The sequence below is a fragment of the Sutterella sp. genome (assembly GCF_030539355.1).
Taxonomy (GTDB): Bacteria; Pseudomonadota; Gammaproteobacteria; order Burkholderiales; family Burkholderiaceae_F; genus Sutterella.
The window spans coordinates 1-112811 of record NZ_JAUNSF010000001.1 but is presented as its reverse complement, the minus strand read 5'-3'; the positions used below and the strand labels follow the sequence as shown (position 1 = coordinate 112811).

The window sequence follows — 112811 nt, the reverse complement described above, 5'->3', positions numbered from 1 at the left end:
CGCTCCTCGCCGCCCTCGCCGAGCGCCAGGGCGTCGTCTGGAGCCGCTCGCAGTTGGAGGAGAAGCTCTACAACTGGGAGAACACCGTCGGCTCGAACGCGATCGAGGTACACATCCACCATCTGCGCAAGAAGCTCTCCGACAGCGCGATCAAGACCGTGCGCGGCGTGGGCTACCTGCTTGAGACCTGATACCCGGGCTCTCCTCCGGCAGTCCCCCACCCGATTCTTCTCCCGCAAGCATGCACTCCATCCGCAGGAAGCTCCTCTTCACGCTGCTCGCGGCGCTGCTGGCCGCCGGTTTCTCGGCGGCCGCCGCCACGTTCTTCTCGGCGCAGGCCGAGTTCAACGAGTTCCTTGACGCGCATCTGCGCGAGACGGCCGAGTCGCTCGCCGCCTCGGCGCGCGACAGCATGCCGTTCGAGGCGCCCACGCATCTGACGATCGTGGGCGACACGCCGAGCTACCGCATCATCGTGCAGGTCTACGACTCGGAGAACAACTCGCTCTGGCAGCGCGAGAACACCCCCATGATGCCGCTCCCCGAGGGACCGGGCTTCAGCCTGACGCAGGTCGAGGGAAAGAACTGGCGCACCTACTCGGTGGCCGCGGGTCCGCTCGTGATCACCGTGGGCCAGGACATGCGGATCCGCACGTCGCTCGCCGCGACCGCCGCCTTCCGCATCCTGCAGCCGCTCCTGCTGCTCCTTCCCTTCATCGCGATCGCCGTCTGGATCGTGGTGGGAAGCGGTCTCGCGCCGCTCGAGAAGACCGCGCGCTCGGTCGCGCGCCGCTCGCCCACGTCGCTCGAGCCCTTGTCGACCAAGGGCCTGCCCACGGAGCTCGCCGCGCTCGTCACCGCGGTGAACGATCTTCTGAAACGCCTCGCCGAGTCGCTCTCCGCGCAGCAGCGCTTTGCGTCCGACGCGGCGCACGAGCTGAGAACGCCGCTCACGGCCCTGAAGCTCCAGGTCCAGCTCGCGCAGCGCGCGAAGACCCCGGAGGCGCAGCAGAAGTGCTTCGCGAGGCTGAACGAAGGCATCAACCGCGCCACGCGCCTCGTGCAGCAGCTCCTCACGATCGCCCGCCTCGACCCGGACGCCTCGAAGAAGCCCATGACGACCATCAACCTCGCTGAGTTGATTGAGAGCGTCCGCGAGGACATGACGCCGATCGCCGCGCAGAAGCGCATCACGATCACCGCCGCGCCCGGCGCCGCCTCGATCGACGGCATGGAGGACGCGATCCGCCTGATGGTGACGAACCTCACGGACAACGCAATCCGCTACACGCCCGAGGACGGCCGCATCGAGCTCTCCACGGCGAGCGAGAACGGGCTCTCCGTCGTGCGCGTGAGCGACAACGGCCCGGGCATCGCCCCCGAGGAGCGCGAGCGCGTCTTCGACCGCTTCTACCGCGCGCTCGGCACCAAGACCTCCGGCACCGGCCTCGGCCTTGCGATCGTCAAGCGCATCGTGGACATCCACCACGGAACCATCCGCATCGAGGACGGCCTCGACGGCCGCGGCACGACCTTCCGCCTCGAGTTCCCGCCGCTCGGCGCGTCGCTGCCGCGCCAGAACTGAGTTGGACTGTCCGCTCTGTTACAAATTTAACGTCGCCACAACACGCTTTACGACGGCGTTTCCTCCCCTTGCCCGCTGTTGGGCTAGAGTTTCGGGTAATTGAGTCACACGCAACTCCGCACGACCCGGCCTGTCGCCCCGCGCGGAGACATTTCCGCCCAAGGACCATTCACTGATGCTTTCCAAGACCTCTCTCGCCGCCGCAGTCGCCGCGGCGCTGCTTTTCACGGGCCCCCTCACCGCCGCTCCCGCCGCGGCCGCCGACGCGCCGCAGCAGGCCGTCGCGCAGCTGCCTGACTTCGTCAAGCTCGTCGAGGACAACGGCGCAGGCGTCGTCAACATCGCCGTCACCAAGAACGCCCGCACCGTGGCGAACCCCTTCGGCATCCCGGGCATGGACGAGCGCTCCTCGGAGCTGCTGCGCCGCTTCGGCTTCCCGTTCCCGTTCGGCGGCGACCAGGAGATCCCCGAGCAGAAGGGCACCGGCTCGGGCTTCATCATCAGCTCCGACGGCCTGATCATGACGAACGCCCACGTGGTCGAGGGCGCCGACAAGATCGTCGTGCGCCTCACCGACAAGCGTGAGTTCGAGGGCAAGGTCCTCGGCACCGACAAGCAGACCGACATCGCCGTCGTGAAGATCGACGCCAAGGACCTCCACGTCCTGCGCATCGGCGACTCGAGCAAGCTGCGCGTCGGCGAGTGGGTGGCCGCCATCGGCAGCCCGTTCGGCCTCGACAACACCGTCACCGCCGGCATCGTCTCCGCGCTCTCGCGCAACCTGCCGAGCGACCAGTACGTGCCCTTCATCCAGACCGACGTCGCGGTGAACCCGGGCAACTCGGGCGGCCCGCTCTTCAACATGGCCGGCGAGGTCGTGGGCATCAACTCCCAGATCTTCTCCACGTCGGGCGGCTTCATGGGCCTCTCGTTCGCGATCCCGATCGACCTCGCGATGCAGATCAAGAACCAGCTCGTCGAGGACGGCCACGTCACGCGCGGCTACGTCGGCGTCTACATCCAGCAGCTCACGCAGGAGCTCGCCGACAGCTTCGGCCTGAAGACTCCCGAAGGGGCGCTCGTCACCAAGGTCGAGAAGGGCAGCCCCGCCGAGAAGGCCGGTCTCAAGGAAGGCGACGTGATCACCGCGCTCAACGGCCGCAAGGTCACGAGCTCCGTGTCGCTCCCGATGCTCGTGAGCTCGATCCGCCCGGGCACGAAGGCCGAGCTCACGATCGTGCGTGACAAGAAGGAGCAGAAGGTCGGCATCACGATCGGCACGAACCCGAACGCCAAGACCTCCGGCAGCGGCTCCGCCGCGGCTGCGGCCGGCCACCGTCTCGGCATCGAGGCGCGCACGCTCACCGAGGACGAGAGCCGCGAGGCCGAGACCTCGGGTCTGCTCGTCACGAAGGTGGGCAAGTTCGCGAGCTCCCTCGGCATCATGCAGGGCGACATCCTCGTGAGCGCCAACGGCAAGCTGCTCAAGTCCGGCGCCGACCTGAGGAAGGCCTGCGAGTCCGACTCGGTGCTGCTCCTCGTGCAGCGCAACGGCGGCCGCATCTTCATCCCGGTGAAGTTCCCGGCTGAGAAGAAGTAATCGGCTCAGTACGTGAAGGTCAGGGCGGCCCTGCGGGCCGCCCCTTTGAAAAAAAGACCCCGTCAGGCAAAAATCCCGGCGGGGTCTTCATTTTGTCTCAGCTTTCCCTGAGCCTTCAGTCAAGGGGACCGAACACGTCCTGAATCGTCTTGCCGCTCACCTTGGCAATGTCCCAGTGCCAGAGCACCGTGAGACGCTCGATCATGAACGAGCGGATGATCTCCCGGTCAAGGCCCGGGTTGAAGACGATCGCGCCGCGCATGCCCTCGAGGAAGGCGCGCACGATGACGAAGCTCGCCTCGACCTCCTCGTCGGTCCCGCCTGAGGGACCGCACTTGCTGTTGCTGCGGAAGAGGTTGATCACGTAGTCGCAGATGCGGCGGTTGGCGGCGTTGTGGATCTCGAAGACCCTCGGGTTCACGAGCGCCTCGCTCGCGATCGAGATCGAGACCCGCATCGCCTCCGCATCCATGTACGCGTCGACGAGCGAGGAGACTTCGCGCGTGATGCGCTCCTCCTGGCTCTCGCCGGGCACGGGCTCGGTGATGCTCGTCGCCACGGCGATGAAGCGCTCCGTCTGGCGCTCCACGAGCGCCTCCACAATCGCCTCCTTGTTCTGGAAGTAGTTGTAGAGGGTGCCGAGGCTCTTGCCGCTTTCGCGGGCAATGTCGCGGAGCTTCAGCTGATGGAGGCCCCGCTCACGCACGCAGCGCTCGGCAGCATCGACGATTTCCTCGCGATGCTGCTCCACGATCGAACGTCCCGCCGCTTCGCGGCTCACTTGAACACCCCGACCTTCGGCACGTCAGCACCGGGGTTGGCGACCTCGGTGCCGCCGCCCAGGACCTTGTAGAGGGTCACGAAGCTCGCGGCGCGCGAAAGCTGGGTGGTGATGAGCGCCTGCTGGGCGGAGACCTTCGTGCGCTGCGCGTCGAGCACCTCGGTGTAGGCCGCGGCGCCGTGCTTGTAGCGCGAGCTCGAGAGCTCGAAGGCCTTCGAGGCGGCATCGGCGTACTCGGTACGGGCCTTGAGCTCACGCTCGATCGTGCCCTCGGTGGCGAGCGCATCGGCCACTTCGCGGAACGCGGACTGGATCGTCTGCTCGTAGGTCGCCGCGGCGATGCGTTCCTGAGCCGCAGCCGACTGCAGGTTCGCAAGGTTCGCGCCGCCGGTGAAGAGCGGGAGCGACACGCTCGGCGTGAAGGCCCAGAAGCCCGAGCCGTTGCCGAAGAGGTCGGAGAGCGACGTCGACTGGCTGCCGAGGCTGCCCGTGAGCGAGATGCTCGGGAAGAAGGCCGCGCGGGCGACGCCGATGTAGGCGTTGGCGGCGATCATGCCGCGCTCGGCGCTCATGATGTCAGGACGGTTGAGGAGCACTTCGCTCGGCAGTCCCTCGGGGAGGTACGCGGGAAGCGTCGCGGAGAGCGTGAGCGTCGTCGGCAGCAGGCTCTCGTCGATCTTGGTGCCCGCGAGGAGCTCAAGCGCGTTCTGGTCCTGCGCGACGGCGCGGATGTAGGAGGCGATCGCCGCACGGGCGGCGGCCGTCGTCTGACGGGACTGCTCGAGCTCGAGCTGGCTCGCGGCGCCGTACTTGTAGCTCTCCTCGACCAGGCGGAAGCTCTCCTCCTGGCTCGCCAGGGTCTCCTTCTGGAGCTCAAGCTGCGCGCGGTCGGCGCCGAGCGTGAGCCAGGCGTTGATCACCTCGGCGATGAGCGAGCCCTGCGCGGTGCGCTGGGCGTCCTCGCTCTGCAGGTAAGCCTGCAGGGCCTGCTCGGTGAGGTTCCTCACACGGCCGAAGAAGTCGATCTCGTAGCTCGACATGGCGAGCGACGCGGAGTAGGCGTGCGACGTGCGCGAGGTCGACTCGTAGTGCGAGACCGCGTTCTGGGCGGCCGCGGCGACGGTCGGCATCAGGTCGGCGCGCTGCACGCCGTAGGCCGCGCGGGCCACCTCGACGTTGAGCGCCGTGATGCGCAGATCGCGGTTGTTCTCGAGCGCGAGGCGGATGACCTGCTTCAGGCGCTCGTCGAGCACGAACTCCTCCCACTTCGGGAGCGCCTGGCGCTTGATTTCGCCGGCCTGGTACGACTCGCCCATCGGCCACTGCTCCGCGACGGGCGCGGCGGGACGCTCGTAGTCGGGCGCGAGGTTCACGCAGCCCGTGAGCGCGAGCGCGGCGACGAGCGGCAGGACAGGGAGAAATTTCTTCATGTTGCGTTCCCGTTCACCTTCGGAACGGGCTCCATAGAAAAAATGAGGCGTTTCTTTCTGGGGGATCCTGCGCCGCCCGGGGTCTTTCCCCGGGCGGGGCGGATCCGCTTCTGCTTGAAGTTTCAGGCTCTATCAGGCCGTGACGGGTTTCTCCTCGACGACGGGCTGGGTCTCAGCCTTGGGCTCGGCCTCGGGCTCGGGAGCCGGAGGCGTCGGGCCCTTCTTCGGGCCGCCGGAGAAGAAGCTCGCGATCTTCGTGATGTAGACGAAGAAGGCCGGGACGAACATGACGCAGAGCACCGTGCCCGTGATCATGCCGCCCAACACGCCCACGCCGATGGCGTTCTGGGCGCCCGAGCCCGCGCCGTGCGCGACCGTGAGCGGCAGCACGCCGAGACCGAAGGCGAGCGAGGTCATCAGAATCGGGCGCAGACGCATCTCGACGGCGTGAAGCGCGGCGCGGACGATGTCCTCGCCATTGTCGTAGAGGGCCTTGGCAAACTCGACGATCAGAATCGCGTTCTTCGACACGAGGCCCATCGTGGTGAGCATGCCCACCTTGAAGTAGACGTCGTTGTTCATGTCGAGGAGCCACGTGAGACCGAAGGCGCCGACGATGCCGCACGGAATGACGAGCAGAACCGCGATAGGCACGGACCAGCTTTCATACAGAGCCGCGAGGCAGAGGAACACCACGAGGATGGAGATCGCGTAGAGGGCGCCTTCCTGCTCGCCGGCCTGGCGTTCCTGGTACGAGACGCCGTTCCAGGAGATCGAGTATCCGGGCGGGAAGACGCGCTCGGCGATCTCGAGCACCGCGTTCATGGCGTCACCCGAGGAGACGCCGGCGGCGGGCGAGCCCTGGATGTTCACCGACGGGAGACCGTTGAAGCGCTCGAGGTTGGGGCTGCCGTAGTCCCAGCTCGTCGTCGCGAAGGCGCCGATCGGCACCATCTCGCCGTTCGTGTTGCGGACCTTCCAGTTCATCAGATCCTCAGGCTGCATGCGGGAGGGCTGGTTGCCCTGCACCCACACCTGCTTGATTCGGGCGCGGTCCAGGAAGTCGTTGACGTAGGTGCCGGCGAAGGCCGTCGAGATCGTGGAGTTCACCGAGCTGATGTCGAGCGAGAGCGCGGAGAGCTTCTCGTAGTCGAGGTTGAGCTCCATCTGCGCGGTGTCGTCCATGCCGTTGTGGCGGACCATCGTGAGGCGCGGATCCTGGTTCGCAGCGGCGAGGAAGGCGTTGCGGACCTCCATCAGCTTCGCGTGACCCTGGCCCTTCTGGTCCTGGATGAAGAAGTCGAAGCCGTCGGCGACGCCGAGTTCCGGAACGGAAGGCAGCGGGAAGACGAAGGTGCTCGCGTTCTTGAACTCAGGCGACATCATGAAGGCGCCCATCGCGCGGCCTTGGATGGCGGCGACGCTCTGGTCGGCGTTCGGACGCTCCTCCCAGTCCTTGAGCTTCAGGAAGCCGAGGGCCATGTTCTGGCCCGAGCCGGCGAACGAGAAGCCGCGCACGCAGAAGAACGAGTCGAGGTTCGCGTCCTCGGTCTTCTCAAGGTAGGCCTGCACACGCTTGACCTCACGGTCCGTGCGCTCCATCGTCGCGCCCTGCGGGAGCTGCATCGTCAAGAGCGCCACGCCCTGGTCCTCGGCCGGCATGAAGCCCGTGGGGAGCTTCATGAAGCCGAGGAGCATGCCGCCGATGACGGCCGCGTAGGCGACGAAGGTGAGGAGCGGGTGACGGACGAAGAGCCCGACGAAATCACGCGAGGCGCCGGTGAAGATCTCGAAGCCGCGGTTGAACCAGCCGAAGAAGCCGCCCTTGCCCATGTGATGCTCGTGGCTGATGGGCTTGAGGATCTTCGCGCAGAGCGACGGGGTGAGCGTCAGGGCGACCACCACCGAGAGCACCATCGCCGAGACGATCGTGATCGAGAACTGGCGGTAGATGACGCCCGTGGAGCCGCCGAAGAAGGCCATCGGGATGAACACGGCCGAGAGCACCATGGCGATGCCGACGAGGGCGCCGGTGATCTGTCCCATGGACTTGACGGTCGCGTCATGCGCGTTCGAGCCGTCCTCGCGCATCACGCGCTCGACGTTCTCCACGACCACGATTGCGTCGTCCACCAGCAGGCCGATAGCGAGCACCATGGCGAACATGCTCAGCATGTTGATCGAGGAGCCCGTCGCGGCGAGCATGGCGAAGGTGCCGAGCAGCACCACCGGGACGGCGATGGTCGGGATGATCGTGGCGCGCCAGTTCTGCAGGAACAGGTACATCACGACCACGACGAGGAAGATGGCCTCGACGAGGGTCTTCACGACCTCGTGCAGAGCGGCACGGACGAACGGCGTCGTGTCAAACGGCACGACCGCCTCGACGCTCTCGGGGAAGAGCGGGCGGAGTTCCTCGATGCGCTCGAGCACGGCGGCCTGGGTCGCCAGGGCGTTCGAGCCCGAGGCGAGCTTGACGGCGATGCCCGAGGAGGGCATGCCTTTGTAGGTGCCGAAGGCGGTGTAGGACTGCGGCCCGAGCCCCACCTCGGCGACGTCGCGCAGATAGACGTTCGCGCCGGCGTCGGTGACCTTGAGCAGGATGTTGCGGAATTCCTCAGGCGTCGCGAGCAGGCTCGAGGACGAGATCGTCGCCGTGAACTCCTGCTTGCCGTCGGTCGGCTGACCGGCGAGCGAGCCCGTGGAGACCTGCGCGTTCTGCGCCGTGATCGCCGCGGTGATGTCGCTCGGCACGAGGCCGTACTTATCGAGCTTGTCCGGGTCGAGCCAGACGCGCATGGCGTAGGACGAACCGAACACCTGCACCTCGCCCACGCCCGAGACGCGGCCGAGCGGCTCCTCGACGTTGGCGACGAGGAAGTCGCCGAGGTCAGCGGAGTTGAGCGAGCCGTCCTTGCTGATGAAGCCGACGACCATGAGGAAGTTCGCCGACGTCTTCTGGATCGTCACGCCGAGCTGCTGCACGACATTCGGCAGACTCGAGAGCGCGGTCTGGATCTTGTTCTGGACCTGCACCTGCGCCATGTCAGGGTCGGTGCCGGCCTCGAACGTGACCGTGATGCTCATGCGGCCTGCGGAGTCCGAGGTCGAGTTCATGTACAGGTAACCGTCGAGACCCGTGATGTTCTGCTCGATCACCTGCGTGACGGTGTTTTCAATCGTGGAAGCCGAGGCGCCCGGGTAGGTCGCGGTGATGCTCACCTGCGGGGGCGCGATCTGCGGGTACTGACTCACAGGCAGCGTCTCAATCGACAGGATGCCCGCGAGCATGATCACGATCGCGATCACCCACGAGAAGACGGGGCGATCAATGAAAAAGCGTGAAAACATGGATGCGCGTCTCCAGGCTTAGAAAAGAGGCTTGCCCTCGGGGACCGACTTCGGGTCGAGTTCCTTCGCGTTGACCGTCGCGCCGGGCGCGGTGCGCTGGAAGCCTTCATACATCACGCGCTCGCCTTCCTTGAGGCCGCTCGTGACGAGCCAGTTGGAGCCCATCGTCTGTCCGACGGTGATCGCGCGCTGCTCGACCTTGTTGTCCGGAGTGACCACATAGACGTACGGGTCGCCGCGGAGGTCGCGCATGACGCTCTGCATGTGGACGACGATGCCGCCCTGGCGGACGCCCTCGGAGAGCTTGGCGCGCACGTAGAGGCCCGGGAGGAGCTGACGGTCAGGGTTCGGGAAGACCGCGCGCAGCTTCACCATGCCCGTGTCCTCCTCGACCTGGGCGTCGGTGAAGGTGAGCTTACCCGTGAGCGGATAGGCCGTGCCGTCGGCGAACGTGATCGAGACCTCGGCGGCGCCGGAGTCGTCGGTCTTGAGCGACCCGGAGGCGATCTCGCGCTGCATGCGGAGCAGTTCCTCGGCGGTCTGGGTCACGTCAACGTAGATGGGGTCGAGCTGACGGACCGTCGTGAGGGGGCTCGTCTGGTAGGCCGAGAGCAGGGCGCCCTCGGTGAACTCCGAGCGCGAGACGCGGCCGTCGATCGGCGAGCGGACCTTCGTGTACCCGAGGTTGATCTCGGCGGTGCGCACGGCAGCCTCGCCCGCGCGGACGGCGGCCTGGGCGCTCTTCAGCGTGGCCTGGGCGGCGTCGTCGGACTGCTTGGAGACGGCGTTCGTCTTGAGAAGCTCGCGGGAGCGCTTCGCGTCGGCCGTGGCCTGCACGAGCGTGGCACGGGCCTGGGCGAGCGTGGCCTGGGCGGACTTCAGCGATGCTTCGTAGAGCGAGTCATCGATCTGATAAAGCAGATCGCCCGCCTTCACTTCCTGGCCTTCCGTGAAAAGGCGCTTCTGGAGAATGCCCTGCACCTGAGGACGCACCTCGGCGACGTTGTACGCGGTCGTGCGTCCGGTGAGCATCGTCTCGATGCGCACGTCCTGGGCCTTCGTCGTCACGACGACGACCTCGGACGGCGGCCTCTGCATGCCTTCGGCAGCATTGGCCTGACCGATCACCGTCTGCTCCTTGCAGCCGCTCAAAAGGACGGCGGCTCCGAGGGCAAGGCCGACGGCGACATGAATTGTTTTCTGATTAAACAGCATTCTTTCAACCCAACCTGATTGATTCTTCTGCGGGGAAATTGAACAACGGGATGAACAGTGGCGTGAACAACGGAGTGAACAACCGTTCATTCCTGAACAGCGGTTCAGTTTATAGCACAATCTCCGTCCGAAAATTTGACTTTCGTATCCCTTTCGCGTTACTTCCGTCGGGTGATGGCAGGTAGAATTACCTAGTTTGAAAGCTCTCCTTACGCTTTTTTGCACATCCTTCCACCACCGGCACCACGAGCCGGCAGGAGCGCCCGGAAGCTCCTCTGACAGACCGCCAGAGGCCCCTCCAGACTCCCGGACGCGGCATCATGCTTGAATTCCTTCACTTTCAGTACTTCCTGGGCGGCCTCGTCTCGCTCATCACCATCACCAACCCGCCCTCCAAGATCCCGCTCTTCATCAGCCTCACGCAGGGCATGAGCGAGGAAAGGCGCCATCAGCAGGCGCTCTGGGCCTGGATCTACTCCGCGGCGATCATGCTCGTGTCGCTTGCCTGCGGCAACGTTCTCCTCGCGGTCTTCGGCATCTCCTACGGCGCGATGCGCATCGCGGGCGGCCTCGTCGTCGCGGTGATCGGCTACCAGATGCTCTTCGGCGGCAACACTCCGAACAAGGCGCCGGTCGTGCGCCGCGACCGCGACGACTACGCGTTCTTTCCGATCGCGATGCCCGGCATAGCCGGTCCCGGCACCATCGCCGTCGTGATCGGCATCTCGACCGAGATCGCCGAGATCGGCGACTACATCGACATGGCGATCGCCTTCGCCTGGACGGTGCTCGCGATCCTCGCGGCCGCCGGCGCCTCCTGGTGCGTGATGCGCTACTCCGAGATCATCACCAACCGCCTCGGCCCCTCGGGCACCCTCGTGCTCGGCAAGCTCATGGGGTTCCTGCTCGTCTGCATCGGCGTGCAGTTCATCGGCTCGGGCGTGCGCACCTTCCTCGCGGGAAGCTGATTGCTCCGGATTACGAGAGCTTCTGAGACGAGGCCCCGGCGTTTCCGCCGGGGCCTTCGTTTTTTTAGAGTGCCTCTGCCTTGTTCAATCGTCACGCTCCCGGCGAGGCTGCGGGGCCTCGGTTCACGCGGGAACGGCCGGTCAGAGGGTGAGCGGCACGATGAAGATGCCGTACTGCTCCATGCGGTTCTTCATGTGGGCGTACATGTACACCACGCGGTAGATCTTTCCCGCGGGCCGGAGCCCGTGCTGCTTCATCAGCGCGAAGACCCGGTGGTCGGGCGGCGGGCAGATCGATACCTCGCCGGGCTCGAGCGCCCCGCCGAAGTGGTAGATGAAGGCCTTTCCGGCGGGAATCCGCACGACGGCTTCGTTCACGGGAATGCCGAGCCGGAGCGCCTTCGCCTCGGAAATCATCACGCCCCAGGTGAAGGGGAAGAGCCCCCCGGCGCCGACGTCAGGGGTGATCTCCTGCGTCTGCTTGACGACAGGCATCCAGTCCACCCACTGCTCAAGAATGCTGTAGATGCGCTCGTCCTCGAGGAAGTCCGAGCCGTTCGAGTGCGCGAGGTAGAGCAGGGGCTCGGTCTCGGTGACCTCCCAGTCCTCCGGCTGCCGGCGGCGGCGCGCGAGCCACGCCTTCATGAACTCGTGCTCCTCGACCATGGCGGTGTCGCGCACGATGCGGCGCCGCAGCGCCTCGACATGCTCCTCGAGACGCTCCGAGGCGGCGGGCGCGTCGCATCCGTCAAGGATCTCCCCCATCTCGTCGACCATCACGCCGTAGTTCCTGAGGCTCATGCACTGCAGGATCCTCGGGCTCTGCTCGAAGCCGAAGTAGCGGTACCCGCGCTCACGCGGCAGCACGCTGATGAGGCCGTGGCTCTCGTAGTGCTTCAGGTAATCGGGGGTGACCCCCATTTTGCGGGCGAACTCCCCGATCTGGTACTGCCGGACACGGACCTGCTCTCCCATCTGCGCTCTCCTCTTCGAAAACATCCTGATTTTATTGGATTTATTCTAATTCTATAGAACTACTCCGGAAGACGCAGGACGTTCGGCGGTTCCGGGCGTGACACGCGCGCCCCTAGGCCGCGGGAGGAGCGGCCTCGGCGAGAACCCGAGCCAAAAACTCGTAAATCTTTGATTTTTCTATAGGTGAACAATTGTTCATTTCACCCTTGCATTGCGGGTCACCCTCAGGCGCATAGTTTTCTCACACAGGATCCGGACAGAACCGGACTTAGGAGAAAAACACCATGAAGACCACGCTCACCCGCAGAAACTTCCTCCGCACGGGCCTCGCGTCCGCCGCCGCCGCGGCTGCCGCGCCCGCCATGGCCGCCTCGCAGGCTGCCTTCACATACAGGCCGGGCACCTACATGGCCAAGGCCGCCGGCATCGGCGGCGACGTCCTTGTCACGATGACCTTCGACGAGAAGAACATCGTCGGGATCACGATCGACGCCTCGAAGGAGACGCCGACGATCGGCGGCGCCGCCGTGGCGCAGCTCAAAAAAGCCATCCTCGCCGGCCAGAGCGGCGAGGTTGACGCCGTCTCGGGCGCCACGATCACCTCGAAGGCCGTGATGAAGGCCGCTCAGAAGTGCATCGCGCAGGCGAAGGGCGAGATCCCGGTCGAGGCCGTGACCCTCTCGGGCGAGGAGGCCGACGACGGCGACTGGCTCGGAAAGGAACCCGAGATCGCGGAGAAGGACATCGCCGAGACGATTGACACCGACATCCTCGTGGTCGGCTGCGGCACGGGCGGCCTCTTTGCGGTCTGCGCGGCCGCCGAGGAAGGCGCGAAGGTGATCGGCATCGACCGCTATCCCACCGGCACGGGCATCCGTGACGACGTCGGGGCGATTGACTCGCGCTACCAGAAGGCCTGGGGCACGAAGATCGACAAGCTCGACTTCGTCACCGCCGCCACGCAGTGGGCGGCCGGTCACGTGAAGCAGGACCTCGTGAAGCTCTTCTGCGAGAAGTCGGGCGAGACGGTGGACTGGTACGGCGACCGCCTGAAGGAGCGCGGCGTCGAGCTCTGGTTCGAGGCGGGCGAGAAGCCGGGCGAGAAGCCCGTTCCCCACCGCTATCCGTACTACTGGACGGGCCACTCCCCGCGCTGGCGCACCTCGGACGACGGCACGGGCAAGCCGCTTGACGGCAACAAGGTGCTCCACGACTATGCCGTGAAGATGGGCGCGCGCTTTGACTACTCGACCCGCATGGTGAAGCTCGAGAAGATGGACGGGCGCGTCACGGGCGTCATCGCCACGAACGCCGACGACAAGTATGTCCGCTACAACGCGAGAAAGGGCGTCATCGTCGCGACCGGCGGCTACGCGCGCAACTACAGGATGATGCAGGCGCTCCAGCCCTGGAACCTCTCTGTCATCTCGCAGAACTCCTCAATGCCCGGCTGCAGCGGCGACGGCATCCGCGCCTGCCTCTGGGCGGGCGCCAGGATGGACGAGACGCACTCGCTCATGATGTTCGACCGCACCGCGCTGCGCCCCGACCAGCCCGCCGGCTACGAGACCGCGATCAAGAACGACTTCGGCTTTTTCTGGATCGGCTCGCAGCCCTGGCTCAAGGTCAACAAGGACGGCAGGCGCTTCATCAACGAGTCGGGCACCTACGACGGCATCCTGCACGCCGACGAGTACCAGAAGGGACACTGCCACTACACGATCTTCGACAGCGACTGGACGAAGTATGTGTCTCAGTTCCGCATGCACGGCTGCTCGCGCCTGATCCCGTTCGAGAACGGCGCCGACACCAACATTTCGCTGCCGGTCTTCGAGCAGCAGATCCTCCCGAATCTCCTGAAGTCGGGCTTCGTCTTCAAGTGCGACACGATCGAGGAGCTCGCCGAAAAGCTCGGCCTTCCCCCGAAGGAACTGAAGACCACGGTCGAGCGCTACAACGAGCTCGTCGCCAGGGGCGTGGACGAGGACTACGGCAAGGAGTCCTATCGCCTCACCCCGGTCGCGAAGCCCCCGTTCTACGGCGCGAAGAACTCCGGCTTCATCCTCTGCACGCTTGACGGCATCGTGATCGACACCGAGATGCGCGCGCTCGACCCCGAAGGGAACCCGATCCCGGGCCTCTACGTCGTCGGCAACGACTCGGGCTGCTACTTCGCGAACTTCTACCCGAACCAGGTTGACGGCATGGCCGCCGGCCGCACGGTGACCTTCGCCCGCCTCGTGGGCAAGGCCCTCGCAAAGGCCTGATCCGGTCCCTGATCCGCCTGAAGGGCGGCGCACCTTCCCGTTATCGGCTTCTTTGAGGGAGGATGCGTCGCCCGCTCCTTTGAGCGGTCCCGCGGGCCCCGTCAGACTTCACGGGGCCCTGAGCCGCAGAACAAAAACAAGAAAAAATGCCATGAAAAAGAATCTGATCACCCTCACGCTCCTCGCCGCGGCCGCCGCGTTCGCCGCCGCGCCCGCTCCGGCCCGGCCGCCTGTAGACATGCCGGGCGTCATCGTCACCGACAGGCTCGACATGAGCCACAAGCACGCGGGCGACGCCCTCACGATGGAGTCCGGCAGAGAGAACGCCTCCCGCGTCAGCTTCATCATCATGGGACGGATCATTGACACGCTGCGCGTCGAGGGGTTCCTTGAGAGCGACTTCGACGCCGTCGACGGCACGATCAAGGACCGTGTCTCGATGCTCTTCAAGGCCCTGAACACGATCTCGCTCATCCACCGTGACTACGGTCAGCTCGCCTTCGGCTACCTGAGCACCGTCAGTTGCACGATCGGCTCGACCGGCCGGGTGCACAGGCTCGATCCGTACGGGTCAGGCGCCTTCGCCCCATCGGCCGGCAACGTGGTCTACTGACATGAAATTCCCTGATGCCGCCGCACCGGTTTCAGGAACTTCTCACAGAAAGGCCCCGGCGTCTCCGCCGGGGCCTTTGCTTTACTGAGCTGCTCTCAGCCGTTTATTCCACCGTCACGCTCTTGGCGAGGTTGCGGGGCTTGTCCACGTCCGTGCCGCGGCAGATGGCCGCATGGTAGGAGAGGAGCTGGAGCGGAATCACGTGCAGGATCGGCGAAAGCATGCCGACGTGCTCGGGGAGCCTGATCACGTGCGTGCGGTCGTCCGTGGTGATGTTCGTGTCGGCGTCGGCGAAGACGTAGAGCTCGCCGCCGCGGGCGCGGACTTCCTGGAGGTTGCTCTTCAATTTCTCCACGAGGCGGTCGTTCGGCGCCACGGCGATGACGGGCATCGACTCGTCGACGAGGGCGAGCGGGCCGTGCTTGAGTTCACCGGCCGGGTAGGACTCGGCGTGGATGTAGCTGATCTCTTTGAGCTTCAGCGCGCCTTCCTGGGCGATCGGGAAGTGGACGCCGCGGCCGAGGAAGAGCGCGTGGCTCTTCAGCGTAAACCGCTCGGCCCAGGCGATCACCTGCGGCTCGAGCGCGAGCACGGCGGTGAGCGCGGCGGGGAGGTGACGGAGGTTCTTGAGTTCCTCGGCCTCCTTCTCCGCGGAGAGACGTCCCTGGGTCTTGGCGAGCGTGAGCGCCAGGAGATAGAGCGACGCGAGCTGCGTCGTGAAGGCCTTGGTCGAAGCGACGCCGATCTCGACGCCCGCGCGGGTGATGTAGGCGAGCTTGCTCTCGCGCACCATCGCCGACGTGGCGACGTTGCAGATCGTGAGGGTGCGGGTCATGCCGAGTTCGTCGCGCGCGTGCTTCAGAGCCGCGAGCGTGTCGGCGGTCTCGCCCGACTGCGAGATCGTCACGACGAGGCTGTCGGGATCGGGCACCGAGATGCGGTAGCGGTACTCGCTCGCGATCTCGACGTCGCAGTGGATGCCGGCGATCGCCTCGATCCAGTACTTCGCGGTGCTCGCCGCGTAGTAGGAGGTGCCGCAGGCGAGGAAGAGCACGCGGGAGACGCCCTTGAAGATCTCCTCGGCGCCTTCGCCGAAGAGGCGCGGCGTGATGCCGACGACGCCCTCGAGCGTGTCGCCGATGGCGCGCGGCTGCTCGAAGATCTCCTTCTGCATGTAGTGGCGGTAGGGACCGAGGTCGATGGCGCCCGAGTAGGCCTGCACGATGCGCACGGCGCGCTCGGCGGGCACGAAGACGCGGCCGCTGCGCTCGTAGACGTCGTAGTGGTCCGGGGTGATGTCGCAGACGTCGCCTTCGTTGAGGTAAACGATGCGGTCGGTGACGCCGGCGACGGCCATGGCGTCGCTGGCGGCGAGCATCTCGCCGTCGCCCACGCCGAGCACGAGGGGCGAGCCCTGGCGGGCGAGCACGATGTGGTGCGGCTCGTCACGGCAGATGACCGCGATGGCGTAGCTGCCGCGCAGCTCGAGGATCGATTCCTGAACGGCCTTCAGGAGATCGCCGTGATAGTTCGAGTGCACGAGGTGCGCGATGACCTCCGTGTCGGTCTGGCTGTAGAAGACGTAGCCCTGGCCCTTGAGGCGCTCGCGGATCTCCTCGTAGTTCTCGATGATGCCGTTGTGCACGAGGCCGATCGTGTCGCGCGAGAAGTGCGGATGCGCGTTGCAGACCTCGGGGGCGCCGTGCGTGGCCCAGCGGGTGTGGGCGATGCCGGTGACGGCGTTGAGACCGGCCTTGTCGGCCTCCTCGGCGAGCTGCGCGACGCGTGCGGTGCTGCGTGCGCGCTTCAGTCCGTCCTCGTCAACGGTGGCGATGCCGCAGGAGTCATACCCGCGGTACTCAAGACGACGAAGCCCCTCAAGGAGCAACGGCACGACATTGCGGCTGCTGGCCGCGGCGACGATTCCACACATAGGCCTTTCTCTTCTCTCTCGTGGATCTTGAAAACGGTTACGCCCGGGCTTCGATGCCGTCCGGGCGTTGGAATGGGAACTTGGGATTATTTCTTGAGCTTGACGGGGCGCGTCCAGCCTTCGATCGTGGTCTGGCGGACGCGGGCGAGCGTGAGCTTTCCGGCGGGCGCCCTGCGCGAGATGGTCGACCCGGCGCCGATGGTGGCTCCGTCCTCCACCTCGACCGGGGCGACGAACTGCGTGCCCGAGCCGATGAAGCAGTCGTTGCCGATCTTCGTGCGGAACTTGTTCACGCCGTCGTAGTTGCAGGTGATCGTTCCGGCGCCGATGTTGGTCCCCGCGCCGATCTCCGCGTCACCGATGTAGGTGAGGTGGTTGATCTTGGTGCCGAGGCCCACCTGGGACTTCTTCACCTCGACGAAGTTGCCGATGTGGTTGTCGCCGGCCAAGTCCGCGCCCGGGCGCAGACGCGAGTACGGTCCGATGCGGCCGCCCTTGCCGACCTTCGCGCCCTCGATGTGGCAGAAGGGCAGGAGCACCGTGTCCTCGGCGATCTCGGCGTCGCGGATGACGCAGTTCGCGCCGATCTTCACGCCGTCGGCGAGCTTCACCTTGCCCTCGAAGACGCAGTTCACGTCGATCTCGACGTCGCGGCCGCACTCAAGCGACCCGCGGATGTCGATGCGGGCGGGATCGATCAGGGTGACGCCGGCCTCGAGGAGGCGCTGGGCCTGCGCACGCTGCCAGACGCGCTCGAGCGCGGCGAGCTGAACCTTGGAGTTGACGCCCTCGACCTCCCAGACGTGGTCCGGCTGGACGGTCGTGATGCGGCAGCCCTCGCCCGCGGCGAGGCCGATCACGTCGGTGAGGTAGTACTCGCCCTGGGCGTTGCCGGCCGTGAGGCTCGAGAGCCATTTCTCCAGCTTCGCCGTCGGCAGGCACATGATGCCGGTGTTCACCTCGCGCACGAGCTTCTGCTCAGGCGTCGCGTCCTTCTCCTCGACGATCGCGCAGACGTTGCCGGTCGAATCGCGCAGGATGCGGCCGTAGCCCGTGGGGTTGTCGAGATTGACGGTGAGGAGCACGAGGTCGCTCGAGGCAGCCTCGGCGTTGATGCGGTCAAGCGTCACGCGGGAGAGAAGCGGCACGTCGCCGAGGCACACGATCGTCTTCGGGTCGGCGGGATTGAGCGCGGGGAGCGCCTGGCGGAGCGCATGGCCCGTGCCGAGCTGCGGCTCCTGGAGCGCAAAGGTGACGCCCTCGGCGCCTGCGAGATGCTCCTTCACGGCATCGGCGCCGTGGCCGACCACGACAACGCGGGGAGATTCAGAGAGACCCTCCGTGGCTGCAAGCACATGGTCAAGCATGGGGCGTCCGGCGATGGGCTGGAGCACCTTGGGCAGACGCGAGCGCATGCGCTTTCCCATGCCTGCGGCGAGTATGACGACGTTCATAAAAAATTTTTTCCTGTTTACTGCCGGCTCTTCTCCGGCCGGCTGAACAAATCCTGATGATTTTAAAAGACCGGAGCCCCGAGCGGAACACCCAAACGGCAAGGGGGAGAGCGTTCTCACGCTCTCTCCCTTAATCGGATCAACTTTTACTGAGAAATCAGGCCGAGTAGCTCACAGGAACAACTTCAGGAGCACGCTGCGGGTCGGCCTGGACCTCGACTTCCTCGTTGAGGGCGTTGCGGGCGCGCTCCTCAAGGAAGCGGCGGTTGTCAGCAACCGGCAACAGGGAGCCGATCACCATGCCCGCGGCCGCGGCGATGAAGCCGCCGAGAACGTTCGGGAACACCTCGCCGAGCGGGGTCCAGGTGAGGATCACCCAGACGGTGGCGCCGGTGAAGATCGAGACGTAGCAGCCGAGGCGGGTGGCCTTCTTCCAGTAGAGACCGCAGACGAGCGGCCAGAAGGCGCCGACGACCGGGAACTGGTAGGCCATCGCGACCATGTCGTAGATCGGGGCGCCCTCGAGCGCGATCGAGTACATCAGCACGAAGATGGCGAAGCCGGCGACGGTGGCGCGCATCGCGAAGAGCATGTTGCGGTCATCGACCTTGATGAAGTGACGCAGCACGTTCTCGACGAAGATCGTGGACGGGGCGAGCATCGTGGCGGAGGCGGTCGACATCACGGCCGAGAGCACGGCGCCGAAGAAGAGCACGCGGAGCCACATCGGCATGTAGTCGCGGACGAGCGTCGGGAGCAGCTGCTGCGGATCCTCGGCGAGCATCTTCCCGGCGATTTCCGGCATGACAAGCACGGCGGCGACGACGATGAACATCGGCACGAAGGCGAAGAGGATGTAGAAGGAACCGCCGAGGATCGGGCCGGCGACGGCCGTCTGCACGTTCTTCGCGGACATGACGCGCTGGAAGACGTCCTGCTGCGGGATCGAGCCGATCATCATGGTCATTGCGGCCGAGATCCAGAAGAGCCAGCCGGTCGGGGTGGGCTCGGGCAGCGCATGGAAGAGATCCTTGCCGCGGGCGTACTCGATGACGTTGCCGAAGCCGCCGGCGAGATCCGAGGCGAACCAGAGGATGGCGACGAGGCCGAACACGATGATGATCATCTGCAGGAAGTCGGTCATGGCGACGGACCACATGCCGCCCACCATCGTGTAGGCGAGCACCACGGCGGCGCCGATGACCATGCCGGTCGTCATGGAGACCGCACCCTCGGTGATCAGATTGATCACGAGGCCGAGCGCGGTAACCTGGGCGCCGACCCAGCCGAGGTACGAGATGACGATCGCGACCGAGCAGAGCAGCTCGACGCTGCGGCCGAAGCGGTCACGGTAGAAGTCACCGAGCGTGAGAATGTTCTGCTTGTAGAGCTTCTGCGCGAAGAACGTGCCCACCAGGATGAGCGCCATGCCCGAGCCGAAGGGCTCCTCGATGACGCCGGCGATGCCGCTCTCAATGAATCGGCCCGGAAGGCCGAGAATCGTTTCGGAGCCGAACCAGGTGGCAAACGTAGCCGTAATGACCATGGGCAGCGGAAGGCTGCGGCCGGCAAGCGCGAAATCGTTCGTGTTCTTGACACGGGTGGCGGCCCAGACGCCGATGGCGACGGTGCCGACGAGATACAGGATCACAAAACCAGTCAGCGTCATCCCTCTTGTCCTTATTAAAAACGACGTTGAACGGAAAATCCCCGGACGGGGTCTTTATTTGCGCGCATTGTAGGATCCACGCACCCCCTCGGACCCTCGAGGGGGCAACTTTTTCCCCCTCAGGCCCCTCAATCGGGCAATGTTTCATCGAAATCAAAAAAAATACGCTGGACTTCTGAGAAAGTCCAGCGTATTCAATGACTTGCAGAGGGGCCCTCAGAGGCCGCCACAGCGGCCTCCCGAGGGGCGCCTCAAGGGCGCCTCATCAGGCCTGCGGGCCGTTCTGACGGATGCCCGAAAGGAGCCAGCCGCCCTCGCCGCGGGCGGGCTTCGTGAGCACCCAGGTCTCGTCGAGATCCTCGACGTCGCCGCTCACGACCACGCGGCCGGTAAAGCGCACGGCGGCGACATAGGTGCCGTCCTCGAGCGCGATGCCGAGGAGCTCGTTGTCGAGCTTCTCAACGACGGTCTCGTAGACCTCGCCCTTGCGGGCGCGCAGCTGCTGCGTGATGGCCGTGAAGAGGTCGTTGTCCGTGAAGTCGGAGATCTCGATCACGTTGCCCGTGTCCCAGGCCTTCTGCAGCTTGATGTAGTTCTCGCGGGCGGCCTTGAGGAAGCCCTCGCGGTCGAAGTCCGCGGGCGTCACGTCGACGGCGCCCTCGTAAACCGGTTCAGCCGCGGCCTGCTGCGAGGCGCCGCCGGCGAGCTGGTCCATCACGCTGCCGGAGCGCACGCCCTGCGAGCTCTGCTGCCAGGCGGGAGCCTGCTCGGCCTCGCGGCGCATCGGCTCTCGGGCGGGCTCGGGCTCACGGCGCTGCTGCTGCCAGGGGTCCGGGGCCGCGCCCTGCGGGCCCGACGTAGCCGGGCGCTGCTGACGGCCGCGCGAGAGGAAGAAGCGCACGGCGAAGAACACGACGACGGCGAGGAGCAGTCCCATGACGATGCTCGAGATACCGGCGCCGCCGAGACCGAGCATCGAGAGGAGCGCCGAGATGCCGAGCGCGGCGGCGAGGCCGCCCAAGATGCTGCGCATCATGCTCGGGCGCTGCGCGGGCGTGTTGGTCGCGGCGTTCTGGCGCTGCTGCTGGGCCGTGCTGCCGGCCTGCTGCTGGCGCTGCTGGGCCGTCGGAGCGGCCGCAGGCGCGACGGGCGCCTTCTGCGAGAAGGTCGGGGCTGCGCGGCCGGTGGAGAGACCGCCGCCGAAGCGCTTCGCGGCATCCGCGTCAAGAGAGGTCGTGGCGAGCGCGACGCAGAGAACGAGGGCTGCGATGATGTTCTTCATTGAAGTAAAAAAGTTCCTTTTGAGGTTCAGGGAATGCCGGCGCGAAGGGCTTCTCTTCGGGTGGTCCGCCCGGGGGTCTTTCAGGACTTCGTGCCGACGTGGAGTGCACACACTCCGAATGTCAGATTGTGCCATTTAACGGCACCGAACCCTGCCGTTTTCATCATGCCCGCGAAGGTCGGCTGGTCGGGGTGCATGCGGATCGATTCGGCGAGATACCTGTAGGAATCAGCATCCGCGGCGATTTTCCCGCCGAGCCAGGGCATGAAATGGAAGGAGTAAAAGTCGTAAACAGGTTTGAAGAAGCGGTAGCACTTCGAGAACTCGAGCACGAGGAGCCTGCCACCCGGCTTCAGAACGCGGTGCATCTCGGCGAGCGCGCGGTCCTTGTGGGTCATGTTGCGGATGCCGAAGGAGACCGTGACCACGTCGAAGGTGCCGTCGGGGAAGGGCAGGTGCTCCGCGTCGGCCTGCACGACGCGGCAGCCGAGGCTGATCTGCTCGAGGCGCTTCGCGCCGTGGGCGAGCATCTCGTGGTTGATGTCGGTCGCGGTGATGTTCGCCGGATCCGTGTACTTGGCGAAGGCGATCGGCAGGTCGCACGTGCCGCTCGCGATGTCGAGCACCTTCATGCCCTGCTTCACCGAGGCCTCGCCGATGCAGCGCGCCTTCCAGAGACGGTGCATGCCGAGCGAAAGAAGGTCGTTCATCAGGTCGTACTTCTCGGCGACGGAGTCGAAGACCTCGCGGACCTTGCCCTCCTTCTCCGCCTCGTCGACCTTCTTGTAGCCGAAGTCAATCTCGTGATGTTCCTCGCCCGTCTTCGCGGGCTGGCTGTTCTGCTGCATCGCTTCTTCTCTTCTGTTTCGTCTGAGCCAGTTCTCAGTGGCCGCAGCCCTTCTGGGGCTTCATCTTCTCGAGGAACGGGGCGTTCACGGGATCCTTCGGGTCGCGCGTGGCGCCGGCCTCGGCGAGCTGGTCGAGATAGTTCTGCCAGAGCGCATCGCGGGCGGCATAGATCTGCTCGAAGTAGTCCCAGCTGTAGACGCCCGTGTCGTGACCGTCGTCGAACGCGAGCTTGAGCGCGTACTGGCCGACGGGCTCGAGGCCCTTGAGGCCCACGTCGCGGCAGCCGACCTGCAGGACGGCCTGGTCGGGCGAATGTCCCTGCACCTCCGCGGAGGGGGAGAGCACGCGCAGGAACTCAAACGGGTAGACGGCGCTGGCGCCGTCCTCGTAGACGAGCTCGAGCGTGCGGGACTTCTGGTGCACGAGCACCTGGACGGGAACCTTCATCGGAAACCTCGGGGGAATCTTTTCGCGGCCGGTCCGGACCGCAGCCCGGACGGGCCCCATAAGAAAAATCCCGCGGCCGCTCAACGGAACGGTGCGGGACTGCGGCATCTGGTCCTCACGACAGGGATCGAACCTGTAACACGGCCTTCGGAGGGCCGTATGATATCCATTTCACCACGCGAGGGGACTGTGAATTATACAGAGTTTTCAGGTCTCCAACGGGTCGACCTCGATCACCCAGGAGAGGCCCCCGGCGTGGCCGAGGCCGCGCAGATTCCTCTCCCAGTCGACGAGAAACCGGTGCAGCGACATGCGGTTCACGCTCTCGACCAAGAGCTGCCCGCGCTCGCGGTTCATCAGCCTCACGAGCGGCATCGGCACCGGGTCGTAGACGAGCACGTCGTCGCGCCCGAGCGCCATGGCGCTCTTCGCGGCGTCCTCGAGGAAGGCGAGCGCCGTTGAGAGCATGTCGGCCTCCGCGGTGAGCAGCGCCTGGTGCACGTAGGGCACGCAGCCGCTCTCGCGGCGCTCGTCGAGCGTGTCCTCGGCGAACTTCACATAGTCCTGCTCCGCGAGCGCCGTGAAGAGCGTGTCCTCGGGGAAGCGCGTCTGGATGAGCACCCGCCCGCGGGTGCCGGCGCGCCCCGCGCGGCCCGCGACCTGCATGAGCGTGGCGAAGAGCCGCTCGCGCGCCCGCGTCGAGGGGCTCAGGATCTGCGCGTCCGGGTTAAGGACGAGCACGAGACCGATTTTCTGGAAGTCATGGCCCTTGGCGACCATCTGCGTGCCGACGAGGATGTCCACCTCGCCGCGGTGCACCTTGCGGAAGGCCTCCTCGGCGGCGTTCTTCGCGCTCGCGGTGTCGCGGTCGATGCGGAGCACCCGTTTCCCGGGAAAGAGCACCTCGAGCTCCTCCTCGATGCGCTCCGTGCCCGTGCCGCGCGGCAGGATGTCCACGTTGCCGCAGCCCGGGCAGGCCTCCGGCACCGGACGGCGCCAGCCGCAGTGGTGGCAGATGAGCGCTTTCTCGCGCTTGTGGTAGACGGTGAAGGCCGAGCAGCGCGCGCAGGTGCTCACCCAGTCGCAGGCCGGGCAGGAGAGCACGGGGGAGTACCCGCGGCGGTTGAGGAAGACGAGCGCCTGGCGGCCCGACTCGAGGCAGGCCTCGATCGCCCGGCGGGAGTATTCGGTGATCTGTCCCGAAGCACCTTTCTCGGGCGGAGGCGTGAGCTCCACCTCCGGGAGCTCGGCCTTCTCGACGGCGCGGCGCGAGAGCCTGAGGAGCCCGTAGCCGCCCGACTTCGCCTTCGCCCAGCTCTCGAGCGACGGCGTGGCGGAGCCGAGCACCACGGGGCAGGCGAGCTTCGAAGCGCGCCAGACCGCGAGATCCCTCGCGCTGTAGCGCAGGCCGTCGCCGGCCTTGTAGGAGAGGTCGTGCTCCTCGTCGACGAGGATGAGCCTGAGTCTGCGGAAGCTCGCGAAGATCGCCATGCGGGTGCCGACCAGGATCCTCGCCTGTCCCTCGTGCGCCGAGAGCCAGGAGGCGGCGCGCTCGCGGTCGGTGAACTCGCTGTTGAGCGCCGCGACGGCCTCGCGGGGAAACCGTGCGCGCACGCGCCCCACGAGCTGGGGCGTCAGATTGATCTCGGGGACGAGCAGGAGCGCCTGCGCCTCCGGATCGCGCGCGAGCGTCTCCTCGATGAGCCGCAGGTAGACCTCGGTCTTCCCCGAGCCCGTGACGCCGAAGAGGAGCCACGCGCGGAAGCCCTCGGCCCCGAGCACGGCCGCTGCCGCGGCCTCCTGCTCGGCGTTGAGCGCGGGGGCGGGCGCGGCCGGGGCGGCGTCCGGGTCCGCCGCGGGCATCACGGCACGGATTCCCTCGATGCGCTTCTCCTGGCGCGGCGTGGGCGTGCGCCTCAGCGCCGCGGGAATCGCGGGGAGCGCCGACTCACCCCATGCCCGAAGGTAGTATGTGGCCGCAAAACGCGTGAGCGACAGCCATTCCGAGGAAACGGGGGTGCTGAATTTCAGCACGCTCTGGATGCGCTTCAGACGCTTCTCCTCGATGTCGGAGGCCGAGGAAAGAAGGACGACGAGACCCACCGCGCGGCGGGCGCCGAGCGTCACCAGCACGAGATCCCCGACGGCGACAAGCATTTCCTCGGGCACGCGGTAGTCGAGCGGAGCGAGTCCGGGCGCATCAATGAGCACCTTCGCAAACTGATCGGTCCGTGCCATCTCGTCGCCCGCCTCCGTCCCGGGAAAAGTTGCCCACAGCTTTAGGGGATTTATCAACCGTTCGACCCCAAAGTCTGTGGATAACTTTGTGGATTCTTTTTTCCGGGCCGGTGGACAGGTACCCCAGGGGGCCCGAAAAGGGTCAGGGTAAAGGATCACTCACCCTTAAAAGCCCTGTGCCGCAGGGAAAGATAAGAATGATCCTCTGCAAAATGACCCTCTGCGGGCCCCTTTCCGCAGAGGGTTTTCACGCCGGAAGCTGTGCATAAGTTAGGACTTCCTGCAGGTTTTCCTAACTCTCTCAGTCCGCGGTATGGAAGCGGCGGCTGTAGGAATGGACCTCGTCGACGAGGATCTGCACGTTCTCGACCGGGGTGAACTGGTTGATGCCGTGGCCGAGGTTGAAGACATGGCCGCCCTTGCCGACCGGGCCGAAGGCGTCGAGCACCCTGCGGACCTCGCGGCGGATCGTCTCCTCGTCGCCGAAGAGCGCGAGCGGATCCATGTTGCCCTGGATCGCGACGCGGTCGCCGAGCTCGCGGCGGGCGCGGGTGAGGTTCGTCGTCCAGTCAAGGCCCACGGCGTCGCAGCCGCAGTCGGCGATCGCGGAGAGCCACTCGCCGCCGCCCTTGGTGAAGACGATCACGGGGACGCGCTCGCCCTCGGGGGTGGTGCGGGTCAGGCGCTCCACGACCTTCTTCGTCGCCGCGAGCGAGAAGCGCTGGAAGTCACCGTCGGCGAGCATGCCGCCCCAGGTGTCGAAGATCTGCACGGCCTGGGCGCCGGCGGCGATCTGCGCATTGAGATAGGCGGCCACCGCCTCGGCGTTCACGTCGAGCACGCGGCTGAAGAGGTCCGGGCGGCGGAACATCATCGTCTTGGCGGTGCGGAAGTCGCGGCTGCCGCGGCCCTCGATCATGTAGCAGGCGAGCGTGAAGGGCGAGCCCGAGAAGCCGATGAGGGGAACGCGATTGTTGAGAGCGCGGCGGATGCTCCGCACGGCGGCCGTGACGTAGCCGAGCTTCTCCTCGATCTCCGGGACGGCGAGCGCCGCGACGGCGGCCTCGTCCTGCACGGGATGCGCGAAGACCGGGCCCTCGCCGGCGACGAAGGAGAGGCCGAGGCCCATGGCGTCGGGCACCGTGAGGATGTCCGAGAAGAGGATGGCGGCGTCGATGCCGTAGCGGTCGATCGGCTGCAGCGTCACCTCGGTGGCGTAGTCCGGGTTCTGGGCGAGCCCCATGAAGCTGCCGGCCTGCGCACGCGTGGCGCAGTACTCCGGCAGGTAACGGCCGGCCTGGCGCATGAGCCAGACGGGCGTGAAGTCGGTGTGCTCGCGCTTCAGAGCGCGCAGGAAGCAGTCATTTTGAGGCGTCATTTCAGATTCGCTCGATCGAGGGTCTTTGTTTCTTCGGGGTGCATGAAAAAACCGCGCAGCATGGGGCATGCGCGGATTTTTTCAGCTTCAGCGGGACTGCTCCTGCAGAGCGGTCCCGGGCGAGGCAGGCATCAGCGGACGACGAGCACCGGGCGGTCAGCCTGGCTGAGCACCTTCTGCGTCTCGCTGCCGAGGAGCAGCGCGCCGAACGTGCCGAGGCCGCGGCTCGCCATGACGATGTAGGAAGCCTCGACGCGCGCGGCGCACGCGAGAACACCGCCCGAGACGGTCTCGGCGTGTTCGGCGACGAGCTCGCAGGGCACGCCGGCCTCGGCGGCGCGGCGGCCGATCGACTCGAGACGGTCCCTGACGGCCTCGTCCTCGTCGGCGAGATCGCACGCCGGGGCGGAGGTGACGACCGCCGTCATGCCGACAACGGAACCGCCCACCTGCTCCGCGAGCCCGATGGCCGTCTCCACTGCCTTGTCGCTCAGATTAGAACCGTCGGTCGTTACGAGGATCTTAATAGCGCTCATCCGCTTATCTCCTTTGTCCTTTTGGTCCCGGCCGGGTTCTCTTCCTCCGGCGGGAGATGAATTGTCGTTACCTGAAATCGTACCGCGCGGCGGGGCGGCTTGCACTTCAAAAAACGAAAAGAGCGGAGGGCCTTGTTTAAGGGCTTCTCCGCTCCAAAAGTCGTCACTCTCTCGGAAGAGATCAGAGCTTGGCGCGCATCTTCTTGATGATGGCGAGCTCGGCGGCCAGGGCCGCGATCTCCGCCTCGATACGGGCGATCTCGATCGCACCGGAGGCATTCGAACGGGCGGCCTCGGCTGCGGCCAGGGCCTCCTTGGCGCGGGCCTCGTCGAGGTCCTTGCTGCGAACGGCCGTGTCGGCCATGACAGTCACCAGATCAGGCTGGACCTCCAGGATGCCTCCCGCGACAAAGATCTGCTCAACCTCAGACTCGCCGGGCTTGTGCACGCGCACGAAACCCGGACGGATCACGGTGATGAGCGGGAGATGTCCCGGCATGATGCCAAGTTCGCCAGACTTTCCGGGCAGCGACACGAGTTCGGCCTCGCCGGAGAAGATCTGTTCTTCGGCGCTGACGACGTCGACTTTAATGGTAGCCATATAGGTTGCTCCGTTTGTCGGGCGCTTGCTGCAGCCGGTCCGGAGACCGGCTGCGGCGAAGCATTACTTGAGGGTCTTGGCCTTCTCGAAGGCTTCGTCGATCGTGCCGACCATGTAGAACGCCTGCTCGGGCAGTTCGTCACATTCGCCGTCAACAATCATCTTGAAGCCGCGGATCGTCTCCTTGAGCGGAACGTACTTGCCCGGAGCGCCGGTGAACACCTCGGCAACGTGGAACGGCTGCGAGAGGAAGTTCTGGATCTTGCGGGCGCGCTGCACGACGAGCTTGTCCTCGGGGGCGAGTTCGTCCATGCCGAGAATGGCGATGATGTCGCGCAGTTCCTTGTAGCGCTGCAGCGTCTCCTGGACGCGGCGGGCCGTCTGGTAGTGATCGACGCCGATGATGTTCGGGTCGACCTGACGGGACGTCGAGTCGAGCGGGTCGACGGCCGGGTAGATACCGAGCGCGGCGATGTCACGCGAAAGAACGACGGTGGCGTCAAGGTGGCCGAAGGTCGTGGCCGGGGACGGGTCAGTAAGGTCGTCAGCAGGGACGTACACGGCCTGGATCGAGGTGATCGAGCCCGTCTTCGTCGAAGCAATACGCTCCTGGAGCTTGCCCATTTCCTCAGCGAGGGTCGGCTGGTAGCCCACGGCGGACGGCATACGGCCGAGCAGAGCGGACACTTCCGTACCGGCGAGGGTGTAACGGTAGATGTTGTCAATGAAGAGCAGGATGTCGCGGCCTTCGTCACGGAAGGCTTCGGCCATCGTAAGGCCCGTCAGAGCAACGCGGAGACGGTTTCCCGGGGGCTCGTTCATCTGACCGAACACCATGGCGACCTTGTCGAGAACCTTCGACTCATCCATTTCATGGTAGAAGTCGTTGCCCTCGCGGGTGCGCTCACCGACGCCGGCGAACACGGAGTAGCCGCCGTACTGCTTGGCGATGTTGTTGATGAGCTCCATCATGTTGACGGTCTTGCCGACGCCGGCGCCGCCGAACAGGCCGACCTTGCCGCCCTTGGCGAACGGGCAGATAAGGTCAATAACCTTGATGCCCGTCTCGAGAAGGTCGACGGACGGGGAGAGCTCGTCGAACTTCGGAGCCTCACGGTGAATCGGGCGGATTTCCTCGGCACCGATCTCGCCGGCGTCATCGATCGGGCGACCGAGAACGTCAACGATGCGGCCCAGCGTCTTCGGGCCGACCGGAACGGAGATTTCACGGCCGGTCGACTCAACCGACATGCCGCGGCGGAGGCCTTCAGACGAGCCCATCGCGATGGTGCGAACGACGCCGTCACCGAGCTGCTGCTCAACTTCGAACGTCAGGCCGCTTTCAGCGAGCGTGTTGGCGCCGTCGTCCTTAAGAACGAGCGCCTCGTAAACCTTCGGCATCGCGTCGCGCGGGAATTCAATATCCACGACCGCGCCGATAACCTGAACGATCTGTCCGATACTCATGGGATTTCCTCAGTTATCGATTTTTCAAATTCGATTAAGACACAGCGGCGGCACCACCGACGATTTCGGTGATTTCCTTCGTAATGCCGGCCTGGCGGGTCTTGTTGTAGACGAGCTGCAGATCGTCGATGAGCTTCTTCGCATTGTCAGAAGCGGCCTTCATGGCGACCATGCGGGCGCTCTGCTCGCTGGCCATGTTTTCTGCAACCGCCTGGTAAATCAAAGTCTCAACGTAGCGGCGAAGCAATTCGTCGAGAACGGTTTGGGCGTCAGGCTCGTAGATGTAGTCCCACGAGTATTTGCGCTTGGGATCCTCAGCCGAGAGGTGCTCGTCGGTCAGCGGAAGGATCTGCTCAACAACCGGGATCTGCTTCATCGCGTTCACGAAGCGGGTGTAGCAGAGGTAGACCTTGTCGACCTTGCCTTCCTTGTACGCTTCGATCTGGGCGCTGATGGCACCGATCAGGCGGTCGAGGTTCGGGCGGTCGCCAAGCTGCACAGCCTGGCTGACGACCTGAATCCCCATACGCTGAAGGAAGCCGAGACCCTTGTTGCCGAGAGCGGAAGCCTGGACCGAGATGCCCTCGGACGACCATTCCTTAAAGCGCTGCAGAAGCTGGCGCTGGATGTTCGTGTTGAGGGCGCCGGCGAGACCCTTGTCGGTGGACACCAGGATGATGCCCACCTTCTTGGAGTCATTCCGCTGAGTCAGGAACGGATGCTGGTAGTCCGCGATGCTCGCACGGGACAGATGCGAGGCAATCACTCGAATCTTGTCACCGTACGGGCGGGCCGCAAACATCCGGTCCTGCGCCTTGCGCATCTTCGAGGCCGCAACCATCTCCATCGCTTTGGTGATCTTGCGCGTGTTCTGCACGCTCTTGATCTTGCCGCGAATTTCCTTTGTACTGGGCATGGAATTGGGTCCTCGATTAGACGTTAGATGGCGCCGTTCTTCTTGAACTCGGCGATCGCACCCTTCAGGGTCTCCTCATCCTCCTTGGAGAGGGCCTTGTTGGTTTCGATCGAGTTGACGAGATCGGCGTAGTGAGTCTTCAGGTACTCGCGCATGGCGCGCTCGACCTTCATGGCGTCACCGACCTGGACATCGTCAAAGCTGCCGTTGTTCACAGCGTACAGAACAAGCGCTTCCTCCCAGACCTGCAGCGGCTGGTACTGGGGCTGCTTCATGAGTTCCGTGACCATGCGGCCGCGCTCGAGCTGCTTGCGGGTGACCTCGTCGAGGTCGGAGGCAAACTGCGCGAACGCCGCGAGGGCGCGGTACTGAGCAAGCGCGAGACGGACACCGCCGCCGAGCTTCTTGATGACCTTGGTCTGGGCGGCACCGCCGACTCGGGACACCGAGATACCGGGGTTGATGGCGGGACGGATACCGGCGTTGAAGAGGTCGGTCTCAAGGAAGATCTGGCCGTCGGTAATCGAGATCACGTTCGTCGGAACGAACGCGGTCACGTCACCGGCCTGCGTCTCAATGATCGGCAGAGCGGTCATCGAGCCGGTCTTGCCCTTCACTTCACCCTTGGTGAAACGCTCGACGTAGGCGGCGTTCACGCGGGCGGCGCGCTCAAGGAGGCGGCTGTGGAGGTAGAAGACGTCGCCAGGATAGGCTTCACGTCCCGGCGGACGGCGCAGAAGCAGGGAGATCTGGCGATAGGCCCAGGCCTGCTTGGTAAGGTCGTCATAGACGATCAGGGAATCCTGACCGCGGTCGCGGAAGTACTCGCCCATGGTCGCGCCGGCGTACGGAGCGATGTACTGCATGGCGGCGGACTCGGAGGCCGTGGCAGCCACGACGATCGTGTAGTCCATGGCGCCGTGCTCCTCGAGCTTGGCGACGACGTTGGCGATCGTGGAGGCCTTCTGGCCGATGGCGACGTAAACGCAGATGAGGTCCTTGCCCTTCTGGTTGATGATCGTGTCGATGGCGACGGCGGTCTTGCCGGTCTGACGGTCACCAATGATGAGCTCGCGCTGGCCGCGGCCGATCGGCACCATCGAGTCGATGGACTTCAGGCCGGTCTGCACAGGCTGCGAAACCGACTGACGGTCGATAACGCCCGGTGCGACCTTTTCAATGACGTCGAATTCCTTCGCTTCGATCGGGCCCTTGCCGTCGATCGGCTGGCCGAGAGCGTTGACGACGCGGCCGATCAGCTCGGGGCCGACCGGGACCGAGAGAATGCGACCGGTGGTCTTCACCGTGTCGCCTTCGGAAATGCCTTCGTAGTCGCCGAGAATAACGGCGCCGACGGAGTCACGTTCGAGGTTGAGCGCGAGGCCATAGACCTCACCCGGGAACTCAAGCATTTCGCCCTGCATCACGTCGCTAAGACCGTGAATGCGCGCAATGCCGTCCGAGAGGGACACGACCGTGCCCTGGGTGCGAAGATCAGCGGAAACGCCGAGGCCTTCGATACGCTTCTTCAGCAGTTCGCTGATTTCACTGGGATTGAGTTGCATCTTACAGCTCCGAATTTTATGCGGTGAGCGCCGTCTTCATCTGAGAGAGACGCGCGCGGATCGAGGCGTCGAGCAGCTTGTCGCCGACATGCACACGCACGCCGCCGATCAATTCCTTCTCGACCGAGACGACCGGGTGAAGCTTCACTCCCGGGAACTTCTTCGCTAGCGCTTCCAGCAGGCTCTTGACTTCTTCGTCGGAGAGCGGGAAGGCAGTCTCGATGTAGGCGTCGGCGACGCCCTCGGACTGGTTCTTCAGAATGCGGAATTGCCGCGCGATCTCAGGAAGCGCCTCAATGCGCCCGTTCTGAATCACAACGCGGAGCAGATTCTTGACTTCCTCGGCCTGATCAGAACCGATCGTGCCCTCGAGCACGCCGTAGACCTGATCCTCGGACAGTCCGGGATCCCCCGCGAGCTGAGCGACCAGCGGATCACGAGCGGCCTGCGCGAGCTGCGCGACGGCCTCGAGAACGCTGGCTTTATCCTGTGCGCTGGCTTTACGCTCTTCCAGGGCCTGCATCAGGCCTTCGGCGTAAGGACGCGCTATCGTCGAAAGTTCCGCCATAGTTAGAGCTTCGCCTTCAATTGATCAAGCAGTTGGTTGTGGGCAGCCTTGTCGACTTCGCGGGCAAGGATCTGTTCGGCCCCCTGAACGGCAAGCGCAGCCACCTGATCGCGGAGCTGATCGCGAGCACGCTGAACCTGCTGGGCAGCTTCAGCCTTGGCGGACTCAATGATGCGCTCGGCTTCGACCGTAGCTTGGTTCTTGGCATCCTCGACGATCGCCTGGGCGCGCTTCTCGCCATCGGCAACGATGGTCGAGGCACGGGCGCGGGCGGCCGCTTCGATGGCCTTGCCCTGCTCGGTCGCGACGGAAAGGGCCTTCTCACCCTTGTTCGCGGCGGCGAGGCCGTCAGCGATTTTCTTCTGCCGCTCTTCAATCGCGTGAATCAGCGGTGGCCAGATGTACTTCATGGTGATCCAGGCACCAAGAAGGAACACGACCATCTGTACAAACAGAGAGGCGTTAATGTTCATTGTTGAACCCCGTTAAGTCTGCGGCGCCGCGCCACCATCTGATGGGCGGGGCGCCGCGGACAGCGTCATTAAAAAGAAAGACGTTTGCTGGTGTCAGCTGAGTATTAGCCGACGAACGGGTTGGCAAAGGCGAACATCATGGCGATACCGACGCCGATCAGGAAGGCCGCGTCGATCAGGCCGGCGAGGAGGAACATCTTCGTCTGGAGCGGCTCCATGAGCTCGGGCTGGCGGGCGGAGGCCTCAAGGTACTTGGAACCCATCAGGGCGATACCAAGGCAGGCACCGATGGCGCCGAAGCTGATGATCATACCGCAGGCGATGGCGACTAAGGCGACGTTGGTCATTTTTCAAAGACTCCTAAGAGTTAAAAGGATGTTGAAAAAGGGAAGAAGTGAATTAAAGGAAATAATTGTCTGTTAGTGGCTGCTGTGGGCCTGTCCGATATAGACGAGCGTCAGCATCATGAAAATAAACGCCTGCAACAGAACAATCAGCACATGGAAAAGCCACCAGACGATACCGGCGATGACTTGTCCAAGTCCGGCAGCGGCGCCGCCCAGGGGACCCATCTCAAGCATGAAGCCGCCAAGGAGCGCAATGAGGAAGAACACGAGTTCGCCAGCGTACATGTTGCCGAAGAGTCGCATGCCGAGCGAGACGAACTTCGCGGCGTATTCGATGAGGTTCATCACGAAGTTCACCGGCCAGAGCAGCGGGAAGGCGCCGAACGGATGGGTGAACAGGCTGGCGGTGAAGCCGCCGAGGCCGTGAACCTTGATGCCGTAGTAGAAGAGCAGAACGAGCATGCCGAGCGAGAGGCCGAGCGTGCCGTTCAGGTCAGCCGTGGGAAGCGGACGGAGATGGTCGAGACCGACGAAGGTGGCCATCCAGGGGAACAGGTCGACCGGGATAAGGTCGATCATGTTCATCATCGCGACCCAGCAGAAGACCGTGAGGGCGAGCGGGGCGATGTAGGTGCGGTCACCGTGGACGATGGTCTTGGCCTGGTTGTCCACCATCTCGACCAACATCTCGACGGCGCACTGCATCTTGCCCGGAACACCGGAGGTGGCGTTTTTCGCGCCGAGGCGCAGGAGGAAGAACACGATCGCGAGCATGAGCAGCGCGAAGAAAATCGTGTCGTAGTTGAGTACAGAGAAGTCAATCATGCCGGTCATGTGACTTGACTGCAGATGCGCCATGTGGTGCTGTATGTAGCCCGTGGCGGTGAGGCTCTCGGTTGCCATGAAGTCTTATCCTTGTTTTTTCTTGAACAGCAGCACGAAGTAGCCGTTCATTACCGCGATAAGTGAAATGAGGTAGACGAGCCAGTTCAGCTCATGAAAAAGCCGTGCCGTAAGAAGCATCAGCAATATCACGAACAGAACTTTTACAAACTCACCCAGCAGCGTCGTCAGGGCCCCGATCGTCGGACTCAGTCTCAACCCCCTCAGGGCGATCAGGGTGATCACCAGAAGAGTGGTTGCCACTGCATAGCAGAGCCCTCCGAGAAGTGCGGAGAGCCCGGCATTTTTTCCAAGCAACACAAACCCCAGAAGGGCTGCGACGAGGGTGATGGCGTACTGTGCAAGAACGACGCGCATCATATCAGAACGGGCGAGCATCCTTACACCAACCTAGGTAGGAATTTGAGTCGGTCAAAGTTTACTTCTTGAAGCAACTTCATCACAATGTACTAAAGCACTATTCGCAAATATCTATATCGGGATAGATCTGCACTATGAAGGTGCGGAGTCGGAGAAACCCCTAATTCGTCTCTCTTACGGGTTATCCCTACTCTTTCTGAATGTGATCCACGATGCCCTGAAGCTGATCGAGACTTGAGAACTCGATGACGATGCGGCCCTTGCCCTTCTGGTTGGCGGTGAGCTTCACGACGGCGCCGAGGGTCTCGGCGAGCGCCTCCTCGAGCCGCTCGTTGTCACGGGTCTTGATCACCACGCGCTTCCTGGGCTGGCCGCCCTCGAGGAGCCTCCTGACGAGATCCTCGGTCTGGCGCACGGAGAGCCCGCGCGCGGCCACGGTCTTCGCCGCGGTCACCTGCTCGGCGCCCTCGAGACCGAGGAGCGCCCTCGCGTGACCCATCTCGAGCTCGCCCCGCATCACCATGTCCTTCACCTCGTCGGTGAGGGACAAGAGGCGCAGCAGGTTGCTCGTCGCCGGGCGCGAGCGGCCGATGGCCTTCGCCGCGGCCTCGTGCGTGAAGCTGAACTCGTCGATGAGACGCTGCAGGCCCTGCGCCTCCTCGATCGGATTGAGGTTCTCGCGCTGAATGTTCTCAATGAGGCCGATCACGAGCGCATGCTCGTCGTCGACCTCCTCGATGAGGACCGGAACGGTCTCGAGACCGGCGAGCTTCGCCGCGCGCAGACGGCGCTCGCCCGCGATCACCTCGAGTTCGTCGCCGTCGGTCTCGCGCACGAGGATCGGGGAGAGCAGACCCTGCTCGCGGATCGAGTCGGCGAGCTCCGCGATGGAGTTCTCGTCCATGCGGGTGCGGGGCTGGTAGCGACCCGGACGGATGCGGTCCGTCTCCACCTCAACGAGGCGCCGGGTGCGGACCTCCTCCTCGAGCACGTTTGCGCTGAGGTCGCCCGCGAAAAGCGCGTCAAGTCCTCTGCCGAGTCCCTTTTCCTTTTTCTTTGCTGCTGCCATTTGTCCGCCCCTCAGGCTTTCTTCTCGAGGCGGGAGATCACCTCGTCGGCGAATGCCTTGTAGGCCATCGCGCCGCGGCTCGAGGGATCGTAGATCACGCCGGGCTTGCCGTAGCTCGGGGCTTCGGCCAGGCGGACGTTGCGCGGGATGATGGTGTTGTAGACCTTGTCGCCGAAATGCTTTTTGAGCTGCTCGCTCACCTGCTGCTGCAGCGTGATGCGCGGATCGAACATCACGCGCAGGATCGAGATGATGCGCAGGGCGGAGTTCTTGTCCTGGTGCACGCGGCGGATGGAGCTCACGAGATCCGTGAGGCCCTCGAGCGCGAAGTACTCGCACTGCATCGGCACGATCACGCCGTTGGCGAAGCAGAGCGCGTTGAGCGTGAGCATCGAGAGGGAGGGCGGGCAGTCAATCAGCACGTAGTCGTAGCGGTTGAGCACGGGCTGAAGCGACTTCTTGAGCCGCTGGTCGCGCTCGCGCACGCTGATCAGTTCGATCTCCGCACCGGAGAGCTCGCGGTTCGCCGGGAGCACGTCGAAGCCGCCCGTCTCGCTGCGGCGCACGACGTCATCGAAGGACTTCAGTCCGAGCAGCATCTGATAGACGGAGCACTCGACCTCGCGCTTGTCGATTCCGCAGCCCATGGTTCCGTTGCCCTGCGGGTCAAGGTCAACAAGCAGGACGCGGCGTCCGCGCAGAGCGAGTGCGGCGGCGAGGTTGACGGTCGTCGTGGTCTTGCCGACGCCGCCCTTCTGGTTGGCAATGCAGAAAACTTGGGCCATGGGTACGGGAAAAATCTAGAAAATTAGATGCATTGTAGCGAATGTGTCCCCGAGCACAGATTTTGCTCGGAGCCTCACTCGCCGAGATGGAGCCACAGGTCGGAGAAGCCGGCCCAGAAGACCGACACGCCGAGGCAGATCAGGATGAAGGCGAAGACGCGGGCGAGGGCGTCCGCGCCGGCGGCGCCCACCGAGCGGCTCACGCGGTCGCTGTAGCGGAAGCAGATCCAGATCGTGAGCACGGTGGCGATGATCGCGAGCAGGGTGCCGACCAGGTTGGCAACGGTGTAAGGAAGGCTGGTGCCGAGGGCGACCGTCACGGCGATGGCGCCCGGGCCGGTCGTGAGCGGCAGCGTGAAGGGGTAGAAGGCCATGGCCTTCAGGCGCGAGCGCGGCAGCGGCGTCGGCGGCTCCTTGTCCTCGTCATGCGAGGGCGCGTTCATGGCGTTCCAGCCCGCGGCGAAGAGCACGAGGCCGCCCGCGCAGCGCAGCACCCCGACCGAGATGCCGAAGAAGCCGAGGATCATGTGGCCGGCGAAGAGGCAGACCACGAGCACGACGAGCGAGAAGATCGAGATGCGTCCCGCGACGTACGCCCGGTCGGAGTTGGAGATATGGCTCGTCAGCGTCGCGAAGAACATCGCGCCGCTGAAGGGGTTGATCACGGGAACGAGCGTCGTGTACGTATATATGAAAGCGCTCAGGATGGCGCTTGAGATGATTTCCATTTGAGAACTCTTCAGTCCGCGGAAACTTCCTCCGGAAACTCCCGGAGAACGATGAGATGACGGGCCTCGCCGAGCGACGGGACCTCGATCGGAATGATTTCCTCGACCCGGGCGAAGGCGGGCAACGCCGCGATCTCCGCCTCGGGGAGCACGCCCTTCATGGCGAGCCACTGTCCGCCGGGGGCGAGCACACCGCGCGTGAGCGTGACGAAGTCCTCGAGCGAGGCGAAGGCCCGGCTCGTGATCACGTCCCATTCGCCGCGGAGTTTCTCCACGCGGCCGTGCACCGCGCGCAGGTTCTTGAGGCCCAGTTCAATCGCCGCCTGATTGACGAAGGCGGCCTTCTTGCCCACGGCATCGATGCCCGTGACCTGCAGGTCCGGGCAGAGAATGGCGGCGGGAACCGAGGGAAGCCCGCCGCCGCAGCCGACGTCAAGGAGCTTCTCGGCTCCCTCAAGTCGCTCCGCGCCCGCGCTCACGAGCGCCGCGCTGTCGAGCAGATGGTGCGTGAGCACCTCCTCGGGACGGCGGATCGCCGTGAGGTTGTAGACGCGGTTCCACTTGAGAAGAAGCTCCGCGTAGCGCCCGAAGGCGTCGAGCACGCGGTCGCCGTTCTCAAGACCGAGCGCGCCCAGGCCGGCGGCGAGCGCCGCGCGGTCAATGGCTGAATTGGTTGCTGCTGCCATCATTGGTTCCTGAATCAGCCGGCCGGGGTTTCCTTCCGACCGGCGCGCTTATCGTAATAGCGACGCCTGAGGTGAACAAGAAGCAGGGCCACGGCGGCCGGGGTCACGCCCGAAATGCGCGAGGCCTGGCCGAGCGTCTCGGGGCGGGCCGCGGTGAGCTTCTGCCTCACCTCGAAGGAAAGTCCCGTGACGGCGGCGTAGTCCATGTCCGCGGGGATCGGCATCGTCTCGTTGCCGAGCGACTTCTCGATCTCCTCCTTCTGGCGCGCGATGTAGCCCGCGTATTTCACCTCGACCTCGAGCTGCGTGCGCTCGGCCTCGTCGAGCTCCGAGAGGTCGACGACGGGCGCCCCGTCGCTGCGGGTGAGCGTCATGAGGGTCTCGAGCGTCACCGCGGGCCGTGCGAGGAGGCTCTTCATCGAGTACTCGCGCTCGATGCCGGTGCCGAGCACGCGCTCGGCCTCCGCGGCCTCGATGATCCTCGGGTTCACCCAGGTGCTCCTGAGCGTCTCCTCGGCGCGGGCAATGCGCTCGCTCTTGCGGCAGAAGTACTCCCAGCGCGCGTCGTCGACAAGCCCGAGCTCGCGGCCGAGCGTCGTGAGGCGCGCGTCCGCATTGTCCTCGCGCAGCGAGAGCCTGTACTCCGCGCGGCTCGTGAACATGCGGTAGGGCTCGGTGACGCCCTTCGTCGTGAGGTCGTCGACCATGACGCCCAAGTACGCCTCGTCGCGGCGGGGCACCCAGGCCTCGCGCCCGGAGGCGTGGAGCGCGGCGTTCGCGCCGGCGAGAAGCCCCTGCGCGGCGGCCTCCTCGTAGCCCGTCGTGCCGTTGATCTGGCCGGCGAAGAAGAGGCCCGGCATGGCCTTCGTCTCGAGCGAGCGCTTCAGCCCCCTCGGGTCGTAGTAGTCATACTCGATCGCGTAGCCGGGACGGAAGAGGTGGGCGTTCTCGAGGCCCGGCATCATGTGGATCATCGCGAGCTGCACGTCAAAGGGCAGGCTCGTCGAGATGCCGTTCGGATACCACTCGTTGACGTGGAGTCCCTCGGGCTCGAGGAAGACCTGGTGGCTCTCCTTGTCGGCGAAGCGCTTCACCTTGTCCTCGATCGAGGGGCAGTAGCGCGGACCGATGCCCTGGATCACGCCCGCGTACATGGGCGAGCGGTCGAGGTTGGCGAGGATGAGCTCATGCATCTCGCGCGTCGTGCGCGTGATCCAGCACGGGCGCTGCTCCGGATGCGGGGCGGCCGGGCGCATGAGCGAGAAGTCGGGCACCGGGTCAAGATCGCCCCACTGCTTCTCGCACTTTGAGAAATCGATCGAGCGGCCGTCGATGCGCGCCGGGGTGCCGGTCTTGAGCCTCCCCTGCGGCATGCCGAGCTCCTTGAGGCGCTCGGCGAGCCTCACGCTCGCCGGGTCGCCCATGCGGCCCGCGGGATAGTGCTCGAGGCCGATGTGCACGAGGCCGTTCAGGAACGTGCCCGCGGAGAGCACGACCGCGCGCGAGCGGAAGCGGATGCCCGTCTGCGTCACGACGCCGCGGGCCTCTCCGTTCTCGACGATCAGGTCGTCGGCGGCCATCTGGAAGACCTTGAGGTTCTCCTGAGCCTCGATCCGCTCGCGCATCGCGCGGCGGTAGAGCTGGCGGTCGATCTGGGCGCGGGTGGCGTGCACCGCGGCGCCCTTCGAGCGGTTGAGGATGCGGAACTGGATGCCTGCGGCGTCCGTCACCTGAGCCATCGCGCCGCCCATGGCGTCTAGCTCCTTGACGAGGTGACCCTTGCCGATGCCGCCCACGGACGGGTTGCAGGAGAGCTGTCCGACCGTCTCGAGGTTGTGCGTGATGAGGAGCGTGCTCCTCCCCATGCGGGCCGAGGCGAGCGCCGCCTCGGCGCCGGCATGTCCGCAGCCGACCACGATCACGTCAAACGTTTCGGGGTAATCCATTTCCAATCTCTTTTCAGAAAAACTTCACTTGCCGATGCAGAAGCGGCTGAAGATGATGTCGAGCAGCCCCTCGGCGTCCGTCTCGCCGAGGATTTCACCGAGCGCGCGCCCGGCGAGCCTGAGTTCCTCGGCGAGGAGCTCCGTCATGCCCGTCTTCGCGCGAGCGTGAGCGAGCGCGCCGCCGATATGCTCCCGCGCGCGGCGCAGGCACTCGAGATGGCGTTCGCGGGCGAGAAAGAGCCCTTCGGTGCCGCCCGCCATGTCGGAGAGCTCGAGCACGCGGGCCCGCAGCTCCTCAAGACCCTCGCCCGTGAGGGCGGAGACGGCGACGGCGCCTCGGTCCTTCAGTGCCATGACCGTTTCCGGATCGGCCGCGTCGGCCTTGTTGGCCACCGTGAGCAGCGGCGTGCCCTCGCGGACGGACGAGCGCACGCGCGCGAGCGCGGCCTCGTCGTCGGGGATGCGGCCCGAGGCGTCGGTGAGCGCGAGCACGATGTCGGCCTCGGCGATCGCGCGCAGCGTCCGGTCGATGCCCTTCTGCTCGACGATGTCGGAGGTCTCGCGCAGTCCCGCGGTGTCGATGATGCGGAGCGGCACCCCTTCGAAGGCCGTCCAGTGCTCGATCGAGTCGCGGGTCGTGCCGGCGATGTCGGTGACGATCGCGATCTCCTCGCCGGCGAGCGCATTCAAGAGGCTCGACTTGCCGACGTTCGGCGCGCCCACGAGCGCGACGGTGAGGCCGTCGGCGAGGACCGTGCCGCGGCGGGCCGTGGCGAGAAGGGCGTCGATCTCCCCGGCCGCCCCCTCCATGCGCTCGGTGATCTGCCGCTCCATCAGGCCGTCGAGCTCCTCCTCGGGAAAGTCGATCTGCGCCTCGGTGAGGGCGCGCGCCTCGTCAAGGAGCGTCCCCGTCGCGCGGACCCGGGTCGAGAACTCGCCCGTGAGCGAGCGCGCCGCCGCCTGGGCCGCCGCCTCGCTCACCGCGTCGATGAGACCGCCCACGGCCTCGGCCTGGGCGAGGTCCATGCGGCCGTTCAGGAACGCGCGCTTCGTGAACTCGCCGGGCTCGGCGATGCGCAGCCCCGTTTCGGAGAGCTTCCCGAGCGCCGCGCGCAGGATAAGCCGCAGCACCATCGGGCCGCCGTGCGCCTGGATCTCAAGCACCGACTCGCCCGTGTAGCTCGCGGGAGCGGGGAAGAAGAGCACGATCGCCCGGTCAAGGAGGCGCCCCTCCGCGTCCGTCACGGGAAGAAGGTGCGCATGGCGGGGCTCGAGCTTCACGCCGGGGAAGAGCCCGCCCGTGATCGCCGCGGAATGTTCCACGGGAAACGTCAGGCGCACGATGCCGATCGCCCCGCGGCCGGCCGCCGTGGCGATCGCAATGATCGGATCCTTGTCGCTGGGCATTTCGCTCGTGCTTCCTTCAGAATTAGGTGGTTAGAAAGAGGAGGGAATCCTCCTCGCTCAAGTTTTCTTCCTCAGAACCCAAGGACAACCTCAAACATGTCGCTTCAGCGTCCCGGATCCGGCAAGGGCCAGTTCTTCGGCCCCGCGCTCGCCGGCGTATGCATCGCAGTCGTGCTCTCCGTACCCGCGGCCGCCTTCACGGCCCGCTTTCTCGGGGACAACTACAACACGCGCGCGCTCGTCTACTGCTGCTTCCTGCTCTGGGTCGTCTGCGGTGCCGTCGCCGTCTTCATGAAGACCTGGAAGTCGGAGGAGAGCCGTCTCACGCTCCCGCGCATTCTGCTCTGGTTCCTCTCGGTCTGGCTCTGGCCGCTTCTGCTCGCGGCATCCGCATTGTCGCGCCGCCGCGGCTCCGAGTGATTCCCCCCTGAAGGGGAGAGAAAGAAGGCCGGGCCCGCCTTCCCTCATCAGAGGGGAAGGCCTGCCCGGCCAGTCTTTTTTCTCGGCGGGTGCGGGGATCAGAGGATCCCCGCCCTGACCGGGAAAGAGTGCGTCACTTCTGCTTCGCGAGGCGCTGCGCGCGCTCGTCGGCGATGGTCTTGTTGATCCACCACTGCTGCAGGATCGACAGCACGTTGTTCGTCAGCCAGTACAGAACCAGACCGGCGGCGAAGACGAAGAACATCACCGAGAAGACGATCGGCATGATGTACATCACCTTGGCCTGCGTCGGATCCGTGGGCTTCGGATTGAGGAAGATCTGCAGGAACATCGTCGCGGCCATCAGAGCCGGGAGGACGAACCAGGGATCAGGCACCGCAAGGTCCTGCACCCAGAGCAGCCACGGCGCGCCGCGCAGCTCGACCGAGCCCTGGAGCACCCAGTAGAGGGCGAGGAACACGGGGATCTGCAGGGCGATCGGGAGGCAGCCGCCGACCGGGTTGATCTTCTCGGTGCGGTAGAGCTCCATCATGGCCTGGTTGAGGCGCTGCTTGTCGTCCTTGTACTTGTCCTGGAGAGCCTTCATGCGCGGCTGGACCTCCTTCATGCGGGCCATCGAACGATAGCCGGCGGCGGAGACCGGGTAGAGGACTGCCTTGACGATGCAGGTGAGCAGAACGATCGACCAGCCCCAGTTGCCCACGATGCCGTAGAGGAACGAAAGCAGCCAGTAGATGGGCTTGGCGAGGAAGGTGAGCCACCCGTAGTCAACGACGAGCTCGAGGCCCGGAGCGAGCTGCTCGAGGCGTTCCTGCTCCTGCGGACCCGAGTAGAAGATCGCGTTGTCGGTCTGCTCGGCGCCCGGGGCGATCTCGTTCATCGAGACCAAGGTGCCCACGGCGTAGAGATCCTTCGAGACCTCGCGGGCGTAGTTCTGGCGGGCCTCGCCCTGCGGCGGGACCCAGGCGCTCACGAAGTGGTGCTGGACCATCGCGAGCCAGCCGTTGTCGGTGTTCTCAACGAAGGAGGCGTCCTTGTCGGCGATCTCGTCGAACGTGATCTTCTGGAACTTCTCCTCGTCGGAGTAGAACGCCGGACCCGTGAAGGTCGAGTACATCGTGCTCGCGCCGGCCGGGGCGGACGAGTCGCGGGTGATCTGGTAATAGATCTGCGGCTTGATCGCGGCCGACGTGCCGTTCTTCACGGTCGTGGCGACGTCAATGCCGTAGTAGCCGCGCTTGAAGGTGTAGGTCTTGCGGACCGTCACGCCGCCCTTCTCGGCCTCGAAGACGACGTCGAGCTTGTCGGAGCCGTCCATGCTGAGCGACTGGCTGACGAGCTTGAAGCTGTCGGCGTGCGTCGGGTAGTTGCCGCCCACGAGACCGGACTGCGCCGCATAGGTGTGCGTCGAGGTCGACTCGAGGAGCTTGACGTTGCCGAGGTCGCCCGAGGGCTCGCGGCCGAGGATCATGCCGGCGAGGCCGACTTCCTTCCAGTCACGCTGCTGCGGGAAGAGAAGCATCTCGGTGCCGACGATGCGGGCGCCCTGCTGGTCGAACGTGACCTTCATGCGGTCAGTGGTCACGACCACAGGAGCCTTGACGGGGTTCTCAGGCACGGCCTGGGCGGCCGCGGAAGCGGCCGTCGGAGCGGGGATGTCCGCGGTCGCGGCCTGCTCGGTCTGCTCGACCGGAATCGGCTCGAGACCGAGCAGCGACTTTCCACCCTTGTAGACCTGATAGTTGTCCCAAAGCATGAAAAGTGAGCCGCAGAGGATCACCCAGAGGAGTGCTCGCTGTACTTCTTTTCCCATAAAGCGCTCTCGTGTCTTGTAGTAAGACGAATTAAGGTTTGTGTGGCGGATTGTTCCCGTCGGCCTGCCCGGAGTCCTTCTCCGAGCAGTCTCTGCACCAGCAGCGCCAGCGGAAGCGTTCAGGCACGGGATCATAGCCCCGGCCGCCGAACGGATGGCAGCGAAGAAGACGTGTGAGCGTCATCCAGCCGCCCCGGAACGCGCCGTGCCGCTCGATCGCCTCGATGGCGTAGTTCGAGCAGGTGGGCAGAAACCTGCACTCGCGGCCGATCCACGGGGAGAGCGTGATCTGATAGAGCCTGATGAGCCCGACCATCACGCGCTGGAGCGGATTCATGCCTCCCCGGACCCGTGCCGGGCCTTGAGCCGGCGCTCGACGCGGGCGACGACGGAGTCGATCAGTTCCGCGGCATCCGCGTGGAGCGCCTTCTTCAGCCTGAGCCTCGAAGGAGCCCCGATCGTCTTCAGCCCGGCCTTGAGCCTCAGCGAGACATCAAGTCCGATCCCTTCGTCGCCGAGCATCCTGCGCAGTTCCGGCAGACGCTGCCGGGCAGCCTCGCGGAGGGCGCGCTTGACGATGGCGCGGTCAACGGAGAGCGGCGCGTTGCGCTTTCCCACGGTGACGCCGACGCGGATCCGCGCGGCCTCGCCGTTCTCAAGACATCCGGCGCTCAGATATGCGGAATGGACGCGGAACGACTGCGCATTCCGCGTCCTCAGTATCACCCCGAAGTCCTCCGTCCTGATCAGACGGCTTGAACGGGGAAATCCGAAATTCTCCGCCTCGCTTCCAGTCACGGCATTCTTCCGCAGCCGTGGGTCAGCCTGAAGCTGTTATTAGAGGGCGAGAACGTGACGGCCCTTCGCGCGACGGCGGGCGAGGACGCGGCGGCCGCCCTTGGTGCGGCTGCGAACGAGGAAGCCGTGCGTGCGGGCACGCTTGGTCTTGGAGGGCTGGTAGGTACGCTTGGTAGCCATGATTGTTCCTTTAAGTCGTAGGAGGAGAGCCTGCGGCGGTCGCGTCTCGCGGCCGCGGCGGCATATGAAGAATCCAGTGCTGCACGGAGCCCCGGGCAGCTTTCGCCGCATTCCTCCTCTGTGGTCTCCGACGACCCCGGAATGCAGGGCGGGACTGGAGGAAGCCTAGAAAAGCTCGCTATTACACCTCAAAAACGGGGTCCTTGTCAATCGCCGGGCTGTGGAAAAAGTCGCCGCCGTCCTTCCGGCGGCCCCCTGACGCCCGTCCGCAACCCCCAAGTAATCCGCGTCGGAAGCTGATAACACAATATGTAGTGTTATTACTCAATCAAACCACATTCTCTTGTGTACATTATGATGGATTGAGCGCTCACTCTCTTATCTTCCCCTGCGGCTGTAGGAACTTCTATTCACATGCTCATGTGGATAATCATCCGTGCGGCCTTTCCGGCACCCCGGTCTGTGGATAACTTTTTTACATAAAAATCAAGAAAGTCACTGAACGGGGAGGGTGAAGTTGTCCACATTTTTTCACCAGCCGGCATGAAAGAAGGTAAAATAGATATCTTGCACCCTTTCCGACGCATGTCCGCCGGACGAGTGCGGGCCCCGGCAAGCAACCCTTCAGCTCTTTTTTCGGCTTATGCAAGTTTTTTGGCAACAGTGTCTGGAAAGTCTCAAGCAGTTAGTGCAGAGCGCCCCCCGGATCTACGACACCTGGTTCAAGGTGCTCAACCCGATCTTCTGGGATCCGGACAACGGCATGCTGACCCTTGAGGCGCCGGCCTCCAAGGTGCGCTACCTCCGCGACAGCTACCTGAAGAACATTCAGACCATCGCGAGCCACATCCACGGCAGCCCCGTGAGCGTGTCGCTCGTGCCTGCCATGAGCCAGCCGGCGCCCGAGCCCGCCCCCGTCGCAGGTCCCTCCCCCGTGGACATCCGCCGCCGCGAGGAGACGGGTCTGCTCCCCGGCCTCACGTTCGAGAACTACGTCAACGGCAACGCCAACCAGCTCGCCGTCGCCGCCGCCGAGCACGTCGCGACGACCACCGGCACGCAGTACAACCCGCTCTACATCTACGGCGGCGTCGGCCTCGGCAAGACCCACTTGATGCAGGCGATCGGCCACCGCTACCTCGACCTGCACCCGAAGGCGCGCGTGCGCTGCGTCTCCGCGCAGGACTTCATCAACGAGTACACGGCCGCCGTCCGCGAGAGCGCGAACAAGACGCACGCGAGCCTCGAGAAGTTCGACGAGCGCTACCGCAACCTCGACCTGCTCCTCATCGACGACGTGCAGTCGCTCTCGGGCGCCAAGGGCTCCCAGGGCCAGTTCTTCCGCGCCTTCGAGGCGCTCGTGCCGCACAACAAGCAGCTCGTCATCACCTCGGACACGTACACGCGCGGCCTGAAGGACATCGAGCCGCGCCTGATCTCCCGCCTCTCGCAGGGCCTCTCGGTCGCCATCGAGCCGCCCGAGTTTGAGATGCGCACGGCGATTCTGCTCAACAAGGCCAAGGCCATGGGCGTGGATCTGCCCGACGAGGTCGCGGCCTTCATCGCCAAGCGCCTGAAGTCGAACGTCCGCGAGCTCGAGGGCGCGCTCCAGCAGGTCGTCGCCTATCAGCAGTTCCAGCCCTCGGCCTCCCGCGAGATCACGATCGACATCGCCAAGCGCGTGCTGCGCGACCAGTTCCAGGTCGTCAACAGCCTCATCACGATCGAGAACATCCAGAAGACCGTCGCCGACTACTACAAGATCAAGGTCGCGGACATGCACTCCAAGCGCCGTCCCGCCTCCATCGCGCTGCCGCGCCAGATCGCCATGTACCTCGCCAAGGAGCTCACGCAGCACAGCCTCCCCGAGATCGGCGAGAACTTCGGCGGGCGCGACCACACGACCGTCATGCACGCCGTGCGCAAGATCACGCAGGAGCGCAAGAGCAACGCCGAGCTCAACCATGAGATCCACGTGCTCGAGCAGATGATCCGCGGCTAAAAAAGAATTCCGGTTTTTTTAATCAAATCCTTTCAACACTGTCATGAAGCACATCTCCAGCCCCGTTGAAAACATGCTCAAGCCCGTCAAGGTCGTCTCGGGCATCGTTGAGCGCAACCAGTCCCTTCCCGTCGTGAGCAACATCCTCATCGAGCAGAAGGACACCCGCGTGACGTTCTCCACCACCGACCTTGACATCCAGATCCGCACCACCGCCGAGGTGGGCGTCCCGGGCGTCGAGGGCAGCTTCACCGTCTCCGCCCAGAAGACGAGCGAGATCCTCTCCGCGCTCCGTCCGCTCGACACGATCGACGTGAACATCAACGACGAGGGCCAGGCCGAGTTCGTCACGAGCAACGGCCGCTTCACGATGCAGACCCTGCCCGCGCAGGACTTCCCCGTGATCAGCACCTCGAACTGGACGTGCTCCTTCGCGATTCCCGCCAAGACCCTGCGCTACCTCCTCACGATGACCTCGTTCGCGATGGCCTCGAAGGACCACCGCTACTTCCTGATGGGCGTGCTCTTCGTGGTCGAGGGCTCGAAGCTCCGGTGCGTCGCCACCGACACGCACCGCCTCGCCTACTGCGAGGCCGAGGTCGACGGCCTCAACCAGGAGACGAAGGTCGAGGCGATCGTCGCGAGGAAGACCGTGCGCGAGCTGCTCCGCATCCTCCCCGAGGACGACACGCCCGTCTCGGTCAACCTCGCCGACACGCAGATCGGTCTCTCCTTCGCCGGCATCGACTTCGTGAGCAAGCTGATTGACGGCCGCTTCCCCGACTACCAGCGCGTGATGCCCACCGAGCAGACGAACCCGCAGTGCGTGCGCATCAACCGCGAGGAGCTCCTCCTCGCGCTGCGCCGCGTGCAGATTCTCACCAACGAGAAGTTCCACGGCATCCGCTGGCTCTTCAGCCAGGGCCAGCTCCTCATCCAGGGCAACAACGCCGAGCAGGAGGAGGCCCGCCAGACGCTCACGGCGCCCTGGACCTGGCCCGAGCTCGACATCGGCTTCAACCTGATCTACATGATCGAGCTCCTCACGAACCTGAAGAACTCCGAGGTGGACTTCCACTTTGCGCCGACCCCGAAGAGCGTCCTCGTGACGATGCCCGAGTCGGAAAACTTCCGCTACCTGATCATGCCGATGCGCATCTGATCCCCTCAAGGAATCGGAAGAGAGCCGCGCCCCGGATGAAAGGGCGCGGGGAACGTGCGGACTGCTCCTCATACACGGGAGAGTCCGCATTGTTCGCTAGTGAAGAACAGATTTCGAACGTTTAGCGGCCTCCCGGCGGCCCCGGATCCGAAGGATTCGAGGGGGCGCCCGGGGCCAAGGAAATACGGATCCAATGACCGAAGCGGAAAACCAGTCCCCCGAAACGCCTGAGGCTCTCCCTCAGGTCGCCAATCTCGACGAAGCCGTTCCCGATCAGAACCCGTCGGCCTACAACGAGTCGAGCATCCAGATCCTTGAGGGTCTCGAGGCCGTCCGCAAGCGCCCGGGCATGTACATCGGCGACACCGCCGACGGCACGGGTCTGCATCACCTCGTCTACGAGGTTGTGGACAACTCCATCGACGAGGCGCTCGCGGGCTTTGCGACGCACATCGAGGTGACGATCCACACGGACAACTCCATCTCCGTGGTGGATGACGGCCGCGGCATCCCGACGGCCATCAAGTGGGACGACAAGCACAAGCCCAAGCGCAGCGCGAGCGAGATCGCGCTCACGGAGCTCCATGCCGGCGGCAAGTTCGACAACAACGGCTACAAGATCTCCGGCGGCCTGCACGGCGTGGGCGTCTCGTGCGTCAACGCCCTCTCGAGCTGGCTGCGCCTCACGGTCCGCCGCGAGGGCGAGGCGAGGTTCCTCGAGTTCCGCCGCGGACAGGTGCAGAACCGCATCGTCGAGGAGGCCGCCGACCCCGTGACCGGCCAGACCGTCACGATCTCGCCGATGAAGCTCCTCGGGCCCACGAACCGCCGCGGCACCGAGGTTCACTTCCTCCCCGACCTCGAGATCTTCGAGCACGTCACCGAGTTCAGCTACGAGACGCTGCTCTCGCGCCTGCGCGAGCTCTCCTTCCTCAACTCGGGCGTGGCGATCACGATCCGCGACCAGCGCACCTCGCACGAGGCGAAGCTGCAGACCGACAAGGGCCTCATCGCCTACGTCGAGTACAAGAACCAGTCGAGGAACGTGCTCCACCCGAAGATCTTCCACGCCAAGGAGACGGTGCTCTCGAACGGCGTCCCGGTCGAGGTCGAGATCGCCATGCAGTGGCAGGACTCGTACAACGAGAGCCTCACCGCGTACACGAACAACATCCCGCAGCGCGACGGCGGCACGCACGTCACCGGCCTGCGCGCGGCGATGACCCGCGTGCTGAAGAACTACATCTCGCAGATGGAGTTCGCGAAGAAGGCGAAGGTCGACCCCGAGGGCGACGACATGCGCGAGGGCCTCACCTGCGTGCTCTCCGTGAAGGTTCCGCAGCCGAAGTTCAGCAGCCAGACGAAGGACAAGCTCGTCTCGAGCGAGGTCCGTCCGGCCGTCGAGGACGTGGTCGCCCGCGAGTTCGCGCTCTACCTCGAGCAGAACCCGAACGACGCGAAGATCATCTGCGAGAAGATCGTCACCGCCGCGCGCGCCCGCGAGGCCGCCCGCAAGGCCCGCGACCTCACCCGCAAGACCGGCGTGGGCGGGGGCCTGCCCGGCAAGCTCGCCGACTGCCGCGAGAAGAACCCGGCCTACTCCGAGCTCTTCCTCGTCGAGGGCGACTCCGCCGGCGGCTCCGCCAAGCAGGGCCGCAACTCCCAGAACCAGGCCATCCTGCCGCTGCGCGGTAAGGTGCTCAACGTGGAGAAGGCCGCGCAGGACAAGCTCCTCGACTCCGAGCAGATCCGCATGCTCACGCTCGCGCTCGGCACGAACATCGGCAAGAGCTTCGACATCTCGAAGCTGCGCTATCACCGCATCATCATCATGACCGATGCGGACGTGGACGGCGCGCACATCCGCACGCTGCTGCTCACGCTCTTCTACCGCCAGATGCCTGAGCTCATTGAGAACGGCTACGTCTACATCGCGCAGCCGCCGCTCTACAAGGTGCAGAAGAACAGCAAGGACAAGGGAAAGTTCCTGAAGGACGAGGCCGAGATGAGCGCCTACCTGACGGACCTCGCCCTCTCGGGCGCCTCGCTCTACCCGAACGCGGAGGCGGTCGCGAACGACGCCCCCGTGCGCGGCACGGCGCTCGAGACGCTCGTCGCCGAGTACCTGCAGGCCAACGCGGTCATCTCGCGCCTCGGAGGCGTGATCGACAAGGCCGTGCTCCTCGCCGTGGCCTCCGGCGTCGAGCTCTCGCTCGAGAACACGTTCGAGGCCGAGGAGAGCGCGAAAAAGCTCGAGCGCGAGATGCGCGACCCCAATGTCAGGGTCGAGGCCTACTGGGACGAGGAGGGCGAGAAGCACCTCCTCAAGGTCCACCGCATGAAGCACGGCAACGCCAAGACCACGACGGTGCACCCGGAGTTCCTGCTCAGCGCCGACTATCAGAAGCTCCGCGAGAGCTCGAAGATGCTCGAGGGCGTCATCGGCGACGGCGCCAAGGTGACCCGCGGCGACGCGGAGTGCCCGGTGAAGAACTTCGCCGAGGCCGTCAACTGGCTCATGCGCCAGGCCGAGAAGGGCCTCATCCGCCAGCGCTACAAGGGACTCGGCGAGATGACCCCCGAGCAGCTGCGCGACACGACGATGGATCCGAAGGTCCGTCGCATGCTCCGCGTGCGCATCGAGGACGCCGTTAACGCCGACGCGATCTTCTCGATGCTCATGGGCGACGTGGTCGAGCCCCGCAGGGCCTTCATCGAGAGCAACGCGCTCTTCGGCAACATCGACACCTGATCGCCCCCCGGTTCTTCAGAAGGCGCCTCGGAAGGCATTCCGGGCGCCTTCCGTGCATTCAAACCCTCACGAAACCCCGCCATGGCCAACCCGAACGAACAGCTTGTCGTCGCCGTCTCCTCACGGGCGCTCTTCGACCTCGAGCAGGAGCACCGTCTCTTCGAGGAGCAGGGCTACGCCGCATTCCGCGACTACCAGGTGAAGATGAAGGACGAGCCGCTCGCCCCGGGCGTGGCGTTTCCGTTCGTGAAGCGCCTGCTCGGCCTCAACAAGCTCTTTCCCGGATCGGAGCCCTTCCGGGTGGTCGCGCTCTCGCGGAACTCGCCCGAGACCGCGCGGCGCTTCTTCTCCTCGTGCCGGCACCATCAGCTTCCCATCCACGCCGGCGCCTTCACGTCGGGGCAGTCCACCTTCCCCTTCATCTCGGCCTTCCGCGTGTCGCTCTTTCTCTCCGCGAACCCGGCGAACGTCACCCAGGCGATCGAGGCGGGGCTTCCCGGCGGACTGGTGCTGCCGAGCGCCGTCAAGGACGTGGACGACGACGACCCGACGCTGAGGATCGCCTTTGACTTCGACGGCGTGCTCGCCGACGACGAGGCCGAGCGGCGCTACCAGGCCGAGGGCCTCAAGGGATTCACCGCGCTCGAGCTCGAGAAGGCCGCGACGCCGCACTCGCCCGGGCCGCTGCGCGGGCTCTTCGAGAAGCTCTCGCGCTTCCAGCGTCTTGACTACGAGCAGCGCGGCAGGACGGATCCGTACTTCAAGCCCGCCATCCGGATCTCGATCGTCACTTCACGAGGGGCGCCGAGCGAGGAGCGTCTCATCACCACGTTGAAGAGCTTCGGCATGAGCGCCGCGGAGCTTTTCCTGTTGGACGGCCTCGACAAGAAGGACATCCTGCAGGCGATCCGCCCGCATATCTTCTTCGATGACCAGCTGAGGCACCTCGAGAAGATCCAGACCCTGATGCCGAGCGTTCTCGTGCCCTTCGGAGTGCATAACCAGCACAAAAACGCTCCCTGATTTTCTCAGGAACATCAGAGAGATATGAAATGTTTTCAACAGATTGCAGTGATCAACCCACCGGATGCCCACAGGCAACCCACAAGGTAAAATCCTCTTGGTCCACCTCTTCCCCAATCCCCTTATTCAATTGATACTTTTTATATAAATAAGTAGTAGTTTGTAGTAGGGGAGCGCCTCTTCTGTGGATAACCGCATTTTATCAAGCGGGATCATGAAGATGCGCTGAAAGTTTAGGTGTGGACAACCCTGGGAAAGTCCTGTGGGGAACTTTGGACAGCCGGGGGAGAAAAACGGAGACCGCCGACGCCCTCCGCGAGTTGTCCACAAAAACACAGACCAAACAGAAAAGTTGTTCATACAGGTTGTTCACAGCAATCACATCATTTTTGTTGTTACTACTTGACCATGAAGTCCACCTCTCCCTTCCTGCCCTGGTTCGCGCCGAGGCTTTCCCGCGCCATGGCCGGTGTGCTCCAGAGCATCGGCCACAGGACCGTGTTCATGCGGGGAGAGCGCATCTATGAATCCCCGGGGTTCTTTCAGAAGCTGATGTTCGTGAGGCGCGGCATCGTCGCCAAGGCGCTCGTCGACCCGTTCCACGAGGACCCGCTCTTCCTGTCGCTCTCGGGCCCCGGCGCCCTCTGCGGCAGCTACGAGACGCTCTACCTGCAGGACCGCATGCAGAGGCGCCACTGGTGCGTGACCACCACCGAGGTGACGATGGTCAACGCCGATCTGCTGCTGCGCATCTGCGACCAGAATCCCGCCTGGCAGCGCGAGCTCTCGCACTATTCATCCGTCTGCGCGGTGAGCGACCGTCTCGGCATGCTCGTCGCGCACTCGACCACGCTCGAGGAGCGCCTCGGCGTCCTGCTGATCGTCTGCACGCACGTCGGGAGTCCCGACTTTCTCGACCGCCTGCGCGACGAGTCGGTCGAGTGGATCGCTCTCGGAGCGCTCCCGAGCACGCGCGTCGCCGCGTCCATCCTCAACGCCACCCCGGAGAGCGTGCGCGAGGTTCTCCGCCGCTGGGCCGGCTCGGACCTGATGCGCTACCGCTCGCACAAGATTCTCGTCCACCGCACTCACTTCCAGGCCTGCTGGGAGCGCATCGCTCCCATCCTGCGCACCGCCAACAGCTACGAGGCCGCGGCGCAGTCGAGCGGCCGTCTCCCGGTGCGCGACATGGACATCCCTTGAGACGCCGGTTTCATCAACACCTCTCGAAAGAGCATCATGCAGACAAAGATCATCACCCGTCAGTTATCAGTCATTGCCGCGTCGCTCGCCGGCGCCGCGGTGCTCTCGGGCTGCATCGCCGCGCCGCTCATCGTGGGCGGCGCCGCCGCGACCACGGCCTCGGTGGCCACCGACCGCCGCACGGCCGGCACGATCGTGAGCGACGAGGTCGTCGAGAAGCGCCTCTCGTACGAGATCGACCAGGTGCTCGGCAAGGCCCCGCATCACATCACCGTGACGGCCTACGAGGGCAAGGTGCTGCTCTCGGGCGAGACCACGTCGCTTGAGAGCCGCAGCCAGGCCGAGCAGACTGCGATGAAGAGCCTCGACGTGACGGGCGTCGTCAACGAGATCGCCGTGATGGATCCCGCGTCCGTGACGACCCGCTTCTCGGATTCGCTGCTCGCCACCAAGGTGCGCACGAGCATCATCGGCAACGGCAAGATCTCGCTCAACCAGATGAAGGTCGTGGTCGAGCGCGGCATCGTCTATCTGATGGGCCTCGTGACGGCCGAGGAGGCGCAGAACGCCGCCCACACCGCCAGCATGGTCTCGGGCGTCCAGAAGGTCGTGACCTGCTTCACGATCGCGACGGCCGAGGAGATCGCCGAGCGCATGAAGAACGTCGAGTCCTCGAAGACGGAGAGCACGGACGCGGCCGAGTAAGCCCGCGCCCGCCACGGGCGGCTCCTTGAATGACAGAGGGCGGATTCCTTCGCGGAACCCGCCCTCAGTGCATCCTGGGGATGATGATTTCTCAGAAGAGCCCGGCGACGAGCGCCCCGGCCGCGAAGAGGATGGCGAAGATGCCCTCGAGCTTCACGCAGCTGAACATGACGGCGTTGAGCTCCTCATGCTCGTGCCTCGGGAGGTCGCGGAAGGTCCGGATGGCCTTCGGCGCGCTCGCGAAGACGATGAGGCAGGGCCAGAGCGAGGGCGAGAGGCCCACGGTGAGAAGGGTCGTGAAGTAGGGGAGCGCGAGCAGCACGCTGAAGAGCTGCACGAAGCGGGGACGGCCGAGCGTCACGGCGAGCGTCATGCGGCCGATGCTCGCGTCGTGCTCGAGGTCTCGGTAGTTGTTGACGGCAAGCACCCCCGAGGCGATGGCGCCGAGGCCCGCGCCGAGAAGCACCGCGGCCGCGGAGAGCGTGCCGGTCTGCAGGTAGTAGGTGCCGCAGACGGCGGTGAGGCCGAAGAAGACGAGCACGAGCAGCTCGCCGAAGGGCGTGTAGGCGATCGGCTTCGGGCCGCCCATGTAGCAGTAGGCGGCGAGCACCGAGGCGAGGCCGACGAGCGCGAACACCCAGCCGCCGAAGTAGATGAGGACGGCGGTGTTGAGGAGCGCCAGCACGATCATCACGCGGATGGCGCGGCGCGCCGTCGGCAGACTGATCCAGCCGAGCGTCGTCGCACGGGGCAGCCCCCTGCGGTTCCCGGTCTCGGCATTGCGCTCGGCGTAGCCGAGGTCGTTCTCCATGTTGGAGGTGGCCTGCATGATGATCGCAATGAGGAGCGTGAAGACCGCGACCACCGGACGGAAGCCGTCCGACTCGCACCAGGCGAGCGCGAGGGAGGCGATCACCGGCGCGCAGGCGATCATCCAGGTCTTAGGCCGGCAGAAGGCCATCCAGGCGCCCAGACGGCCGGGATAGGGGCGCTCCGCGGGCTGCTGAGCGGGTTCGGTCAGTTCTTCTTGCTCCATGGCGGTCAGTTCCTCCTCAGTACACGAACTTCACTTCGGGACAGGCGTGGAAGGCGCGGTACACGCTGTCCAACTGCTCGCGGGAGCGGGCGACGACCGTGACGGTCACGGACATGTACTTGCGGGTGCGCGAGTAGCGCACCTCGATCGTCTTCTCGTCAAAGTCCTCGAAGTGGGCCCGCGCGATGTCGGCGACGGTCTGCGGGAAGCTCGGGGTGTTGTTGCCCATCACCTTGATCGGGAAGTCCATCGGGAACTTCATGAGCTCCTCGGCCTCCTCGACGGCCTCGACGAGCTCCGGGCCGCCGGACTCGCCCGTGACCGGCGTGTCCATGGTGATGATGTCTTTCTTTTCCTCAGTCATTTTCTTTCAGCAATCGGGTCTGGTTTCAGTGAAGCGCGTCCTGGCCGAGCGCGAGGCGCAGCGTGTCGATGAAGCGCGAGAGGAAGCTGCCGAGCGGCACGTCCTCCTCGGCGACGAGCGGTGCGGTGACGATCATCCGGCCGTTCTCGAATATCTGCAGCTCGCCCACGCGGTCGCCCTGCTTCAGAGGGGCGATGAGCGGGGAAGAATAGCTCACGCGCAGATCGAAGGCCTTCGAGCCCTCGGAGATCATCCGCTCGCGGCTCGTGGTCGCGTAGACCGGGAGCGGCACCACGGCGTTCACCTCTTCGAGGCTGCTCTTGAAGACGGGAAGCTTCGCCGCGACGGTGCCCGCCGGGTACACCTCGAGCGTTTCGTAGTCGCGGTAGGCGCGGAGAAACAGCGACGTGAGGCGCTCCCGGAGCGTCCCCGGATTCGGGTCGTTGAGCTCAACGGCGATGAGTCTGCGGATGCGGGCCTCGGTGCCGCGCGGGTTCTCGGAGAGCACCGCGGCGCTCGCCTGACCGTTGCCGGGCGAGACAAAGATGCCGGTGATGGCGGGGCTGCGCTCAAGGAAGAAGTTCGCGGTCTGCTGCGGCGGGATGCCCGGGATCTCGAGCGTCTGCGCAGCACCCCAGATGCGTGCGATCGGGAAGCGCTCGTAGAGGCTGACGGCGATTTTCGAGACATCGCGCGCGCTGGTCGTGCAGGGCGCCGTCTCCGAGCAGGGGAAGGCGAACTTCGGCTCCGCGATGCCCGCGCGTCCGAGCGCGGCGTTCATGCCGGCCGAGAACTCCTCCGCGGTCATGCCGAGCGCGGCGGGGATCGCTGCGAGCGCCTCGGGCGAGCCGTTCATCAGCACGGCCTGCAGGAGCGTGGCGAGATCGATCTCACGCGCGGGCTCGGGATCGTCCTTTTCCTTCGATGCATCTGCGGGCCAGGGGCTCGGCACCATGTCAAAGAGGCTGCGGCTGCGCTCACGCATGATGTCGAGCGCCGTGTAGACGGCGACCATCGGGGCGACGCCCGAGGCGTCGACGGCGCGGTCGGGCTCCTCCTCGAGGATCGTCTGGCCGCTCTCGAGGTCAACGATGACGGTCGAGGCGGGGGCGGGCGAGGAAAGAAGCGCGGCAAGGGGCAGCGCGAGCAGTAGTTTTCGGATGAACATGCCTCTTCGAAGGGGGCGTCTTCGCACGGGGCGGCGCGCCGCTTGTGCCAAAATTGAAGGAAAAAGCGCTCTTGGGGATCCTCATGGATCCCGAGGCTAGACAATATAACTGAGCGGGGCCTCCGACGCGCCCGCACCCGCTGAAACCCCCAACTCATGTCCGCCAGCAGTTTCCTGAGCGCGCTCAAGAGCTCGCTCTCGCCCGACGTCGAAGTCGAGTGGAAGGCCGAGACCGGCTCCACCAATGACGACCTCAAGGCCCGGGCCCACGCAAAGGCCTTCACGGGCCCCGTTCTTCTCACCGTCGACCGACAGACCGCCGGACGCGGCACGCACGGCCGTGTCTGGAGGCCGATGGCCGGGACGCTCATCTTCTCCGTGGGCCTCCCCGTCACGCGCCCCTTCCTCTCGGCGGCGCCCGGCATCGTGAGCATCATCGCCGCTATGGCGGTGGCGAAGGCCGCCAGCCAGGGCGCTCGCGAGAAGGTGCTCGTCAAGTGGCCCAATGACATCTGGACCGCCGGCGGCAAGGCGGGCGGCATCCTGATCGAGACGGTGACGGACCGCACGGGCGCGCGCAGTCTCATCATCGGCTGCGGCCTCAACCTCGCCGTCGAGCCCGGCGGCCGCACCGGGAACGGATGGCCGATCACGGCGATCACGCCCCGCGTGTCCGTACTTTCGGCGGAGATGCGCGGAGAGCTTCTCGGGCTTATTGTTTCGGAGCTCCTCGCGCAGTTCGCCTCCGTACGCTCGACGCAGGATTTCGCTCGGCTGATCGAGCGCTGGCCGCTCTACGACGCCTTCCACGGAAGGACGGTCGTCTGGAGCACCCCTGACGAGCCCGGACACGAGACGGCCGGCATTGACCGCGGCATCGACGCCACGGGCCGGCTCATCATCGAGGGGCGGCGCGGGGAGTGGAGTGCACTGTCGGGTGAGCTCATCTCGCTCCTCGGAGAAGAGAAGAAGAAATAAACACCGGGGGAGAAGAGGGAAGTGAAGACACTCCTGATAGATCTTGGCAACACGGCCCTGAAGTGGGCGCCGCTCGACGAGGAGCTCGAGCCGACGATGGTGATCCACCGCGGCCGGACGGGATTCAAGAGCAAGCTCTACGCGGACTGGCTCAAGCTCGCGCCGGACCGCGTGCTCGGCTGCACGGTGGCCGCGCCCGAGCTCGCCTTCTCGGCGACGAAGTTCTTCAACGAGCACGGCATCGCCTGGCAGTGGGTGCGCTCCCAGGCGGCCTTCGAGAGCGAGGACCTGGTGCTGAGGAGCCGCTACGACGAGCCCACGCAGCTCGGCGCCGACCGCTGGTGCGCGGCGCTCGGCGCGATTGACACGGCCGAGCCCGGCGAATCGGTGCTCGTGGTGCAGATGGGAACGGCCACGACCGTGGACGCGGTCTTCTGCGAGGCCCCGGGGAAGTACGTGTTCCTCGGCGGCCGCATCGCGCCCGGGCCCTCCATGATGCAGAGCTCGCTCTCGGACGGCATCACGGCGCTCTCGGGCGACGTGGGTGACTGGAACCCCTTCCCGACCAACACGCGCAACGCCATCGGCACGGGCATCCTCGACAGCCAGACCGGCCTCGTGCGCATCGCCTACGACGAGCTCGTCGCCTACGAGGAGTCGCGCGGGAGCACGAACCGCGTGCGCGTCGTGCTCGCGGGGGGAGCTGCGAAATTTGCCGAGCCGCGCTTGCGCAAAATGCTCCCGGAGGTGACACTGAGGCACAATCTTGTTCTGCTCGGACTCGCCGCAATGGCGAGGCACAAGCCGATCAGGAAGCCCGTGACCGGGGTCTTCAGCCTGTAAAAACCCTCCCGGCTTTTTCCCTCAGAAAGCTTTAAATGAAATACTTCGTCATCCTTCTCGCCCTCGTCGCCACAGCGTTCACCGCCCTCCTCTACATGAAGAGCGACGAGGAGACTCTCCGCACCGTTCCTGAGCAGGGGGCGGGGGTGACGCTTGATGCAGTGACGGTGCCGAAGGCGCTCCCCGTGGTGCGCAAGGCCGAGGAGGAGCCCGTGGCGCCGCCCGCGGCCGAGCCCGTGAAGGCGGAGGAGAAGCTTCCGCCCCCCGTCTTCGTCGAGCCCGTGCTCTCCACGGTGCCCGTGGCAGAGGCCGTCTGCCTGCGCTACGGCCCGGTCGAGCGCAAGGGGCTGCCGAAGCTGCGCCGCAAGCTCGAGAAGACCGGCGTCCTTGACCGCATGATCATGGAGCACGCGGACATCGCGCAGCGCATCGTCTATGCGGGCCCATACAGCACGAAGAAGAAGGCCGCCGAGGCGCTTGAGACGCTCACGGCGGCCGGACTTCAGAATGGCGAGGTGATGGAGCTCGACGGCGGCCATTACGCCGTCAGGATCGCGCAGACCGGGATCCGCTCGCTCGCGCAGCGCTGGGCCCGCGAGGCGGCCCGCGCCTGGTCGCTCTCCAACGTGGTCGTCGAGGAGCGCGGCGGGCGCGAGGGCTTCGTGAAGCTCGTCTTCCCGAACCTCACGCGGGACGAGAACGACCGCATCCGCAAGGTGCTCGGCGAGGAGAACCTCGCCTCCTGCCCCGACTGATCTCAGAAGGCGGACTCGACCTCGGAGAGGCGGGCCGCGAGCTTCGGCAGCAGGGCCTTCGCGAGCGCACGGCGCTCAGCCGTGATCTCAGGCGCGACCGTGCGCTGGCGCGGTCCCCAGGGGCACTCCGGGAAGAACCCGTCATCGCGCCAGCGGGCGATCAGATGCCAGTGCACGTGCGGCACCATGTTGCCGAACTGCGCCCAGTTCATCTTGTCGGGATGGAGCGCGGCGATCATCTCCTCCTCGGCGGCGTCGAGGAGCGCGCGCAGCTCGGCGCGCTTCTGCGCCGTGAGGGCGGTCATCTCGGGGCTGTGCTCCCGGTCGACGATGCGGATGAACGCCGGGAAGTCGTCGCTTCCCGCGTCGATCGCGTAGAAACGGCGGCCCCGCCAGAATTCACCCTCGGGCTTCTCCGCGCAGAGCGGGCAGTTCTGAGTCATTTTTTGAATCTCCTTTCATCGAATCGTCAGTCGACGAGGCGCAGCACGCCTTCCTCGTCCTCGACGATCTGGTAGTCCCATTTCTTCACGCCCTTCATGTCCTCGAGCCAGGCGGCGACGGGGACGCCGAGCTCGTCGAGCGAGTAATTGATGAAGCTCTCGGCCTCGAAGGGCGTGGCGAAGTTGTCCTCCTCGCCGTCCGCCCAGCGGACGATCACCTGCGTGACGCAGTCGCGGCGCATGACTGACTCACTTCCCGGCGTGCGGAACGGCCGCGATCACGCGGGCGAGCGTCGCGGTAAGGCGCTCGACATAAGGCAGCAGGAGCGACTCGTTCGGCGCATGGGCGCTTTCCTTCGCGCCGAGCAGACCCGCGTTGAAGAAGCTCGCCTCGGGGAAGCAGGCCGCGAAGTTCTTCATCGTGCCGATGGTCGCGCCCTCGAAGCAGAACTCAAGGCCGTTGCCCCAGAACTCGCGGCTCGCCTCGTCGGCGGCCTTGAGCAGCCACGGGGCGAGGTCGGGGGCGACGAAGCCCGGTTCGGCGAAGCTGTCGAAGACCGTGACGCGGGCCTTCGAGGGGACGTTCTCCGTCACGGCGCGCTCGGCGGCCGCAAGCGCGGCCTTCGGGTCGGCGCCCGCCGGGATGCGGAAGGAGAGGGCGAGCGTGGTGCTCGCGCGGATCAGGCCGCTCGCCGAGCTCGTGGGGGGAAGGCCGTCGGCGCCGAGGATCGAGAGCGTCGGCTCCCAGGTGTTCATGCGGATCGCGGTCGCGGGGTCGCTCGAGCGCGGCTCGGTCGAGCCCGCCCAGGGGAAGTCGAGGACTTTTTCGCCCAGGATCTTCGCGCAGCTGCGGATCTCCTCGAGGATGCCCTCGGGAATCTCCACATGGAACTCGGGGATCTTCACGCGGCCCGTGGCCGGGTCCTCGAGGCGGTCAAGGAGCTGGCGCATCACGGCGAACGAGCTCGGCACCTTGCCGCTCGCGGTGCCCGAGTGGACGGGCTGCTCGAGCACCTCGACCTTGAGCTTGAAGCCGCCGACGCCGCGGAGGCTCCGCGTGAGCCAGAGGCGGTCGTAGTCGCAGAGGCCAAGGTCAAGGATGGCGAGGACGCAGGGATTGCCCGCGCGCGCGGTGATGTCCTCGAGGTACTCGACGAGGCCCACGGAGCCCGACTCCTCGGCCGTCTCGAAGAGACCGACGATGCGCGGATGCGGCGTGCCCTCCGCTTCGAGCGCCTGCACGGCGGTGAGGCCCGCGTAGAAGCTGTAGCCGTCGTCGGCGGCGCCGCGGCCGTAGAGGCGGTCGCCCTCGACCACCGGCGTCCAGGGGCCGAAGCCCTCGCGCCAGCCCTCGGTCTCGGGCTGCTTGTCGAGGTGGCCGTAGAGGAAGAAGGGACGGCCGTCGTGGCCGCCCGTCGCGGGGAGGTCAATGAAGAGCGCCGGGGCGATGCCGGGCTTGCTGATGATGTCGAAGGTGCCCGCGGGGAAGCGCTTCGCGCCCCAGGCGGCGGCCTGCTCGAGTGCGGCGCGGAGGTAGCCGTTCGCCTCCCAGTTGCTGTCGAAGGACTGGCTCTTCGAGGGGATGCGGATGAATTCCTTGAGCGCCTCGAGGGTCTCGCCCTTCCAGGCGTCGCGGATGAATTCCGTTGCAGTCGTCATTTGTCTACCTCAGTCAAAGTTCATCAGAAAGGCGGCCGGCCCCCGGGGGCCCGCCGGCTTTCTCTTCAAAAATTCGTTGTCCCGAATGGTAATCCTCACCGCTCGATGCTGAAGGCGCTCACGCCGAGCCTCGAGCCCACGGACTTCGCCTCGATGGCCGCGGCGTCGTGCGTGAGACCTCCGCCCACGATGACGCGCCAGAGCGTGCCGTCCTCGACGATGCGCACGTTCCTCGCGCCGCCCTCGTCGGCGGCGAGCACGGCCTCGGCATGGGCCGCGAAGGCCTGGGCGTTCCCGGCCTGCGAGAAGGAGCCGATCTGCACGCCCCAGCCGCTCTGCGGCATGCTCGAGGCGACGATCGCCTCGACGGGATCGACCGGGTAGTCGGGATCCGCGGCCGCGGTCTGGACGGGCGTCGAGACAGGTGCGGTGACCGCAGCCGGAGCTGCGGCGGGAGCGGGGGCAGGCGCGGGTGCCGGGGCCGGCGCCGGGGCGGCGCCCTCTTTCCACGAGCCCGAGCGGATCTCGCTCCAGGTGAGGCGCCGCACCTCCACGCGCGCGGTGCCCTTGCTCGAGTAGTCGAGGGTCTTCGCGGCGGCGTAGGAGAGGTCGATCACGCGGTTCTGCAGGAAGGGGCCGCGGTCGTTGACGCGCACGATGATCGAGCGGCCGTTCTCGAGGTTCGTCACCCGGGCGTAGGACGGCAGCGGCATCGTCGGATGCGCGGCCGTCGGCTCGTACATGTCGTAGGTCTCGCCCGTGCTGGTCTTCTTGCCGTGGAACTGCTTGCCGTACCAGGAGCCCGTGCCCGTCTGCCGCATCGCCGTGTCGGAGGTGACCGGCGTGTACCACTTGCCGAGCACCTTGTAGGGGCGCAGCGACGCCTTTTTGAAAGGCTCGACGCGCGGGCTCGCGTTCTCCGCCCCGGAGCCGGTGAAGAAGGTCGGCGGCCCGTCGTTCTCGAAGTAGGGGGAGTTCGAGCTGCATGCGGTGAGGAGAAGCAGGGCGGCCGTGGCCGCACCGAGCGCGAACGAGCGTCCGGCGGTCATGAGTGGTGCTCCCGGAGGAAGGTGAACAGGATTCAGTCCTTCGACTCGGCCGAGATGGCGAGCAGGATTCCCGTGCAGACGCCGAGGATCAGAAGCGCCGTGCCGCCGTAGCTCATGAAGGGCAGAGGGACGCCGACCACGGGCAGGATGCCGCTCACCATGCCGATGTTGACGAAGGTGTACGTGAAGAAGATAACGCCGATCGCCGAGGCGAGGAGCCTGGAATAGCGCGTGGGCGCGTAGGCCGCGATGATGAAGCTGCGCGAGATGAGCGCGAGGTACGCCGCGAGAAGCAGCGTCGCGCCCACGAAGCCGAACTCCTCGCCGAAGACGGCGAAGATGAAGTCGCTCGTGCGCTCCGGGATGAAGTCGAGGTGCGCCTGCGTGCCCTCCATCCAGCCCTTGCCCTTGAAGCCGCCCGAGCCGATGGCGATGAGGGCCTGCAGGATGTGGAAGCCCTGCCCGAGCGGGTCTAGCGTCGGGTCCAAGAGCGTCATCACGCGCTCGCGCTGGTAGTCATGCAGGAGCGTCCAGAGGAACGGGAGCGCGAGGATGAGGGCCGCGAGGCAGCCGAGCACGATGCGGATGCTCACGCCGGCGAAGAAGATCACCGAGAGCCCGGCGATCGAGACGAGGATCGCGGTGCCGAGGTCGGGCTGCTTCAGGATGAAGGCCACCGGGATGAGCAGCAGGCCGAGCGCGGCGAAGTGGTCCCACCAGCGCAGCGACTCGCTTCGCTTCCAGTAGTACCAGGCGAGCATCATCGGCACGGCGAGCTTCATGATCTCCGAGGGCTGGATGCGCACGCCGATGTTGAGCCAGCGGGTGGCTCCCTTCACGGTGACGCCCGCCACGGCCGTCGCGGCAAGGAGCACGCAGCCGAGAATGAAGCATGGGAGCGATATGCGCTCGAACCATTTCACGGGGACGAGCGACACGACGAACATCGCGACCGAGGCGATGATGATGTTCCTCAGCTGGTCCTCGATGCGCCACGGGAAGGAGTGGCCCGCCGAGAAGAGCGTGATGAAGCCCACGGTGACGAGGCACATCACGATCGCGAGAAGGAGCAGGTCAAAGCGCAGCACGCGCGCGAGGAGCCAGCGCGCGGAGAGCGACGAGATGCGCACGACTTCGTTTTTCATCTCTCGTTTCCTCCGGAGCGTCCGGCGCGCTGGCGCTGGGCCTTCATGTCAATGAGCGGGACGCCCTTCGGGGGCGGGAGCTCGAGCCGGTTCTCGCCCGTGAGCCAGTAGTCCATCATCTCGCGGGCGACCGGGGCGGCGGCGCTCGCGCCGAAGCCGCCGTTCTCGACGAGGATCGCCACGGCGATCCTCGGGTTGCGCGACGGCGCGAAGGCGATGAAGAGTGCATGGTCGTGCAGTTCGCGGCGCAGCTTCTTCGCGTCGTACTTCGCGTCCTGCGCAATGCTCACGACCTGTGCGGTGCCGGTCTTGCCAGCGACGCTGTAGGGCGTGCCCCTGAAGACCGAGCGGGCCGTGCCGATGCGGGTGACGTCGGTCATGCCGGCGATCACCACGTCAATGTTGCGGTCCTTGAGCGGTATCTTTCCCGCGGGCTCGGGATTCACCTCGGTCTCCTCGCCCGTGACCGGGTCCTCGATCTTCGAGACGAGATGCGGGGTCATGATGACGCCGCGGTTGGCGAGCGTCGCCGTCGCGTGCGCGAGCTGCAGCAGCGTGAAGGCGTTGTAGCCCTGCCCGATGCCGAGCGACGGCGTGTCGCCGACGTACCAGGGCTGCTTGTAGCGCTTCTCCTTCCATTCGCGGTTCGGAAGGATGCCCGTCTGCTCGCCCACGAGGTCGATGCCCGTCTTCTGGCCGAACTTCCACTGCTTCATGAAGTTGTAGATGCCGTCGACGCCGATCTGCGTGGCGAGCCAGTAGTAGTAGATGTCCGAGGAGATCGCGATCGACTTCCTCAGGTTGAGCATGCCCTTCGGCGAGCCCGTCACGTCGCGGAAGCGGTGGTTGCCGACCTGGAAGACGCCGGTGTCGTTGAGCATGTAGTCGGCCGTGACCGCGCCGGTCTCGAGACCGGCGAGCGCCATGAAGGGCTTGTAGGTCGAGCCGATCGGGTAGAGGCCGCGCATCGCACGGTTGAGGAGCGGCTTCTCGGGCGAGGTGTTCAGATAGTTCCAGCTCTCCGGATCGATGCCGCCGGGGAAGAGGTTCGGGTCGTACGTGGGCAGCGACGCGAAGGCGAGGATGCCGCCCGTCTTCGGCTCGATGGCGATCACGGCGCCGGTCTTGCCTTCCATCGCGGCCTCGGCGACGCGCTGCAGGTTCATGTCGACGGTGAGGCGCAGGTTCTGGCCGGGCTTCGGGGCGACGATGTCGAGCGTGCGCACGGAGCGGCCGCCCGCGGTCACCTCGAGCGTCTCGTGGCCCGGGGTGCTGTGGAGCACGTGCTCGTAGCTGCGCTCGATGCCCACCTTGCCGATCTCGCGCTCGCCGGTGTAGAGCTCGAGCGTCCCCTCCTTCTCAAGGCGCTTCTTGTCACCCTGGGAGATCGAGCCCACGTAGCCGAGGATGTGGCTGCCCAGGGCGCCGAGCGGATAGATGCGGTGCTCGCGCTGGTTCACGTCAACGCCGCGGAAGCGCCATCGCTGGCCGAGGAAGACGGAGACCTCCTCCTCGGTGAGGTCCGAGCGGATGGGAATGCCGTCGTAGCGGTTCAGGTCCTCGCGCAGGCGCCGGAACTGGCGGCGGTTCGCGGGGGTGATGGTGACGACCTCGGAGAGGCGGTCGATCAGCTGGTCGAGGGGCTCGGCGGTCTGGTCAAGGGTGATCTCGAGCGACCAGGAGAGCTGGTTGGCGGCGAGAAGGGTGCCGTTGCGGTCGAAGATCAGGCCGCGCGAACCGCGGTTGGTGGTCGTCACCGTGCGGTTCGCCTCGGCGCGCTGGACGTAGCGGTCCCCCTGGATGATCTGCAGCCAGCCGAGGCGCAGCACCAGAATGGAGAGGCACAGGACGACGAGGCCCCAGGCGAACATCAGTCTGCGCCTGAAGGGCCCGATGTCCTGGTCCTCTTCCTTGAAGGCAAGGGATTCGATCGCCATGGCGCGTCAGAGCGTCTTGACCGGCTCGGGGCGCGGCCTGAGGATCTTCGCCCAGACGGGCCAGATGAGGGCGCCCGTCACGCTCGAGAGGAACCACTCCCAGCCGGGCCACAGGCCGTCGAACCAGAGGCGAACGAGCATCACGAGGATCTGCGAGAAGAGAAGCAGTGGCAGGATGTGCAGGCTCTGGCCGATGAGATTGAACCACGCGAGCCGCCGCGCGAGCGAGGTCGTGAAGTAGCAGAGCGTGACGAAGGCGAGCGCCTGCTGCCCGAGCACGGAGCCGTTGATGACGTCCATCAGGATGCCGCAGATGAAGGCGACGGTCATGCCGGCGCTCTCGGGCTGCCTCAGCGTCCAGTAGATGATCGTGAGCGAGAGGAAGTTCGGCATCCAGAGCCAGGGCGAGCCCGCGATCGTGAAGACGATCGCCATGAGGAAGGTGAAGACCACCCAGGAGGCGGACGCGGGGCGCTCGAGGCGCACGGAGTCGTCGGCAGCGCGCAGACCGCTGTAGTCGGGCTTCATCATCTGCGGCTTCTCCTCTCAAAGCGGGTGCCCTCGGGCGTCTCCTTGAGCTCGGCCGCGGGGTCGGGATCGGTGAGGACGACGGTCGCGAAGAGCATGTCGTCGATCTCCTCGACGGCGCGCGCCTCGACGCGCAGGTAGGGTTCGCCCGGCTGATAGGTCGCGCTCGTCACGGTCGCGCAGAGGACGTGCTTCGGGAAGACGCGGTCGAGGCCCGAGGTGACGAGCTCGTCGCCCTCGCGGAGGTCCGCGCCGGGAAGCGCGAAGAGCACCGAGAGCGCGCTCTCGCCCGTGCCGGCGAGGACGAAGAGCGCCCCGGTCCTGCGGTTGATGACCGAGAGACGCATCGTGTGGTCGGTGATGAGCGTGACCTCGGACAAGCGGCTCACGGTGCGCGAGACCTGTCCGAGCACGCCGAAGGGGCCGATGACGGGCATGCCGATGCGCACGCCCTCGCGGTCGCCGACGTTCAACTGAATGCGGCGCGAGAAGGGATCGGCGACGCGGCCGATCACCTCCGCGGTGGAGATGCGCTCGGAGTCCTGGCCCACGGTCGAGAGGAGCTTGCGCAGCGACTCGTTCTCGAGCTGCACCTCCTCGTAGCGGGCGGCCTTGAGCTGCAGGAGCTGGTTCTCCTCGGAGAGCCGGGTCACCTCCTCGTTCAGGCGCCGCTTGCTGATGAAGTACCCCTCGGCCTCGCTGATGAGGCGGCCGGGCAGGTGGATGACCTCAACGACGGGCGAGGTGAAGCTCACGATCGTGCTGCGCACGCCGTCGAGCGCCTTCAAGCGCCCGTCGACGAGAATCGCGGCCACCGAGAGCATCAGAAAGAAGATGAACTTGGCCTTTGCCGACACACCCTGCCGAAAGAGCGGCGGAGCTCCGTATTCCATTCCTAAGACCGACCTCCTCGGCAGGGGAAAAATCAGCCGGCAGCGAAAGCGGTGCGCAGCTTGTCCATGTTCTCGAGCGCGATGCCGCAGCCCTTCACGACGCAGTTGAGCGGCTCCTCGGCGACGTGCACCGGAAGACCCGTCTCCTCCTTGAGGAGCTGGTCGAGGTCGCGCAGCAGCGCGCCGCCGCCCGTGAGCATCAGGCCGTGCTCGGCGATGTCTGCGCCGAGCTCAGGCGGCGTCTTCTCGAGGGCGTTCTTGACCGCGACGACGATCTGGTTCAGGGGCTCGGAGAGCGCCTCGAGCACCTCGTTCGAGTGAACGGTGAAGGTGCGGGGCACGCCCTCGGAGATGTTGCGGCCCTTCACGTCGATCTCCATCATCTCGGAGCCCGGGAAGGCCGAGCCGATCTTCTTCTTGATCAGCTCCGCGGTCGGCTCGCCGATCAGCATGCCGAAGTTGCGGCGGATGTAGTTGATGATCGCCTGGTCGAACTTGTCGCCGCCGACGCGGATGGAGCCGGCGTAGACCATGCCGCCCAAGGAGATGAGACCCACCTCGGTCGTGCCGCCGCCGATGTCGACGACGAGCGAGCCGGCGGCCTCGTTGACGGGGAGGCCCGCGCCGATGGCGGCGGCCATGGGCTCCTCGATGAGGAACACCTCGGAGGCACCCGCGGCGAGCGCGCTTTCCTTGATCGCGCGGCGCTCGACCTGGGTCGATCCGCAGGGCACGCAGATGATGATGCGCGGGCTCGGCGCGAAGAGGCGCGACGGATGAGCCATGCGGATGAACTGCTTGAGCATCTGCTCGGTGACCGTGAAGTCGGCGATCACGCCGTCCTTCATCGGGCGGATGGCGTTGATGTTGCCCGGGACGCGGCCGAGCATCTGCTTGGCCTGGTGACCGACGGCATGAATGGTCGTCTTGCCGTTGGGACCGCCTTCCTGGCGGATGGCGACGACGCTCGGCTCATTGAGGACAATGCCCTTGCCGCGGACGTAGATCAGCGTGTTGGCCGTTCCGAGGTCGATGGCGAGGTCGTTGGAGAAATAATTTCTGAAGAAGCCGAACATTTAGGTTTCGCTCGAATTGTGGGAAGCACTTTGTGCGGACTGAAATTTTGAGACCTTCCGGGGCAGGTCCGGGCGTGCCGCACGCACAATTTTGCAATGATAAACTAACTCACCTTTAACAAGGAGCAGGCTGTCCCCTGTGCCGCACGGTCGTGTGTATGGGGTTGTTACGTGATTTCCGTACGATTCCTCTCCGTCACAGCCGGACGCCGTTTCCTATCTCACTCTTTCCCCTCGAGACGTCACCATGCCTTTAAGCGCCGGCGACATTCGCCGCATTGCAGATCTCGGCCGCATTGACATTTCTGAAGAACAGATCACGGTCATGCAGGGCGAGCTGAATGACATTTTTCAGATGATCGAAGAGATCCGTTCCGTGGACACCGAGGGCATCGAGCCGATGCCCAATCCGCACGACGGCGTTGAGCGCCTCCGTGAGGACAAGGTCACGGAGGAAAATCACCGCACCGAAAACATGCAGAACGCTCCGGAGAAGTCCGAGGGCTACTTCCTGGTTCCCCAGGTGATCGAATAACCGCCCCCGGAAAGAGAATCCGTCATGGAAAATGCATTTGCTTCCGTCGCCGAGCTGTCTCGGCGGCTTCAGAGCCGCGAGGTCTCGGCCGTTGAGCTTGCCCGCGGCTATCTTGAGCGTATTGAGGAGAAGAAGTCCCTCAATGCCTTCCTCGACGTCCGTCCCGAGGAGACGCTCCGCCAGGCCGAGGCGGCCGACCGCCTGATCGCCTCGGGCGAGGCCGGTCCCCTCGCGGGCATCCCGATCGCCCACAAGGACATCTTCGTCACGAAGGAATGGGCCTCGACCGCCGCGAGCCGCATGCTCGAGGGCTACATGAGCCCGTTCGACGCCACCGTCGTGCGCGGTCTCAAGTCGGCCGGCATGGTCACGCTCGGCAAGCTCAACTGCGACGAGTTCGCCATGGGCTCGGGCAACGAGAACTCCGCCTTCGGCCGCGTCGGCAACCCCTGGGACGCCAACGCCGTCCCGGGCGGCTCGTCGGGCGGCTCGGCCGCCGCGGTGGCCGCCGGCCTCGCGCCGATCGTCACGGGCACCGACACGGGCGGCTCGATCCGCGAGCCCGCGAGCTTCTGCGGCGTCACGGGCATGAAGCCCACCTACGGCCGTCCCTCACGTCTCGGCATGATCGCCTTCGCCTCGTCGCTCGACACGGCGGGCCTGCTCGCGCACTCCGCCGAGGACTGCGCCATGGTCTTGGGCAGCATGGTCGGCCACGACCCCTGGGACTCGACCTCGGTGGACATGCCCTCCGAGGACTTCACGCGTGACCTCGGCCGTCCCGTGAAGGGCCTGCGCATCGGCGTGCCCCGCGCCTGGATGGGCGAGGGCCTCGACGCCGAGGTGCTTGCCTCGATCGAGAAGGTGCTTGATTTCTACCGCTCCGAGGGCGCCGAGATCGTCGACATCGATCTGCCGATGGCGAAGCTCGGCGTGCCGGTCTACTACGTCGTCGCCTGCGCCGAGGCGAGCTCGAACCTCTCGCGCTTTGACGGCGTGCGCTACGGCCACCGCGCCGCCGAGTTCGACGACATCATCGACATGATGAAGAAATCGCGCGACGAGGGCTTCGGCCCCGAGCCGAAGCGCCGCATCATGATCGGCACCTACGTGCTCTCGCACGGCTACTACGACGCCTACTACCTCAAGGCCCAGCGCGTGCGCCGCCTGATCGCCCGCGAGTTCCACGAGACCTTCAGGAAGGTCGACGCGATCGCCTGTCCGGTCACGACCGGCACGGCGTACGACTTCGGCGCCAACGCCGACCCGGTCTCCGCGTACCTCTCGGACCTCTACACGGTTCCCGCCTCGCTCGCGGGCCTGCCCGGCATCGCGATGCCCTGCGGCCTGCACTCGAACGGCCGTCCGATCGGCCTGCAGCTCCTCGGCGAACACTTCACCGAGTCCCGTCTGCTGCAGCTCGCCGACGCCTGGCAGCGCGTGACCGACTGGCACCTGCGTCACCCGCAGGGCTGCTGATCTCTTGAGATAAAGGACACCTAAAAAATGGAATGGGAAGTTGTCATCGGTCTCGAGACGCACGTTCAGCTCGCGACCCAGTCGAAGATCTTCTCCGGGGCGCCCTGCCACTTCGGTGATGATCCCAACGTGAACGCCTGCTACGTGGACCTCGCGCTCCCGGGCGCTCTGCCCGTGCTCAACCGCGGCGCCGTCGAGCGCGCGATCCAGTTCGGCCTCGCGATCGACGCGACGGTGGCGAACCACTCGGTCTTCGACCGCAAGAACTATTTCTACCCGGATCTTCCGAAGGGCTATCAGATCAGCCAGTTCGAGCTGCCGATCGTCATCGGCGGCCGCGTGACGTTCGCCGTCGAGCCCAAGAAGGGCGATCCGTACATGAAGACGATCAACCTCACGCGCGCCCACCTCGAGGAGGACGCCGGCAAGTCGGTGCACGGCATCGTGCACGGTCACTCCGGCATCGACCTCAACCGCGCGGGCACGCCGCTCCTTGAGATCGTCACGGAGCCGGAACTGCGCAGCGCCGCCGAGGCCGTGGGCTACGCCAAGGCTCTGCACGCGCTCGTCGTGTGGCTCGGCATCTCGCGCGGCAACATGCAGGAAGGCAACTTCCGCTGCGACGCCAACGTCTCGGTCCGCCCGAAGGGCGCCACCGAGTTCGGCACCCGCTGCGAGATCAAGAACCTCAACAGCTTCCGCTTCCTTGAGGAGGCGATCAACTACGAGGTCTCCCGCCAGATCGATGTGATCGAGTCGGGCGGCAAGATCGTCCAGGCCACGCGCCTCTACGATCCGGACCGCGGCGAGACCCGCCTGATGCGCACGAAGGAAGACTCGATGGACTATCGCTACTTCCCCGATCCCGATCTGCTGCCGCTCGAGGTGAGCGACGAATGGATCGAGCGCGTGAGAAGCGAGATGCCCGAGCTTCCGGGCCAGATGCGCGAGCGCTTCACCAAGGAGTTCGGTCTCCCTGAGTACGACGCCTCCATCCTCACGTCGAGCCGCGACATCGCCGACTACTACGTCGCCGTCGCCGCGAAGGCCGCCGACAAGAAGATCGCCGCCAACTGGGTGATGGGCGAGGTGGCCGCCGCCGTGAACCAGGCCGAGGGTCTCTCCTTTGCCTCCGCGCCCGTGACGCCGGAGCTTCTCGCGAAGCTCCTCGCGCGCATCGCCGACGGCACGCTCTCGAACAAGGGCGCCCGCACGGTCTTCGCCGCCATCTGGGCGGGCGAGGGCACGGACGTCGATCAGTTGATCGAGGCGAAGGGCCTCAAGCAGATCTCCGACTCCGGCGCCCTCGAGGCGATCGTGGACGAGGTGATCGCCCGTAATCCGAAGTCCGTCGAGGAGTTCCGCGGCGGCAAGGAGAAGGCGCTCAACGCCCTCGTCGGCCAGTGCATGAAGGCCACGAAGGGCAAGGCGAACCCGGGGCAGCTGAACGAGCTCCTCAGGAAGCGCATCGCCGGCTGATGACCTGATCTCAGGCAAGACAAAAGCCCGGACCTCCTCGGAGGTGCCGGGCTTTTGCTTGCCTGGGATCCTCAGGGGCGGGGTTTCACGTGGAACACCCGCTCCGGGGGCAGGAATTACGCGCCGTAGCGCTCGCGGTAGGCGGCGACCGCGTCGCGGAAGCCGGCGACCGCCTTCGCCTTCTCCGACGGGCCGTCCATGAAGGCGAGCAGGTCGGTGAGCGAGATGATGGAGGCGACCGAGAGACCGAAGGTCTTCTCGACGTCCTGGACGGCCGAGCTCTCGGTCATCACGTCGGCCGTGCCGCCGCGCTCCTGGCGGTCGACGGCGATCAGCACGCCCGCGGGGGTGGCGCCGGCGGCCTCGATGATCTTGACGGACTCGCGCACCGAGGTGCCCGCGCTGATCACGTCGTCGATGATCACGACGCGGCCCTTGAGGGGCGAGCCGACGATGACGCCGCCCTCGCCGTGGTCCTTCGCCTCCTTGCGGTTGAAGGCCCAGGGCACGTCGCAGCCGCGGCGGGCGAGGTTCATCGCGACGGATGCGGCGAGCGGGATGCCCTTGTAGGCCGGCCCGAAGATCATGTCGAACTCGATGCGGCCCGCGTCACGGGCGGCAAGCAGCGTCTCGGCATAGAAGGCGCCGAGGCGGTCGAGCAGCGCACCCGTGTTGAAGAGGCCGGCGTTGAAGAAGTAGGGCGAGAGGCGTCCGGCCTTCGTCTTGAACTCACCGAAGCGGAGAACGTCCGCGTCGAGGGCAAATTCGATGAACTGCTGCTTGGTCGATTGCATGGGGGAGTCTTTTTCGGCAGAGGTGGGATGGTGATGGGCCGCGCTATAAAATCCGAGGATTCATGCGCCGCGCCTTCAGGAAAGGCGGCGAGCCCGAAACCTTGAAATTATAGAAGCGCCCGAATTCCCCGCCTATGCTCCGCATTCTCACCTTCAACGCCAACGGCATACGGTCCGCGGCCCGCAAGGGCTTCCTCGAGTGGTTCGCCCGTCAGGACGCGGACATCCTCTGCGTGCAGGAACTGAAGGCCCAGATTCCCGATCTCCCCGATGAGATCAGGGACATCCCCGGCTACCGCGGGTACTTCCACTGCGCGGAGAAGCGCGGCTACTCGGGCTGCGGCCTCTGGACGCGCATCGAGCCCGCGGCCGTGCGCACGGGGTTCGGCGACGCGGAGTTCGACGCCGAGGGGCGCTATGTGGAGGCCGACTTCGGCGCGCTCACCGTCATCTCGGCCTACTTCCCCTCCGGAACCTCCTCGGACGAGCGCCAGGCGGCGAAGTACCGGTTCCTCGAGCGCTTCGCGCTGCACCTGCAGGCGCTCAGAGACGCGGGCCGCGAGGTCGTGCTCACGGGCGACGTGAACATCGCCCACAAGGAGATCGATCTCAAGAACTGGAAGGGGAACCTCGACCACTCGGGGTTCCTCCCCGAGGAGCGCGCCTGGCTTGACCGGCTCTTTTCCGAATCGTCAGGCTGGGTGGACGTCTTCCGCCGGCTCGACCCGAGGCCCGAGCGCTACACCTGGTGGAGCCAGCGCGGGCAGGCCCGCGCGAAGAACGTCGGGTGGCGCATCGACTACCAGATCGCCACCCCCGGCGTCGCCGGGACGGCCCGGGCGACGGACATCTACGCCGCGGAGAAGTTCTCCGACCATGCCCCGCTCTGGGTGGACTATGACTTTGATCCTGTGGGAGGCGCACGATGAAGCGCATGAGCCTTGCGGACATCCTTTTCACCCAGGGCTTCGGCACCCGCTATGACTGCCGCCAGATCGTGCTCGCGGGCGCGGTGTCGGTGGCGGGCGAGACGGTGACGGACCCCGACCGGGTCTTCGAGCCCGACCATCTCGTCGTCACCTGGCGCGGCGAGGACTGGCCGGTGTGCGAAAAGGCGATCATCGCCATGAACAAGCCCGCCGGGTACGAGTGCTCCTTGAAGCCCTCGGCGCACCCGTCGGTGATGGGGCTCCTGCCCGGCCCCCTCAGAACCCGCGGCGTGCAGCCCGTGGGGCGCCTCGACTGGGATACGACGGGGCTCCTCATCTTCACCGACGACGGGGCGCTTCTGCACCGCCTCACGCACCCGAAGAAGCACGTGGCCAAGGTCTACGAGGCCCGTCTCGCGCATGCGCTCACCGACGACGAGGCGGAGAAGACCGTCGCGAAGCTCCTCGGGGGCGTCGTGCTCGACGATTCGCCGAAGCCCGTCGCCGCGAAGGACGCGCGGATGCTCGCCCCGGACCTCCTCGAGCTCACGATCTGCGAGGGCAAGTACCACCAGGTGAAGCGCATGGTCGCCGCCTGCGGCAACCGCGTCGCGTCGCTGCACCGCCGCGAGGTGGGCGCCTGCCGGCTGCCCGAGGACCTGAAGGAAGGCGAGTGGCGGTGGCTTGACGGACCCCAGGCGATCCTCGGCGGGGGACGCGGCTGATGGCGGACGAAAGGAAACGCTCGAGCTGGCGCGTCTACGCGGAGCCGGGCGCGGTCCGCATGGCCTTCTTCGGCTTCAGCTCGGGACTGCCGCTGCTGCTCGTGATCGGCACGCTCGGCTTCTGGCTGCGCGAGGCCGGGGTGGACCTGCGCACGATCGGCTTCTTCTCCTGGGTGGGCCTCATCTACGGCTTCAAGTGGCTCTGGGCGCCGCTCGTCGACCGTCTGCCGATGCCCTTCCTCTCGCGCGGGCTCGGCCAGCGCCGGGCGTGGCTGCTCGCCGCCCAGGTGCTCCTCATCGCGGGGCTCGCGGGACTCGCCACGGCGGATCCCCGGGAGAGCCTCGTGCTCTTCGCCGGGCTCGCGCTCGTGACGGCCTTCGCCTCGGCCACGCAGGACATCGCGCTTGACGCCTACCGCATCGAATCCGCCGGGAGCGAACGGCAGGCCGCCTACGCCGCCATGTACCAGACCGGGTACCGCCTCGGCATGATCTGGGCGGGCGCGGGCGCGCTCGCCATCGCCGCCTGGGCCGCGGGCGGCGGGACGGGCTACCTCCACGAGGCCTGGACCGTGAGCTACGGCGTGATGGCCGCCTCGGGGCTCGTCGGCGTCGCGGCGACCCTTCTTTCGCCCGAGCCCGCGCATGCGCCCCGGACTGCAGCCCCGGAGGGGGAGAAGCGCTCGCTCGTTGAGAAAGTGCGCCGGGCGCTCGTCGACCCCTTCACGGACTTCTTCTCGCGCTTCGGCTGGGCGGCGCTCGCCGTGCTCGCGCTCGTGGCGAGCTACCGCATCTCGGACGTGGTGATGGGCGTGATGGCCAATCCCTTCTACCAGGACCTCGGCTTCACGAAGGAGCAGGTCGCCGCGGTGAGCAAGATCTTCGGCGTCGTGATGACGCTCGCGGGCGCCTTCATCGGCGGCGCGGCGGCGATGCGCTGGGGCGTGCTGCGGGTGCTCCTCGCGGGCGCCGTGCTCTCGAGCGTGACGAATCTGCTCTTCTCGGTGCTCGCGCGAATCGGCGCGGACCTCGGGTTCCTCGTCGTCACCGTCTCGGCGGACAACCTCGCCGCGGGCCTCGCGAGCGCCGCGTTCGTCGCCTATCTCTCGGGGCTCACGAGCGCCGGGTACTCGGCCACGCAGTACGCGCTCTTCTCGTCCCTCATGCTGCTTCTGCCGAAGTTCCTCGCCGGGTTCTCGGGCATCGCCGTCGAGGCGATGGGCTACTCGGGGTTCTTCATCGGCACGGCGGCGCTCGGTCTCCCCGTCTGCCTCCTCGTGCTCCTCGTGATGCGCGTCGCGCCGGGGAGCGCGGCCTCCGGGAAGTAGAGGAAAACGAAGGGCGTCATGAACTGTTTCATGGCGCCCTCGTTTCTTTGATTTCGCAGCGTTTCAGTGACGCGGCCCGCGGAAGCCGGGACCGCGGCCGCCGCTGCCGGCATGACCGCCGTGGCCTCGGATCGGGCGGGCAGGGCGCTTCGCGGCACGGGGCTTCTCGGTCTCGCGCGGCTTGAAGCCGCGGGTGACGCCCGCGATCTCGGCGGCGCTCTCCGCGACGTCCTCGATCGCCTGCTTCAGGTTCTCGAGCGGGCTCTCGAACTCGAGCTCGTTCTTCACCTCCTGCATGTCCCCGGCGAGATCCTCCGGAAGATGGCGCAGGATGCCGAGCAGCGCGCTGTCGACGAGCTCGTTCTCCGTCTCGCGCAGCCCGGGCCACCGGTTCATGGCCTCGAGGAACCCCGCGGCGAAGGGCTCGAGCGCCGCGATGGCCTCGTAGCCGCCCACGGGACGGCCGCGCTCGTCCTCGACGTCGTAGATGATCGGGTCGAGCGGCTCGCAGGCCTCGAGCGTGCGCTCGATCGAGCGGTAGCGGCGGTAGACGAGGTCCTCGAGCCGGCGCTGCTCGGTTTCATCCTTGAGCACCGCCTCGGGGCGTCCCTCCTCGTCAAAGACGTAGGGCATCCAGTCGCTCGGACTCACGGGCTCGGGCAGGAGCACGAGCGCCGTGAGGAAGCCGTCCATGCGGTCGGCCTCCATGGATTCATAGGGCTCCTCGATCTGCGCGAGCAGCTCGCCGATTTCAACGAACTCATCGTCAGAGAGCGGGACGTCGTAGGGGTTCTTGGTCATTGTGGGAAAACTTCGCTCGGGGTCGAAAGAATCAGGATGCCGCGCTCGGCTCGGGCTCGGGGGCGGGCGGAACCGGCTGATCTGCCTGAACCGGCTGCTGCGGCGCGGCGGGTGCCGCAGGGGCGGCAGGCGCCGGAGCAGCAGAAGCCGCAGGGGCGGCTGGAGCCGCGGGCGCGGGCACGGCCTGGGCGGGCTGGAGGGTCGCGCTGAAGGCGTGGAGCGCCTCGTGCACGCTCTCGGCGGAGCGCCGGCGGAGCAGGCCGCGGGCGAACACCTCGCACTCGTCGGCGCGCAGCGCGAGGATGCGCTCCTTCATGGTCGGGATGTGCGCGGGATCCATGGAGAGCGCGGAGCACCCGAGGCCGATGAAGAAGGGCGTGAGGTCGCGGCGCGCGCCCATTTCGCCGCACACCGAGATTTCCTTGCCGGCGGCGAGCACGCGGCGGATGCTGTCGGCGATCAGGCGCAGCACGGCCGGATGGCACTCGTCGTAGTAGCGCGAGACGCGCGCGTTCGTGCGGTCCACGGCGAGCGTGTACTGCACGAGGTCGTTCGTGCCGAGCGAGAAGAAGTCAAGGAGCGGAATGAGGTCGGCGAGCACCGCCACGGTGGCGGGCAGCTCGATCATGCCGCCCAAGGGTATGTCGTCGCGGTACTTGAGCCCCTCGGCGGTAAGCTGACGGGCGGCCTCGGCCATGCACTCGCGGACCTCGTGCACGTCCGTGGGGCTCGAGACCATCGGGAGCAGAATGCGGACGTCGCCCGCGACGGCCGCGCGCATGAGGGCGCGCAGCTGCGTGATGAAGAGATCCTTGAAGGCAAACGAGAAGCGCAGGGCACGAAGTCCGAGCGCGGGGTTCTCCTCCTTCTCGAGGTCGACGTGCAGACGCACGAGCGCCTCGTTCGAGAGCATCTTGTCGCCGCCCAAGTCCGCCGTGCGGATCGTGGTCATGCGGCCGCGCATGGCGCGGATCACCTTCTGGTAGGCCTCGACCTGCTCCTCCTCGTTCGGCAGGTCCTCGCGGTTGAGGAAGAGGAACTCCGTGCGGAAGAGGCCGATGCCGTCCGCGCCCGCCTTCTTCGCCTCCGCGGTGTCGTCGGGAAGCGCGATGTTGGCGTAGAGCGCAACGGTCTGGCCGTCGAGCGTGACGGCGGCCTCGCTCTTCAGCTTCACGAGGCTGCGCTTTCTCTGCTTGAGCGCGCGCATGGCCCGCGAGGCGGTCTTCTTCTCCTCGACGGAGGGCTCGAGGCGCACCTCGCCCTTGTCGGCGTCGATGAGGACCTCGCGGCCCGTGCCGATGCGCTCGAGCGCGTCGGCGACGCCCACGAGGGTCGGAATGCCGAAGCTCGAGGCGAGAATGGCGGAGTGGCTCGTGACGCTGCCCGTCTCCATCACGATGCCGACGATGTCGAGGTCGTCGCGCTCGCGCAGCTGCAGCATGTCCGCGGGCCCGAGCTGGTCTGCGACGAGGATCACGGGGACCTCGAGCTCGTCGGCCTCGAGGAGGCTCGCCGCGGAGCGGCGGCCCGCAAGCACGCGCTGGATGCGCTGGAAGACGTCCGAGATGTCCTCGATGCGGTTCCTCAGGTAATCGTTGTCGATCTGCTCGAAGTCGCGGCGGATCTGCTCGAGACGCTGCGAGAGCGCCCACTCGGCGTTGACGAGCTTCTCGCGGATCAGCGCCGAGGTCTCGGTGATGAGCGACGGATCCTGCAGGATCGTGCGGTAGACGTCGATGAAGGCCGCGGCCTCGGCGGGCGCGTCCTCGTCAAGAGTTTCGGAGATGCCCGAGAGCTGCTTGTCGACCGCGGTGGTCGCATAGCGCAGGCGCTGGATCTCGCCGCGCACGTCCTCCTTGGCGATCGGGAACTGAGGAATCTCGAGGTCGCTCGAGGAGAGCTGCAGACCGGTGCCGTAGGCGACACCCGGGCAGACACGCAGTCCCTTGAGCGTCCGGGGAAGGGGTTCCTCGGTGACGGCGACTGGGGCGGCCTCAGCCTCGGCCGGGGCCGGGGCGGGTTCCTTCAGAACTTCATCGGGGGGCAGGGAGGTCAAGGCTTATTCCTCTTCGCCGAACCGGTCCTCAAAAAGCTCGACGATGCTTTCCATCGCCGAAGCTTCATCAGGCCCGTCGACAGTTACGGTGAGTTCGGTGCCGCATGGCAGAGCCATGGTCATCAGGCCGAGAATGGATTTGGCGTCCACGGAGCGCTGGTTCTCCGTGAGCGTGATGGAACTTTTGAAAAGCGCCGCGGTCTTGGAAAGAAGCGCGGAAGGCCGGGCATGGAGCCCGAGTTTGTTTTGTATGGTGAGAGTGCGTTGAAGCATGGGTATTCCGGGTCTGGCGGGCTGAGGCGGTAAGGGCTCAGCAGTCCGCCCGGGACGTGGAAGCTAAGCGGCCCGGGTACTTTGGTGCTTCAGATTTTACGCCTTGACGGGGCTCTGCCTGAAAAAGTCTTCAGGCGCGGGGACACCGCCTCAGTCGCAGATGTCAACGAGGGCGGAGAGGCTCGCGCGGGCGGCGGCCTCGGCGATGGTGGCGACCTGGCTCAGCGGCGCGTCGGCCGGGGCGCTCAGGGCCGCGACGATCGCGGGGAGATTGGTTCCGCTCACGACGCGCACGCGCTTGTCGGCGAGCAGCCGGCGGGCGATGTTGCCCGGCGTCGCGCCCGTGAGGTCGGTGAAGATCAGCACGCCGTCGTTGTGCGCGCAGAGTGTCTCGACGAGTTCCCGGCCGTGCTCGAGGCCGGCCTCGACATCGATGCCGCAGGGGACGTCCCAGGCGACGATGCGTTCAGCGGACTTGTCGCCCGTCGTGCTGTAGACATGCTCCGCGCAGGTCTTGAGCGCCGAGGCGAGCGGCGCGTGTGCGATGATGCATATGCCTGTCGGCACGATATCTGGCTCCCAGTCGATACAATGAACGGATCACTCAAGGGTGAGGCAAGCGCGGATTTTAGCATTGACCTTTTTCGGGACAATGGCAACGCCCCTCCCTCTTTCGGGGAGCATGTTTTCCCCTACTGAGGATTTTTTCCTGTTTACTCACTGCGTTCGTGTCCGCAGGATTCCGTCCTGTGGATTGATCTATGGCACTCATTCAGTTCAGCTGCGTGGCCACCGGCCCCTTCATTCTCTTCCGCGAAACCGCCGAGAGGATCTTCAAGGAAATCGGCGAGCCGTTCTTCGAGGAGGGCGCCTTCAGCGAGGAGGATCTGCCCGGCGTGCTACAGCGCCTGGACGCCGCGGCCGAGACTGATCGCCGGAAGGAGGCCGAGTACGAGGCCGAGCGCGAGCGCAGGATGCGCGAGGGCACCTGGGAGGAGGAGCTCAACATGAAGGAGCGCGAGCGCGAGGAGGAGGAGAAGCGCCGCTACCGCGAGGACTCCATCCGCCTCTATCAGCGCATCGTGCCGCTCCAGGAGATGATCCGCCGGGCGATCAAACACGAGAAGCCCGTCATGTGGCGGAAGCTCTGAGGCATCTCCTCCCGCTCAGGTCTCCCAGAAGGCCCGTGTGAAGAGCACGAAGACAGTGAAGATCTCCAGACGTCCCGTGAGCATCAGGAACGTGAGGATGTCGAGCTGAAAGTCCTCGATCGAGGCGAAGTTGCCCGCCGGGCCCACGAAGCCGAGGCCGGGGCCGAGGTTCGCGAGGCTCGAGAAGGCCGCCGAGCACGCCTCGAGCGGCGCGAGTCCCGTCGCGAGGAGCACAAGCGTCCCGCCGAAGGCGGTGGCGAACCAGAGCAGGGTGTACGCGAGCACCGCGAAGGCGATGCTGTTCGAGATCGGTGTGCCGCCCACGGTGAGCGGCGCCACGGCGTTCGGGTAGAGCAGGTTCGTGAACTCGCGCTTCGCCTGCTTGGCCAGAATGAGCACGCGGAACATCTTGAGGCCGCCGCCCGTCGAGCCCGCGCAGCTCGCCACCGCCGAGGAGAGCAGGATCACCAGGGGGAGCCCGAGCGGCCAGAGCGACCAGTCGACGGTGGCGAATCCCGTCGTGCTCGCGGTGCTCACGACGGCGAAGGCCGCGTCGCGCAGCGCATCGATCGGGTCGTTGTAGACCCGGGTGACGAGGAGCGCGAGCGTCACGGCGAAGGTGAGCACGCCGAGGAGTCCCGTCCAGGAGAGGAACTCCGGGTCCCGGAGGTAGGCGCGCACCGAGCGGCGGCGCCAGGCGAGGAAGTGGAGCGAGAAGTTGCAGCCGCTCGCCACCATGAAGACGATCGCGACCAGGTCGACCGCGCCGCTCGCGAAGAAGCCGAAGCTTTCGTCATGCGCGCCGATGCCGGAGAGACTCACCGTGGTCATCATGTGCATGACCGCGTCGCGCCAGTTCATGCCCGCGAAGTGGTACGAGATCGCGCACGCGACCGAGAGCCCGAGGTAGAGGAGGTACAGCGCCCGCGCCGTCTCGGCGATGCGGGGCGTGAGCCTCGTCTCCTTCATCGGGCCGCTCGTCTCGGCCTTCATGATCTGCGCGCCGCCGACGCCTAAGAGCGGAAGGATCGCGACCGAGAGAACGATGAGGCCCATGCCGCCCACCCAGGAGAGCAGGCACCGCCAGCCGTTCACGGAGGGCGGCAGATGGTCGAGCCCCGTCATCACCGTGCCGCCCGTCGTCGTGAGGCAGCTCATCATCTCGAAGAGCATCTCCGAGAAGCCGTAGTGCTCGAAGTGCATGAGCATCGGGATCGTGGCGAAGGCCGCGGTGACCGACCACGAGAGCGTGACGAGCAGAAAGCCGTGCCTCGCCGTCATCTCGCGCCGGAAGGGCCGGAAGGCAAGCCAGAGCGCAAGGCCGGCGCCGCCCGTCACGGCGGCGCCCCGGAGGAAGTCCCCGAGCACGCCGTCGCCCTCGTACCAGCTGAAGGCGGCCGGGACGAGCATCAGCGCCGCGAAGGCGATGAGCACCGTGCCGAGGGCGTTGAGCACCGGAAAGAGCAGCAGACGGAAGGTGTTCCACATGGTCAGAAGAAACCCACGTCAACGGCGAAGACTTCCTCGATCGCGGGGATGAGGCGGCGGTTCGGGACGAAGACGATCAGACGGTCGTCCTGCTCGACCACCGCCCGGTCGAAGTTCGCCGTGAGCACCTCGGTCGTGTCTCCCTCGCCGCGGATGAGCGCGGCGATGGTGCAGCCCGCGGGAAGACGGATCTTCTCGATCGAGCGGCCCACGACGCGCGAGCTCTTCCTCGTGCCGTGCGCGACGAACTCGAGCGCCTCGGCGATGCCGTGGCGCAGCGAATAGGCGGCCGTCACGTCGCCGTGGCGGACGTAGCGGATGAGCTCGTCCAGTGCGGCCTGCGTCTGCGAGACCGTCACGTCGATGCGCGAGCCCTCGATCAGGTCGCCGTAGATGCGGCGGTTGACGAGCGCGATCGTCCTCCTCGCGCCGAGCTTCTTCGCGAGGAGCGCCGAGAGAATGTTGTTCTCGTCGTCCGCGGAGAGCGAGATGAAGAGGTCGCAGCTCTCCACGCCCGCCGTGAGGAGCGTGTCCTCGTCGTCGAAGTCCCCGGAGAGCACCAGGGCCCTGCCCTCGAGCTCGAGCGCGAGCTTCTCGGCCGCGCGGCGGTCGGCCTCGATCACGCGGATCGCCGTCGGGGCGGCGCCCGTGAGGAGGGTGCCCTCGGTGAGCTCGTTGACGATGCCGGCGCTCATGCCGGCGCTGCCGGCGATGATGACGGTCCTCGTCGCGCTCGCCCTGCGGCGCATCTGGGTCGTCACGAGCCTCGCGTGGCGCGTCGCCGCAACGAAGATCACCTCGTCGCCCGCCTCGATCAACGTGTGCGAGGTGATGGCGAGGCACTGGTTGCGGCGGAAGAGCGCGGCGATGCGCGCCTTCGCGTGCGGAATGTGGGCATTCAACTCCCCGATCGGGCCGCCCACCATGGGACTGCCCTCCTGGGCGCGCACGGCGACCAAGCTCACGCGGCCGCCCGCGAACTCCTGCACCTGCAGCGCCTCGGGAATGTCGATGAGCTTCACGAGGTAGCGGGTGAGCGCCTGCTCGGGCCAGATCACCGTCGTCGCGTCGAACCCCTCCTCCTTGAGGATGCGGGGGTAGTTGCGCAGCTCCTGGTTGCGCACGCGGGCGATGCGCGTCGGAATGTTGAAGATCCGCGAGGCGAGCAGGCAGCAGGCGAGGTTCGTCTCGTCGCTCGAGGTGACCGCGATCAGCATGTCGGTGTCATCGGCCGAGGCTTCGCGCAGCAGCTCGGGCGAGAGGGCGTCGCCCACGAGGCCGCGCAGGTCAAAGCGCGACTGCAGGAAGCTGATGTTCTCAGCGCTGCGGTCAATGACTGTGATGTCGTTGGCTTCGGAGACGAGGCTTTCAGCCACGGAACTGCCGATGCGTCCCGCGCCGATGATGAGGATCTTCATTGAGGTTGAGAGGAGTCCGCTGAAACGGCGACCGGGCGGAGATGCCCGCCCGGTGCTCGCTTCACGGCTCGTTATTTGTACGGCGGGATCACGTCGAGCGTGGATCCGGTCGGGAAGTCGAGAGTGCTTCCGGAGCTGGTGACGGTCGAGGCTGCGATGCGCGTCGGCTCGGTCTCGGTCGTGGAGGCCGGGACCGACTGGGGATTGCGGCGGGCCTCCTCGCGGAGCGCCTCGACGTCGAGCCCGAGCGCGCGGACCTTGCGGTAGAGGTGGGTGCGCTCCATGCCGGCGTGGCGCGAGAGGTCGGCCATCGACTGGTCGAGGTGCATGAGCACCGTGCGGAAGTAGGCGCGCTCGAACTCGAAGAGCACGTCACGGAAGGGGCGGTTGAAGTCGAGCGTGAGCCCGTACTCGGGGATCTCGAAGCTCGGCAGGCGCTGGCGCTGCGAGGCCGTGCGCTTCGTGCGGCGCGTCCTGCGGCCGTCGAGCTCCTCGCTCGCGGCCTGCTCGCGCCGGGCGGTCTCCCAGCGGCTGATGCCGTCGGGAATGGCCGAGAGGAGGCGCTTGAGTGAAATGGGCTTCTCGATGAAGTCCACCGCGCCGTCCTCGAGCGCGCGCTTCGCGTGCTCGATCGAGCCGTGCCCCGACATGACGATGACGGGGAAGTTGAGCTGCCCGGCGTATTTCCATTCACGCAGGAGCGTAAGTCCGTCGGTGTCGGGCATCCAGATGTCCAGAAGCACGAGGTCAAACTGCCGGCTGGCGACGAGATCGCGGGCCTCGGTCGCATTGGCGGCTGTCGCGACGCGGTAGTTCGAGTCGACAAGGATCTCCGAAAGGATGTTTCGGATACCGAGTTCGTCATCGACAATGAGGATTTCCGTCATGTTGCTCCGGTTAGTGTTCAGTTTTACGCCTGTTCTTCAGCGGGTCCGCGGGCGGCTGCGTCGCCCGGGGCGAGGTGCTCGAAGAGGATGTCGATCTGGGCGCCGAGGATCAGCGTCCCGCTCGGATCAGTCCTGTTCGAGAGACGAACGGCAGCCCTGTGCTCATCAAGGATCTTCTTGACCATCGGCAGGCCGAGGCCGGTGCCCGTCGCCTTGGTGGTGACATAGGGCTCGAAGGCGCGTTCGAGAATATTCTCGCTGAATCCGACGCCGCTGTCATGAAAATGAAGCTGCACGGCGCTCATGGCCCGCTCGGTGAGCACGCGGCGCGTCTCGATGACGATCCTCGGCGTGTCCCCCTCAGCGGCGTCGATGCTGTTGGTGATCAGATTATGCATGACCTGCCGCAGCTGGGCCTGATCGCCCTCGATCAGAGGAATGTCCTCGCAGAGGTCAAGCGTAAGCGAAATGCCGGCCTCCTGATAGAGCGCGCTGATGGAGCGCAGGAATGCGTTCAGGTCCATCGGCACGAGCTTCGCCTCGGGGAGCTTCGCGTACTCGCGGAAGTCGTTGACCATCTGCTTCAGGGCATCGACCTGGGTGGTGATCGTGTTCACCGTGTGCTCGAGCATGTCACAGTCGGCGTCGCTCGTGAGCTTGGGCTCGAGGCGCAGCAGCAGCCGCTCCGCGGCGAGCTGGATCGGCGTGAGCGGGTTCTTGATCTCGTGGGCGAGCCTGCGGGCGACCTCGCCCCAGGCGGTGGCGCGCTGCGCCTCGATGATCTTCGAGATGTCGTCGAACACGACGACGAGGCCGGTCTCCGATTCGCCGAGCGGCATGCGGGCGAGCTTCAGGTAAATCGGGACGGTCTCCTCGCCGGGACGCTCGAGCTCGAACTCAAGGCTCGCCGCGCCCGGGTCCGCGCCGAGGCCGAGCGAGAGCTCCGCGCTGCGGATCGCCCCGAAGAGCGCGGGCACGAGCGCGCGGATGTCCGCGTCGCGCCGGCAGGCGGCGTCGCCGAGGATGTCGCGCGCCGCGGTGTTGGAGGTGATGACGCGGTAGTCGCTCCCGAGCACGAGCACGCCCGAGGAGATGTTGACGAGCACGCGCTCGAGGTAGGCCTGCGCCTGCTCGGCGCGGCGGCGCTGCTCGTCGATGACGCGGCGCGACTCCGAGAGCTCGCGGATCATCTGGTTGAAGGACTGCGTGAGGGCGTTGATCTCCTCCTGGCCCTGGTACTCGCGGATCGGCTGGAAGTTGCCGTCGGCGACGCGCCGGGTGCCCTGCTCGAGCTGCAGGAGCGGGGCGACCGTGCGGCGCGCGAAGGCGAACGAGACGACGAAGGCGCCGAGCGCGGCGAGGAGCATCACGAGAAAGAGCGTGCTCGCGTAGACGCTCTGCAGCGAGGCCCTCGAGAGCACGAGCGTCTGGTACTCGCGGTAGCCCGCGACGAGCATCGCGGCGTTCTTCGTGGTCTCGGTCGGGACGGGCTGGATGATCTGCAGGTAGAGCTGCTGGCGGCGGAGGCCGAGCGCGGCCGGGTCCTCCGGGGTGCCGGTTTCCTCGTCGAGGGGCTGGATCGGGACGATGACGCGGATGGAGAGCTTTCCCTCGCGCAGCGCGTCGAAGTTCTCGAACGCGTCGCCGTCGATCACGCTGTAGATGCCGGAGGCCTTCACGGCCTGGATCTGCGAGACCGTCGGCACCTCGGGCATGAGGACGTTCAAGCGCGAGCCCGCGGCGGCCACCGCCGTGCCGTTCGGCAGGAAGACGAGCGCCTCGGTGCCCGGGCGGGTCTCGAGGATCCGCATCAGGTCGCTCATGATGAGCGAGGCCGGGGTGCTCGAGAGCTGGTCGGCGATCTCGCGCGCGGTCTTCTCGGTCACGGCCTGCTGCTCGGCGAGCAGCCCCCGGGTGATCGTCACGCCCGAGTCGAGCGCCTTCTCCACGCGCACGTCGAACCAGGAGTTGATCGAGCGGGTGATGAAGACCGTCGAGACGAAGTAGATGAGCAGGCACGGCACGAGGGCGAGCACGCCCGCCGAGATCGCGAGCCTCGTCGTCATGAAGACGCCGAACTCGTGGTTGCGGTGCCTCTGCCAGAGGCGCAGCGCCATGGCGACCACAATGCCGAAGAGCACGACCGCGATGACCCGGTTGATCACCAGGAGCACGGGGAACCAGCGCTCGAAGAGCGTGGTGTCCGAACTCGTCGCGGCGAGCACGAAGAGCGAGATGCCTGCGAGGACGAGGGAGGCGGCGAAGAGGCCGCGAAGCCACGAGGTCATCGCTTACTCACCGCCGGCCTGGGCGACCTCCGCGGGGATGCGGATCGCCGACCAGTCGCTCTCCACGGTCCAGTCGACCGAGTCATGGTTCGTCACCTGCATCGGCTTGGGGAGCTTGCCGGCGTCGAGGTAGAAGCGCAGCTCCGCCGTGAAGCCCGAGCCCGCTGCGGCGGTGCTGTCGGCGACGCGCCAGCGGCGGATGTTCTTGATGTAGGGAAGCGCCTCGTCGAGCGAGTCGAAGTTGAGCGAGATGCCGCTGTAGGAAACGGCGTAGCGCCGGGTGAGCGGGTTGAAGGAGAGGCGGATGTTGAACGTGCTCGTCGCCACGTCCCGGTCGAACCAGTACCAGCGCGACTTCGAGAGATCGAACTCGTACGTGAAGTAGAGCGCGATGCCGCGGTGCATCGCGTCGATGAGCGGCAGCGGCAGGTCGAATTCGTAGTGCGCCTCGATGAAGAGTCCCGGCGGTTCGCCGGGCTCGTCGATGGAGAGCGCCGCGCCCATGAGCTCCGCGCGCGCGGCCGACGCCGGGCCTGCGCAGAGAAGCGCCGCGGCGAGAAGCAGCGGCGCAACGAGCGCGGAGAGGCGTTGTACGCAGGGAAGGTGCATGCCGGCGGGGCGGTGGGGGTTCACCGTTTTTCGAGGAGCGCGTAGAAAAAGCCGTCGTGAACGGCGGGCAGGCCCTTCTCATCGGGCCAGACACCGTTCTCGGTCGGGATCAGATTCATCATACCTGCACCGGTGTTCCCGAGAGGAACGAGAGCGGCCTCCGGGTGGCGCCCGAGGAACGCCTCGATCTGCAGAGGACCCTCCTCGGGGAAGATCGAGCAGGTGCAGAAGAGGAGCTTCCCGCCCGTCTTCAGCACCGGCCAGAGCGCCTCGAGGATGCGCTTCTGCTCGGCGGCGAGCCGGCGGATGTCCTCGGGACGGCGCGACCAGGGCACGTCGGGCTGGCGGCGGACGATGCCGCTCGCCGTGCAGGGAGCGTCGAGCAGGATCGCGTCATAGGGCTCGCCAGAATGCCACTCGGCCACCCGGGCGGCGTCGGCGGCGCGCAACTCCGCGGCGCGCAGGCCGAGGCGCGAGAGCGTGCGCTCGATCATCGCGGCGCGCTCGGGATCGATCTCGAGCGCCGTGACGCGGCAGTCCGCGAGCTCGAGCATGTGGGCGGTCTTGCCGCCCGGCGCGGCGCAGGCGTCGAGCACGCGGTCGCCCGCCTTCACTGGCAGGAACCGGGCCGCGAGCTGCGTGCCCGCGTCCTGCACCGAGACCTCGCCCTCGGAGAAGCCCGGGATCTCCTCGACGGGAAGGGGCTTCTCAAGAAGAACGGCGTCCTCGCCCACGCGGCGCGCGGCGAGCCCGAGCTTTTCAAGACGCTCGAGATACGCTTCGGGCGTGAGCTGGCGGCGGTTGACTCGGAGCGTCATCGGGGCATGGAGCTGCGCCACGGTGAGAATCTGCTCCCAGTCATCGGGCCAGGCCCTGCGGACGCGGTCAATCCACCAGGCGGGGGCGTTGAAGCGCACCTCGGGGAGATTGCGAAGCTTCGCGAGGAGCGCCTCGCGCTCGCGCAGGAATCTGCGGAGCACGGCGTTCACGAGCCCGGCGAAGCGGGCCGTGCGGCGGCCGTCGCGGGCGGCGTTCACCGCCTCGCTCACCAACGTGAAGTCGCTGTAGCGCTTCTCCACGAGCAGCACGAGCGCGATCTCAAGCAGGCTCAGCACCGGCCCCGGGGGCGGGCTCTCGAGCATCTCGCGGGTGAGCGCGCCCGTGAGCGCGCGGCGGCGCATCAGGTCGTAGAGCATCGACTGGAGCGCCGCGCGGGCGTTGGGCGGAAGGCCCTCGGCCGCGATCTCAAGCGCGCCGGGCAGGTTCGCGCCCTCGCGCATGCGGCTCCTCGCGACGGCGGCGCGGGAGATGAGCTTGCGGAGCGGCAGCTGGCGCCGGCCTTCCGCGTTCTGGGTTTCAGCGGTCATCAGAGCACCTCGCCCGTCCTGATGCTGAGGCTCTGCACCGTGCCCGCGGCGGGCATGCGGGGCTTGCCCGGGCGCTGCAGGACGCTCATCCGGAGAGCGCCCGTCGCGCAGGCGACGGTGAGGACCTCGCCTGCCTCGAGCACCGTGCCGGGCGCGGCGGCGCCCTCGACGGCCTCGGCCGCCCAGACCTTGACCGTCACGTCACCGCGGGTGAACTGCAGGCCGGGGAAGGGGGTGAAGGCGCGCATGCGGCGCGCGAGCACCGCGGCGTCCGTGTTCCAGTCGATGTGGCTCTCGGGCTTGAGGAGCTTCTCGGCGTAGAGAACGCCTTCCTCGGGCTGGGGCCTCCAGTCGAGCTCGTCCGGGGTCTCGAGGGCCTTCACGAGGAGCTCCGCACCGATGTCCGCGAGGCGGTCGGTGAGCGTCTCGTTAGTGTCCTCGGGTCCGATCGGCGTGCGGGCCTCGAGGACCGCGGGACCCGTGTCGAGACCGAGCTCCATCTTCATGAGCGTGACGCCCGTCTCGGCGTCGCCCGCCTCGATCGCGCGCGCGATCGGAGCGGCGCCGCGCCAGCGCGGCAGCAGGCTCGCGTGGATGTTGATCGCGCGGATGTCGCCGCGCCTGCCGATGCCCTTCGCGCAGTCGAGCACGGCCTGCGGCAGGATGAGGCCGTAGGCGGCGACGACGAGGAGGTCGGCCTCTTCGGAGCGAAGCCGCTCGTGGACGGCGGGCGCGCCCTCGGGGTCCTTTTTCACGCTCAGCGTGAGCGGGGTGAGCACCTCGATGCCGAGCTCCTGAGCGAGCACCTTCACGGGGGAGGGCGTGAGCTTCATGCCGCGGCCGCTCGGGCGGTCGGGCTGCGTGAGCACGAGCGAGACCTCGTGACCGGCCTCGGCGAGCGCCTTGAGCGCGCGGGCGGCGAAGTCAGGGGTTCCGGCGAAGATGATTTTCATGGGCAGGGCCTCCGTGAGGCGGGGATTCGGACAAAGGGAACCATTTTAGAGGAATCGGGTAGCATGCCCGGAAAGCCGCAGACTGCGAGGAGGCTGAAAAAGATGACGGACAAGAACATTCTTGAGCGCGGGGACTTCCGCTACGCCTGGCGCCGGTGGGGCGACCCGCAGGCGCCCGCCGTCGTGCTCCTCATGGGGCTCGGGCTCTCGATGGACGCCTGGCCCGAGGGCATCATCTCGGGACTCCTCGCCGAGGGCTTCCAGGTGATCACGCCGGACAACCGCGACAGCGGCGACTCCTCGCGCATGGAGGCCTGGGTCACGGACCGGAGGGACGTCGTGCGCGCGATCGTGCGCACGCTGCTCGGGCTGCGCGTGACGGGCGAGTACGCGCTCGAGGACATGGCGCTTGATCTCGAGCGCCTGCTCGATGCGCTCGGCATCCGCCGCGCGCACGTGGCCGGCATCTCGATGGGAGGCATGATCGCGCAGGTCTTCGCCTGCCAGTGCCCGAACCGCGTGGCCACGCTCACCTCGATCTCATCGGCGGTGGGGAACCCGAGGACCGGGCTCGGGAGGCTCCGCGCGGTGGCGACCGTCGCGGGAGGCGGCAGCGACAGTAGTCCCGCGGGCGTGGAGCGCCATATCCGCAGGATGCTCAAGGCCCTCTCGGGGCCGAAGTACCGCCCGAGCGAGGCGGAGCTCGACGAGGCCGTGCGCTCGGCGCCGCGGCTCGGCTTCGACGGCGCGGCGACGCGCCGTCAGCTCATTGCATTGCTTGCGAGCGGAAACCGCCGCGCCGCGGTGAAGCAGCTCACGACGCCCACGCTCGTCATCCACGGGAAGGCGGATCCGCTGCTGCCCTTCAAGGCGGGCGAGGAGACCGCGCGGCTCGTCAAAGGCGCGAAGCTCATCGCGGTCGACGGCCTCGGGCACCAGCTCCCGCCGCAGCTGATGGGGCAGTACGCGCGCTGGATCGCCGCGCACTGCCATGCGCACCCGGCCTGAGAGAGGAATCAGTCCATGCGGTGGGCGCGTTCCTTCTCGCGCTCCTTCTCCTCGCGGCGCAGCTTGCGCAGCTTCGTCGCGGCGCGCTGCTTCTTGAGCATCGAGAGATGGTCGATGAAGACGATGCCGTCCAGGTGATCCGTCTCGTGCTGCACGCAGATCGCAAGCAGTCCCTCGCAGTCGAGCTCGAAGGTCTTGCCGTCGAGATCCTGGGCGCGCACGCGGACATGGTCCGGGCGCTTGACGTGCTCGTAGAGCCCCTTGAGCGAGAGGCAGCCCTCCTCGTGGTCGATGAGCGTGTCGCTCTTCTCGATGATCTCGGGATTGACGAAGACGGTGAGGCCGGTCTTTTCCTCGGTGACGTCGATCACGACCATGCGCTTCAGGACGCCGACCTGGTTTGCGGCCAGACCCACGCCGGGGGCGTCGTACATCGTCTCGGCCATGTCGGCCGCGAGGCGGCGCAGATCATCGTCGAAGACTGTGACGGGCTCGGCCTTGGCGGCGAGCACGGGATGCGGATACTGAATGACAGGAAGCTTGGCCACGGAAAAAACTCCTTCCCGATGGGGACGCGGGAAGCACGGAATTGTTTGAAAAGCCCAGAATTATAGGCTGCCCGTCCGGGCAGGTATGATGCCCGGGGCCGCCCGCGGATCCGTCGGGGGCGGACTTCAGGCAGGGAACCACAAGGAGAGGGACGTGAATCTCACCGACACCGATCAGGAGGAACTGCGCGGCTGGACCGCGCTCGCGCTCACGGACGGGCTCGCGGCGAAGGATGCGATCCGGCTGCTCTCCGAGACGGGGAGCGCCGCCGCGGCCTTCTCCCTCTCGCTCACCGACCTCGCGCGCCTGGTGGGCATGTCCGCCGCCGAGCGCATCCGGGCCGCCGCACGCGGCGCCATGGACGAGGAGACCGATGCCGTGCTCGAGTGGCTGAGAAATGCGCCCGACGCGCGGCTCGTCACCGTGGCCGAGCCCGAATACCCGTCCGGACTCGTGGCGGCGGGCACGGGACCGCTCGCGCTCTTCGCGCGCGGCAGTGCGAAGCTTCTCACCGAGGAGCCCGTCGCCGTCCTCGGCACCTGCGACCCGGACGACGAGGGCGCGGACAACGCCCGGGCCTTCGGCGCGGCGATCGCTCTCGCCGGCGCCCCGGTGCTCGCGACGCTCGAGTCCGGCATCCCGGCCGCGGCGCTCGAGGGAGCCCTCTCGGAAAGAAAGGCCGCCGCGCCCGTGGCGCTCCTCGCCACCGGTGCCGCACGGGCGCCGAAGGATCTCGCGGCGCTCCAGCGCCGGGTCCTCGAGGCGGGCGGGCTGCTTCTCACGGCCGAGGCTCCGCTCACCGGGCTCTCGGACGAGACCAGGGCGCGCCGTGACCGGCTGATCCCGGGCGTCGCGCGGAAGTTTCTCCTCATTGAGGCGGACCTCAGGGACCCCTCGGTCGGGCTCGCGCGGGCCGCGGCGGAACTCGGCGCCTCCGTCGGCGCGCTTCCGGGAAACATCCATGAGAAGCTCGCGAAGGGCGGCAATCAGCTCATCCGCGAGGGGGCGATGCTCGTCGAATCCGTCGCTGATCTCGGTCTTGACTAGGGCACCGGTTCGAAAAATGACATAATGCGCCTGCCTCGGGCGTGAGTCCGAGGCAACGGCTGTATGTCAGGAATTCATTGAAAAACACCGGGGAAGGCGCAGGAATCGCGCTTTTTCCTGTTGGGGAGGCGCCATGGGGCTCACCTTGGTCATCGCGGAAAAACCCTCTGTCGCAGGCGACATCGCCCGCGCGCTCGGCGGCTTCAAGAAAGACGGCGACTTCTGGGTTGGCGACGGCATGATCATCGGATCGGCCGTCGGTCATCTGCTTGAGATCAAGGTTCCGGACGAGTACGACGTGAAGCGCGGCAAGTGGTCCTTCGCGAACCTCCCGGTCATCCCGCCCCACTTCGACCTGCAGCCGATCAAGAAGAGCGCTTCGAAGTTCGAGGCGCTCGCCCGCAAGATCCGCAGCCGCACGGTCACCGACATCATCAACGCATGTGATGCGGGACGCGAGGGCGAGCTGATCTTCCGCTACATCATGCAGGCCGCCGGGAACACCAAGCCCATCCGCCGCCTGTGGCTGCAGTCGATGACGAAGGCCTCCATCCAGAAGGCCTTCGGCGAGCTGCGCACGGACGCGCAGATGAAGCCCCTCGAGGCCGCGGCGCGCAGCCGCTCCGAGGCCGACTGGCTCGTCGGCATCAACGGCACCCGCGCCCTCACCGCCTTCAACTCCAAGGACGGCGGGTTCTTCCTCACCACCGTCGGCCGCGTGCAGACGCCGACGCTCGCCATCGTCGTGGCCCGTGAGGAGGAGATCAATCATTTCAAGCCCCAGGACTACTGGGAGGTGCACGCCACCTTCGGCGCGGCCGAGGGCGACTACGAGGGCGTGCGCGTCATCGACGGCTTCGTGAAGCCCAAGGACAAGCCCGAGCTCAAGGCCGAGCGCATCTGGAGCGAGGACGAGGCGAAGGCCATCGTCGAGAAGTGCCGCGGCAAGAAGGGCGTCGTCACCGAGACGAGCCGCCGCTCCACGTCGCTCTCACCGGCGCTCTTCGATCTCACCTCGCTGCAGCGCGAGGCGAACGCCCGCTTCGGCTTCCCCGCCAAGATGACGCTCGCCATCGCTCAGCGCCTCTACGAGCGCCACAAGGTGCTCACCTATCCGCGTACCGACGCGAGGGCGCTGCCGAACGACTACGCGCCGACGGTGAAGGAGACGCTCGCGCATCTGCAGAAGATCGAGGCCTATGACCGCTTCGCCGCGAACATCCTCACCAAGGGCCTCGTGAAGCCCTCGGACAAGCGCGTCTTCGACAACGCCAAGATCAGCGACCACTTCGCCATCATCCCGACGGGCGAGATCCCGAAGGCGCTCGAGGAGACCGAGCAGAAGATCTACGACCTCGTCGTGCGCCGCTTCATGAGCGTCTTCTATCCCGCGGCCGTCTTCAACGTGACCACCCGCAAGACCGTCGTCGAGGGCGAGACGTTCCTCACCGAGGGCAAGGTGCTCCTCGAGCCGGGCTGGCTTGAGGTGGCCGGCCGCGCGGGCAAGACCCAGTCCGACCTGACGCCGGTCAGGAACGGTGAGACGGTTCTCACGAAGGCGATCGAGTCGGTCGCCGACCGCACCCGTCCGCCCGCCCGCTACACGGACGCGACGCTCCTCACCGCCATGGAGACCGCCGGCAAGAAGCTCGATGACGATGAGCTGCGCGATGCCATGGCCGAGAAGGGCCTCGGCACGCCGGCCACGCGCGCCCAGACGATCGAGGGCCTGATCGAGCAGAAGTACATCCGCCGCGAGGAGCGCTCGCTCGTTCCGAACGCCAAGGCCTTCCAGCTCATGCAGCTCGTGCGCGGCCTGCGCATCGACGTGCTCACGCAGCCCAGGCTCACCGCCGAGTGGGAGCACAAGCTCTCGCAGATCGAGCAGGGCACGGTCTCCCGCGAGGCCTTCATGGCCGAGATCAGCGAACTGACGCGCAGCATCGTCGATGTCGCCAAGAAGTACGAGGGCGACAGCGTTCCCATCGTCAACCCGATCCATTTCCACAACCGCTGCCCCGCCTGTGGCGGCGAGATCGTCGAGAACTACCGCCGCTTCGCCTGCACGGGCCCGGGCTGCTACTTCTCGCTCTCGAAGCACCCGTCGGGGCGCGCGCTCGAGCCCGCGGAGGTCGAGGAACTGCTCGCCAACCATCACATCGGGCCGCTCCAGGGCTTCATGAGCCGCCGCGGCTTCCCCTTCGAGGGCGAGCTCGTGCTCGAGAAGGACGCGGAGACCGGGCACTGGGGCATGCGCTTCGCCTTCGAGGAGCGTCCCGAGATCGACTCGGGCTCGATCGCCTCGGCGCCCGTCGTCGGCGACTGCCCGCTCTGCCGCGGCCGCGTGCTCGATCTCAACGAGCAGTACGTCTGCGAGCATGCCGTGAACGACCCGCGCACCTGCACCTTCCGTGCGGGCAAGACCATCCTGCAGCATGAGGTGACGCACGAGGAGATTGCGATGCTCCTCGCCGAGGGCCGCACGCCGCTCATCACGGACTTCATCTCGAAGCGCACGAACCGCCCCTTCAAGTCGTACCTCGTCTGGGACGCGAAGAAGAAGAGCGTCGCCTTCGAGTTCGAGAAGCGCGAGCCGAAGGCCGGGGCCGCAGAGGAAGGCGCCGATGCGGCGCCGAAGTCCGCGGCTGCGAAGCCCGCGGCGAAGCGCACCACGACGCGCTCGACCTCGACGCGCACGAGGAAGACCGCGGCGAAGTGACGCCCTGAGCCATCTGGAAAACGAAAAGCCCGCCGGATTTGAACCTGGCGGGCTTTTTCGCTCTTGAAGGGACGGCGATCAGACGGGAATCTGCGAGGCGTCCGGCGCCGGCGTGCGCTGCTCGGGCCTGGCGTTCTTCTTCGTCCTCGTGACGAGCACCTGGTCGATCTTGTTGTTGTCGACGTCCATCACCTCGAAGGTGTAGTCGGCGAGCACGACCTTGTCGGTGCGCTTCGGGATCTTGCGCAGCATGTACATCATGAAGCCCGCGACGGTCTCGTAAGCGGAGTCCTCCGGGAGCTCGTCGATCTCGAGCGCGTGCTCGATGTCCTCGATCGGCGTGGCGCCGTCGACGAGCCAGGTGTCCTCGTCGCGCTGGATGATCTGCACGTCGTCCTCGTTCGTCACGAGGTCGCCCATGACGGTCGCCATCACGTCGTTGATCGTGATGATGCCGACGACGAGCGCGTACTCGTTGATGATCACGGCGAAGTCGGTGTGCGTGCGCTGGAAGACGTCAAGCACCTCGGAGAGCGTGAGCGAGTCCGGGATGAACTGCACGCCCTGGAGGATCCCGGGCTCGCGGAACATCAGGGGCTTGTCCTCGAGCACGCGGCGCAGCAGGTGCTTCGAGTCGACGAAGCCGACGACGTGGTCGAGGTCCTTGTCGCAGACGAGGAAGCGGTTGTAGGGGACGGTGGCGATCTTGGCGCGGATGCTCTCGTCGGTCTCGTCGAGCGTGAAGTAGACGATGCTCTCGCGCGCGGTCATCGCGGAGGGCACGAGGCGGCTCTCAAGCTCGAAGACGTTCTGGATCACCGTCTCCTCCTCGGGGGCGATCACGCCCGCCGCGGCGCCGGCGCCGACGCTCGCGAGGATGTCCTCGGATGTGATCGTCTCCTGGCGCTTCGTGGGGAGCCCGAGCGAGCGGATGCAGGCGTCCGAGAGGCGCTCGAGCACATAGACGATCGGGCGGAGGAACTTGATGATGAAGTTCATCGGGCGCACGGCGAACATCGCGACCGACTCGGGACGGGCGATGGCGAGGCGCTTCGGCAGCAGGTCCGCGAAGATCACGAAGAGCGTCGTGGCGATCACGAACGAGATGAGGAAGCTCACGTGCGAGAGATCGCGGCCGGGGAGAAACTCCGCGAAGACCCAGTCGAAGAAGGGCGTGAAGGCGGCGTCGCCGATCACGCCGCCCAGAAGGGCCGTGGCGTTGATCATCACCTGGAGCGCCGAGAAGAAGCGGCCCGGATGGGACTGGAGTTCAAGCACGAGCGCCGCACGCCTGTCTCCGTCGTCGGCGAGGGTCTGCAGGCGCGTCTTCGACGCGCTCGCGAGTGAGATCTCGGCGGAGGAGAAAAAGGCGCTCAGGAACACAAGGCCGAAGAGCGCGGCGACTTGAGGCAGGGAATTCATGCGAAAAAAGACTCCGGGGGATAGGTCTCGCCGGCGCGGGAGAGGCGCGGGCGGTGTGCGTCGGAATGGATCTGCGGATCCGGTGGTGTGTGATGTTCGGGCGGGGCAGGGGGATGGGGGAAAACTGCCGCCCGTATTAGACGCAGATCAGAGATATTAACACAAAGCAATTACTAAGCGTTTGTTTTTCCGCGTTATTTTACTTTAGAGTGAGATGGTGCGTCTCCACGGCGGCAGTGTCTCTGCGGGCGGTTCATGAAATCGCGGCAGGGGTTTTGCTGCGGCACTGTGTAAACTTTCCCGGTCGGCCGCCTCTCCCGTCAGAGGAGGCGCTGGCCGTCCTCCCCCCTCGTCCTCCCCCGGAGAAGGGGGATGCGCCTCACTCGGAAAGGCGGATCCCTCGCGACATGCCGGGCCCGGGCGAAAAATCAGCCGGTACGTCCTTCCTCAGGAAACCACAATCATGAAAATCAAGCTCCTCTCCGCCGCCGTCGTCCTCGCGGGCGCCACCGCCGCCGCTCCCGCCTTCGCCGGTGCCACGCTCGACAAGATCAAGGCCAACGATCTACTCGTCTGCGGCGTCAACACCTCGGCCCCGGGCTTCTCGAGCGCCGACAGCCAGGGCCGCTGGCAGGGCCTCGACGTGAACACCTGCCGCGCCGTCGCGGCGGCCATCCTCGGCGACGCCGACAAGGTGAAGTACGTTCCGCTCAGCTCGACGCAGCACATGGCCGCCCTCGCCTCGGGCGAGATCGACATGCTCGCGCGCAACACGACCTGGACGATGACCCGTGACGCGAGCCACGGCAACGTCTTCGTCGCCGTCTCCTACTACGACGGCCAGGGCTTCATGGTCCCGAAGTCCCTCGGCGTGAAGAGCATCAAGGAGCTCGACGGCGCCACGGTCTGCGTGCAGACGGGCACCACGACCGAGAAGACCACCGCCGACTGGTTCCACTCCCACGGCATGACCTACAAGACGGTCGTCTTTGACACGACCGAGGCCACGCAGAGCGCCTTCATCTCCGGCCGCTGCGACGTCTACACGACCGACATGTCCGACCTCGCCGGCGTGCGCACGGTCGCTCCCGATCCCTCGAAGTTCGACATCCTTCCCGAGACGATCTCCAAGGAGCCCCTCGGCCCGGCGGTCCGCCGCGGCGACTGGGAGTTCTTTGAAATCGTCCGCTGGTCCTTCCAGGCCTTCCTCGGCGCCGAGGAACTCGGCGTGACGCAGGCCAACGTCGACGAAATGCGCAAGAACTCGCGCGACCCGAACGTGATGCGTCTCGTCGGCTCGGGCGAGGACATGGGCCGCATGCTCGGTCTCGACAAGGACTGGTCGTACCGTATCATCAAGCAGGTGGGCAACTACGGCGAGTCCTGGACGAAGTACTTCGGCCCGACGACGCCGCTCAACCTCCCGCGCGGCATGAACAAGCTCTGGACGGAAGGCGGCCTGATGTACGCCATGCCGATCCGCTGATCGCCTGTTTTCTCTCTGAAGCTCCCCGCCCGTTCCTGCGCGGCGGGGATCGAAGGCTCCGGGCCGCCGCCGCGGCTCCCGGAGCTTTTCCTGTTCAAAACTTCCCCAAATGCTTTTCCGAGATACCTTCGGCATCGTTCCCGGCGATGAGGCCTGGATCGCACGTGAGAAAGCCCGCCGCAGACGTGAGTACACGATCCAGGCGGTCCTGATCCTTCTGCTCGTCGCCTTTGTCGCGGTGCTCGCGACAAATGTCGAGGCGAATCTCGCCGCGAAGAACATCAAGAGCGGCTTCCACTTCCTGATGAATCGCGCGGGCTTCGAGATCTCCGACCGGCTCGTCGAATACTCGAGCAACGATCCGCTCTGGAAGGCCTTCTTCACGGGCCTCTTGAACACGCTGCGCGTCTCCGCGCTCACGATCCTCACCTCGACCGTGCTCGGCATCGTCGTGGGTCTGATGCGCCTCTCGAGGAACGGCGTCGTGCGGCTCCTGGGCGCCGCGCATGTCGAGGCGTACCGCAACATCCCGCTCCTCGTGCTCCTTCTCGCGCTCTACCTCGTCGTGACGGAGCTTCTGCCGGGCGTTCGCCAGGCCTGGCACATCGGCGACTGGGTCTATCTCTCAAAGACCGGCTTCCTCTACACCTCGCCCGTCTGGAGCTGGGCAGCGCTCGCCGCCGCGGGCGCGGGTTTCGCCGCGGGCGTCGTCACTGCATTGATCGCGCGCCGCACGCAGACCGGCCTCGTCTCGTCGGGCTGCGGCATCGTCGCCTTCGTCGTCGTCTTCATCGCCTGCTGGGTCGCCGCGGGCGTGATCGGCGGCTGGAACCATCCGGTGGCGACGCGCTTCTCGATGCGGGGCGGCACGCAGCTCACGCCCGAGTTTCTCACTCTCTGGCTCGGTCTCACGCTCTACACCTCGGCGATGATCGCCGAGATCGTCCGCGCGGGCGTGCAGTCCGTGCGCCCCGGACAGTGGGACGCCGCGATGGCGCTCGGGTTCCGCAGCCGCGAGACCGTGAGCTACATCATCTTCCCGCAGGCGATGCGCCTCATCGTTCCGCCGCTCGCGAGCCAGTACATGACGCTCACGAAGAATTCCTCGCTCGCCGTGCTCGTCGGCTACTCCGACCTCGTGAACGTCGGCACGACCGTGATGAACGTCACCGGTCAGGCGCTCGAGGTGATCTGCATCATCATGGGCGTCTACCTCACGGTGAACCTTCTGATCTCGGTCGTGATGAACCGCTTCAACGCCCGCATCATGCGCGCGCCGCAGTAAGGAGACGGTGATGACCACACAGAACAGCCGCCGCCGTCCCGGAATCATCGACCGCATCCGCGAGAACTGCTTCTACTCGCCCGCCGCGGGCGTGATCTCCGTGGTGCTCGGCGCCGCCATCCTCTTCATTCTTGGCTGGCTCCTCAAATGGGCCGTGCTCGACGCCGTCTGGCGCGCCGATCTCGGCGCGTGCAGGGCGGCCACGGGCGCCTGCTGGGGATTCGTCGCCGAGAAGTGGCGCCTCATCATCTTCGGGCGCTTCCCCTATGAGCTGCAGTGGCGCCCGGCGCTCGCCACCGGGATCATCGTGCTCATGCTCGTCATCTCCGCCGTCCCCGCGCTCTGGACGCGCCAGGGCGCGCTCGCGCTCCTCTGGGGCTGGGTCGCGGCCTTCGTCGCCTTCCTCGTGCTGATGATCGGCGGCGTCTTCGGGCTTGAGGAGATCAGCACCGACATGTGGGGCGGCCTGCCCCTCACGGTGATCCTCACGCTCTTCGGCATGGCGGCCTCCTCGCCCATCGGCATCGCGCTCGCCATCGGCCGCCGCAGCAAGCTGCCGATCGTCTCCGCCGTCTCGACGGGCTACATCGAGCTCGTGCGCGGCGTGCCGCTCATCACGGTGCTTTTCGTCGCCACCTTCGTCTTCCCGCTCCTGATGCCCTCGTGGATGCAGATCGACGCCTTCTGGCGCGTCGCGATCGGCATCACGCTCTTCCAGGCCGCGTACATGGCCGAGACCGTCCGAGGCGGTCTGCAGACGATCTCCGAAGGGCAGTTCGCCGCCGCCCGCTCGCTCGGCCTCACCGAGCGGCAGTGCTACACGTCGGTGATCCTGCCGCAGGCGCTCGTCGCGATCATCCCGGCCTTCGTCAACAGCCTGCTCTCGTGCTTCATGGACACCTCGCTCGTGACGGTGGTCTCCATGTTCGACCTGACCGGCAGCCTCAGGCTCGCGCTCGGCGACGCGCACTGGCGCCCCTACTTCATCGAGGGCTACGCCTTCATCGCGCTCGTCTACTTCGTCTCGAGCTTCATCATCTCGCGCTACAGCCAGTGGCTCGAGCGCCGGCTGATCGGCTCGAAGGAACGCCGCACGATCCAGATCTGACGCACTTTCTTCAGGACCCGATTCCATGAAATTCCACGAACACATCGTCCGCGCCTCCCTGCCGGAGCTTCCCTTCAGGCTCTCGCGCGCGGAGCTCGCCGCCGGCATCGCCGACTTCGCGCGGCACCCCGACAAGTACATCCAGGACGCCACGGGTTCGCGCATCGTCGCCGCGCTTCCGGGCGCCCCCGAGGGCGGCGAGCGCTTCGAGCGCGAGATCAGCTTCGGCTCGCTCACCTTCCGCGAGCTCGTCGAGATCCGTGCGGACGGCAGCTGCCGCGCCCGCGCGGAGGCCGAGGGCGCCCGCCCGGGGTCGGATTTCGTGATCTCGATCGAGGAGCCCGAGCCCGAGGTCTTCTTCGTGCGCTTCACCTACCACGAGGACCGCGAGGTGAAGGCGGAGTCGGTCGAGGAGAAGCGGTTCCTCGAACTGAGGCGCCTCGCCTACGAGCTCAAGGACCGGGACGTGGTCTCGAAGATCCTCGACGATCTCACGAAGGCTTTCGTTACAGCCGCGCACGCCTGAGATCCCCCGGGACCCGCGTATCATTCAGGGCGCCCGTCTGCAGGTCAGGCGGGCGTCTTTGTCTCTCCCCCAAGCCGCAGTCCCCGCTGTTCACGCCGGAGCCGCGGGGGGAGAGGTGTTTTGAAGATTCCCTCAGGATAAGAATTTCAGTCCATGACCAGCATGCTCCCGGCGCGCATCAGCGCGCGAATCGCTCAGGAGATCACCGCCCGTCCCGCCCAGGTCGAGGCCGCGGCCGCGCTCCTTGACGACGGCGCCACGGTGCCCTTCATCGCCCGCTACCGCAAGGAGGCCACGGGCGGCCTCACCGACGCGCAGCTGCGAACGCTCGAGGAGCGGCTTGTGTACCTTCGCGAGCTCGATGACCGCCGTGAGACCGTGCTCGCCGCCATCGAGGCCGCGGGCAAACTCACCGACGAACTGCGTGCGCAGATCATGGAGGCCGACACCAAGCAGGCCCTCGAGGACCTCTACGCGCCCTACAAGAGCAAGCGCCGCACGCGCGCGGCGATCGCCCGCGAGGCGGGCCTCGAGCCCCTCGCCGACCGCATCCTCGCCGACCGCACGGTCGACCCGACGGAGGCCGCGCAGGCCTTCGTCGATGCGGAAAAGGGCTTCGCCGACGCCGCCGCGGTGCTGAACGGTGCCCGCGACATCCTCGCCGAGCGCTTCAGCCTCGACGTGAAGATCCGCGAGACGCTGCGCGCCTTCATGGCGAACCGCGGCGAGCTCGTGAGCCGCGTCGTGGAGGAGAAGCGCGCCGAGGCCGAGAAGTTCCGCGACTACTTCGAGTTCAGCGAGCCGCTCTCGAAGGTCCCCTCGCACCGTGCGCTCGCCATCCTCCGCGGCCGCCGCGAAGGGTTCCTCAACGTCGCCGTCGAGCTCCCGCCCGAGGAGGAGCAGATGACGCCGCATCCCGCGGAGGCGCGCCTCGCCGACCTCGTGCAGGTCGCCCGCACGGGGCGCGCCGCCGACGAATGGCTCCTCTCGGTCTGCCGCTGGACCTGGCGCGTGAAGTCGCGCATCTCGATCGAGACGGACCTCCTCGAGGAGATGCGCGAGCGCGCCGAGGAGACCGCGATCGGCGTCTTCGGCGAGAACCTGCGCGATCTGCTGCTCGCCGCCCCGGTCGGTCACCACGCCGTGGTGGGCCTTGACCCGGGCTTCCGCACGGGCGTGAAGGCCGCCGTCATCGATGACACGGGCCGCGTGCTCGCGCATGACGTGCTGATGATGCACACGGGCGAGGCGGCGCGCGAGGGCGCGAAGCTGAAGCTCGCGCGCCTCATCACCGCGCACAAGGCCGCGTTCGTCGCGATCGGCAACGGCACCGCGAGCCGCGAGACCTCCGCCGTCGTGGGCGAGGTGTTCCGCGAGCACCCGGAGGCGAAGGCGATCCGCGTGATCGTGAGCGAGGCCGGCGCCTCGGTCTACTCCGCCTCCGAGCTCGCGAGCGAGGAGCTCCCCGGACTTGACGTGAGCTACCGCGGCGCGGTCTCGATCGCCCGCCGTCTGCAGGATCCGCTCGCCGAGCTCGTGAAGATCGACCCCAAGGCGATCGGCGTGGGCCAGTACCAGCATGACGTCGACCACCAGAAGCTCGAGCGCCGCCTCTCGGCGGTGGTCGAGGACTGCGTGAACTTCGTCGGCGTCGACGTGAACACGGCGAGCCCGCAGCTTCTCGCGCATGTCGCCGGTCTCACGCGCCGCGTCGCGCAGGAGATCGTCAACTACCGCGAGTCCCACGGCGCCTTCCGCGACCGCGAGGCCCTGAAGGACGTTCCCTACCTCGGTGACGCCCGTTTCCTGCAGGCGGCCGGCTTCCTGCGCATCCACCGCGGCGCCAATCCGTTGGACGGCACGGGCGTGCACCCCGAGTCCTACGGCGTCGTGAAGCGCATCGTCGCGAAGCTCGGCCTCGCGAGCGTGAAGGACCTGATGGGCAACGCCCAGCTTCTCGGGCGCCTGCGCCCGCAGGACTACGCCGACGAGAAGTTCGGCGCCCCGACGGTGCTCGACATCATCCGCGAGCTTGAGAAGCCCGAGCGCGATCCGCGCGCAGAGTTCAAGACGGCGGAGTTCAAGGACGAGATCCAGTCGATCGAGGATCTGCGCCCCGGCATGAAGCTCGAGGGCGTCGTCGCCAACGTCGCCGCCTTCGGCGCGTTCGTTGACGTGGGCGTCCATGTGAACGGCCTCGTGCACGTCTCGGCGCTCGCCGACCACTTCGTGCGTGATCCGCGCGAGGAAGTCCGCGTGGGCCAGGTCGTGAAGGTCACCGTCGTGGAGGTCGACACGGCGCGCCAGCGCATCGCGCTCTCCATGCGCTCGGACGGCCAGGCCGGTCCCGGGGCAGGGCAGGGCCGCCAGCGCGGCCAGGACCGCCAGGGGCGCGAGCGCGGCGACCGCGGCGGAAGGGCGCCGCAGCAGACCGCGCTCGGCGCGGCCTTCGCGAAGCTGAAGCGCTGATCGGCAGTCTCTTCCTGAGACCAAAAACAACCCCGGCCTGATGAAGTTCAAGCCGGGGTTCTTTGCCTGCGGGAGAGGCGGTTTCAGGCGGGTGAGGCCTTACTCCTCGTCCTTCTTCTCCGTGAGGTCGGCCTCATGGGGCTGGGCATTGGGGTTGCCCGCCGACATGCGCTCGCCGAAGGCCATCAGGGCATTCAGGATGATCGCGCCGAAGGTCGCCGTGCCGATGCCGCCCAGCGTGAAGTTGCCGATGTGAATCGTGAAGTCGCCGGCGCCGAGAATCAGCGTGACCGCGGCGACGATCAGGTTGCGGTTGTCGCCGAAGTCCACATGGTTGACGACCCAGACGCGGGCGCCCGCGACGGCGATCAGACCGAAGACGACGATCGAGGTGCCGCCGAGGATCGGCTGCGGAATCGTCTGGATGACGGCGCCGAACTTGGGCGAGAAGCCGAGGATGATCGCGAAGATCGCGGCGATCGGGAAGAGGAGCGTGGAGTAGACGCGGGTGGCCGCCATCACGCCGATGTTCTCGCCGTAGGTCGTCACGCCCGTGCCGCCGAAGGAGGCCGAGACCATGGTCGCGATGCCGTCGCCGAGGAACGCGCGGCCCATGTACGGGTCGAGGTTGCGGCCCGTCATCGCGGTGACGGCCTTGATGTGGCCGAGGTTCTCACCGACGAGGATGATCACGACCGGGGCGATCAGCGTGATCGCCGAGACCGAGAACTCGGGGCTCGAGAACTGCGGGACGCCGAACCAGGCGGCCTCACCGATCTTCGCGAAGTCGATCGGGGTGCCGAGGCCGAGGCCGTTCGTGAGGACCGCGTAGATCGCGTACGAGATGCCGAGGCCCACGAGGATGAGGAGCTTCTGGATGAGGCCGCGCGTGTAGACCGCGACGCCGCCCACGCAGCAGACCGTGAGGAGCGCGATCCAGGCGTTGAAGTCGGTGCCGCCCACGCTCGCGACCGCGGTCGGGGCGAGGTTGAGACCGATCACCGCCACGACGGCGCCGGTGACGACCGGGGGCATCAGGCGCTCGATCCACTTGACGCCCGTGGCCATCACGATGAGGCCGACCAGGCAGTAGATGAGGCCGCAGACGATGATGCCGCCCAAGGCCACCGGGATGTTCGCGTTCGCGCCCGAGCCGGCGACGTAGCCGGTGGCGGCGATCACGACGCCGATGAAGGCGAACGAGCTGCCGAGGTAGCTCGGGACGTGGCCGCCGACGAGCACGAAGAAGATGAGCGTGCCGATGCCGCTCATCAGGATGGCCAGGTTGGGATCGAAGCCCATGAGGAGCGGCGCGAGGATGGTCGAGCCGAACATGGCGACGACGTGCTGCACGCCGAGGGCGATCGTCTGACCGGCGGGCAGGCGCTCGTCGGGGGCGATGATGCCGGAGGTCTTCAGTTTCCAGGTGGGGAAGTAACTCATGGCGGAGAGGGTCCTTCGTGAAAAAACACAAACGGCCTAATTTTAGGCCCGCGTAACGAGATATTTCATTTGTTTGACATCCCTGCGGGACCCCCTTCCGGGGAGGTGCCGCGGCGCGCGGAAGCTCCGGAAGGCACTGCTAAAATATCTCTCTTTTTTCGCGCCGGCCGCCCCTCGAGGAGAGGGTGCTGCGGTCCCGCGCGTGTTTCACACCGGTTTCCGCTTTCTCCCGGCCAAGGGGGAAAGGCTCCCCGAGACAAAGACACAATGACGAGTCCGAATCCGGCGCTCGTGCGCGACGTTGAGCAACGGCGCACCTTCGCCATCATTTCCCACCCTGACGCGGGCAAGACAACCCTTACCGAGAAGCTGCTGCTCTTCGGCGGCGCCATCCAGATGGCCGGCGCCGTGAAGGGCCGCAAGGCCGCCCGCCACGCCACCTCCGACTGGATGGAGGTCGAGAAGCAGCGCGGCATCTCGGTGACGAGCTCGGTGATGCAGTTCCATTACCGCGACCATGTCATCAACCTGCTCGACACCCCGGGCCACGAGGACTTCTCCGAGGACACGTACCGCGTGCTCACGGCCGTTGACGCGGCCGTGATGGTGATCGACGCCGCCAAGGGCGTCGAGGCGCAGACGATCAAGCTCCTCGAGGTCTGCCGTATGCGCAAGACCCCGATCATCACCTTCATCAACAAGTTTGACCGTGAGGTGCGTGATCCGCTCGACCTGTTGGGCGAGATCGAGAGCGTGCTGAAGCTTCAGTGCGTCCCGATCACCTGGCCGATCGGCATGGGCAAGACCTTCCGCGGCGTGTTCTCGCTCCTGAAGAACCACCTCGTGCGCTTCACGCCGGGCGAGGACCGGCTGACCTCGGACCGCGAACTGATCGAGGGTCTCGACAACCCCGAGCTTGACGAGCTCTTCCCCATGGAGATGCCCTACGTGCGCGAGTCGATCGAGCTCGTCCAGGGCGCGACCGAGCCCTTCAGCCTCGAGAAGTTCCTCGCGGGCGACCAGAGCCCGGTGTTCTTCGGTTCGGGCGTCAACAACTTCGGCGTCGAGGACGTTCTCAACGCCCTCGTCGACTGGGCGCCGTCCCCGCTGCCGCGTGACGCGGGCGCCCGCATGGTCGAGCCCACCGAGTCGCCCTTCTCGGGCTTCGTCTTCAAGATCCAGGCCAACATGGATCCGCGCCACCGTGACCGCATCGCGTTCTTCCGCGTGTGCTCGGGCCGCTACCAGCCCGGCATGAAGGTGATGCACGTCCGCGAGGGCCGCGAGATGAAGATCCCCAACGCGCTCACCTTCATGGCGCAGGACCGCGTGATCATGGATGACGCCGTCGCGGGCGACATCATCGGCATCTACAACCACGGGCAGCTCCACATCGGCGACACGCTCACCTCGGGCGAGAAGCTCGGCTTCACGGGCATCCCGAACTTCGCGCCGGAGCTCTTCCGCGCCGCGCGCAGCAAGGATCCCTTCAAGGCCAAGCAGCTCCAGAAGGGTCTGCAGGAACTCGGCGAGGAGGGCGCGATCCAGGTCTTCACGGGCGAGTTCGGCAACATCATGCTCGGCGCCGTCGGTCAGCTCCAGTTCGAGATCGTCGCGCAGCGCCTCGCCGACGAGTACAAGGTCGACGCGCTCTACGAGTCGACCGACGTCTCGACGGCCCGCTGGCTCTCCTTCCCGGACGCGAACACGAAGCGCGAGTTCGAGGCCGAGCAGGGCGCCCGCATCGCCACCGACGTGAACGGCAACCAGGTCTACCTCGCCACCTCGATCTACAACCTCGAGACGACGATGAAGCACTGGCCGCAGGTGACCTTCCACACCACCCGCGAGATGAACCAGGTCTTCTGATCCATCTTCGGTCAGTTCCCGAAAAGCACGAAGGCCCGCGAAATTCGCGGGCCTTCGGCGCATTCAGGGGAGGGAGAACTTACTCAGCCTTTGCCATGGCGGCCCGGTACGCGGCGAGCGCGTCCGGGTGGCAGGAGAGCACGCGCTCGAGGTACCCGCGCAGGTAGCAGATGGCGAGACCGTAGTTCGTCATCGGCACGCCCTGGGCCTTGGCGCGGCGCAGGCGCATGAGCAGGTGGCGGCGCGTCACCACGCAGCCGCCGCACTGGATGAGGACCGCGTAGGGCGTGAGGTCGTCGGGGAAGTCCTTGCCGACGGCGATGTCGATCTGGAGGTTCTTGCCGGTCTTCTCGCGCAGCCAGCGCGGGATCTTCAGGCGTCCGATGTCATCCTTCTGCGGATGGTGGCTGCAGGTCTCGCAGATGAGCACGCGGTCGCCGTCCTTGAGGCGCGAGAGCGCCGCGGTGCCCTCGGCGAGGGCCACGAGGTCGTTCTTCGCGTAGGCCATCTGCAGCGAGAAGGTCGTGAGCGGAATCGACTCCGGGGTCTGGCGGGCGACGTCGTCGATCGCCTGGGAGTCCGTCATCACGAAGGCGGGCGGGGTCTTCAGGTCCGCGATCGCCTCGGCGACGCGGTCCTGCTGGATCACGTAGGCCTTGGCGTGGGCGTCAAGCAGCTCGCGGATCGCCTGCACCTGCGGGAGGATGAGGCGGCCCTTCGGCGCGCCCGTGTCGATCGGGGTGACGAGGATCACCGCGTCGCCCGCGTGCGCGAGGTCGCCGGCGATCGGGCGGTCGGGCTCGGTCTCGTCCGAGACGGTGCGGATGATCGCCTGACGCAGTTCATCGATGCCCGTGCGGTTCTGCGCGTCGGTCACGACCACGGGGATGCCCCAGGAGCGGGCCTCGGCGAGGAGGGCTTCCGAGGGGGCGTGCAGGTCGGCCTTGTTGAGGACGAGCACGGCCGAGGTGCCGAGCTCCTTCGCGCGGTCGAGGAGCTCCCGGTCGTCCGCCTCGAGGCCGGCGGCCGAGGCGACGATGAGGGCGAGGTCCACCCATTCGAGCACGGTCTTCGAGCGCTCGACGCGGGCAGCGCCGAGGTCGCCCACGTCATCGACGCCGGCGGTGTCGATGAAGACGACCGGGCCGATCGGGGCGAGTTCGCAGGCCTTCTCCACCGGGTCGGTGGTGGTGCCGGGAACGGCCGAGACGATCGAGATGCGCTGGTTGGTGAGCGCGTTGGCGAGCGAGCTCTTGCCGGCGTTGCGTCGGCCGAAGAGCCCGATGTGGATTCTGAGTCCCTTGGGCGTGTCAAGCATTTGGTCTTCTCCGAGGTTTGCTGTTGACAGGGGTACGTGCGTTTTGTTGGTGTAGTTATAAGCAAAAAGGCCGGACATTCAAATCCGGCCTTTTTGGTCAGAGCCGTGTCCTTATGGAGCGGAAACGGCTTCTGTTATGCATCACATCGGTGAATTACTTCTCGATGTTGGTGCGGATCACGTCGCGCTCAAGCCAGAGCGGAGCGTGGTGCTCGGCGGCTTCCCACGAGATCGTGCCCGGGCCGAGGCGCCAGATGCCCTTGAAGTGGGACATCGAGAGCAGCGCGAGCGGGATGTGGGCGCAGACGACGAGGATCGAGCAGATGATCGAGCCCCAGACGTGGAAGTAGAACATGAGCATGTAGACGAGCTTGCCCGTGACAGGCGCGCCGAGCCACAGCATCCAGCCGGTGACGGCGAGAGCGGCGATCATGCCCATGAACATGAGGTAGGAGGCCTTCTGGCCGCCGTTGTAACGGCCCTGCGGCGGAACCGTCTCAGGCCCGAGCGGGATGCCGAAGAAGCGGCGGGGGTAGTTGCCGAAGTTCAGGAACCAGCGCAGCGTGTTGCTGTCCCACTCGAGGCAGGCGCGCATGATGAGCGCGAAGCGGTCCGGAGCGAGGACGATGAAGGCGAGCAGGTTGAACGTGAAGATCGCGCCGAGGATCAGGTGGGCAAGCATCACGGCTTCGGCAGCCTCGTTGGAGATGTCGAAGAAGTAGACGTACATGCCGGTGAACAGGAGCGCGAACCAGGTGATGGCGTTCACCGAGTGGAAGACCTTGTCAGGCGCATGGAAGCGCAGAATGCGGTCATTGGGGGCGGCATTGATTTCAGACATGAGCACCCTCCGTGATCTGGGCGAGCATGGAACGGGGATAGTAGTGGGTGTGGAGCAGCTCGTGCATCGTGTGATCGACGGGCTTGGTCTTGAGGTCCTTGTAGACGCTCATGACGACCTGGTTCTGGTGCGAGGCAGTCAGACCCATCTTCTGGCAGAGCTGGTCATCCTCGTAGAGACCCGCCTGGCGGGCGAGGATGATCGAGTTGCGGCGGGCGACCATGTCACCGATGGCCCAGCCGCAGACGACGGCCGCGCCGATGCACAGGCCGCTCACCTTCAGGAATCCGCGGCGACCGAGAATCAGTGCTGCGGGGCGTTCCGCATAGGAATAGTTTTCAGACAGCATATTGTTTGAACCTCAGTGCAGGGATTAGATGCGCGTGGGCAGCGGGAAGGTCGGCTTGAGCCAGGCCGTGCCGCAGGACTGGACCGGCTGGCCGCCGCCGTTCACGCAGCCGCCCGGGCAGTTCATCACCTCGATGAAGTGATAGCGGTTCGGGTCCTGGCGGACGCGCTCGACCACTTCCTTGACGCCCTGGTTGCAGCCGTTGACGACGCAGACGCGCACTTCGAAGATCTTGCCGCCGAGGGCCTTGACAGGCACCGGGATGGTGGCTTCGACGATCGCGTTGTTGTGGCCGCGGACGACCTCGATGTTGCCGTTCTCGAGCTCCTTGCCGGAGAGGGCGAAGTAGGCCGTGCGGAGCGCGGCTTCCATCACGCCGCCGGAGGCGCCGAAGATGGTGGCGGCACCGGTGTAGACCTCGAGCGGGGCGCGCTCGCGCTCCTTGCTCATGAGCAGCGGGTTGATGCCCTTGCGGCGGAAGAGCTCGGCGAGGTCACGCACCGTGAGGGACGCGTCGATGTCCTGGAACGGGGGCGTGTTGGCCGGGATCTCCTTGTTGGCGATGAGCCAGCGCCAGGCCGAGTTCATCTCGGGGCGGGAGGCCTCGAAGATCTTGGCCGTGCAGGGCGTGCAGGAGACGAAGTAGACCTTGCGCGGGTCGCACTTGAGGATGTGCTTCGCAGCCCAGGTCTTCGCGAGCGTGCCGCCCATCTGGAGCGGGGACTTCGCGGTCGAGAGGTGCGGGAGCATGTCGGCGCAGTACGTCTCGGCGTACTTGACCCAGCCCGGGCAGCAGGAGGTGAAGTGCGGGAACGGATGGAGACCCTGTTCGTCAACCTCCGGGCCGCGCTCGCCGAGGATCCAGTACTGGACCTTCTTCACGAACTCGGTGCCTTCCTCGATGATCGTCTGGTCAGCCGTCGAGTTGCAGTCATAGGTGACGAAGCCGCAGGCCTCGAGGGCGTTGACGAGCTGGGCCGTGGAGAGAGCGCCCGGCTCGCCGCCGAATTCCTCGCAGATCGCGACGCGCACGGCCGGCGAGGGCTGGGCGACGACGATGCGGTCCTTGGCATCGAGCACGGCCTCGACCTGGTCGACGAAGCTCATCTGCTCGATGGCGTTGAACGGGCAGGCCACGAGGCACTGACCGCAGTAGAGGCACGCGTCATCCTTGATCTCGTGCTTCGCGCCGAGACCGCCCGTGATGGCATCAGCCGGGCAGAACTTGCGGCACGTGTCGCAGCCGACGCAGTGCTCCTTGTTGATGTGAATGATCCCGCGAAGTTCACCCTTGCGCAGGTTGCCTACATAGGCCGGGCCGTTCTGGCCCCAGGCGTTTTCGCCAGGTGCGAACGTACGAACCTTGGTCGTCATGGATAGTTTCTCCGGAGAGGAGAAGCAACACCGCCCCTGGGGGTCGCACCGGTCTCGCCGGGACTCTCGGGGGTGTGCATTCTTCCTGTCTCGTTGCTCGCCCCTCGGGATCGCGTGCGGGACTCTTTTGGAGGAGGGTTCTGCACGGGGGTTGTCGAGGCCGTCAGGGCGTGGTTTATTTTTTTGTGCGGGAGTAAGTCCCGGCGACATGAAAAGTCCCGGGAGGCTCTCGCGAACGAGCGAATTTTATCGTGCGGCCTAACCGAAAGTCAGTGTAGGTAGTACCTATTACGAGATATCTTTATCTAGTTATTAAGTATTCGAGGTAGGAGTTTTTTTCTGCGGTTTAATCAAGATCAAAGCCCCGGACCTATGGTTGCAAAACGGTGCATTTCCGATGAATTCCCGAGAAAATCACTCAGGATTTCGCCGCTCCGGAGCATGAAAAAAGAGGAACGGCCGCACGGGGTGACCGTTCCTCCTTTCCGGAATAGCGCTTTCGGAGTGCCGGCCGCTTACATGTCGGCTTCCTTGAGCGGAGCGCGCAGCTCGGCGCGGACGTGATCCATGCCCGAGTAGAAGGCCTTCATCATCACGAGGCCGAGGAACTTGCCCGCGTCGGTGACGATGATGTGGTCGGGATCCTCCGGGTCGTCCTTGATGGCGCCCGAGAGCTTGAGGGCGAGCATCTCCTTCATGAGGTACCGGTCGAGGTTCACGCCGTGCACCTCGCGGAAGTACTTGCGCGAGAGGCGGTGCGCGAAGAGGCCGAGCAGCAGCCTGTACTGCATGATGGCGTGCTGGTCGAACTGACGGCGGCGCTCGACGCCCGTGTTGCCCTCGGCGATGCGCTCGCCGTAGCGGCGCAGGCTGAAGGTGTTCACGTAGAGGCTGTCGCCGAGGAAGCTGAAGGCGCCCGAGCCGACGCCGAGGTACTCGTCATAGTCGACGACGTACTCGTCGAAGCCCTCGTCGTTCGTGCGGCCGAAGGTCCAGCTCGTGAGCTGCCGGTAGTGCGTGCCGAGCGTGTCGAGGATGCAGCGGTACTGGTCGGCGAGCTCGATGCCGGTCGCGGCGATCGTCGCGCGCACGCTCGAGCGCGTCTGGCTCGTCACCATCAGCGGGTAGGTCGTGGTCTGGCGCGGGTTGAGCTTGAAGATCTTCTCCATGTCATCGTGGAGCACGTCGAGCGACTGGCCGCGGAAGCCGAACATCATGTCGACGTTGCACGTGGGGAAGAGCTCCTGCGCGTACTGCAGACGCTCGAAGATCTGCTCGCCCGAGCCGAACTTCTCGTAGCGGTCCGAGAGCTTGAGGATGTCGTCGTTGAAGCTCTGCACGCCGATCGACATGCGGTCGACGAGGCCCTTCAGGTTGCGGAACTGCGGCGTCATGATCACCTGCGGGTCGGTCTCGCAGGAGATTTCGCGGATCGAGGGGAAGAGCTTCCTCGCGTACTCGAGCGTCTCAATGAGTTCGTCCTCGAGGATCGTCGTCGTGCCGCCGCCCACGTACATCGCGTGGAAGTCGTAGCCGAGCGCCTTGACGTAGTCCATCTCGCGGCGCAGGTTCTTGAAGTACTCGCGGGCCTTCCATTCCTTGAAGAGGAAGCGGTGGAAGGTGCAGTACGTGCAGAGCGTGTGGCAGAACGGAATGTGTGCGTAGAGCAGGTACTTGTGGCCTTCCTGCGGCGGCGGCGGGTTCTTCAGGATGACCGGGTCGCAGTGCAGATAGCGCTTCGTGTAGTAGTCCATGACGCGGTCGGTGGTGCCGATCATCCAGTCAGGCAGAAGCTTGCGGGGCTGCGGGACGTAATGGGAGGAGGTGGTCATACGGTGTCGGGAAAGGCCTTCGGGGCACGGGAAAATTGGAATCGCGAAGAGCCGATTCTAAGAGCTTCGGGGCCGGGCGGGAAAGCCGTCGGCAGGCGATTCGAAACGAAAAGCCTCCCCGCGCGGCAGGGTGCCGCAGGAGGAGGCTCATTTAAGCGAGTGAGCGTTCACTCAGACCTTTGATCAGCCGTGCGTCGCGTAAAGCTTGGTGATCTCGGCGGCGAACTTCTTCGAGAGCGGGCCGCGCTTGAGCTTCAGCGTCGGCGTGATCAGACCGTTCTCGATCGTCCACGGCTCGGTCGTGAGAATCACCGAGCGCGGCAGCGCGTAGTTCGGGAAGTCGCCGGCGGCGGTCTTCGCGCGCTTGAGCGCGGCGGTGCGCGCGGCGGGCGCGGAGAGGCTCTCCGGGTTCTTCGGATCAAGCCCCTGGGCGGCGGCGAAGCGCTCCCACTCCTCGGTGTTCACCACCGAGATGAGCGTGAGGTACGGACGGTTCTCGCCCACGATGTAGCACTGCTCGAAGAGCGGGTCGGTCTCGATCGCGCTCTCGAGGTCCGCGGGCGGGATCTTCTCGCCCGTGCTCGTGACGATGATCTCCTTGATGCGGCCCTTGATGCGCAGCATCCCCTCGGAGTTGAACTCGCCCACGTCGCCCGTGTGGAGCCACCCGTCCTTGGTGAAGGCCTCGTCGGTGGCGTCCTCGCGGCGCCAGTAGCCCTTCATGATCGAGGGGCCGCGGATCTGGATCTCGTTGCCCTCGGCGAGGCGCAGCTCGACGTTGCAGAAGGGACGGCCCACCGTGTCGGGCTGGTTGAACTCGATGCAGTTGCCCGCGATGATCGGGCTCGCCTCGGTCATGCCGTAGCCCTGGATGATCGGTAGCCCGAGGCCGCAGAACGTGCGTGCGACCTTGTTGTTGAGCGCCGCGCCGCCCGAGATGGCGATGCGGAGCCTGCCGCCGAACTGCGAGAGCAGCATGTTGGCCATGCGGGTGACGAGGAGCGGACGGACGATGCCGTCGAGCCACGCCCGCGAGCTCTTCTCGAGCGGCATGTGGTTGCGGCGGCAGAAATCGCGCCAGCCCACCTCGACCGCCCAGTCGAAGAGCTTCTTGGCGATCGGCTTCGACTTCCTCAGCTTGTCCTGCACGCGCGCGTAGATGCGCTCGTAGACGCGCGGCACCGAGATGATGACGGTCGGGCGGATGACCTTCAGGTCCTCCGCGAGCAGCAGCACCGAGCGGTTGTACGCGATGATGCAGCCCGTGGCGAGGGCGAGGTAGTAGCCCGCGGTGCGCTCGAAGGTGTGCGAGAGCGGGAGGAACGAGAGGAACGTGTCGCCTTCGCGCGGGGAGACGCACTCGAGCGTCGCCTTCACGTTGCTCACGATGTTGCGGTGCGTGAGCATCACGCCCTTCGGACGGCCCGTGGTGCCGGAGGTGTAGACGATCGCGGCGAGGTCATCCTCGAAGGGGCCGGCCGGAAGGTCGCCCTCCCAGGCCTTGCCGTCGGCAAGCACGCTCTCAAGCGAGCGCACGCGCACCTCTCCGTCGTCCTTGTCCTCGGTCTCGCCCGCGTCCGTGATGAGGACGCTGCGCAGGTCGGGCATCTCGACGCCCGTCGCGCGGATCTGCTGCCAGCGCGAGAGCTTGTTCGTCACAAGCGTGCAGGCCTGGCTGTCAATCGTGATGAAGGCGCTCGCGCCCGGGGTGTCGATGGCGTGGAGCGGAACCGGGATGAGCCCGTTGGCAAGGGCGGCCTGGTCGGCGCAGACGTGGTCGCGGCCGTTCGGCATCAGAATGGCCACGCGGTCGCCCGGGCGCAGTCCCATGGCCGCGAAGCCGCGGCGCCATTCGAGAACATGCTCGCCGAGTTCGCCGTAGGTCCAGCTTTCCCACTTGCTTGAGGGGCGGTCGTACTGACGCAGCGCTTCCTTGTCGCCCCAGCGGCGGATGCTGTGCTCGAGCAGCTCGGGCAGTGTGGTCAGTCCATCGAGTTCACTTGATCGGCCCATTGTTCGCAGGTCCTTAAGATCTTTTTTATTCTTGGTGTGAGGGTGTGGAAAGCCTGAGGTTGGAGACGCAGTCCGCACCCGAATAAGCGAAACTAAACGTATAACAGGATGGTTGAGCCAGAACGGGTCCAAAATTAGGTAGTTACCCGTATACCATTCCGAAAAACGGCATGCTAGATTTCACAAAACGAAATGACTGGCCCGAAGTCATTCCGGGCAGCAAGATTTCAGGAGATATGAAATGACCAAGGCTTCCTCAGTTCTCGAACTCATCGGCAACACGCCGGTCGTGCGCCTCTCGCGCCTCTTCCCCGACAACGAGGTGTGGCTCAAGCTTGAGCGCACCAATCCGGGCGGATCCGTCAAGGACCGCATCGCCCTGCAGATGATCCTTGATGCGCAGGCCTCCGGCGCCCTCAAGGCGGGCGGCACGATCATCGAGCCCACGTCGGGCAACACCGGCGTCGGTCTCGCGATGGTGAGCGCCGTCCTCGGCTACCGCATGATCCTCGTGATGCCCGAGTCGATGAGCATTGAGCGCCGCCTGCTCGCCCAGGCCTACGGTGCCGAGCTCGTCCTCACGCCCGCCTCGGCCGGCATGAAGGGCGCGGTCGACCGCGCCAACGAGCTCGCCAAGGAAATCCCGGGCGCCTGGGTCGCCGGTCAGTTCAGCAACCCGAGCAATCCGAAGGTTCATGAGCTCCGCACGGGTCCCGAGATCGTCGCCGACTTCCCGCACGGCCTTGACGTCTTCGTCTCCGCCTTCGGCACCGGCGGCAACGTCTCCGGCATCTCGCGCGTCCTGAAGAAGGCCTGGCCGACGCTGCGCTCCTACGGCGTGGAGCCCGCCTCGAGCCCGCTCCTCACGGAAGGCCGCGCGGGTCCGCACCGCATCCAGGGCATCGGCGCGAACTTCGTGCCGGACAACCTCGACCGCTCCGCCGTCGACCAGTTCCTCGACATCAAGGATGACGACGCGTTCCGCTACGCCCAGCTCGCCGCCCGCAAGGAAGGCCTCCTGGTCGGCATCTCGACGGGCGCCGTGCTCGCCGCCGTCGCCGGCCTGATCGAGACGCTCCCGAAGGATTCCCGCATCCTCGCGCTCAACTTTGACACGGGCGAGCGTTACCTCTCGGTGAAGGGCTTCGTAGCCGAGAACAACTGACGTAAAACGAACGGGCGCATTTCCTCGAAAAAGGAAAAGCGCCCGTCGGCACCGGACATGGTCCGGTCAGGCCGCCTTCCGGA

The 112811-nt window shown here is 66.1% G+C and carries 99 protein-coding genes and 1 tRNA gene (1 of these 100 running past the window's edge); 33 read left to right on the top strand and 67 right to left on the bottom strand.

From position 1 onward, the window contains the following. From Q4F91_RS00500 to Q4F91_RS00490, 3 genes are all read left to right on the top strand, one after another. Window positions 1–191, top strand: the final stretch of a protein-coding gene (locus Q4F91_RS00500) for a response regulator (protein ID WP_303333808.1). The gene continues 466 nt to the left of window position 1, outside the view; 191 of the gene's 657 nt are visible here — the last part of the coding sequence; its start codon lies off the left edge, out of view; it ends in the stop codon at window positions 189–191. A gap of 50 nt (window positions 192–241) precedes the next feature. Next, window positions 242–1585: a HAMP domain-containing sensor histidine kinase gene (locus tag Q4F91_RS00495; protein ID WP_303333807.1), complete on the top strand. Its 1344-nt coding sequence runs from the start codon at window positions 242–244 to the stop codon at window positions 1583–1585. Between the two features lie 175 nt (window positions 1586–1760). Next, complete coding sequence (locus tag Q4F91_RS00490) at window positions 1761–3185, top strand: DegQ family serine endoprotease (protein ID WP_303333806.1); 1425 nt, start codon at window positions 1761–1763, stop codon at window positions 3183–3185. Between the two features lie 115 nt (window positions 3186–3300). Here the strand turns inward: Q4F91_RS00490 and Q4F91_RS00485 are convergent, their stop codons facing one another. From Q4F91_RS00485 to Q4F91_RS00470, 4 genes are all read right to left on the bottom strand, one after another. Further along, window positions 3301–3966 carry a TetR/AcrR family transcriptional regulator gene (locus tag Q4F91_RS00485; RefSeq protein WP_303333805.1) on the bottom strand — a complete coding sequence of 222 codons (666 nt, stop codon included), beginning with the start codon at window positions 3964–3966 and terminating at the stop codon, window positions 3301–3303. Then, on the bottom strand, window positions 3963–5396 hold the full coding sequence (locus Q4F91_RS00480; protein WP_303333804.1) for an efflux transporter outer membrane subunit: 1434 nt from the start codon (window positions 5394–5396) through the stop codon (window positions 3963–3965). Before Q4F91_RS00480 ends, Q4F91_RS00485 begins: the two co-directional genes overlap by 4 nt. A 132-nt stretch (window positions 5397–5528) precedes the next feature. Continuing rightward, window positions 5529–8747: an efflux RND transporter permease subunit gene (locus Q4F91_RS00475; RefSeq protein ID WP_303333803.1), complete on the bottom strand. Its 3219-nt coding sequence runs from the start codon at window positions 8745–8747 to the stop codon at window positions 5529–5531. A gap of 18 nt (window positions 8748–8765) precedes the next feature. Then, on the bottom strand, window positions 8766–9962 hold the full coding sequence (locus Q4F91_RS00470; protein ID WP_303333802.1) for an efflux RND transporter periplasmic adaptor subunit: 1197 nt from the start codon (window positions 9960–9962) through the stop codon (window positions 8766–8768). A gap of 320 nt (window positions 9963–10282) precedes the next feature. Between Q4F91_RS00470 and Q4F91_RS00465 the strand changes: the two genes are divergently transcribed. Next, the gene (locus tag Q4F91_RS00465; RefSeq protein ID WP_303333801.1) at window positions 10283–10930 is read left to right on the top strand and encodes a MarC family NAAT transporter; all 648 of its coding nucleotides are present in this window, start codon (window positions 10283–10285) and stop codon (window positions 10928–10930) included. A 141-nt stretch (window positions 10931–11071) separates the two neighbouring features. Here the strand turns inward: Q4F91_RS00465 and Q4F91_RS00460 are convergent, their stop codons facing one another. Continuing rightward, the gene (locus Q4F91_RS00460; protein ID WP_303333800.1) at window positions 11072–11905 is read right to left on the bottom strand and encodes a MerR family transcriptional regulator; all 834 of its coding nucleotides are present in this window, start codon (window positions 11903–11905) and stop codon (window positions 11072–11074) included. 284 nt (window positions 11906–12189) lie between these two features. Here Q4F91_RS00460 and Q4F91_RS00455 point away from each other — a divergent pair, with 284 nt between their 5' ends. Both Q4F91_RS00455 and Q4F91_RS00450 read left to right on the top strand, forming a co-directional pair. Beyond that, entirely contained in the window at window positions 12190–14172 is a 1983-nt protein-coding gene (locus tag Q4F91_RS00455) for an FAD-dependent oxidoreductase (protein WP_303333799.1), read from the top strand. 151 nt (window positions 14173–14323) lie between these two features. After that, window positions 14324–14785, top strand: a complete 462-nt coding sequence (locus tag Q4F91_RS00450; protein ID WP_303333798.1) for a hypothetical protein — start codon at window positions 14324–14326, stop codon at window positions 14783–14785. Between the two features lie 103 nt (window positions 14786–14888). Here Q4F91_RS00450 and glmS read toward each other — a convergent pair whose 3' ends face one another. The 25 genes from glmS to mnmE form a co-directional block, all read right to left on the bottom strand. Next, window positions 14889–16718 (bottom strand): glutamine--fructose-6-phosphate transaminase (isomerizing), encoded by a 1830-nt coding sequence (gene glmS / locus Q4F91_RS00445; protein ID WP_303333797.1) that lies wholly within the window; start codon window positions 16716–16718, stop codon window positions 14889–14891. An 86-nt stretch (window positions 16719–16804) separates the two neighbouring features. Beyond that, a complete protein-coding gene (glmU, locus tag Q4F91_RS00440) occupies window positions 16805–18172 on the bottom strand; it encodes a bifunctional UDP-N-acetylglucosamine diphosphorylase/glucosamine-1-phosphate N-acetyltransferase GlmU (RefSeq protein ID WP_303333796.1) in 1368 nt (455 codons plus the stop codon). A 157-nt stretch (window positions 18173–18329) separates the two neighbouring features. Next, window positions 18330–19841: a sodium:solute symporter family protein gene (locus tag Q4F91_RS00435; RefSeq protein ID WP_303333795.1), complete on the bottom strand. Its 1512-nt coding sequence runs from the start codon at window positions 19839–19841 to the stop codon at window positions 18330–18332. Window positions 19842–20106: 265 nt separating this feature from the next. Continuing rightward, window positions 20107–21123 carry a Tim44 domain-containing protein gene (locus tag Q4F91_RS00430; protein ID WP_303333794.1) on the bottom strand — a complete coding sequence of 339 codons (1017 nt, stop codon included), beginning with the start codon at window positions 21121–21123 and terminating at the stop codon, window positions 20107–20109. Between the two features lie 80 nt (window positions 21124–21203). Beyond that, window positions 21204–21971, bottom strand: coding sequence for a bifunctional demethylmenaquinone methyltransferase/2-methoxy-6-polyprenyl-1,4-benzoquinol methylase UbiE (ubiE, locus tag Q4F91_RS00425; RefSeq protein WP_303333793.1), 768 nt, complete (start codon window positions 21969–21971; stop codon window positions 21204–21206). A gap of 34 nt (window positions 21972–22005) precedes the next feature. After that, window positions 22006–22419, bottom strand: coding sequence for a DUF971 domain-containing protein (locus Q4F91_RS00420; RefSeq protein ID WP_303333792.1), 414 nt, complete (start codon window positions 22417–22419; stop codon window positions 22006–22008). 109 nt (window positions 22420–22528) lie between these two features. Beyond that, a tRNA-Arg gene (locus tag Q4F91_RS00415) sits at window positions 22529–22603 on the bottom strand. A 23-nt stretch (window positions 22604–22626) separates the two neighbouring features. After that, entirely contained in the window at window positions 22627–24657 is a 2031-nt protein-coding gene (gene priA, locus Q4F91_RS00410; RefSeq protein ID WP_303333791.1) for a primosomal protein N', read from the bottom strand. Between the two features lie 301 nt (window positions 24658–24958). Continuing rightward, window positions 24959–26035, bottom strand: a complete 1077-nt coding sequence (hemE, locus tag Q4F91_RS00405) for a uroporphyrinogen decarboxylase (protein WP_303333790.1) — start codon at window positions 26033–26035, stop codon at window positions 24959–24961. Between the two features lie 131 nt (window positions 26036–26166). Beyond that, window positions 26167–26571: a universal stress protein gene (locus Q4F91_RS00400; protein WP_303333789.1), complete on the bottom strand. Its 405-nt coding sequence runs from the start codon at window positions 26569–26571 to the stop codon at window positions 26167–26169. Between the two features lie 181 nt (window positions 26572–26752). Next, window positions 26753–27172 carry a F0F1 ATP synthase subunit epsilon gene (locus tag Q4F91_RS00395; protein ID WP_303333788.1) on the bottom strand — a complete coding sequence of 140 codons (420 nt, stop codon included), beginning with the start codon at window positions 27170–27172 and terminating at the stop codon, window positions 26753–26755. 63 nt (window positions 27173–27235) lie between these two features. Further along, the gene (atpD, locus tag Q4F91_RS00390; RefSeq protein ID WP_303333787.1) at window positions 27236–28639 is read right to left on the bottom strand and encodes a F0F1 ATP synthase subunit beta; all 1404 of its coding nucleotides are present in this window, start codon (window positions 28637–28639) and stop codon (window positions 27236–27238) included. Between the two features lie 34 nt (window positions 28640–28673). Further along, window positions 28674–29555: a F0F1 ATP synthase subunit gamma gene (gene atpG, locus Q4F91_RS00385; RefSeq protein WP_303333786.1), complete on the bottom strand. Its 882-nt coding sequence runs from the start codon at window positions 29553–29555 to the stop codon at window positions 28674–28676. Window positions 29556–29578: 23 nt separating this feature from the next. Then, on the bottom strand, window positions 29579–31120 hold the full coding sequence (gene atpA / locus Q4F91_RS00380; RefSeq protein ID WP_303333785.1) for a F0F1 ATP synthase subunit alpha: 1542 nt from the start codon (window positions 31118–31120) through the stop codon (window positions 29579–29581). A 16-nt stretch (window positions 31121–31136) separates the two neighbouring features. After that, on the bottom strand, window positions 31137–31688 hold the full coding sequence (locus Q4F91_RS00375; RefSeq protein ID WP_303333784.1) for a F0F1 ATP synthase subunit delta: 552 nt from the start codon (window positions 31686–31688) through the stop codon (window positions 31137–31139). 2 nt (window positions 31689–31690) lie between these two features. Continuing rightward, window positions 31691–32161, bottom strand: a complete 471-nt coding sequence (locus tag Q4F91_RS00370) for a F0F1 ATP synthase subunit B (RefSeq protein WP_303333783.1) — start codon at window positions 32159–32161, stop codon at window positions 31691–31693. A gap of 104 nt (window positions 32162–32265) precedes the next feature. Then, on the bottom strand, window positions 32266–32508 hold the full coding sequence (gene atpE, locus Q4F91_RS00365; RefSeq protein ID WP_303333782.1) for a F0F1 ATP synthase subunit C: 243 nt from the start codon (window positions 32506–32508) through the stop codon (window positions 32266–32268). A gap of 72 nt (window positions 32509–32580) precedes the next feature. Then, window positions 32581–33411: a F0F1 ATP synthase subunit A gene (gene atpB, locus Q4F91_RS00360; protein ID WP_303333781.1), complete on the bottom strand. Its 831-nt coding sequence runs from the start codon at window positions 33409–33411 to the stop codon at window positions 32581–32583. Between the two features lie 6 nt (window positions 33412–33417). Further along, window positions 33418–33789 carry an ATP synthase subunit I gene (locus Q4F91_RS00355; protein WP_303333780.1) on the bottom strand — a complete coding sequence of 124 codons (372 nt, stop codon included), beginning with the start codon at window positions 33787–33789 and terminating at the stop codon, window positions 33418–33420. A 169-nt stretch (window positions 33790–33958) separates the two neighbouring features. Continuing rightward, on the bottom strand, window positions 33959–34840 hold the full coding sequence (locus Q4F91_RS00350; protein WP_303333779.1) for a ParB/RepB/Spo0J family partition protein: 882 nt from the start codon (window positions 34838–34840) through the stop codon (window positions 33959–33961). 11 nt (window positions 34841–34851) lie between these two features. Then, a complete protein-coding gene (locus tag Q4F91_RS00345; RefSeq protein ID WP_303333778.1) occupies window positions 34852–35625 on the bottom strand; it encodes a ParA family protein in 774 nt (257 codons plus the stop codon). A 74-nt stretch (window positions 35626–35699) separates the two neighbouring features. Beyond that, a complete protein-coding gene (locus Q4F91_RS00340) occupies window positions 35700–36353 on the bottom strand; it encodes a MarC family protein (protein WP_303333777.1) in 654 nt (217 codons plus the stop codon). Between the two features lie 11 nt (window positions 36354–36364). Next, a complete protein-coding gene (gene rsmG, locus Q4F91_RS00335; RefSeq protein WP_303333776.1) occupies window positions 36365–37039 on the bottom strand; it encodes a 16S rRNA (guanine(527)-N(7))-methyltransferase RsmG in 675 nt (224 codons plus the stop codon). Between the two features lie 14 nt (window positions 37040–37053). Next, complete coding sequence (gene mnmG / locus Q4F91_RS00330; protein ID WP_303333775.1) at window positions 37054–38985, bottom strand: tRNA uridine-5-carboxymethylaminomethyl(34) synthesis enzyme MnmG; 1932 nt, start codon at window positions 38983–38985, stop codon at window positions 37054–37056. A gap of 24 nt (window positions 38986–39009) precedes the next feature. Further along, entirely contained in the window at window positions 39010–40392 is a 1383-nt protein-coding gene (gene mnmE / locus Q4F91_RS00325; protein WP_303333774.1) for a tRNA uridine-5-carboxymethylaminomethyl(34) synthesis GTPase MnmE, read from the bottom strand. A gap of 96 nt (window positions 40393–40488) precedes the next feature. Here mnmE and Q4F91_RS00320 point away from each other — a divergent pair, with 96 nt between their 5' ends. Continuing rightward, window positions 40489–40812, top strand: coding sequence for a hypothetical protein (locus Q4F91_RS00320; protein ID WP_303333773.1), 324 nt, complete (start codon window positions 40489–40491; stop codon window positions 40810–40812). A gap of 133 nt (window positions 40813–40945) precedes the next feature. On the opposite strand, the gene yidC is transcribed toward Q4F91_RS00320, so the two are convergent. Genes yidC through rpmH form a run of 4 tightly spaced genes read right to left on the bottom strand, consistent with a single transcriptional unit; the run spans window position 40946 to window position 43624 of the window. Then, a complete protein-coding gene (yidC, locus tag Q4F91_RS00315; protein ID WP_303333772.1) occupies window positions 40946–42646 on the bottom strand; it encodes a membrane protein insertase YidC in 1701 nt (566 codons plus the stop codon). A gap of 31 nt (window positions 42647–42677) precedes the next feature. Continuing rightward, window positions 42678–42983 carry a membrane protein insertion efficiency factor YidD gene (yidD, locus tag Q4F91_RS00310; protein WP_303333771.1) on the bottom strand — a complete coding sequence of 102 codons (306 nt, stop codon included), beginning with the start codon at window positions 42981–42983 and terminating at the stop codon, window positions 42678–42680. Further along, complete coding sequence (locus Q4F91_RS00305; protein ID WP_303333770.1) at window positions 42980–43444, bottom strand: ribonuclease P protein component; 465 nt, start codon at window positions 43442–43444, stop codon at window positions 42980–42982. Before Q4F91_RS00305 ends, yidD begins: the two co-directional genes overlap by 4 nt. A 39-nt stretch (window positions 43445–43483) precedes the next feature. Continuing rightward, entirely contained in the window at window positions 43484–43624 is a 141-nt protein-coding gene (gene rpmH / locus Q4F91_RS00300; RefSeq protein WP_005429158.1) for a 50S ribosomal protein L34, read from the bottom strand. A 643-nt stretch (window positions 43625–44267) separates the two neighbouring features. On the opposite strand from rpmH, the gene dnaA reads away from it, so the two are divergent. From dnaA to Q4F91_RS00270, 6 genes are all read left to right on the top strand, one after another. Continuing rightward, window positions 44268–45626 (top strand): chromosomal replication initiator protein DnaA, encoded by a 1359-nt coding sequence (gene dnaA, locus Q4F91_RS00295; RefSeq protein WP_303333769.1) that lies wholly within the window; start codon window positions 44268–44270, stop codon window positions 45624–45626. Window positions 45627–45669: 43 nt separating this feature from the next. Beyond that, window positions 45670–46788: a DNA polymerase III subunit beta gene (gene dnaN / locus Q4F91_RS00290; protein ID WP_303333768.1), complete on the top strand. Its 1119-nt coding sequence runs from the start codon at window positions 45670–45672 to the stop codon at window positions 46786–46788. Between the two features lie 193 nt (window positions 46789–46981). Continuing rightward, on the top strand, window positions 46982–49540 hold the full coding sequence (locus Q4F91_RS00285; RefSeq protein WP_303333767.1) for a DNA gyrase subunit B: 2559 nt from the start codon (window positions 46982–46984) through the stop codon (window positions 49538–49540). A gap of 81 nt (window positions 49541–49621) precedes the next feature. Further along, complete coding sequence (locus tag Q4F91_RS00280; protein WP_303333766.1) at window positions 49622–50563, top strand: 5'-nucleotidase; 942 nt, start codon at window positions 49622–49624, stop codon at window positions 50561–50563. A 408-nt stretch (window positions 50564–50971) separates the two neighbouring features. Next, the gene (locus Q4F91_RS00275) at window positions 50972–51766 is read left to right on the top strand and encodes a Crp/Fnr family transcriptional regulator (RefSeq protein ID WP_303333765.1); all 795 of its coding nucleotides are present in this window, start codon (window positions 50972–50974) and stop codon (window positions 51764–51766) included. Between the two features lie 36 nt (window positions 51767–51802). Further along, window positions 51803–52471 (top strand): BON domain-containing protein, encoded by a 669-nt coding sequence (locus Q4F91_RS00270; RefSeq protein ID WP_303333764.1) that lies wholly within the window; start codon window positions 51803–51805, stop codon window positions 52469–52471. A 91-nt stretch (window positions 52472–52562) separates the two neighbouring features. On the opposite strand, the gene menA is transcribed toward Q4F91_RS00270, so the two are convergent. The 3 genes from menA to Q4F91_RS00255 are packed head-to-tail and all read right to left on the bottom strand — an operon-like array spanning window position 52563 to window position 55039. After that, window positions 52563–53507, bottom strand: a complete 945-nt coding sequence (menA, locus tag Q4F91_RS00265; RefSeq protein WP_303333763.1) for a 1,4-dihydroxy-2-naphthoate octaprenyltransferase — start codon at window positions 53505–53507, stop codon at window positions 52563–52565. A 16-nt stretch (window positions 53508–53523) separates the two neighbouring features. Then, window positions 53524–53871 carry a YbeD family protein gene (locus Q4F91_RS00260; protein ID WP_303333762.1) on the bottom strand — a complete coding sequence of 116 codons (348 nt, stop codon included), beginning with the start codon at window positions 53869–53871 and terminating at the stop codon, window positions 53524–53526. A gap of 25 nt (window positions 53872–53896) precedes the next feature. Further along, window positions 53897–55039 carry a D-alanyl-D-alanine carboxypeptidase gene (locus Q4F91_RS00255; protein ID WP_303333761.1) on the bottom strand — a complete coding sequence of 381 codons (1143 nt, stop codon included), beginning with the start codon at window positions 55037–55039 and terminating at the stop codon, window positions 53897–53899. A gap of 156 nt (window positions 55040–55195) precedes the next feature. Here Q4F91_RS00255 and Q4F91_RS00250 point away from each other — a divergent pair, with 156 nt between their 5' ends. From Q4F91_RS00250 to Q4F91_RS00240, 3 genes are read left to right on the top strand one after another with little or no spacing between them, the layout of a single operon-like run. Further along, entirely contained in the window at window positions 55196–56017 is an 822-nt protein-coding gene (locus tag Q4F91_RS00250) for a biotin--[acetyl-CoA-carboxylase] ligase (RefSeq protein ID WP_303333760.1), read from the top strand. Window positions 56018–56038: 21 nt separating this feature from the next. Continuing rightward, window positions 56039–56860 carry a type III pantothenate kinase gene (locus tag Q4F91_RS00245; protein WP_303333759.1) on the top strand — a complete coding sequence of 274 codons (822 nt, stop codon included), beginning with the start codon at window positions 56039–56041 and terminating at the stop codon, window positions 56858–56860. A gap of 35 nt (window positions 56861–56895) precedes the next feature. Further along, entirely contained in the window at window positions 56896–57615 is a 720-nt protein-coding gene (locus Q4F91_RS00240; RefSeq protein WP_303333758.1) for a hypothetical protein, read from the top strand. Between the two features lie 2 nt (window positions 57616–57617). Here the strand turns inward: Q4F91_RS00240 and Q4F91_RS00235 are convergent, their stop codons facing one another. From Q4F91_RS00235 to Q4F91_RS00195, 9 genes are all read right to left on the bottom strand, one after another. Continuing rightward, entirely contained in the window at window positions 57618–58058 is a 441-nt protein-coding gene (locus Q4F91_RS00235; RefSeq protein ID WP_303333757.1) for an HIT family protein, read from the bottom strand. A gap of 26 nt (window positions 58059–58084) precedes the next feature. Then, entirely contained in the window at window positions 58085–58300 is a 216-nt protein-coding gene (locus tag Q4F91_RS00230; RefSeq protein ID WP_303333756.1) for a hypothetical protein, read from the bottom strand. Between the two features lie 7 nt (window positions 58301–58307). Continuing rightward, entirely contained in the window at window positions 58308–59717 is a 1410-nt protein-coding gene (locus Q4F91_RS00225; protein ID WP_303333755.1) for a M20/M25/M40 family metallo-hydrolase, read from the bottom strand. Window positions 59718–59812: 95 nt separating this feature from the next. Next, a complete protein-coding gene (locus Q4F91_RS00220) occupies window positions 59813–60766 on the bottom strand; it encodes a septal ring lytic transglycosylase RlpA family protein (protein ID WP_303333754.1) in 954 nt (317 codons plus the stop codon). A 32-nt stretch (window positions 60767–60798) separates the two neighbouring features. Beyond that, entirely contained in the window at window positions 60799–61911 is a 1113-nt protein-coding gene (gene rodA / locus Q4F91_RS00215) for a rod shape-determining protein RodA (RefSeq protein WP_303333753.1), read from the bottom strand. Beyond that, a complete protein-coding gene (mrdA, locus tag Q4F91_RS00210; protein WP_303333752.1) occupies window positions 61908–63848 on the bottom strand; it encodes a penicillin-binding protein 2 in 1941 nt (646 codons plus the stop codon). Before mrdA ends, rodA begins: the two co-directional genes overlap by 4 nt. Before the next feature lie 6 nt (window positions 63849–63854). Beyond that, on the bottom strand, window positions 63855–64379 hold the full coding sequence (gene mreD, locus Q4F91_RS00205; protein ID WP_303333751.1) for a rod shape-determining protein MreD: 525 nt from the start codon (window positions 64377–64379) through the stop codon (window positions 63855–63857). Then, the gene (gene mreC, locus Q4F91_RS00200) at window positions 64376–65269 is read right to left on the bottom strand and encodes a rod shape-determining protein MreC (RefSeq protein WP_303333750.1); all 894 of its coding nucleotides are present in this window, start codon (window positions 65267–65269) and stop codon (window positions 64376–64378) included. The genes mreD and mreC overlap by 4 nt, the downstream gene beginning before the upstream one ends. Before the next feature lie 32 nt (window positions 65270–65301). Then, a complete protein-coding gene (locus Q4F91_RS00195; RefSeq protein ID WP_303333749.1) occupies window positions 65302–66345 on the bottom strand; it encodes a rod shape-determining protein in 1044 nt (347 codons plus the stop codon). A gap of 247 nt (window positions 66346–66592) precedes the next feature. On the opposite strand from Q4F91_RS00195, the gene gatC reads away from it, so the two are divergent. The 3 genes from gatC to gatB are packed head-to-tail and all read left to right on the top strand — an operon-like array spanning window position 66593 to window position 69838. Next, the gene (gatC, locus tag Q4F91_RS00190) at window positions 66593–66880 is read left to right on the top strand and encodes an Asp-tRNA(Asn)/Glu-tRNA(Gln) amidotransferase subunit GatC (protein WP_303333748.1); all 288 of its coding nucleotides are present in this window, start codon (window positions 66593–66595) and stop codon (window positions 66878–66880) included. Between the two features lie 24 nt (window positions 66881–66904). Then, window positions 66905–68359, top strand: a complete 1455-nt coding sequence (gene gatA / locus Q4F91_RS00185; protein ID WP_303333747.1) for an Asp-tRNA(Asn)/Glu-tRNA(Gln) amidotransferase subunit GatA — start codon at window positions 66905–66907, stop codon at window positions 68357–68359. Window positions 68360–68386: 27 nt separating this feature from the next. Further along, window positions 68387–69838, top strand: a complete 1452-nt coding sequence (gene gatB, locus Q4F91_RS00180; RefSeq protein ID WP_303333746.1) for an Asp-tRNA(Asn)/Glu-tRNA(Gln) amidotransferase subunit GatB — start codon at window positions 68387–68389, stop codon at window positions 69836–69838. Between the two features lie 116 nt (window positions 69839–69954). Here the strand turns inward: gatB and pyrE are convergent, their stop codons facing one another. Then, the gene (gene pyrE, locus Q4F91_RS00175; protein ID WP_303333745.1) at window positions 69955–70632 is read right to left on the bottom strand and encodes an orotate phosphoribosyltransferase; all 678 of its coding nucleotides are present in this window, start codon (window positions 70630–70632) and stop codon (window positions 69955–69957) included. Between the two features lie 134 nt (window positions 70633–70766). On the opposite strand from pyrE, the gene Q4F91_RS00170 reads away from it, so the two are divergent. Genes Q4F91_RS00170 through Q4F91_RS00160 form a run of 3 tightly spaced genes read left to right on the top strand, consistent with a single transcriptional unit; the run spans window position 70767 to window position 73614 of the window. Next, a complete protein-coding gene (locus Q4F91_RS00170) occupies window positions 70767–71561 on the top strand; it encodes an exodeoxyribonuclease III (protein WP_303333744.1) in 795 nt (264 codons plus the stop codon). A gap of 5 nt (window positions 71562–71566) precedes the next feature. Further along, complete coding sequence (locus Q4F91_RS00165; protein ID WP_303333842.1) at window positions 71567–72286, top strand: pseudouridine synthase; 720 nt, start codon at window positions 71567–71569, stop codon at window positions 72284–72286. After that, complete coding sequence (locus tag Q4F91_RS00160) at window positions 72286–73614, top strand: MFS transporter (RefSeq protein ID WP_303333743.1); 1329 nt, start codon at window positions 72286–72288, stop codon at window positions 73612–73614. The genes Q4F91_RS00165 and Q4F91_RS00160 overlap by 1 nt, the downstream gene beginning before the upstream one ends. Before the next feature lie 63 nt (window positions 73615–73677). Here the strand turns inward: Q4F91_RS00160 and Q4F91_RS00155 are convergent, their stop codons facing one another. The 4 genes from Q4F91_RS00155 to Q4F91_RS00140 form a co-directional block, all read right to left on the bottom strand. After that, a complete protein-coding gene (locus tag Q4F91_RS00155) occupies window positions 73678–74415 on the bottom strand; it encodes a YecA family protein (RefSeq protein ID WP_303333742.1) in 738 nt (245 codons plus the stop codon). A gap of 31 nt (window positions 74416–74446) precedes the next feature. Then, complete coding sequence (gene ptsP, locus Q4F91_RS00150) at window positions 74447–76471, bottom strand: phosphoenolpyruvate--protein phosphotransferase (RefSeq protein ID WP_303333741.1); 2025 nt, start codon at window positions 76469–76471, stop codon at window positions 74447–74449. A gap of 3 nt (window positions 76472–76474) precedes the next feature. Next, entirely contained in the window at window positions 76475–76744 is a 270-nt protein-coding gene (locus tag Q4F91_RS00145; RefSeq protein WP_303333740.1) for an HPr family phosphocarrier protein, read from the bottom strand. A gap of 150 nt (window positions 76745–76894) precedes the next feature. Beyond that, the gene (locus Q4F91_RS00140) at window positions 76895–77311 is read right to left on the bottom strand and encodes a PTS sugar transporter subunit IIA (protein WP_303333739.1); all 417 of its coding nucleotides are present in this window, start codon (window positions 77309–77311) and stop codon (window positions 76895–76897) included. Window positions 77312–77505: 194 nt separating this feature from the next. Between Q4F91_RS00140 and Q4F91_RS00135 the strand changes: the two genes are divergently transcribed. Next, complete coding sequence (locus tag Q4F91_RS00135) at window positions 77506–77895, top strand: DUF1840 domain-containing protein (protein ID WP_303333738.1); 390 nt, start codon at window positions 77506–77508, stop codon at window positions 77893–77895. A 15-nt stretch (window positions 77896–77910) separates the two neighbouring features. On the opposite strand, the gene Q4F91_RS00130 is transcribed toward Q4F91_RS00135, so the two are convergent. From Q4F91_RS00130 to fmt, 7 genes are all read right to left on the bottom strand, one after another. Then, complete coding sequence (locus Q4F91_RS00130) at window positions 77911–79383, bottom strand: TrkH family potassium uptake protein (RefSeq protein WP_303333737.1); 1473 nt, start codon at window positions 79381–79383, stop codon at window positions 77911–77913. Between the two features lie 2 nt (window positions 79384–79385). Continuing rightward, entirely contained in the window at window positions 79386–80801 is a 1416-nt protein-coding gene (gene trkA / locus Q4F91_RS00125) for a Trk system potassium transporter TrkA (protein WP_303333736.1), read from the bottom strand. A 71-nt stretch (window positions 80802–80872) separates the two neighbouring features. Next, the gene (locus Q4F91_RS00120; RefSeq protein ID WP_303333735.1) at window positions 80873–81688 is read right to left on the bottom strand and encodes a response regulator; all 816 of its coding nucleotides are present in this window, start codon (window positions 81686–81688) and stop codon (window positions 80873–80875) included. Between the two features lie 23 nt (window positions 81689–81711). Continuing rightward, window positions 81712–83976 carry an ATP-binding protein gene (locus Q4F91_RS00115; RefSeq protein WP_303333734.1) on the bottom strand — a complete coding sequence of 755 codons (2265 nt, stop codon included), beginning with the start codon at window positions 83974–83976 and terminating at the stop codon, window positions 81712–81714. 3 nt (window positions 83977–83979) lie between these two features. Continuing rightward, window positions 83980–84609 carry a DUF4390 domain-containing protein gene (locus Q4F91_RS00110; RefSeq protein ID WP_303333733.1) on the bottom strand — a complete coding sequence of 210 codons (630 nt, stop codon included), beginning with the start codon at window positions 84607–84609 and terminating at the stop codon, window positions 83980–83982. Beyond that, window positions 84606–85952 carry a 16S rRNA (cytosine(967)-C(5))-methyltransferase RsmB gene (rsmB, locus tag Q4F91_RS00105; protein ID WP_303333732.1) on the bottom strand — a complete coding sequence of 449 codons (1347 nt, stop codon included), beginning with the start codon at window positions 85950–85952 and terminating at the stop codon, window positions 84606–84608. Before rsmB ends, Q4F91_RS00110 begins: the two co-directional genes overlap by 4 nt. Next, on the bottom strand, window positions 85952–86905 hold the full coding sequence (gene fmt / locus Q4F91_RS00100) for a methionyl-tRNA formyltransferase (protein WP_303333731.1): 954 nt from the start codon (window positions 86903–86905) through the stop codon (window positions 85952–85954). Before fmt ends, rsmB begins: the two co-directional genes overlap by 1 nt. A gap of 102 nt (window positions 86906–87007) precedes the next feature. Between fmt and Q4F91_RS00095 the strand changes: the two genes are divergently transcribed. Beyond that, complete coding sequence (locus tag Q4F91_RS00095; RefSeq protein WP_303333730.1) at window positions 87008–87913, top strand: alpha/beta fold hydrolase; 906 nt, start codon at window positions 87008–87010, stop codon at window positions 87911–87913. 8 nt (window positions 87914–87921) lie between these two features. Here the strand turns inward: Q4F91_RS00095 and def are convergent, their stop codons facing one another. Continuing rightward, on the bottom strand, window positions 87922–88461 hold the full coding sequence (gene def / locus Q4F91_RS00090) for a peptide deformylase (protein ID WP_303333729.1): 540 nt from the start codon (window positions 88459–88461) through the stop codon (window positions 87922–87924). Window positions 88462–88615: 154 nt separating this feature from the next. On the opposite strand from def, the gene Q4F91_RS00085 reads away from it, so the two are divergent. Continuing rightward, window positions 88616–89509, top strand: a complete 894-nt coding sequence (locus tag Q4F91_RS00085) for a DNA-processing protein DprA (RefSeq protein WP_303333728.1) — start codon at window positions 88616–88618, stop codon at window positions 89507–89509. Between the two features lie 133 nt (window positions 89510–89642). Then, window positions 89643–92228 (top strand): DNA topoisomerase III, encoded by a 2586-nt coding sequence (locus Q4F91_RS00080; protein ID WP_303333727.1) that lies wholly within the window; start codon window positions 89643–89645, stop codon window positions 92226–92228. 78 nt (window positions 92229–92306) lie between these two features. On the opposite strand, the gene Q4F91_RS00075 is transcribed toward Q4F91_RS00080, so the two are convergent. Continuing rightward, on the bottom strand, window positions 92307–93650 hold the full coding sequence (locus Q4F91_RS00075) for a hemolysin family protein (RefSeq protein WP_303333726.1): 1344 nt from the start codon (window positions 93648–93650) through the stop codon (window positions 92307–92309). Window positions 93651–94113: 463 nt separating this feature from the next. Here Q4F91_RS00075 and Q4F91_RS00070 point away from each other — a divergent pair, with 463 nt between their 5' ends. The 5 genes from Q4F91_RS00070 (at window position 94114) to Q4F91_RS00050 (ending at window position 100524) form a co-directional block, all read left to right on the top strand. Next, window positions 94114–95136, top strand: coding sequence for an amino acid ABC transporter substrate-binding protein (locus Q4F91_RS00070; protein ID WP_303333725.1), 1023 nt, complete (start codon window positions 94114–94116; stop codon window positions 95134–95136). Between the two features lie 109 nt (window positions 95137–95245). After that, on the top strand, window positions 95246–96421 hold the full coding sequence (locus Q4F91_RS00065) for an amino acid ABC transporter permease (RefSeq protein WP_303333724.1): 1176 nt from the start codon (window positions 95246–95248) through the stop codon (window positions 96419–96421). A 10-nt stretch (window positions 96422–96431) separates the two neighbouring features. Further along, the gene (locus Q4F91_RS00060; RefSeq protein ID WP_303333723.1) at window positions 96432–97529 is read left to right on the top strand and encodes an amino acid ABC transporter permease; all 1098 of its coding nucleotides are present in this window, start codon (window positions 96432–96434) and stop codon (window positions 97527–97529) included. Between the two features lie 25 nt (window positions 97530–97554). Next, window positions 97555–98055: an AtaL-like protein gene (locus Q4F91_RS00055; protein WP_303333722.1), complete on the top strand. Its 501-nt coding sequence runs from the start codon at window positions 97555–97557 to the stop codon at window positions 98053–98055. A gap of 153 nt (window positions 98056–98208) precedes the next feature. Beyond that, entirely contained in the window at window positions 98209–100524 is a 2316-nt protein-coding gene (locus Q4F91_RS00050) for a Tex family protein (RefSeq protein ID WP_303333721.1), read from the top strand. 99 nt (window positions 100525–100623) lie between these two features. On the opposite strand, the gene Q4F91_RS00045 is transcribed toward Q4F91_RS00050, so the two are convergent. Further along, window positions 100624–101967 carry a solute carrier family 23 protein gene (locus Q4F91_RS00045; protein ID WP_303333720.1) on the bottom strand — a complete coding sequence of 448 codons (1344 nt, stop codon included), beginning with the start codon at window positions 101965–101967 and terminating at the stop codon, window positions 100624–100626. Between the two features lie 267 nt (window positions 101968–102234). Between Q4F91_RS00045 and Q4F91_RS00040 the strand changes: the two genes are divergently transcribed. Then, a complete protein-coding gene (locus Q4F91_RS00040; protein ID WP_303333719.1) occupies window positions 102235–103836 on the top strand; it encodes a peptide chain release factor 3 in 1602 nt (533 codons plus the stop codon). Window positions 103837–103915: 79 nt separating this feature from the next. Here the strand turns inward: Q4F91_RS00040 and hydF are convergent, their stop codons facing one another. The 6 genes from hydF to Q4F91_RS00010 all read right to left on the bottom strand — a co-directional run bounded on the left by hydF (window position 103916) and on the right by Q4F91_RS00010 (window position 111563). Continuing rightward, window positions 103916–105154: a [FeFe] hydrogenase H-cluster maturation GTPase HydF gene (gene hydF, locus Q4F91_RS00035; RefSeq protein ID WP_303333718.1), complete on the bottom strand. Its 1239-nt coding sequence runs from the start codon at window positions 105152–105154 to the stop codon at window positions 103916–103918. 154 nt (window positions 105155–105308) lie between these two features. Further along, window positions 105309–105995 (bottom strand): cytochrome b/b6 domain-containing protein, encoded by a 687-nt coding sequence (locus Q4F91_RS00030; protein WP_303333717.1) that lies wholly within the window; start codon window positions 105993–105995, stop codon window positions 105309–105311. Beyond that, window positions 105988–106344 (bottom strand): iron hydrogenase small subunit, encoded by a 357-nt coding sequence (locus Q4F91_RS00025; RefSeq protein ID WP_303333716.1) that lies wholly within the window; start codon window positions 106342–106344, stop codon window positions 105988–105990. The genes Q4F91_RS00030 and Q4F91_RS00025 overlap by 8 nt, the downstream gene beginning before the upstream one ends. Window positions 106345–106368: 24 nt before the next feature. Beyond that, window positions 106369–107718, bottom strand: coding sequence for a [Fe-Fe] hydrogenase large subunit C-terminal domain-containing protein (locus tag Q4F91_RS00020; protein WP_303333715.1), 1350 nt, complete (start codon window positions 107716–107718; stop codon window positions 106369–106371). Window positions 107719–108233: 515 nt separating this feature from the next. Next, window positions 108234–109550, bottom strand: coding sequence for a coproporphyrinogen III oxidase family protein (locus Q4F91_RS00015; protein WP_303333714.1), 1317 nt, complete (start codon window positions 109548–109550; stop codon window positions 108234–108236). A 183-nt stretch (window positions 109551–109733) separates the two neighbouring features. Continuing rightward, complete coding sequence (locus tag Q4F91_RS00010) at window positions 109734–111563, bottom strand: long-chain fatty acid--CoA ligase (protein WP_303333713.1); 1830 nt, start codon at window positions 111561–111563, stop codon at window positions 109734–109736. A gap of 241 nt (window positions 111564–111804) precedes the next feature. On the opposite strand from Q4F91_RS00010, the gene cysK reads away from it, so the two are divergent. Continuing rightward, the gene (cysK, locus tag Q4F91_RS00005) at window positions 111805–112728 is read left to right on the top strand and encodes a cysteine synthase A (RefSeq protein ID WP_303333712.1); all 924 of its coding nucleotides are present in this window, start codon (window positions 111805–111807) and stop codon (window positions 112726–112728) included. Window positions 112729–112811 lie beyond the last annotated feature (83 nt).

Excerpts from the sequence above, each read along its gene's own strand:
- Q4F91_RS00495 (WP_303333807.1), top strand. The coding sequence starts at position 242 with ATGCACTCCATCCGCAGGAAGCTCCTCTTCACGCTGCTCGCGGCGCTG.
- Q4F91_RS00490 (WP_303333806.1), top strand. The coding sequence starts at position 1,761 with ATGCTTTCCAAGACCTCTCTCGCCGCCGCAGTCGCCGCGGCGCTGCTT.
- Q4F91_RS00480 (WP_303333804.1), bottom strand. The coding sequence starts at position 5,396 with ATGAAGAAATTTCTCCCTGTCCTGCCGCTCGTCGCCGCGCTCGCGCTC.
- Q4F91_RS00475 (WP_303333803.1), bottom strand. The coding sequence starts at position 8,747 with ATGTTTTCACGCTTTTTCATTGATCGCCCCGTCTTCTCGTGGGTGATC.
- Q4F91_RS00470 (WP_303333802.1), bottom strand. The coding sequence starts at position 9,962 with ATGCTGTTTAATCAGAAAACAATTCATGTCGCCGTCGGCCTTGCCCTC.
- Q4F91_RS00465 (WP_303333801.1), top strand. The coding sequence starts at position 10,283 with ATGCTTGAATTCCTTCACTTTCAGTACTTCCTGGGCGGCCTCGTCTCG.
- Q4F91_RS00460 (WP_303333800.1), bottom strand. The coding sequence starts at position 11,905 with ATGGGAGAGCAGGTCCGTGTCCGGCAGTACCAGATCGGGGAGTTCGCC.
- Q4F91_RS00455 (WP_303333799.1), top strand. The coding sequence starts at position 12,190 with ATGAAGACCACGCTCACCCGCAGAAACTTCCTCCGCACGGGCCTCGCG.
- Q4F91_RS00450 (WP_303333798.1), top strand. The coding sequence starts at position 14,324 with ATGAAAAAGAATCTGATCACCCTCACGCTCCTCGCCGCGGCCGCCGCG.
- glmS (WP_303333797.1), bottom strand. The coding sequence starts at position 16,718 with ATGTGTGGAATCGTCGCCGCGGCCAGCAGCCGCAATGTCGTGCCGTTG.
- glmU (WP_303333796.1), bottom strand. The coding sequence starts at position 18,172 with ATGAACGTCGTCATACTCGCCGCAGGCATGGGAAAGCGCATGCGCTCG.
- Q4F91_RS00435 (WP_303333795.1), bottom strand. The coding sequence starts at position 19,841 with ATGACGCTGACTGGTTTTGTGATCCTGTATCTCGTCGGCACCGTCGCC.
- Q4F91_RS00430 (WP_303333794.1), bottom strand. The coding sequence starts at position 21,123 with ATGAAGAACATCATCGCAGCCCTCGTTCTCTGCGTCGCGCTCGCCACG.
- ubiE (WP_303333793.1), bottom strand. The coding sequence starts at position 21,971 with ATGCAGCAGAACAGCCAGCCCGCGAAGACGGGCGAGGAACATCACGAG.
- Q4F91_RS00420 (WP_303333792.1), bottom strand. The coding sequence starts at position 22,419 with ATGAAGGTTCCCGTCCAGGTGCTCGTGCACCAGAAGTCCCGCACGCTC.
- priA (WP_303333791.1), bottom strand. The coding sequence starts at position 24,657 with ATGGCACGGACCGATCAGTTTGCGAAGGTGCTCATTGATGCGCCCGGA.
- hemE (WP_303333790.1), bottom strand. The coding sequence starts at position 26,035 with ATGACGCCTCAAAATGACTGCTTCCTGCGCGCTCTGAAGCGCGAGCAC.
- Q4F91_RS00400 (WP_303333789.1), bottom strand. The coding sequence starts at position 26,571 with ATGAGCGCTATTAAGATCCTCGTAACGACCGACGGTTCTAATCTGAGC.
- Q4F91_RS00395 (WP_303333788.1), bottom strand. The coding sequence starts at position 27,172 with ATGGCTACCATTAAAGTCGACGTCGTCAGCGCCGAAGAACAGATCTTC.
- atpD (WP_303333787.1), bottom strand. The coding sequence starts at position 28,639 with ATGAGTATCGGACAGATCGTTCAGGTTATCGGCGCGGTCGTGGATATT.
- atpG (WP_303333786.1), bottom strand. The coding sequence starts at position 29,555 with ATGCCCAGTACAAAGGAAATTCGCGGCAAGATCAAGAGCGTGCAGAAC.
- atpA (WP_303333785.1), bottom strand. The coding sequence starts at position 31,120 with ATGCAACTCAATCCCAGTGAAATCAGCGAACTGCTGAAGAAGCGTATC.
- Q4F91_RS00375 (WP_303333784.1), bottom strand. The coding sequence starts at position 31,688 with ATGGCGGAACTTTCGACGATAGCGCGTCCTTACGCCGAAGGCCTGATG.
- Q4F91_RS00370 (WP_303333783.1), bottom strand. The coding sequence starts at position 32,161 with ATGAACATTAACGCCTCTCTGTTTGTACAGATGGTCGTGTTCCTTCTT.
- atpE (WP_303333782.1), bottom strand. The coding sequence starts at position 32,508 with ATGACCAACGTCGCCTTAGTCGCCATCGCCTGCGGTATGATCATCAGC.
- atpB (WP_303333781.1), bottom strand. The coding sequence starts at position 33,411 with ATGGCAACCGAGAGCCTCACCGCCACGGGCTACATACAGCACCACATG.
- Q4F91_RS00355 (WP_303333780.1), bottom strand. The coding sequence starts at position 33,789 with ATGCTCGCCCGTTCTGATATGATGCGCGTCGTTCTTGCACAGTACGCC.
- Q4F91_RS00350 (WP_303333779.1), bottom strand. The coding sequence starts at position 34,840 with ATGGCAGCAGCAAAGAAAAAGGAAAAGGGACTCGGCAGAGGACTTGAC.
- Q4F91_RS00345 (WP_303333778.1), bottom strand. The coding sequence starts at position 35,625 with ATGGCCCAAGTTTTCTGCATTGCCAACCAGAAGGGCGGCGTCGGCAAG.
- Q4F91_RS00340 (WP_303333777.1), bottom strand. The coding sequence starts at position 36,353 with ATGGAAATCATCTCAAGCGCCATCCTGAGCGCTTTCATATATACGTAC.
- rsmG (WP_303333776.1), bottom strand. The coding sequence starts at position 37,039 with ATGGCAGCAGCAACCAATTCAGCCATTGACCGCGCGGCGCTCGCCGCC.
- mnmG (WP_303333775.1), bottom strand. The coding sequence starts at position 38,985 with ATGGATTACCCCGAAACGTTTGACGTGATCGTGGTCGGCTGCGGACAT.
- mnmE (WP_303333774.1), bottom strand. The coding sequence starts at position 40,392 with ATGCCCAGCGACAAGGATCCGATCATTGCGATCGCCACGGCGGCCGGC.
- Q4F91_RS00320 (WP_303333773.1), top strand. The coding sequence starts at position 40,489 with ATGTCGCTTCAGCGTCCCGGATCCGGCAAGGGCCAGTTCTTCGGCCCC.
- yidC (WP_303333772.1), bottom strand. The coding sequence starts at position 42,646 with ATGGGAAAAGAAGTACAGCGAGCACTCCTCTGGGTGATCCTCTGCGGC.
- yidD (WP_303333771.1), bottom strand. The coding sequence starts at position 42,983 with ATGAATCCGCTCCAGCGCGTGATGGTCGGGCTCATCAGGCTCTATCAG.
- rpmH (WP_005429158.1), bottom strand. The coding sequence starts at position 43,624 with ATGGCTACCAAGCGTACCTACCAGCCCTCCAAGACCAAGCGTGCCCGC.
- dnaA (WP_303333769.1), top strand. The coding sequence starts at position 44,268 with ATGCAAGTTTTTTGGCAACAGTGTCTGGAAAGTCTCAAGCAGTTAGTG.
- dnaN (WP_303333768.1), top strand. The coding sequence starts at position 45,670 with ATGAAGCACATCTCCAGCCCCGTTGAAAACATGCTCAAGCCCGTCAAG.
- Q4F91_RS00285 (WP_303333767.1), top strand. The coding sequence starts at position 46,982 with ATGACCGAAGCGGAAAACCAGTCCCCCGAAACGCCTGAGGCTCTCCCT.
- Q4F91_RS00280 (WP_303333766.1), top strand. The coding sequence starts at position 49,622 with ATGGCCAACCCGAACGAACAGCTTGTCGTCGCCGTCTCCTCACGGGCG.
- Q4F91_RS00275 (WP_303333765.1), top strand. The coding sequence starts at position 50,972 with ATGAAGTCCACCTCTCCCTTCCTGCCCTGGTTCGCGCCGAGGCTTTCC.
- Q4F91_RS00270 (WP_303333764.1), top strand. The coding sequence starts at position 51,803 with ATGCAGACAAAGATCATCACCCGTCAGTTATCAGTCATTGCCGCGTCG.
- menA (WP_303333763.1), bottom strand. The coding sequence starts at position 53,507 with ATGGAGCAAGAAGAACTGACCGAACCCGCTCAGCAGCCCGCGGAGCGC.
- Q4F91_RS00260 (WP_303333762.1), bottom strand. The coding sequence starts at position 53,871 with ATGACTGAGGAAAAGAAAGACATCATCACCATGGACACGCCGGTCACG.
- Q4F91_RS00255 (WP_303333761.1), bottom strand. The coding sequence starts at position 55,039 with ATGTTCATCCGAAAACTACTGCTCGCGCTGCCCCTTGCCGCGCTTCTT.
- Q4F91_RS00250 (WP_303333760.1), top strand. The coding sequence starts at position 55,196 with ATGTCCGCCAGCAGTTTCCTGAGCGCGCTCAAGAGCTCGCTCTCGCCC.
- Q4F91_RS00240 (WP_303333758.1), top strand. The coding sequence starts at position 56,896 with ATGAAATACTTCGTCATCCTTCTCGCCCTCGTCGCCACAGCGTTCACC.
- Q4F91_RS00235 (WP_303333757.1), bottom strand. The coding sequence starts at position 58,058 with ATGACTCAGAACTGCCCGCTCTGCGCGGAGAAGCCCGAGGGTGAATTC.
- Q4F91_RS00230 (WP_303333756.1), bottom strand. The coding sequence starts at position 58,300 with ATGCGCCGCGACTGCGTCACGCAGGTGATCGTCCGCTGGGCGGACGGC.
- Q4F91_RS00225 (WP_303333755.1), bottom strand. The coding sequence starts at position 59,717 with ATGACGACTGCAACGGAATTCATCCGCGACGCCTGGAAGGGCGAGACC.
- Q4F91_RS00220 (WP_303333754.1), bottom strand. The coding sequence starts at position 60,766 with ATGACCGCCGGACGCTCGTTCGCGCTCGGTGCGGCCACGGCCGCCCTG.
- rodA (WP_303333753.1), bottom strand. The coding sequence starts at position 61,911 with ATGAAAAACGAAGTCGTGCGCATCTCGTCGCTCTCCGCGCGCTGGCTC.
- mrdA (WP_303333752.1), bottom strand. The coding sequence starts at position 63,848 with ATGGCGATCGAATCCCTTGCCTTCAAGGAAGAGGACCAGGACATCGGG.
- mreD (WP_303333751.1), bottom strand. The coding sequence starts at position 64,379 with ATGATGAAGCCCGACTACAGCGGTCTGCGCGCTGCCGACGACTCCGTG.
- mreC (WP_303333750.1), bottom strand. The coding sequence starts at position 65,269 with ATGGAATACGGAGCTCCGCCGCTCTTTCGGCAGGGTGTGTCGGCAAAG.
- Q4F91_RS00195 (WP_303333749.1), bottom strand. The coding sequence starts at position 66,345 with ATGTTCGGCTTCTTCAGAAATTATTTCTCCAACGACCTCGCCATCGAC.
- gatC (WP_303333748.1), top strand. The coding sequence starts at position 66,593 with ATGCCTTTAAGCGCCGGCGACATTCGCCGCATTGCAGATCTCGGCCGC.
- gatA (WP_303333747.1), top strand. The coding sequence starts at position 66,905 with ATGGAAAATGCATTTGCTTCCGTCGCCGAGCTGTCTCGGCGGCTTCAG.
- gatB (WP_303333746.1), top strand. The coding sequence starts at position 68,387 with ATGGAATGGGAAGTTGTCATCGGTCTCGAGACGCACGTTCAGCTCGCG.
- pyrE (WP_303333745.1), bottom strand. The coding sequence starts at position 70,632 with ATGCAATCGACCAAGCAGCAGTTCATCGAATTTGCCCTCGACGCGGAC.
- Q4F91_RS00170 (WP_303333744.1), top strand. The coding sequence starts at position 70,767 with ATGCTCCGCATTCTCACCTTCAACGCCAACGGCATACGGTCCGCGGCC.
- Q4F91_RS00165 (WP_303333842.1), top strand. The coding sequence starts at position 71,567 with ATGAGCCTTGCGGACATCCTTTTCACCCAGGGCTTCGGCACCCGCTAT.
- Q4F91_RS00160 (WP_303333743.1), top strand. The coding sequence starts at position 72,286 with ATGGCGGACGAAAGGAAACGCTCGAGCTGGCGCGTCTACGCGGAGCCG.
- Q4F91_RS00155 (WP_303333742.1), bottom strand. The coding sequence starts at position 74,415 with ATGACCAAGAACCCCTACGACGTCCCGCTCTCTGACGATGAGTTCGTT.
- Q4F91_RS00145 (WP_303333740.1), bottom strand. The coding sequence starts at position 76,744 with ATGCTTCAACGCACTCTCACCATACAAAACAAACTCGGGCTCCATGCC.
- Q4F91_RS00135 (WP_303333738.1), top strand. The coding sequence starts at position 77,506 with ATGGCACTCATTCAGTTCAGCTGCGTGGCCACCGGCCCCTTCATTCTC.
- Q4F91_RS00130 (WP_303333737.1), bottom strand. The coding sequence starts at position 79,383 with ATGTGGAACACCTTCCGTCTGCTGCTCTTTCCGGTGCTCAACGCCCTC.
- trkA (WP_303333736.1), bottom strand. The coding sequence starts at position 80,801 with ATGAAGATCCTCATCATCGGCGCGGGACGCATCGGCAGTTCCGTGGCT.
- Q4F91_RS00120 (WP_303333735.1), bottom strand. The coding sequence starts at position 81,688 with ATGACGGAAATCCTCATTGTCGATGACGAACTCGGTATCCGAAACATC.
- Q4F91_RS00115 (WP_303333734.1), bottom strand. The coding sequence starts at position 83,976 with ATGACCTCGTGGCTTCGCGGCCTCTTCGCCGCCTCCCTCGTCCTCGCA.
- rsmB (WP_303333732.1), bottom strand. The coding sequence starts at position 85,952 with ATGACCGCTGAAACCCAGAACGCGGAAGGCCGGCGCCAGCTGCCGCTC.
- fmt (WP_303333731.1), bottom strand. The coding sequence starts at position 86,905 with ATGAAAATCATCTTCGCCGGAACCCCTGACTTCGCCGCCCGCGCGCTC.
- Q4F91_RS00095 (WP_303333730.1), top strand. The coding sequence starts at position 87,008 with ATGACGGACAAGAACATTCTTGAGCGCGGGGACTTCCGCTACGCCTGG.
- Q4F91_RS00080 (WP_303333727.1), top strand. The coding sequence starts at position 89,643 with ATGGGGCTCACCTTGGTCATCGCGGAAAAACCCTCTGTCGCAGGCGAC.
- Q4F91_RS00075 (WP_303333726.1), bottom strand. The coding sequence starts at position 93,650 with ATGAATTCCCTGCCTCAAGTCGCCGCGCTCTTCGGCCTTGTGTTCCTG.
- Q4F91_RS00070 (WP_303333725.1), top strand. The coding sequence starts at position 94,114 with ATGAAAATCAAGCTCCTCTCCGCCGCCGTCGTCCTCGCGGGCGCCACC.
- Q4F91_RS00065 (WP_303333724.1), top strand. The coding sequence starts at position 95,246 with ATGCTTTTCCGAGATACCTTCGGCATCGTTCCCGGCGATGAGGCCTGG.
- Q4F91_RS00060 (WP_303333723.1), top strand. The coding sequence starts at position 96,432 with ATGACCACACAGAACAGCCGCCGCCGTCCCGGAATCATCGACCGCATC.
- Q4F91_RS00055 (WP_303333722.1), top strand. The coding sequence starts at position 97,555 with ATGAAATTCCACGAACACATCGTCCGCGCCTCCCTGCCGGAGCTTCCC.
- Q4F91_RS00050 (WP_303333721.1), top strand. The coding sequence starts at position 98,209 with ATGACCAGCATGCTCCCGGCGCGCATCAGCGCGCGAATCGCTCAGGAG.
- Q4F91_RS00045 (WP_303333720.1), bottom strand. The coding sequence starts at position 101,967 with ATGAGTTACTTCCCCACCTGGAAACTGAAGACCTCCGGCATCATCGCC.
- Q4F91_RS00040 (WP_303333719.1), top strand. The coding sequence starts at position 102,235 with ATGACGAGTCCGAATCCGGCGCTCGTGCGCGACGTTGAGCAACGGCGC.
- hydF (WP_303333718.1), bottom strand. The coding sequence starts at position 105,154 with ATGCTTGACACGCCCAAGGGACTCAGAATCCACATCGGGCTCTTCGGC.
- Q4F91_RS00030 (WP_303333717.1), bottom strand. The coding sequence starts at position 105,995 with ATGTCTGAAATCAATGCCGCCCCCAATGACCGCATTCTGCGCTTCCAT.
- Q4F91_RS00025 (WP_303333716.1), bottom strand. The coding sequence starts at position 106,344 with ATGCTGTCTGAAAACTATTCCTATGCGGAACGCCCCGCAGCACTGATT.
- Q4F91_RS00020 (WP_303333715.1), bottom strand. The coding sequence starts at position 107,718 with ATGACGACCAAGGTTCGTACGTTCGCACCTGGCGAAAACGCCTGGGGC.
- Q4F91_RS00015 (WP_303333714.1), bottom strand. The coding sequence starts at position 109,550 with ATGACCACCTCCTCCCATTACGTCCCGCAGCCCCGCAAGCTTCTGCCT.
- Q4F91_RS00010 (WP_303333713.1), bottom strand. The coding sequence starts at position 111,563 with ATGGGCCGATCAAGTGAACTCGATGGACTGACCACACTGCCCGAGCTG.
- cysK (WP_303333712.1), top strand. The coding sequence starts at position 111,805 with ATGACCAAGGCTTCCTCAGTTCTCGAACTCATCGGCAACACGCCGGTC.